Genomic DNA, 113,582 nt, shown 5'->3' with positions numbered 1-113,582 from the left:
GGAGCCACAGGCGTTCATCGAGCAACATACTTTGCAATAAAGCCTGGGACGCTTGCTTTGCTGTCGATACAGGGCTTTGGGTAGCATTGGCCGGCGCGCCGTGGGCGCGCCTTCGCTTTATCAGTACGGAGAACGCTATGGCTTGGAATGAGCCGGGTGGAAACTCGAACAATCAAGACCCTTGGGGCGGCCGCAAAAAAGGCGGTGGTCGGCAGGGCCCGCCAGACCTCGACGAAGCGTTCCGCAAGTTGCAAGAGAGCCTCAACGGCTTGTTCGGCGGTGGCAAGAAGCAGAACGACGGCGACTCCGGTCGCAGTGGCGGCGGTGGCTTCGGCCTGCTGCTGGTCGGCCTCGGCCTGCTGGCCGTGATCTGGCTGTACAGCGCCATTTATGTCGTCGACGAGCAGGAGCAGGCCGTGGTGCTGCGCTTCGGCAAGTACCATGAGACCGTCGGCCCGGGCCTGAACATCTACTTCCCGCCGTTCGATCGCAAGTATCAGGAGAACGTCACCCGCGAGCGTGCCTACAGCAAGCAGGGGGCGATGCTCACCGAGGACGAGAACATCATCGAGGTGCCGCTGACGGTGCAGTACCGCATCAGCAACCTGAAGGATTTCGTCCTCAACGTTGATCAGCCCGAGGTCAGCCTGCAGCACGCTACCGACAGTGCCGTGCGTCACGTGGTTGGTTCCACCGAGATGGATCAGGTGCTCACCGAAGGTCGTGAGCTGATGGCCAGCGAGGTGCGTGAGCGCCTGCAGCGCTTCCTCGACAACTACGCCACGGGTATCACCGTCACTCAGGTCAACATCCAGAGTGCGGCTGCGCCGCGTGAAGTGCAGGAAGCCTTCGACGACGTGATTCGTGCGCGTGAAGACGAGCAGCGTGAGAAGAACCAGGCCGAGTCCTATGCCAACGGTGTGATTCCAGAGGCGCGCGGCCAGGCGCAGCGCATGCTGGAAGAGGCCAACGGTTATCGTGATGAGGTCATTGCCCGTGCTCAGGGTGAGGCTGACCGCTTCACCAAGCTGGTGACCGAGTACCGCAAGGCACCCGAGGTCACTCGCGAGCGCCTGTACCTCGACACCATGCAGGAGCTGATGAGCAACACCAGCAAGGTGCTGGTCACCGGCGACAAGGGGCAGAACAACCTGCTCTATCTGCCGCTGGACAAGATGATCGACAGCCGTGCCGGTTCCTCCAGCGCCAGCCCAGTGGGCGGCACTGGTAACATGGCCAGCGATCCAGCCGTACCTGCGAGCAGCGATCTGTCCCAACGTAACCTGCGTAGCCGGGAGAGCCGTTGATGAGCAACAAGTCCCTGATCGGCCTGATCGTGGCCGTGGTTCTGGCCCTGGTGGCATGGAACAGTTTCTACATCGTGGCGCAGACCGAGCGTGCGGTATTGCTGCAGTTCGGCCGTGTGGTCAATCCTGACGTGCAACCGGGTCTTCATATGAAGATCCCTTACGTCAACCAGGTGCGCATCTTCGATGGTCGCCTGCTGACGCTGGACTCGACGTCCTCGCGCTTCCTCACCCTGGAGAAGAAGGCGCTTATGGTCGATGCCTATGCCAAGTGGCGAGTGAAGGATGCCGAGCGTTTCTACCAGGCAACCTCCGGTATGAAGCAAGTGGCTGACGAGCGCCTGGCGCGCCGTCTCGAGGCATCGCTGCGTGACCAGTTCGGTAAGCGCACCCTGCACGAGTCGGTGTCGGGTGAGCGTGATGCACTGATGGCGGACGTGACCGCAACCCTCAATCGTGCTGCCGAGCGTGAGCTGGGTATCGAGGTGGTGGATGTACGGGTGAAGGCCATCGATCTGCCGCGCGAGGTCAACCGCAGTGTGTTCGAGCGCATGAGCACCGAGCGTGAGCGTGAGGCGCGTGAGCATCGTGCCAAGGGCCGTGAGCTGGCTGAGGGTATCCGTGCCGATGCTGACCGTCAGCGCCGTGTTCTGATCGCCGAGGCTTATCGCCAGTCGGAAGAATTGCGCGGTGATGGTGACGCCCAGGCAGCTGCCATCTATGCCAAGGCCTATGGTCAGGATCAGGAGTTCTATGGCTTCTATCGCAGCCTGAAAGCCTACCGCGAGAGCTTCGCCGACAAGCGTGACGTGCTGGTGCTCGACCCGAGCAGCGACTTCTTCCGTTATCTGGAGAAGTCCAAGCCCTGAGCTCGTCTAGATAGCGACAAGTGACGCCTGGCGTTCACTTGTCGCTTCAAGCTTGTGGCCTGAATGTTTTAGCGTGGTATCATGCGGCAGCCGGGAAAATCCCGGCTTTTTTGCGTCTGTGGGAATCATGTGGCAGGAACTCGGCATCGCGCTGCGTCTGGTACTGGTGCTGGAAGGTATCCTGCCCTTCCTCTATCCGCGCCAATGGCGTGGAGCGGTTGTATTGGCAGCTCGCCTGCCCGACCGCCGACTGCGCCTGATGGGGCTGACCAGCATGTTGCTGGGAACAGCGCTCCTTTATTTGCTTCACTGAAGGCTTGTGCCGCCCGGATCGAGAGGGGAATGGCGAAATGGCAACGGTAGACCGCTGGCTGCTGCCAGATGGCATCGAAGAAGTACTGCCGCCGGAGGCGGCGCGCATCGAGGCAGCCCGCCGTCAGGTGCTGGATCTGTTTCAACGCTGGGGTTACGAGTTCGTCGTCACTCCGCATATCGAATACCTGGAATCCTTGCTGACCGGTGCCGGACAGGATCTCGACCTGCGTACCTTCAAGGTGACCGACCCGTTATCGGGGCGGCAGATGGGCTTTCGTGCCGATATCACGCCGCAGGTGGCGCGCATCGACGCGCACACCCTGCGTCGCGAAGGGCCGAGCCGTCTGTGCTATGCCGGTAGCGTGCTGCACGCCAAACCGCGCGCGCTGACCACCTCGCGCAGCCCGATCCAGCTGGGCGCCGAGCTGTATGGCGATGCCAGCCCGGCCAGCGATATCGAAGTGATCAGCCTGCTGGTGGAAACCCTGGAGCTGGCGGTCGTACCTGATGTGCACATGGATCTCGGGCATGTCGGCATCTACCGCGGCCTGGCGCAGGCTGCCGGACTTTCCGGCGAGGCCGAGCAGCAGCTGTTCGATGCGCTGCAGCGCAAGGCCATGGATGAGATCGAGGCGCTGACCTCGGGCTTGCCTGCAGGTCTCGGCAGCATGCTGCGTTCGCTGGCTGAACTCTGTGGCGGCCGCGAAGTGCTGGATCTGGCGCAAGCCGCTCTGGTCGAGGCACCGGAGGCCGTGCACGCCGCGCTGGACGAGCTGATGGCGATCGCCGATGCGCTGGAGTTGCGTTATCCCGAGCTGCCGCTGTATTTCGATCTGGGTGAGTTGCGTGGCTACAACTACCACACGGGCGTGGTGTTCGCCGCGTTCGTGCCGGGCGAGGGTGGTGCCATCGCTCAGGGTGGTCGTTACGACGATACCGGTGCCGTTTTCGGGCGCGCCCGCCCGGCGACCGGCTTCTCCACCGACCTGAAGACCCTGGTGACCCTGGGTGATATGCGTCTGGACGAAACGGTCAGCGGTGTCTGGGCGCCGGACAATCATGATCTCTATCTGTGGCAGGCCGTTCGTCATCTGCGTGGTGAGGGCGAGCGCGTGGTACAGGCGCTGCCCGGGCAGAGCGAGGCGGACGCGCGCGAAGCGGGCTGTGACCGCCTGCTGACGCTGCGCGATGGACGTTGGCAGGTGGCGCCCCTGGCGTCCTGAATTCATTTTCGCCGGCCCGTAGCCGGCATCGAAGCTTGCGCGAAGAGGACAAGTTTATGGGTAAGAATGTCGTCGTCCTGGGCACCCAGTGGGGTGATGAGGGCAAGGGCAAGATCGTCGATCTGCTCACCGAGCAGGCCGCCGCCGTGGTGCGTTATCAGGGCGGTCACAACGCTGGCCATACCCTGGTGATCGACGGTGAGAAAACCGTCCTGCACCTGATTCCGTCCGGCATCCTGCGTGAAGGCGTCGAGTGCCTGATCGGCAATGGCGTGGTTGTCGCCCCCGATGCTCTGATGCGCGAAATCACCAAGCTGGAAGAGAAGGGTGTGCCGGTGCGTGAGCGCCTGCGCATCAGCCCGGCTTGCCCGCTGATTCTGTCCTACCACGTGGCGCTGGACCAGGCGCGTGAGAAGGCGCGTGGCGACGCCAAGATCGGTACCACCGGTCGCGGTATCGGCCCGGCTTACGAAGACAAGGTCGCGCGTCGCGGTCTGCGCGTCGGCGATCTGTTCCACCGCGAGCGTTTCGCCGCCAAGCTGGGTGAGTTGCTGGACTACCACAACTTCCAGCTGGTCAATTTCTACAAAGAGCCGGCCATCGACTTCCAGAAAACCCTGGATGAGTGCATGGAGTACGCCGAACTACTCAAGCCGATGATGGCTGACGTGACAGCCGTGCTGCATGATCTGCGTCGTGAAGGCAAGGACATCATGTTCGAAGGTGCTCAGGGCTCCCTGCTGGACATCGACCACGGTACCTACCCCTACGTCACCAGCTCCAACACCACGGCTGGCGGCATCGCCACTGGCTCCGGTTTTGGCCCGCTGTACCTGGACTACATCCTTGGCATCACCAAGGCCTACACCACCCGTGTCGGTTCCGGTCCGTTCCCGACCGAGCTGTTCGACGACGTCGGTGCCTTCCTCGCCAAGCGCGGTCACGAGTTCGGTGCCACCACCGGTCGTGCTCGTCGTTGCGGCTGGTTCGATGCCGTGATCCTGCGTCGTGCCATCGAGATCAACAGCATCTCCGGCCTGTGCCTGACCAAGCTGGACGTGCTCGACGGTCTGGAAACCATCCGCATCTGCACCGGTTACAAGGATGCCAACGGCCAGGTGCTGGTCGATGCGCCGACCGATGCCGATAGCTATATCGGTCTGCAGCCGGTGTACGAGGAAATGCCGGGCTGGAGCGAGTCCACCCTGGGCGCCAAGAGCCTGGAAGAGCTGCCAGCCGCTGCTCGCGCCTACATCAAGCGCGTCGAAGAGCTGGTCGGTGCGCCGATCGACATCATCTCCACCGGCCCGGATCGCAACGAGACCATCGTCCTGCGTCATCCGTTCGCCTGATCGAGAACGCTCGATCCGCCAAAAGACCGCCTCCGGGCGGTCTTTTTGTTTCCGAATAACGGGCATGAAGCTTGCGTGCGCTCAATAAATCGTCAAAGTTGCCGTTATAGCGATCAGGTTCGTGAGGAGAGTCGTCAGTGTTCGCCATTATCTCGATGTTACGCAGTCGTCTGTTGCGTCCGGTGTTCATTGCGCTCGGCCTGGCCATGCTGGTGCAGGTGGGGTTGGCGGTGTGGTTGATGCGCGCCTCGGTGAACGACATGGTCGAGGATCTTGCCCAGCGCCTGGGAGGCGAAAGCCTGCGTCTGGGGCAGGAGTTGAACGTCGCACAGCAGGAAATGAGTCAGGGGCTCGCCGCGCTTTCGCAAAACACTCGCTCGCGTCTGGCTGAAGGGCTCACGACTCAGCTCAAGGGTGAGCAGGCGCAATTGCGCAGCGTGCTGGAGGGCAGTCTCAAACAGTCTGGTCAGTCTCTCGCACAACTGTTGGCTGGGGTTGCGCCCAAGTCGATCTGGGATCTCGATATCCCGGCATTGACTGCCCTGACCCGCATCGCACAGCAGGACCCAGCCGTGCTCTTCGCCGTCATCTACGATGCCGAGGGCAAGCGTTTGACGCGCAACTTCAATCGCAGCAATGAGCAGGTGCGCGCGCTGATCGCCGCGGGGCAGGGGGATTCGCCGCTCGACAAGCTGGTCGATGCCGCCTCGCATAGCCCGAACGTCTACATCGTCGAGGCGGACATCAATCCGATGGGAGCGTCCATCGGTAAGATTCAGATGGGGCTGTCGCTCGACGTGGTCGAGCGTGAGCTGCAGGCGCTCGATGGCCGTTTCAATACACTGGTCGATGGCGCTGGCAAGCTGGTCGACAGCAGCCTCTCGGGCGCTTCGGAGGAGGCCACGCGAACCCTGCGTGAGCGCCTGCAATCGGCTGAGCGTTACACCCAGGAGATGGCGCGTAACGGTGGGGAGTCGGTGCGCCAGGCGGCGGACGGCTTGCGCTGGAATATCGCGCTGGGTCTGCTCCTGGTTGGGGTGCTGGCGCTCGTGGTAGTGGCGCTCGTGCTGGGTTGGCGGGTACTGAGTCGTTTGCGTCTGCTCAGTGATGCGCTCAATGACCTTGCCGCCGGTGAAGGTGACCTGACCCGGCGGGTAGAGATTCACAGTCGGGACGAAGTGGGTGAGATGGCAAGTGCGGTCAACCGCTTCATGGACAAGCTGCAGCCCATCGTGCGCGAATCGGGCGAAGTGGCGCTGCGTACCGGCGAACAGATTCGCAGCCTGACCCAGCGCGGCGGCGCTGCCGAGTCGGCGGCTGGTCGTCAGCGTGACGAAGTGGCGGGATGCCTGCAGGCGCTGGAGCGGATGGCCGACGAAGCGCAGGCCGAGAGTCAGGCGATGCAGGAAGCGCTGCAGCGTGTGGAGACGATTCGTGCTGCGGCGCGCGAGAACGGCGCTATTGCTCAGCGCCTGTCTTCGCTGATCGAGGGGTTGGTGGCGCGGGTCGCGGACGGCTCTGCGGTGATCGAGCGTCTGGCCAAGCAGAGTGAGCAGATCGAGGTGGTGCTGACGGTGATTCAGTCCATCGCCGAGCAGACCAATCTGTTGGCCCTCAATGCCGCCATCGAAGCGGCGCGTGCCGGCGAAAGCGGTCGCGGCTTTGCCGTGGTGGCGGATGAGGTGCGCGCCCTGGCGAGCAAGACGCAGCAGTCGACCGGCGATATCCAGACCCACATCGTCGCGCTGCAGCGTGGGGCGCAGGAGGCGGTGGCCGCGATTGCTCAGGCGGGCGAGCAGGGCAGCGATGGGCTTGAGGTGCTGCGCGACAGTGCTCGTCTGCAGCAGTCGGTGCAGCAGTCGGTGGATGACGTGCATGGCGCCATCAATGCTGCGACTCAGGCGGCGGCTCATCAGGCAGAAGGTGCGGGGGCGGTGCGTGGGCGTGTCGAGGTCATTCACGCCGAAGCGCAGCATGCGGCCGAAGCCGTGGCAGCGATTGCCGGTAACGCGCGCGCACTGGATGAGCTGGCGGCACAACTGAAGGCGAGTCTGGGGCAGTTCAGGGTCTGAAACGGCAGCAGGCTACGGGCGGCAGGCAGGAGCGAATAGCCTGCCGCCCTGCGTTGCCAGCTTGTCGCTGCTTTTTCTCAGGCAATAAAAAACCGAGCCATTCGACTCGGTTTTTTGAAATTTGGTGCCCAGGAGAAGACTCGAACTTCCACGGCCGTTAAGCCACTGATACCTGAAACCAGCGCGTCTACCAATTCCGCCACCTGGGCACTGCAGCAATGTTCGTCGTTACCGACACGGAGCGTTGCATCCGTTATTTGCAAAGTGGGTTATCAATCCACTTCACGAATTTGGTGCCCAGGAGAAGACTCGAACTTCCACGACCGTTAAGTCACTGATACCTGAAACCAGCGCGTCTACCAATTCCGCCACCTGGGCACAGAAACCGATGAATCATCATCTGCTTCGTGTTACAACGTCTGCTCGACGCTGTGGGCGCGAACTATACGGGCGGGCATTTACCTTGTAAACCCCTGACCGCAAAAAAATTATTGTCGCCGGAAAAGCTGCCGCGAATGGCGTTTTCGCGCTTCAATAGGCAAATGGCATACACCTTTATACATAAGCATAGGTAATCCTTCCTACATGGCCGATTGGCAATCCCTCGATCCCGAGGCCGCCCGCGAGGCGGAAAAATACGACAACCCCATCCCCAGTCGCGAACTGATCCTGGCCCATCTGGCCGAGCGTGGTTCGCCTGCCAGCCGTGAGCAACTGGTCGAAGAGTTCGGTCTCGACACCGAAGACCAGCTCGAAGCGCTGCGCCGCCGTCTGCGCGCCATGGAGCGCGACGGCCAACTCATCTATACCCGCCGCGGCACCTACGCGCCGGTGGACAAGCTCGATCTGATCTGCGGGCGCATCAGCGGTCACCGCGATGGCTTCGGTTTTCTGGTGCCGGACGATGGCAGTGACGATCTGTTCCTCAGCCCGGCGCAGATGCGCCTGGTATTCGATCGCGACCGCGCCCTGGTGCGCGTGGCAGGCTTCGACCGCCGTGGTCGTCGTGAAGGCGGCATCGTCGAGGTGATCGAGCGTGCTCACGAGAGCATCGTGGGTCGCTACTACGAAGAAAACGGTATCGGTTTCGTCATCCCCGACAATCCCAAGATCCAGCAGGAAGTGCTGGTCACCCCGGGGCGCACTGCAGGTGCGCGTATCGGTCAGTTCGTCGAGATCAAGATCACCCACTGGCCGACTCAGCGCTTCCAGCCGCAGGGCGATATCGTCGAGGTGATCGGCAACTATATGGCGCCGGGCATGGAGATCGACGTGGCGCTGCGCAGCTACGACATCCCGCACGTCTGGCCTGAGGCCGTGGTCAAGGAAGCGCGCAAGCTCAAGCCCGAGGTGGAAGAGAAGGACAAGGAGAAGCGCGTCGACTTGCGTCACCTGCCCTTCGTCACCATCGACGGTGAGGATGCGCGTGACTTTGACGATGCCGTGTACTGCGAGAAGAACAGCAGCCGCTGGAAGCTGTTCTCTGGCGGCTGGAAGCTCTACGTAGCCATCGCCGACGTGTCGCATTACGTCAAGGTTGGTTCGGCGCTGGATGCCGAGGCGGTCGAGCGTGGCAACTCGGTGTACTTCCCCGAGCGCGTCGTGCCGATGCTGCCGGAGGAGCTGTCCAACGGCCTGTGCTCGCTCAACCCGCATGTCGATCGCCTGGCCATGGTCTGCGAGATGACCATGTCCAAGAGCGGCCAGATGGTCGACTACAAGTTCTACGAGGCGGTGATCCATTCCCACGCGCGCCTGACCTACAACAAGGTCAGCCTGATGCTGGAGGATGCCAAGAGCAGCGAGGGCAAGGCTCTGCGCAGCGAGTACAAGGACGTGCTGCCGCACCTCAACCAGCTCTATGCGCTGTACCAGGTGCTGGTTGCGGCGCGTCACGAGCGCGGTGCGATCGACTTCGAAACGCAGGAAACCCGTATCGTCTTCGGCACCGACCGCAAGATCGACGAGATCCGTCCGACCCAGCGCAACGATGCGCACAAGTTGATCGAGGAATGCATGCTGGCGGCCAACGTGGCCACCGCGCGCTTCATGCAGGATCACGATATTCCGTCGCTGTACCGCGTGCATGATGGCCCACCGCCGGAGCGCCTGGAGAAGCTCAAGGCTTTCCTTGGCGAGCTGGGGCTTTCGCTGCAGCGTGGCAAGTCCAAGGACGGTCCGTCGCCCAAGGACTACCAGCGCCTGTTGGAAAGCATCCGCGAGCGTCCGGACTATCACCTGATTCAGACCGTGATGCTGCGCTCGCTCAGTCAGGCGGTATACAGCGCGCAGAACGAAGGACACTTCGGCCTCAACTACGAGGCCTATACCCACTTCACCTCGCCGATCCGTCGCTACCCCGATCTGCTGGTGCACCGCGCCATTCGCAGCGTGGTGCGTTCCAAGCGTGAAACCAAGCATGTGGAGCGCGCGGGCGCGGCGGTCATGCCCAAGGCGCGTATCTATCCATACGATGAGGCGGCCCTGGAGAAGCTCGGCGAGCAATGCTCGATGACCGAGCGCCGTGCCGACGAGGCGACCCGTGACGTGGTCAACTGGCTCAAGTGCGAGTTCATGCAGGATCGTGTCGGTGAAACCTTCGCCGGCGTGATCACCGCTGTGACCGGCTTCGGTATCTTCGTCGAGCTGCGCGATATCTACGTGGAAGGGCTGGTGCACGTTACCGCGCTGCCGGCCGACTATTACCACTTCGATCCGGTTCACCATCGCCTGTCCGGTGAGCGTAGCGGCCGCAACTTCCGTCTCGGCGACAGTGTCGAGGTCAAGGTGATGCGCGTCGATCTGGACGAGCGCAAGATCGATTTCGAGCTGAGCCAGACCAAGGCCGGCAAGGGCGATGAGGCGCGTCGCGGTGGCAAGTCGAGTGGCATGGGTAATACCGACGTGCAGAAGAGCCGGGACGTGAAGAAGGCGCTGTTGGCTGGCGCCAAGGCAGGCAAGGGGGCTGGCGGCAAGTCGGCTAGCAAGCCGAGCAGCACTTCGCGCAAGGGATCCGGGCGTGGCGACAGTGCCCCGTCATCTGCCAGCAAGCCGCGCAAGCGTAAGGCCAAGTCATGAGTGATCTGGAAAAGATCTACGGCGTACATGCCGTAGAAGCCCTGTTGCGTCATCACCCCAAGCGGGTGAAGCAGGTCTGGCTGGCCGATGGCCGCAGTGATCCTCGGGTGCAGCCCTTGCTGGAGCTGGCTGCGCAATCTCGCGTTAAGGTGGGGCAGTGCGAGCGCCGTGAGATGGATGCCTGGGTCGAGGGCGTGCACCAGGGCGTGGTTGCCGATGTCAGCCCCAGTCAGGTCTGGGGCGAGGCGATGCTCGAGGAGTTGCTCGATCGCTGCGAAGGCCCGCCTTTGCTGTTGGTGCTCGACGGTGTGACCGATCCGCACAACCTGGGGGCTTGCCTGCGTACGGCAGATGCAGCCGGTGCATTGGCTGTGATCATCCCCAAGGACAAATCGGCCACACTCAACGCCACGGTGCGCAAGGTGGCCTGCGGTGCCGCGGAGGTGATTCCGCTGGTGGCGGTGACCAACCTGGCGCGCAGTCTGGAGAAGCTGCAGCAGCGCGGCCTGTGGGTGGTGGGTACGGCCGGCGAGGCCGAGCAGGAGGTGTATCAGCAGGACATGACCGGGCCAACGGTGCTGATCATGGGCGCCGAGGGCAAGGGCATGCGCCGCTTGACCCGCGAGCACTGCGATTATCTGGTCAAGCTGCCCATGGCCGGCAGTGTCAGTAGCCTCAACGTCTCGGTTGCGACCGGTGTCTGCCTGTTCGAGGCGGTGCGCCAGAGACGCAGCCGCCAGGCATAGTCTCACGCTGCAAGTAAAAGCCCGAAGCTGCAAGCGCACTGATTCGCTTGCAGCTTGCAGGGAGCGGCCACCCCCTTGCAGCTTCTGTTCAAATATTCACCAATCCACCTTGCGTGCGGCAGGGGGCTTCTCTAGAATGGCGCCCCTTGCCGTGACGGCAGGCCTTTTCGCGCCTACCGCCTGGCAAGCTCATCACGAGAAAAACCCACTCCTTGCCTGACCACCTAAGTTGGCAGGCTACAACCCGTAAGGAGCATTTATGCGTCATTACGAAATCATCTTTCTGGTTCACCCGGATCAGAGCGAGCAAGTCGGCGGCATGGTTGAGCGTTACACCAAGCTGATCGAAGAAGACGGTGGCAAGATTCACCGCCTGGAAGATTGGGGCCGTCGTCAGCTGGCTTACGCCATCAACAACGTCCACAAAGCTCACTACGTCATGCTGAACGTAGAGTGCACCGGCAAGGCCCTGGCCGAGCTGGAAGACAACTTCCGCTACAACGACGCCGTGATCCGTAACCTGGTCATCCGTCGCGACGAGGCTGTCACTGGCCAGTCCGAGATGCTGAAGGCCGAAGAAAACCGCAGTGAGCGCCGCGAGCGTCGTGAACGTCCTGAAAACGCTGAAAGCAATGACAGCGATGACAGCGACAGCAACGACAGCGACAACGCTGACGAGTAATCCACGGATCTATTGAGGAGCCAATCACATGGCACGTTTCTTCCGTCGTCGTAAATTCTGCCGTTTCACCGCTGAAGACGTGAAAGAGATCGATTTCAAGGATCTCAACACTCTGAAAGCCTACATCTCGGAAACCGGCAAAATCGTTCCCAGCCGTATCACCGGTACCAAGGCTCGTTATCAGCGTCAGCTGGCCGTCGCTATCAAGCGCGCCCGCTTCCTGGCCCTGCTGCCCTACACCGACAGCCACGGCCGCTGAGATCGGACAGTCGACAAGCGTTAAGGAATAGATCGCATGCGCGCCCTGGCTGAATACATCATGCGCGGCCGCATGCAGGCCACCCTCGTGGTGGCAGGTTCGAGTGTTTTACCGTTGTTGTTCTGGGTCGGTGCTGCTGCGAGCAGTCTGGTATTGCTGCGCAGAGGGCTGAGTGATGCATTGGGCATCCTGGTCTGGGCATTGTTTCCGGCGCTTTACATCTGCTACCTCGGCGAGCCGAGTGTATTGCTGGTGATGCTGGGGACATTGGTGTTGGCGCACGTATTGCGTACGACTACCTCCTGGATTCGCGTGCTGATGGCGTGCATTCCGCTTGGCATCGTCTTCATGCTGCTGGCCAATACGGTGTTTGCGGGTGTCCTCGAGAGTTATGTCGAGGTGTTCAAGCAAGCACTGGCCGAGTTGCCCGCCGGCTCTGCAGGCGGGGCGACCGACGAGCAGATTCAGAACATGCAACGGGTACCGCTGCTGCCGTTTTTGCAGGGCATGATGACGTTCTTCTGGTTGAGTACCAGCGTTCTCGGTCTTGTTCTTGCGAGGTATTGGCAAGCGTTGCTGTACAACCCGGGCGGTTTTGGCGAGGAGTTCCGCCAGATTCGCCTGCCGGCGCTATTGGCGATCGCTCTGCTGGCAGGTGTGCTTTTGGCACCGGCGCTGCTGGGCTATGCGGGTTGGGCGGTCACGCTGGTCTGTATGCTGCCGCTGATGCTGGCTGGTCTGGCGCTGGGGCACGGGTTGATCGCCATGAAGCAGTTGTCCAGCTTCTGGTCGATTGGCCTCTATGTAGCGCTGCTGGTAGCGATGAACCTGATCTGTTTACTGGCCGTTATCGACAGTCTGTTTGATTTTCGTGGTCGGCTTGCTCGCAAGAGCGGCCCCACGAACGGTGAAGGTTAAAAGTTAAGAGGTAAGACCCAAATGGAAGTCATCCTGCTGGAAAAAATCGCCAACCTGGGCAACCTGGGCGATAAAGTGAATGTTAAAGCCGGTTACGGCCGTAACTTCCTGCTGCCGCAAGGCAAGGCCACCGCTGCTACCGCTGAAAACGTAGCTGCGTTCGAAGCCCGCCGCGCCGAGCTGGAAAAAGCCGCTGCCGACAAGAAAGCGTCCGCCGAAGCTCGCGCTGCTCAACTGGCTGAGCTGGAAGTCACCATCACCGCCGTTGCTGGCGATGAAGGCAAGCTGTTCGGTTCGATCGGTACCCACGACATCGCTGACGCCCTGACCGCCTCCGGCGTTGAAGTGGCCAAGGCTGAAGTTCGCCTGCCCAACGGTACCATCCGTCTGGTCGGCGAGTACGACGTTGCGCTGCACCTGCACACCGACGTTGAAGCCTCTGTAAAAGTGATCGTGGTCGCTGCCTAATCCGCAGTGGTCATGGCAGGTTTGCACTGCGGTGCGGGTCTGCCAAAATCGGGCACGTCATTGCGCAAGCGGTGACGTGCCCGTTGTTTTTCTACCGCCGTATTTTTTCGCCCCGAGCCTATGAACGACATCAGCATCCCCGAGCAATACGATCTGCAGACCGCTGCCTTGAAAGTGCCGCCGCACTCCATCGAGGCCGAGCAGGCGGTGCTGGGCGGGTTGATGCTGGACAACAACGCCTGGGAACGGGTGTTGGACGGGGTGTCCGATGGTGACTTCTATCGTCATGACCATCGCCTGATCTTTCGCGCAATCTTCAAGCTGGCCGAGCGCAACGAGCCGTTCGATGTGGTGACGCTGTCCGAACAGCTGGACAAGGAAGGGCAGTTGTCGCAGGTGGGGGGGCTGGCTTATCTGGCCGAGCTGGCGAAGAACACGCCCTCGGTCGCCAACATCAAGGCCTACGCACAGATCATTCGCGAGCGCGCCACGCTGCGCAAACTGATCAGTATCAGCAACGAGATCGCCGACAGCGCCTATGCCCCGGAAGGCCGCACCGGCGAGGAAATTCTCGACGAGGCCGAGCGCAAGATCTTCGAGATCGCCGAGGATCGACCCAAGACCGGTGGGCCGGTTGGCATCAACGACATTTTGGTCAAGGCCATCGACCGCATCGACGAGCTGTTCAACAACGGCGATGCAATCACCGGTCTGTCCACCGGCTTCGATGATCTGGACAACCTGACCAGCGGCCTGCAGCCAGCCGACATGATCATCGTCGCCGGCCGTCCGTCGATGGGTAAGACCACCTTTGCCATGAACCTGGTGGAGAACGCGCTGATGCGCAGCGACAAGGCGATTCTCGTCTACTCGCTGGAGATGCCCTCGGAGTCCATCGTCATTCGTATGCTCGCCTCGCTGGGGCGCATCGACCAGACCAAGGTGCGTGCCGGTCAGCTCGACGACGACGACTGGCCGCGTCTGACCAGTGCGGTGAACCTGCTCAATGATCGCAAGCTGTTCATCGACGATACCGCCGGTATCTCGCCGAGCGAGATGCGCGCGCGTACGCGGCGTCTGGCTCGTGAGCACGGTGAGATCGGCCTGATCATGGTCGACTACCTGCAGCTGATGCAGATTCCCGGCTCCAGCGGCGACAGCCGGGTCAACGAGATTTCCGAAATCTCGCGCTCGCTCAAGGGCCTGGCCAAGGAGTTCAACTGCCCGGTGATCGCCCTGTCTCAGCTCAACCGTGGCCTGGAACAGCGCCCCAACAAGCGTCCGATCAACTCCGACTTGCGTGAATCCGGGGCGATCGAGCAGGACGCCGACATCATCCTGTTCGTCTACCGCGACGAGGTGTACCACCCGGAGACCGAGTACAAGGGTGTGGCCGAAATCATCATCGGCAAGCAGCGTAACGGCCCGCTGGGCACTGCGCGCCTGGCCTTCCTTGGTAAGTATTCGCGCTTCGAGAACCTGGCACCGGGTAGCTATCAGTTCGACGACGAATAGATCGCGTCCACGTGCGCTGCGCTTTTCGCGGCAACGGTGCAGCGGCACAGATCAATGAAAACGGGCGCCCAACGGTTAAGATGGTCGCCCGTTTTTCCTTCAGGCCCCTGCCATGCGTCCGCTTGCCGCCATCGTCGATCTTTCCGCCATCGCTCACAATTACGCCATTGCCAAGCGCTGTGCGCCTGGACGCCAGGCGTTCGCGGTGGTCAAGGCCAATGCCTACGGACATGGCGTGCGTGAGGTGGTGACGGCTCTGTACGACAGTGCCGACGGCTTCGCGGTGGCCTGTCTGGAGGAGGCGGCAGAGGTGCGTGCCATGCATGGCGAGGCGCGCATTCTGCTGCTCGAAGGTTGCTTCGAGGCCAGCGAGTGCGCCATTGCTGCCCAGCTCGAACTGGATCTGGTGGTGCAGAGTGCCGCGCAGGCCGAAGTTCTGATTGCCAGCGAGCTATGCCGGCCACTGAACGTCTGGCTCAAGCTTGATTCGGGTATGCACCGTCTGGGTTTCGAGTCCGCCGAGTTGCGTCTATGGCATGCGCGTCTGCAGGATGCCGGTCAGGTCGCCGAGCTCAACCTGATCAGCCATTTCGCTTGTGCCGATGAGCGTGGTCATGCCCTGACCGAGCTACAGGTCGAGCGTTTTCTCGATCTGCTCGATCTCGATTTCAACCAGCGTTCGTTGGCCAATTCAGCGGCCGTGCTGACCATTCCGGCGGCCCATATGGACTGGCTGCGCCCCGGCATCATGCTCTACGGGGCAACGCCATTCGCTGATCTGAGTGCCCATGATCTGGGGCTTGAGCCTGCGATGACGCTGGCGGCGCAGGTCATCGCCATCCGCGAGGTGGCGGATGGCGAGAGTGTCGGTTACGGCGCCGCATGGGTAGCGCAGCGGCCGTCGCGTATCGCCACGGTCAGCTGTGGCTACGCTGACGGTTATCCGCGTCACGCGCCCAGCGGCACGCCGGTGTGGGTCGATGGCCAGCGGGCGCCGTTGGCTGGACGGGTTTCCATGGACATGTTGGCGGTGGACGTCACGGATCTGCCGCACGTACAGGTGGGCAGTGCCGTCGAGCTGTGGGGCGCGAACCTGCCGGTGGACGAGGTGGCGAACGCCTGCGGCACCATTGGCTACGAGTTGCTGAGCAAGGTCACGGCGCGGGTGCCGCGCCGCTACGTCGGTTAGGTACGGCTGCCCAGGCCGCTGGGAACTTTCAGCACATCCAGTTGCAGACAGGCCTGTTCGCTCAGTTCGCCATCGTCGCCATGGATGCGTGAGCCTGAGCGGCCCAGTTCCTTGACCCGATACAGCGCCTGATCGGCCGCCTTGTACAGGCCGGTGAAGTGACGCGCATGGCGTGGATAGAGTGCGCCACCGATGCTGATGGTCACGCGCAGGCGTTCGGCGCCGAAATGCACGGCTTCCGACAGCTCCGCCAGCAGGCGCTGGGCGATCTCCCGCGCCTGGCTTTCGGCGTCGCTGCCACAGATCAGTGCGGCGAACTCGTCACCGCCCAGGCGTGCCACCGCATCACCTGCACGCACATGCTCGCGTAGACGCTTGGCGATGACCTGCAGCATCAGGTCACCCGCCGCATGGCCGAAGCGGTCGTTGATCGGTTTGAAGTGATCCAGATCGATCAGCAGCAAGGCCACGCTTTCCTGATGCCGTTCGGCGTGAGCCAGGGCCGATTCGCAGCGCTCCACCAAATAGCGGCGATTGGGTAGCTCGGTCAGTGGGTCATGGAAGGCGGCATGCTGCAGCTCGCATTCGCGGGCGCGCAGTTGTTCGTTGGTGGCGGCCAGCTCTGCCGTGCGCAGGTTTACTGCCGTTTGCAGTTCGTCGGCACTGGCCTGCAGTTGCGCCAGGCGCGCGGTTTTCTCGCGGTCGGCCTGCTGCAAGGCTTCCGCGCGCTCCTGCTTGAGCATCTGGATGCGATAGGCGAGGGCGAAGGAGAAAAGGATGGATTCGGCGGCGACTGCCAGGGGGAAGACATAGGCATTCCATTGCGCCGGTTGCAGCACGCCAGTGGTGCGTAGCAGCAGGATGGAAACGCTGCCCAGCACCAGTCCGTAACCATAAAGATACAGCTGTGCGGGGAAGAATCCCTGGCGCCAGCGAATGACGGCGCTACCCAGTGCCGCGGGAATGCTGGTCAATGACAGCAGGGCAATGGCCCAGGCAGCCAAATAGCGCTGCTCGAACAGGTTGAGCACGATAGCCGCGAGGTAGATGGCGCAGGCCATGTTCAGCAGGTGGTGCGCCCAGCGTACGTAGATGCGCGTCTGCAGCAGCGTCTGGGTAAAGCGGCTGGCGAACAGCCCCCAGAGCGAGGGCAGGGTGATGCGGTCGATCCAGGCCGGAACCGGGTGGTTCGGCCACAGGTACTGCGCGCCGTGGCCGGTCATGCTCATGATGAACAGCAGGGCGAAGGCAGTGGTCAGTACGTACCAGAAATATGCCCGGTCGCGCAGCGAGATGAGGATGAACAGGTTGTACAGCAGCAGGGCGAAGACCACGCCGTAGATGGCGCCGAGCCCGAGGTTTTCGTGTGTCGCCAGTTGCGTGAGATCGTCGAGCTGCCAGATACGCAGCGGGAAGGAATTACCGGCGGGATCGAAGGCGCGCAGGTACAGCGTCAGGGGGCGTTCGTCGAGGTTGGGCAGATCGAACACCATGCGCCGATAGGGATGATCCCGGCTTTCGCTGAACGCGACACGCTCGCCTGCCTGACGCAGGTGCCAGCCACCCTGACCGTCCGGCAGATAAAGCTGCAGATCGAGCTGGGTCACCGAGCCGACCTCCAGCTCCCATTTCGACGGTGCATCGGGTGCGCGCTGCAGGCTGAGCTTGATCCACCAGGGATGCAGGCTCTGTCCAACACTGGCGCGGTCGTTACCTGGCTGAAAGCGAGCCTGTTGTTCGGGCGACTCGATGTCGCTGATGGTCAGGGTGCCTTGATGATCTTCCAGCAGCTCGATGTGCGCGTTGAGCGGCATGCCGCTGCTGGCGTCGCTCAGCACGATGGGGGGCGCAGCCTGGCATGTGGCGCCCAGCCCCAGGAGAACAATGAAGGATAAGAGGAGGCGCTGCAGCATAGGTATCCTGAACAGGGTCACCAGATGCTTGAGTATATGCACAGGATTGTTCTCGAACGAAAACAAATATGGCGTATGGCTAGTGCGCGAAGTGCCTGATTTATGGGCTATTGCGTCGTCGACCAGGACTGCTGGTAGCCGCCAGAAACAATGCGCAGCCGCAGGCTTGAGCGCTCTGTTGCCTGGCGTTCATGGGCGGATAAACCCAGCGTATTAGTCTGGTTTGATCAAAATTTGTGCTATGATCCGCGCCCCCCGTGATAGCCCGCTGATCAAAAATTATGCAAGCCGCCAAGCCGCTGTTCGACTATCCCAAGTACTGGGCCGAGTGTTTCGGGCCCGCGCCCTTCCTGCCGATGAGCCGGGAAGAAATGGATCTGCTCGGCTGGGACAGCTGCGACATCATCATCGTCACCGGTGATGCCTACGTCGATCATCCCTCGTTCGGCATGGCGATCATCGGTCGCCTGCTCGAAGCCCAGGGCTTTCGCGTCGGCATCATTGCCCAGCCGGATTGGCGCAGCAAAGACGACTTCATGAAGCTCGGCGAGCCGAACCTGTTCTTCGGCGTCGCGGCGGGCAACATGGACTCGATGATCAACCGTTATACCGCGGACAAGAAGATCCGCAGCGACGACGCCTATACCCCTGGTGGTCTGGCTGGCAAGCGCCCGGATCGCGCCAGCCTGGTGTACAGCCAGCGTTGCAAGGAAGCCTACACCCATGTGCCGGTGATTCTTGGAGGCATCGAGGCCTCCCTGCGCCGTATCGCCCATTACGACTACTGGCAGGACAAGGTGCGTCGTTCCATCCTGATGGACGCCACCGCCGATATCCTGCTCTACGGCAACGCCGAGCGTGCCGTGGTGGAAATCGCCCAGCGCCTGTCGCGTGGTGAGAAGGTCGAAGCCATCACCGATGTGCGCGGTACTGCATTCATCCGTCGCGACACGCCCGAGGGCTGGTTCGAGGTCGACTCGACCCGTATCGACCGTCCCGGCCGCGTCGACAAGATCATCAACCCCTACGTCAATACGCAGGACACCGAGGCCTGCGCCATCGAGCAGGCCAAGGGCGAGGTCGAAGACCCCAACGAAGCCAAGGTCGTGCAGATCCTCGAAAGCCCGCGTATGACCCGCGACAAGACGGTGATCCGCCTGCCGTCGTTCGAGAAGGTGCGCAACGACCCGGTGCTCTACGCTCACGCCAACCGCGTGCTGCACCTGGAAACCAACCCGGGCAACGCCCGTGCGCTGGTGCAGAAGCATGGCGAGGTGGACGTGTGGTTCAACCCGCCGCCCATCCCGATGACCACCGAGGAAATGGATTACGTGTTCGGCATGCCCTATGCGCGCGTGCCGCACCCGGCCTATGGCAAGGAGAAGATCCCGGCCTACGAGATGATCCGTTTCTCGGTGAACATCATGCGCGGCTGCTTTGGCGGCTGCACCTTCTGCTCGATCACCGAGCACGAGGGGCGCATCATCCAGAACCGTTCGCACGAGTCGATCATCCGCGAGATCGAGGAAATGCGTGACAAGGTGCCAGGCTTCACCGGCGTGGTCTCCGACCTCGGCGGGCCGACCGCCAACATGTACCGCATCGCCTGCAAGGATCCGGAGATCGAGAAGCACTGCCGCAAACCGTCGTGCGTATTCCCGGGCATCTGCGAGAACCTCAACACCGATCACTCGTCGCTGATCGAGTTGTACCGCAAGGCTCGCGCGCTGCCGGGTGTGAAGAAGATCCTGATCGCCTCCGGCCTGCGCTACGACCTCGCCGTCGAGTCGCCGGAGTACGTCAAGGAGTTGGTCACCCACCACGTTGGCGGCTACCTGAAGATCGCCCCGGAGCACACCGAGCGCGGCCCGCTGGACAAGATGATGAAGCCGGGCATCGGCAGCTACGATCGCTTCAAGCAGATGTTCGAGAAGTACTCGAAGGAGGCGGGCAAGGAGCAGTACCTGATCCCGTACTTCATCGCCGCGCACCCGGGCACCACCGACGAGGACATGATGAACCTCGCCCTGTGGCTCAAGCGCAACGGCTTCCGCGCCGACCAGGTACAGGCCTTCTACCCGTCGCCGATGGCCACCGCTACGGCCATGTACCACTCGGGCAAGAACCCGCTGCGCAAGGTCACCTACAAGAGCGATGGCGTCGAGATCGTCAAGAGCGAGCAGCAGCGTCGCCTGCACAAGGCCTTCCTGCGCTACCACGATCCCAAGGGCTGGCCGCTGCTGCGCGAAGCGCTGGAGCGCATGGGCCGTAGCGATCTGATCGGCAATGGCAAGCACCACCTGATCCCCACCTACCAGCCGCAGACCGACGAGTATCAGAGCGCGCGGCGCAAGAACTCGACGCCGGCTGGCAGCAAGAAGGTCGGAGCGGTTGGCGGCAAGATCCTCACCCAGCATAACGGCCTGCCTCCGCGCGCCAGTGACGGCAGCAAACCCTGGGACAAGCGCGAGCAGGCCAAGGCCGCAGCCTTCGCCAAGTTGCAGGAGCAGAAGAAGGGGGCTGGCAAGGGCACCGGTGGGAAGAAGAAACCGCGCCCGGTCGCACCACGCTGAACAAGACGCCAGCCTCGAGCTGGCGTCTTGCTTTTACAGGCTGCAATCCCGCCGCTGGCACGTGATCGGGTGTCCTGACGCGTCAGCCGAGTTGCCTCATGCGGCGTTTATCCGCAGATGAACCATACTGGCATTAGGCTACTTGGCGTGATGGGTGCCTGTGCATCGATGGCGCTGGGCTACGCTCTTACATAACCCTCTCTGCGTCTCAGGAGCGTATATGAAAGTGCTCATCGCGGATGATTCCAGTCTCTCCCGAAAACTTCTACTCAAGGCACTACCCGATGCGCTCAGCGCTGAGGTGAGCCAGGCGGCCAACGGTGAAGAGGCGTTGGCGGCCTATGCGGCAGGCTTGGCGGAGATCATTTTTCTCGATCTGACCATGCCGGTGATGGATGGCTTTGAGACGCTCGAGCGTTTGCATCGGCTCGATGCCAATGCCGTGGTGATCGTGGTCAGTGCCGACATTCAGCCCCAGGCTCGCCAGCGGGTGATCGAATTGGGCGCTGCGGCGTTCATCAAGAAACCGATCTCCAGTGAGGCGATGATGGCCACTCTGCATGAAATCGGGGTGCTCTGATGGACAGGCTCAGCGAAGATCAGCGTGACGCGTTACAGGAACTGATGAACGTTGCCATGGGGCAGGCGGCCGACCAGTTGGCCTGTTTGACCGACACCTTCGTCGTCTTGTCAGTACCGCGCATTCATAGCGTGGCCAGCCTCAGCGATACCCAGCTTCCCGAGGTGATGGCAGAGGACAACGATGTGGATGTCACCCGTCAGTCGTTCCTGGGGCAGGTGCGCGGGGAAGCCTTCGTCTGCTTTGGCTGCCATGGCGCAGACCAGTTGGCAGAGCTGATGGGCTATGACGAACACAGCATCCAGCAACGTGAGGAACTGATGCTGGATGTCACCAACATTCTCAGCGGTGCCTGCATCAACAGCCTGGCGCAACAGTTCGACATTCCTGTCAGCTATGGCGCGCCGTCGGTCTTCTCCCGGCACACCTCGTTCAAGCAGGCCATGAGCGAAAGAGCCTTGCAGAGTCACCGGGCCCTGGTCATGGAGATTCGCTTCGAGGTTCAGGCCTGCCAATTCAGCTGTGATCTGCTGCTGTGCATCTCGGAGGACACGGTAGGCAGCGTGCTGGCCGTGATCGACCGACTCTTGAGCGAGCTTTGAAATGGATGCCCTTGGCTTGCACGGCGCAGGGCTGGAAGCGGTTCTGGAAAACATCAACCTGGGCGTGCTGGTGGTCGATGCAGATTGTCGCGTGCTGTTCTGGAACCGTTTCATGGTCATCCATAGTGGGCGCTTGGCGGATGAGGCCGTGGGCCGTTCACTGTTCGAGCTGTTTCCGGATTTGCCCGAACGCTGGCTACGGCAGAAGGTGCGTGGCGTTCTGACGCTACGCAACCTGGCATTCACCTCCTGGCAGCAGCGGCCGCACCTGTTTCCCTTCGGGGGTACCCGGCCAATCACCAGCCAGTTGTCGAGCATGTACCAGAACTGCACCTTCTTCCCGTTGCACGATGGCCAAGGGGAACCCAGAGCCGCCTGCATCACGGTGGCCGATGCCACCGACACGGCCGCGCGGCAGCAGGAGCTGGAGCGCCTCAATGCCCTGCTGGAGGTCGAGAAGGAGCAACAGGCCCAGCTGATCCGGCGGTTGGAAGAGGCCCAGGCGCAGTTGCTGCAATCGGAAAAGATGGCAGCCATCGGGCAACTGGCTGCCGGCGTCGCCCATGAGATCAACAACCCCGTGGGCTTCGTGTATTCCAACCTCAACAGCCTGCGAGGTTACCTCGACCAATTGATGGGGCTGGTCGATGGCTTGCAGGCTCAGGTACAGGCCTCGGGCAATGCCGAACTGATCCAGGCCTGCAATGCGTTGGGGCAGACGGCCGACTACGCGTTCCTGCGGGAAGACACGCCGGTGCTGCTGGGCGAGTCGTGTGAAGGCTTGGAGCGGGTCAAACGCATCGTCAAGGATCTGCGGGATTTTTCCCATGTCGACAACGGCGAGTGGCAGTTCGCCGATTTGCACCAGGGGCTGGATAGCACGCTCAACGTGATCTGGAACGAGGTCAAGTTCAAGGCTCAGGTGGTCAAGCAGTACGGCGAGCTGCCGCCGGTGCAATGCATTGCTTCGCAGATCAACCAGGTGTTTCTCAACCTGATCGTCAACGCCGCGCAGGCCATCGTCCAGCACGGCACCATTACCCTGCGCACCGGGACCCTGGGCGAAAACGTCTTCGTCGAGATCGAGGACGATGGGCCGGGCGTTCCCGAGCACCTGATGCGGCGCATCTTCGAGCCGTTCTTCACCACCAAGCCGGTCGGCAAGGGGACGGGGCTTGGCCTGTCCGTGTCCTACAACATCATCGAACGCCATCACGGCGTGCTGAGTGTCAGCACGCCGCCCAATGGCGGCGCCTGCTTTCGCATCGTCCTGCCGCCGCGTCAGCCGGTCGAGTCCTGATCTGGTTCGGCGACATCATCGCTCAGGTACGCCGCGAACAATTCACCGAAGCTGCTTTGCGGCGACTCCATGTATTCCAGGGCTTCTGCCGCCAGCACATCCAGCAGGACGATTCCGTTTATCCCCTGTTCGGCGCGGGTCGCCGATCTCAGGCGCTCGGCCATGCCCAGGTTGACTTCGCGCAGGGCGCGGTAAATCTCCATCAGCCCTTCCAGGTCGTAGCGCGCCGACAGACCGTTCTGCTGGCGTAGCAACTGCCCCATGAGGTAGGTGCCCAGTGCGCGGAAGAGGGTTTCGGCCGCACCGCTGAAGGGTTGATGGAAGTGCGCCATGGGCGAGAGCAGGCGTGTATGGGGACAGCCAGAAGTGGCGCCGACCAGGCCGATGACCGAACTGAGCACGCGTTGCAGGGTGCTCGATTGCTCCAGGTGACGGCCATTCCAGTCGATGCACACGTGCACCTGGTCGAACGACTGGCGACCCGCCAGTTCATGCAGGGGGGTGACCAGGGCCAGGGCAAACGGACAGAACGGGCTTTGCGCTGCGTGCAGTGGGCAATTGCGGCACTGGCAATGTTCCAGGCGTGCCCAATCAGGCGGCTCGCCCGAGGGGTGCGAGGGGATGTTCAGGGTCGCAGCGCCACCGTCCTCGAAGGTCATTTGGTAGCGTGCCAGGGGAGCGGTGGCCTGCATGGTTTCTCCAGTGAGCGAATGTGCTCGCACGGATGAAGGCATTTTGACACCAAATATCCGTCGCTTGTTCAGGGGCTATCTACACTTAGCTTAGGCTCTGTGACATCAGGAGTGGCGCAATGGACTCAACGGTCTTGCAGCAACAGATGATCGCGGCGGTGGAGCAAATCCCGGCGGGTTTTCTGCTTCTGGATACCGTGCAGCGCATCCTCTACTGCAACCCCTTCATCGTGCAGCGCTGCAGTCGTGACCTCTCCGACGTCGCAGGCATGCGCCTGGCCGAGGCATTTCCGGAAGTCGATACACCGCACTGGCACGAGTTGTTCAACAGGGTCTGCAGCGAGCGGCAGCCGGTGCAGACGGTCTGGCGCGACCAGCCGTACCTGATCCTGCTCAGCACTCTACCGGACGATGGTCAGTGCACGCCGCTGCCGATGCTGCAGGCCACGCTGCTGTTCCCGGTCATATCCACGAGTGGTGCCCTGATACTGGGCCTGGCCATATTCGACAACAGCCGTGCCGCCGCCAGTCCGGAGCTGCAGCAGGCGCTGATGGCACTGAGTCGCAAGCATGACGAACTCAGCGAGTTGAGCGGCAAGTTGCAGGCCGCCAATCGGCAGTTGTTGCAGTCCGAGAAAATGGCCGCCATCGGTCAATTGGCCGCAGGCGTGGCGCATGAAATCAACAACCCGGTGGGCTTCGTCGCCAGCAACCTGAAGACCCTGGCCGGTTACGTTCAGCAATTGTTGCAACTGGTGGATCAGATGAGCGAGTGGGGTGGCCTGGAGTTGCAGCGATTGAAGCAGCAGTTCGATTACGACTTCATCCGCGATGACATCAATGGCCTGCTCAGCGAGTCGACCGAAGGCGTCGAGCGGGTCAAACGCATCATTTCCTCGTTACGGGACTTCTCCCACAGCAGCGATGAAGTGTTCGTCATGGCCGATCTGCATGAGGGCATTCGTAGCACGCTGAACGTGGTCAACAACGAGGTGAAGTACAAGGCCGAATTGATCTGCGAGTTTGCCGAGCTGCCCTTGGTCGAGTGCATTCCCGCGCAGATCAATCAGGTGGTCATGAACCTGCTGGTCAATGCCGCCCAGGCCATCGAGCACGATGGGCGCATCGTCATTCACACCGAGCGTTGCGCCGATGATGTGCTGATCCAGGTGAGCGACAACGGCTGCGGCATAGCGGCGCAGCACCTGGCGCAGATATTCGATCCCTTCTTCACTACCAAGCCGGTTGGCAAGGGCACGGGGCTTGGGCTCGCGTTGTCGTTCAGCATCGTCGAGAAGCACGGTGGCAGTCTTACCGTCAGCAGTGAGCTGGGCCAGGGTTCCCGATTCACCATCCGTCTACCGATCCGGCAGGTTCATTGAGCATCTGGAGCGCACATCATGTCCGAATCGCAAACAAGTCCGCCGCGCCCGCGCGTGCTGTTGGTCGACGACGAGGAGAATATCCTCAACAGCCTGCGACGCCTGCTGCGCGGCCAGCCCTATGATCTGGTGATGGCCAATGGCGGCGCACAGGCGCTGCAACTGTTCGAGGAGCAGCCATTCGATCTGGTGGTTTCCGATGCCCGCATGCCGGGCATGGACGGCGCCACCCTGCTGGCCGAGATCCACAAGCGCAGCCCGCAATGCATGAGCATCCTGCTCACCGGCTATGCCGATATCCAGACCATCACCACGGCGATCAACGAGGGGCAGATCTATCGCTACCTGAGCAAGCCCTGGAACGATGAAGAGCTGATGTTGGCCATCCGCCAGGCCTTGGCCTTCCAGTTCGCCGAGCGCGAACGTGAGCGCTTGCAGCAACTGACGCAGGAGCAGAACAGGCAACTGGTCGCACTCAATGAGGGCCTGGAGAAACGCGTACAGGCGCGTACCGCAGAGCTGCAGCAGACGGCCGACATGCTCGATCTGGCCTATGACGAGTTGCGCCGCAGCTATGTGCTGAGCACCGAAGTGTTCTCGCTGCTGGTCAACCAGCGCCTACCGCGCGAGAAGCAGACCAACCAGCAAATCATCGCCATCATCCGCGCCTTCGCCTCGGACATGGGCATGCCGGAGGATCAGGCGCGTGATCTGAGCATGGCCGCAGCGCTGTACAACATCGGCAAGCTCAGCCTGCCGGACTCGATCCTGGTGAGCCCAGCCGACCTGATGCATGGCAAGGATCGTGATCTATACCGCCGCTACCCGGCGCAGAGCGAGTCGGTGCTGATGGCGCTTGAGCCGTTGCACGATGCGGCCAAGCTCATCCGCCATCATCAGGAGCGCTGGGATGGTTCGGGCTTCCCCGATCACCTGCGAGGCAACGACATTCCCCTCGGCTCGCGCATGCTCAAGCTGGCCGTCGACTTCGTCGAACTACAATGCGGGCTGGTGCTGGAGCGGCGGCTGAATCGCGACGAGGCGCTGCTGCTCATCGGCAAATACGCCGGCCGCCTGTATGACCCCGAACTGATCGAGCGCTTTACCCACATCTGCGCCTCGGTCATGCCGGACATCACCTTGGGCGACCCGCTGGTACGTGCCGTGGATACGCGCCAGCTCGAGCCCGGCATGGTGCTGGCGCGCAACCTCCATGCCGACAACGGCATGCTGTTGCTCAACGAGGGCAAGGTGCTCTCGGAACTGCTGATTCGCAAGCTGATCGCCTTCGAAGGCATCGAGTCGGCCTCCTATACCCTGTTCGTGCGGGATCCCGAAGCCGCGGCATTACAAGTCGCCAAGGAGTGATGCCATGGCACGTCTATTGTTGCTGGACGATGAACCCGCCGTGCTCAAGGCGCTGTGCCGGGAGTTGCGTGACACCGGCTGGCAGATCGATACCTTCAGCGAGCCGCAGGAGGCGCTGCTGGCCCTGGCGCACAACGCGTACGAGCTGATCCTGTCGGATCTGCGCATGCCCGAGCTCGATGGCATTGCGTTCTTGCAGTTCGCTCGGCAATTGCAGCCTGATGCGTTGCGCCTGCTACTCAGTGGTGACAGTGATCGCGAGTCGCTGGTCCGGGCGGTGAACAAGGCGGAAATCTACCGCTTCGTCTCCAAGCCGTGGGATGCCTACGAGTTGCGCGGAACCCTGCAGACCTGCCTGGAGTTGCAGCAGGTATTGGCCGAGCGCAAGTCGCTGCTGGAGCGCATCCAGCGGCAACAGGCGGCAATCGATGCACACGAGGCCTATCTGCGTGACATGCGTCGCCGGCACCCGGACATATTCACCGTCGAGCGTAGCGAAGACGGTGCGGTCGTGCTGCCAGATGATGAAGCGGGCGGCTAGGCCGATGACAGGAGGGCAGCGATTGCGCGCATGCATCGTGCTGGGGCATTGTCCTGAGCGTGGTGCGTGAGATGCCTGATTGTGGTGCATGGCGCGGCGCAGGCTGCCGATGGTGAGCGGCCGCGCGCGCTGGCATAAGTCTTGCGCGGCACAGCTTATCGTCCAGGCTAGCAGGAGGCCGCCGTGTCGATTCATGTCGCGCTGCATCATGTCACCCACTACCGCTACGACCGTGCGGTCAACCTTGGGCCGCAGGTCGTGCGTCTGCGCCCGGCGCCACATAGCCGCACGCGCATCCTTTCCTACGCACTGAAGGTCGAGCCAGGTGAACATTTCATCAATTGGCAGCAGGATCCGCAGGGCAACTACCTGGCGCGCCTGGTGTTCCCGGAGAAGACCCGCGAGTTCAAGGTCGAGGTGGATCTGGTCGCCGAGATGGCGGTGTTCAACCCCTTCGACTTCTTCCTCGAGCCCTACGCCGAGCGCATTCCCTTCGCCTACACCGAGGGCGAGCAGCGTGAGCTGGCGCCTTATCTGATCAAGCTGCCGGCCACGCCGTTGTTCGCCAAGTACCTGGCGAACATTTCTCGCGAACCGGTACCCAGCATCGATTTCCTGGTGGAGCTGAACCAGCGCCTGTCTACCGATATCCGCTACCTGATCCGCATGGAGCCCGGCGTGCAGACGCCCGAGCAGTCGCTGGAACTGGCATCCGGTTCCTGCCGTGACTCGGCCTGGCTGCTGGTGCAGTTGCTGCGTCATCTGGGCCTGGCGGCGCGTTTCGTCTCCGGCTACCTGATCCAGCTCACCGCCGACGTCAAATCCCTCGACGGCCCCAGCGGCACCGAACAGGACTTCACCGACCTGCACGCATGGTGCGAGGTGTACCTGCCCGGCGCCGGCTGGATCGGCCTCGACCCGACTTCAGGCCTGTTCGCCGGTGAAGGCCACATTCCGCTGGCCTGCAGCCCGGAGCCGTCTTCGGCGGCGCCGATCACCGGTGGGCTGGACGAGTGCGAGGTGGAATTCGAGCACCTGATGAGCGTCGAGCGGGTGTGGGAGGCGCCGCGCGTCACCAAACCCTACAGCGAGGCGCAGTGGCAGGCGATTCAGACGCTGGGCCGGCAGATCGACGAGGATCTGCAGAAACATGACGTACGCCTGACCATGGGCGGCGAGCCGACCTTCGTCGCTCTCGATTATCCCGATGACGACGAGTGGAACACCGCCGCGCTCGGGCCGAACAAGCGCCGCCTGGCGGCCGACCTGTTCTATCGCCTGCGCAACCATTACGCGCCCAAGGCGCTGGTGCATTTCGGTCAGGGCAAGTGGTATCCCGGCGAGCAGTTGCCGCGTTGGTCGCTGAACTGCTTCTGGCGCCGCGATGGTGAACCGCTGTGGCACGACCCCAAGCTGCTGGCTGACGAAAAGCGTGGCTATGGCGCGAGGGCAGAAACTGCCGAGCGTTTCCTGGGGGCGCTGGCTGCGCATCTGGGGGTGGATGCTGGCAACGTTTTCCCAGCCTATGAGGATTGGTTCTATTACCTGTGGCGCGAGCGCAAGCTACCGGACAACGTTACTCCGGATGACCCGCGCTTGAGTGATCCGCTGGAGCGCGAGCGTCTGCGCAAGGTGTTCGATCAGGGGCTCGATGCTGTGGTTGGTCACGTGCTGCCGTTGGCGCGCCAAGTGGTTGGTGAGGGCTGGCAGAGTGGGCGCTGGTTCCTGCGTGACGAGCATTGCCGTCTGTTGCCGGGCGACTCGGCGCTGGGCTATCGCCTGCCGCTGGATTCCATGCCCTGGGTCAGTCAGGCCGACTATCCTTACGTCAATCCGGTCGACCCCAGCCAGGCGTTGCCGCCGTTGCCCAGTCCGGCGCAGATCCAGCGTCAGCTGCGCGGTGTCTGGCGCGGCGCCAGTGCTGGCCCGCAGAGCGCGCGCCCGGCCAACGGGCAATCGGCTGCCGGCATCGTCCGTACCGCGCTGTGCGCCGAGCCCCGCGATGGCCGCCTGTATCTGTTCATGCCGCCGCTGAGCCACCTCGAAGACTATCTGGAGCTGGTCGCGGCCATCGAGGCCGTGGCTGCCGAGCTTAAATGCCCGGTGCTGCTGGAGGGCTACGAGCCGCCACTCGACCCGCGCCTGCAGTACTTCCGCGTTACCCCTGATCCGGGCGTGATCGAGGTGAATATCCACCCGTCGGCGAGTTGGGAAGAACTGGTCGAGCGCTGCGAATTTCTCTACGAGGCCGCGCGGCAATCGCGGCTGTCCAGCGAGAAGTTCATGATCGACGGCCGCCACACCGGCACCGGCGGCGGCAACCACTTCGTGCTCGGCGGCGCCACGCCGAGCGATTCGCCCTTCCTGCGCCGCCCCGATCTGCTGCGCAGCCTGATCAGCTACTGGCACAACCACCCGTCGCTGTCCTACCTGTTCAGCGGTTTGTTTATCGGCCCGACCTCGCAGGCGCCGCGTGTCGACGAGGCGCGCAACGATGCCCTGTACGAGCTGGAGATCGCCTTCGCACAGATGCCTGAGCCGGGGCGTGATTGCCCGCCGTGGCTGGTCGACCGCCTGCTGCGCAACCTGCTGGTGGACGTTACCGGCAACACCCACCGTGCCGAGTTCTGCATCGACAAGCTGTACTCGCCGGACTCGGCCAGCGGCCGCCTCGGCTTGCTCGAGTTGCGCGCCTTCGAGATGCCGCCGCACGCGCAGATGAGCCTGGCTCAGCAATTGTTGCTGCGCGCGCTGATCGCACGCTTCTGGCAGGAGCCTTATCGCCCCGCGAAGTTGGTGCGTTGGGGCACCGAGCTGCACGACCGCTACCTGCTGCCGCATTTCGTCGAGCAGGACTTCGCCGATGTGCTGCAGGAGCTGGGCAGCTTCGGCTATCGCCTGCGCAGCGAGTGGTTCGCCCCGCACTTCGAGTTTCGCTTTCCCAAGGCTGGCGACTTCGCGGTTAAGGGCATCGACCTGGAGCTGCGGCAGGCGCTGGAGCCCTGGCACGTACTGGGCGAGGAGGGCGCCGTTGGCGGCACGGTGCGCTACGTCGACTCGTCGCTGGAGCGCATGCAGGTGAAGGTGAACGGCATGGCGCCGGATCGCTACGTACTGACCTGCAACGGTGTACCGGTGCCGATGCGGCCCACCGGCAAGGTCGGCGAGTTCGTCGGGGGCGTGCGTTTTCGCGCCTGGCAGCCGGCCAGTTGCCTGCAACCGACCATCGGCGTGCACGCGCCGCTGGTGTTCGACCTCATCGACACCTGGATGCAGCGCTCACTGGGTGGTTGCCAGTACCATGTCGCCCATCCGGGCGGTCGCAACTACGACAGCCTGCCGGTCAACGCCTACGAGGCCGAGAGCCGGCGCCTGGCGCGCTTCTTCCGCTTGGGCCACAGCCCAGGCAAGCGCCCGGCCCTGCAACCGATAGACAATAATGAACTGCCGATGACCCTGGATCTGCGTCGCGTCTGACGTCGATTCCATCTGTGGGAGGGGCTTTAGCCGCGAACCGTCGCCGCTGAAGCGCCTCCCACGGATGCGGCTCATCAACCTGCGTCACGCTGCCTTGCCACTGCCGAGCCTGCCATGCACGACCTGTTAGCCGATTACCCGCCCCCTGCCGGGGCTTACCACGAATTGCTCGATGCCAAGGGCAACGTGCGCCCGCACTGGCGCCGCCTTTACGAGCAACTGGCGCGCAGCCGTCCGGAGCACCTGGCGCAGCGCGAGGCCATGCTGGCCCGGCAGATCCAGGAAAACGGCGTCACCTACAACGTCTACGCCGACCCGGAAGGTGCGGATCGCCCTTGGGAGCTGGATCTGCTGCCCAACCTGATCCCGGCGGACGAGTGGCAGCAGATCGCCGCCGGCGTGGCCCAGCGCGCGACCCTGCTCAATCGCGTGCTGGCTGATCTCTACGGCCCGCAGAAGCTGATCGCCGAAGGCCTGCTGCCGACCGAACTGGTGTTCGGCCACAACAATTTTCTCTGGCCGTGCCAGGGCATGCAGGCGCCGGGTGGCACCTGGCTGCACCTGTATGCGGTGGATCTGGCTCGCGCTCCGGACGGGCGTTGGTGGGTCACCGCCGACCGTACTCAGGCGCCGTCCGGCGCCGGTTATGCGCTGGAGAACCGGCAGATCGTCTCGCGTGCCTTCCCCGAGCTGTACCGCGATCTGCGCGTGCAGTACCTGGCCGGCTTCTTCCGCACTCTGCAGGACACCCTGGCGCGTCAGGCGCCGAGCGGTGGGGAAAAGCCGCTGGTGGTGCTGCTGACGCCGGGGCGCTTCAACGAGAGCTACTTCGAGCACCTGTACCTGGCGCGCCAGCTTGGCTATCCGCTGGTCGAAGGCAGCGACCTGACCGTGCGCGACGCCACCCTCTACCTCAAGACCCTGGCCGGCCTGCGCCGCGTGCATGCGGTGTTGCGCCGTCTCGACGATGACTATTGCGATCCGCTGGAGCTGCGCACCGATTCCGCCCTTGGCGTGCCTGGCCTGCTCGAAGCGGTGCGCCGTGGCCGCGTGCTGGTGGCCAACGCGCTGGGCAGCGGCGTGCTGGAGTCGCCCGGCCTGCCGGGTTTCCTGCCCGCGATCAGCGAGCATCTGCTCGGCGAAGAACTGCTGCTGCCGTCCATCGCCAGTTGGTGGTGCGGTGAGCCGCCGGTGCTGGATGAGGCGCTGGAAAAACTCGATGGACTGCTGGTGCGCCCGGCCTTTCCCTCGCAGAGTTTCGCCCCGGTGTTCGGCCGTGATCTGGATGAGGCGCAGCGCGCCAAGCTGGCGGCTCGCCTCAAGCAGCGCCCCTACGCCTACGTGGCGCAGGCGCGGGCCAAGCTGTCGCAGGCGCCGGTGTGGGACGGCACGGGCCTGCAGCCGCGCGCCATCGGCATGCGCGTGTTCGCTGTGGCCAGCGCCGACGGCTACCGAATCATGCCCGGTGGCCTGACCCGCGTGGCTGCCGAGGCCGACGCCGAGGTGGTATCGATGCAGCGCGGCGGCGCGAGCAAGGATACCTGGGTGCTTGGTACGCGGCAGGCTGGCGCCGAGCCCTGGCAGACGCAGCGCACCCTGGGCACCGCCGATCTGGTACGCAGCGACCCCTTCCTGCCCTCGCGGGTGGTGGAAAATCTATTCTGGTTTGGCCGCTACGCCGAGCGCTGCGAGGGCAATGCGCGGCTGCTGCGCATCATGCTGGCGCGTTATGTCGACGATGACGACGATCCACAGGCGCTGCAGAGCGCCTTGGTGCTGGCGCAGAGCTTGGGCCTGCTGGCTGATCCGGAGGAGGGCGAGCTGGAGGCGCGTCTGCTGCAGGCGCTGCTGGGCGGTGACTGGCCGGCCAGCCTGCGCGCCAATCTGCAGCGTCTGCAGTGGGCGGCCGGCAGTGTGCGCGGCAAGCTGTCCCAGGCCAACTGGCAGGCGCTGGTCGAGCTGCAGCGTGAGGCACAGTTGCTCGAAGGTCAGCCGGCCGACTTTGGCGAGCTGCTGGATTTCCTCAATCGCCTGCTGATGTCGCTGGCAGCGCTGTCGGGCTTCGCCCTCGACGACATGACCCGCGACGACGGCTGGCGCTTTCTCATGTTCGGTCGCTATATCGAGCGCCTGCAGTTTCTTTGCGACAGCTTCGCCGGCTTCCTGCGCAGCGGCTCGGCCACCGACCAGTCGGCGCTGGAGTGGCTGTTGGAACTGGGCAACAGCAGCATCACCTACCGCACCCGCTACCTCGCTTCGGCGCAACTGATCCCGGTGCTCGACCTGCTCCTTCTGGACGAGCAGAACCCCCATGCGGTGATCTTCCAGATGCGCACCCTGCTGCGTTCGCTGGAAGGGTTGCACGAGCGCTTCGAGCTGCCGGCCGAGCGCTACCTGGCGTATCTGGAGGAGCAGCTTGCCGCGTTCAGCCTCGCCAGTCTGGAAAACCCGCTGTTCGGCCCCGGCAGCACCCGTGCGGTGCTCGAAGGCCTGGCCGATATGCTGGTGGCCATCAGCGAGGCCGCCGGCGCGGTATCCGATCATCTTGGCCTGCGCTTCTTCGCTCATGTCGATGTCAGCCAACGGACGCAATCCTCATGAGCAGCGCCTTTTATCAAGTTCTTCACGACACTCACTACCGCTATTCGGCGCCGGTTTCCCTGGCGCAGCAACTGGCGCACCTGTGGCCGCGCGAATGTCCCTGGCAGCGCTGCCAGGAAAAGGAACTGCGTATCGACCCGCAGCCCTGTCAGCGTCGCGACGGCCTGGACGTGTTCGGCAACCCGCTGACGCGGCTGGTGTTCGAGCGCCCGCATGAGGCGCTCAGCGTCAGTGCGCGGCTGCGTGTCGAGGTGCTGGCGCGCCCTGCGCTCGACCTCGACGATTCGCCGAATTGGGAGGCGGCCTGCGCGGCGCTCAGCTATAGCGGCCAGCGTATGGAGCCGGCATTGCTGGAAGCGGCACGCTACCGCTTCGAGTCACCCTACGTACGCCTCAAGCAGGTCTTCGCCGACTTCGCTGATGACTGCTTCACGCCTGGGCGCCCGTTGCTGCAGGCCGGCCAGGCGCTGATGCAGAAGATTTTCGAGGAGTTCAGTTTCGATGCCGGCGCCACTCAGGTGGCCACGCCACTGCTGCAGGTGCTGGAAGAAAAACGCGGCGTCTGCCAGGACTTCGCCCACCTGATGCTCGCCTGCCTGCGTTCGCGCGGCCTGGCGGCCCGCTATGTCAGTGGCTACCTGCTGACCCAGCCGCCACCCGGCCAACCACGGCTGATCGGTGCGGATGCCTCGCATGCCTGGATCTCGCTGTACTGCCCGCGTCAGGGTTGGGTGGATTTCGACCCGACCAACAACGTGCGGCCGGCGCTGGAGCACATCACCCTGGCCTGGGGCCGGGATTTCTCCGATGTGTCGCCGCTGCGGGGGGTGATCCTGGGGGGCGGTAGCCACGACCCGGAAGTACAGGTCACGGTATTGCCGCTTGCATAGCAATGAAGGGCCTCGGTCGAGGCCCTTGCGGATGACTCAGTCGACCAGCTTCACGCTGCCTTTCATCATCGAGTAGTGGCCGGGGAAGGAGCAGAAGAAGCTGTAGTCCTCACCGGCTGCCAGCTTGCTCACGTCGAAGCTGACTGTGGTGCTCTCGCCGCCGCCGATCAGGCTGGTGTGGGCGATCACACGGGCGTCGCCGGCTTTCAGGTAGCTGGCATCGGGGCCTGCGCCGATACCGTCGGTGGCGATACCGGGCATGTCAGCGGTCTTGCTCAGCACCCAGTTGTGGCCCATGGCGGTCTTGGGCAGTGCACCGGTGTGTTTGAGGTTGACGGTGAAGGTCTTGCAGCTCTTGCTGACGGAGATGGCCTGGGTGTTGAAGGTCATCTGGTCGGTCGCCTCGACATCCACCGAGCAGTCGGCGGCGAAGATCGGGGTGCTGGCCAGGCCGAGCAGGGCCATGAGAGCAACGTTGCGTAACATCGTGAAGCCTCCAGATTCTGAGTTTCCGGTCAGGTCATTAAAGAGTCGCACAGCTTTGCCCGGTTGCGGGTGCGACCGAACGCCACGTCCATTTATCCCGAAAATCTGTGGATAACTCTGTGGGCAAGGTCTGCATGGGCTTTCCCAGCGCCCGCCGTTGGCCATTTCTGGGCGCCTGGTCAGCTTTTGTGCAGCGCCTGTGGCTAGGCTTCAGGCGAGCCGAAAAACCTTGCAAATGAATGCGTTGGAGTGAACGAGAGATTGCCGGGCAGATGCAGGCGAGCAATCAGGGCTTATCCCCGAAAGCCGTGGAGCAAGCTGTGGATAAGCTTGGGGAAAGTCGTGCGCGGCAGCGCCCGTCAAGGCGCGCTGCACACTGGCTGAAAAATGACCGATTCAGTCTGCCTTGGCGGGGCGCAGCGCTTGCAACAGGCGCGCACCCAGGCTTACCAGCGGTACGCTGATCAGGCCGGCGACGATGCCCAGCAGGGCGTTGAGCAACGTCGGCACTACGGCTGCGAGCCACTGACCGCCGTCCACTGCGACCCACTCGCTGGCGTGATGGATGGCCGCTTCGACCGGAGCCAGACCGTGGCTGAGAATACCGCCGCCCACCATGAACATGGCGGCCGTGCCGACCACCGAGAGCGCCTTCATCAGCCAGGGGGCCAGCGCCAGGATGCCGCGCCCGCAGGCTTGCGCGAAGGCGCTGCTGCGTTGGCTGAGGTACAGCCCGGCGTCATCGAGCTTGACGATGCCGGCGACCAGGCCGTAAACGCCAATGGTCATCACCAGTGCGATGCCGCTGAGCACGACCACCTGGTTGATGAAGCTGGCGGCGGCGACGGTGCCCAGGGTGATGGCGATGATTTCCGCCGACAGAATGAAGTCGGTGCGCACTGCGCCACGGATCTTGTCGCGCTCGAAGGCGACCAGATCCACCTCGGGATTAGCCAGGGCTTCGAGGTGGGCCTGCTTGCCGTCGTCCTCGTGGCGATGGAGCAGCTTGTGCAGCAGCTTTTCGGCGCCCTCGTAGCAGAGGAACAGGCCGCCGAACATCAGCAGCGGCACCACCAGCCAGGGCGCGACGGCGCTGATCAGCAGTGCCGCCGGCACCAGGATCGCCTTGTTGATCAGCGAACCCTTGGCCACAGCCCAGACCACCGGCAATTCGCGATCCGCCTTGACGCCAGTGACCTGCTGGGCATTGAGCGCCAGGTCGTCACCGAGTACGCCGGCGGTCTTGCGCGCGGCGACCTTGGTCATGGTGGCGACGTCATCGAGTACCGTGCTGATGTCGTCGATCAGGGCGAGCAGGCTGCTTCCGGCCATTGTCAGGCTTCCGTGTGAAAGAAAGACGCAGAGCCTAGCATTCTCGCCGCACGTCAGCATCGCGCCGCGCGTCGGAAGCGGGCGCGTTTCACGTTGTCGGGATCAGGCCGGCGTTCTGTCCACCCACTTCGGCGCTACGGTCGGGCGCCAGGCGGCGAGCGCGTCGACCAGCGCCTGCGGTGAGTCGGCGATCTGCAGCATCTCGCGGTGTTGCGCACGGACGAAGCGCTCGGCCACCAGGTGGTCGAGGAAGTCGCCGAGCTTGCTGTAGAAACCGTTGATCTCCAGCAGGCCCAGCGGTTTGGCGTGGTAACCGAGCTGGCCCCAGGTCCACACCTCGAACAGCTCTTCCAGGGTGCCGAGGCCGCCGGGCAGGGCGATGAAGGCGTCGGCCAGTTCGGCCATGCGCGCCTTGCGGGCGTGCATGCCGTCCACTACTTCCAGGCAGGTGAGGCCACGGTGGCCGATCTCGGCGCGCTCCAGGCTCTGCGGAATGATGCCGATGACTTCGCCGCCAGCGTTCAACGCCGCATCGGCCACGACGCCCATCAGGCCGACCGCGCCGCCGCCATAGATCAGGCGCACGCCACGCTCGGCCAGGTGCTGGCCAAGCGCTTCGGCCGCTTCACGATAGACCGGGCTGGCACCGGGGCTGGCGCCACAGAAAACACAGATGCTGCGCAGGGACATGCCGGGACTCCTCGACGAAAAACGCCAAGGTTAACCAGCCGGCGCGGCGCGACCAAGGGTCAATGGCTTGTATCAATGACGTGTATCAATGCCGCAGGTGCCACAGGCATAGCTGGCGAGCAGTTGGCGGAGATCGTCGAGGGACATGGCATGGCTTCCTTATCTGGCGGTAAGGATGAGGCTAGCCGGGATGTGGGTAGGCCGCTCGTAGATTGTTTCCATCAGGGCCATAGGCAGGTCGTTGCATCAAGAGAAAAAGTTTTCCCCGAGAGCTGTGGGTAATCCTGTGGGTAAACTGGTGGTTCCTTCATGTAGCGCCTAAATACAGGCCATTGCATGAGGCTGATCGATTTTTGAACAGCGGATAAAATCCTTTGTGCACAAAGGCTTGACATTTTTGTGGAGCATTTTCAGCTGTTCGCCGAGTTGTCCCCGTTAGCTGTGGGTCAAATTGTGGATAAGCTTTTAGGGGTTGTCTGCAGGCCAGTAATTTCAAGGTCTCTGGCGTTTTGGGTGTTTTTTGATCGGCAGCGTGAAATTGATCGAATCAGGCCAATGTCAAGCGTTTTTGGCCTGCCGTGAGTGAGGAGGGAAAAGTTATCCTCAGATTCTGTGCATGTTTCTGTGAGCAGGTTGGGGATAACCAGGCTCGGCTGTTACTGGATGGGGATATCCTCCTATGGCGAGGATTTGCCCAGCGGGGCGTCCGCCTCCCTGGGGAGGCGGACAGACAGGGCTCAGCTGGCCAGCAACCAGACGCCGGTCACTGCCGAGGCGGCGCCAGCGACGCGCACCAGCGGTGCGGCGGCCTGGGGCAGGAAGCGCACCAGGGCGTAGCCGAAGGCGTGCAGGGCGGCGGTGGCGATGACGAAGCCGGCGGCGTAGCCGTAAGGGCTGGCCAGATCCGGCAACTCCAGGCCATGGGCGACGCCATGGCTGAGGGCGAAGAGGGCAGTCAGGCCAATCGATAGCCCCATCGGCAGACGTGCGGCGACGGCCACCAACAGGCCGAAAGCCAGTACCGAGCCGGCGATGCCGGTTTCCATCAGCGGGATTTCCATGCCGGAGAAGCCGAGCAGGCCGCCGACCAGCATGGTGGCGACGAAGGTCAGTGGCAGCGCCCAGCGCGCCGTACCGCTTTGCTGTGCGGCCCACAGGCCAACGGCAAGCATTGCCAGCAGGTGATCCAGGCCGAACACCGGGTGGGCCAGACCGGAAAGCAGGCCCGATTCACCGTGACCGGGGTGGGCGAAGGCCAGTGCCGGGGTGCAGAACAGGGCGATGGCGGAAAGGGTCTTGCGCAGATTCATGTGGTTCTCCTTGAGGGAATCAGGCCGCGGTGAGCATGCCCTGGCGTTCGATGAAGGCGATGATCTCGTCGAGACCCTGGCCGACTTTCTGGTTGCTGAAGACGAAGGGCTTGTCGCCGCGCATCTTCAGGGTGTCGCGCTCCATCACTTCCAGCGAGGCGCCGACCATCGGCGCCAGGTCGATCTTGTTGATCACCAGCAGGTCGGATTTGCAGATGCCCGGGCCGCCCTTGCGCGGTAGCTTGTCACCGGCGGCGACGTCGATCACGTACAGGGTCAGGTCGGAGAGCTCCGGGCTGAAGGTGGCGGAGAGGTTGTCGCCGCCGGATTCGACGATGATCAGGTCGAGCCCCGGGAAGCGGCGGTTGAGCTGCTCGACTGCCTCCAGGTTGATCGAGGCGTCCTCGCGGATGGCGGTGTGCGGGCAGCCGCCGGTTTCCACGCCGATGATGCGCTCGGGCTCCAGTGCCTCGTTGCGCACCAGGAACTGGGCATCTTCCTGGGTGTAGATGTCGTTGGTGACCACGGCGATGTTGTAGCGCTCGCGCAGGGCGCGGCACAGCGCCAGGGTGAGGGCGGTCTTGCCGGAACCGACCGGGCCGCCGATGCCGACACGCAGGGGTTGGCTGTTCATTTGCTGTTGTTCCTCGTCAGGAGCGGAAGAGACGCGAGTACTGGCGCTCGTGCGCCATGCTCGCCAGGGCCAGGCCGAAGGCGGCGCTGCCCCAGTGTTCGGGGGAAAGAGTGGCTGCCTGCCGTTGCGCGGCATCGAGCTGCGGCAGCAGGCGGCTGGTCAGGCGCTGGGCAGCCTGTTGGCCCATGGGCAGCACCTTCATCAGTACGGCAAGCTGGTTCTCCAGCCAGCCCCAGAGCCAGGCGGCCAGGGCATCGTCCGGGGCGATCTGCCAGGCGCGCGCGGCCAGCGCCCAGGCCAGGGCCAGACCCGGCTCGGAGTGCTCGGCGAGAACGTGGCGGGCGTCGTCATCCAGTTCCGGCAGGCCTTCGAGCAGTTGCCTGAGCGAATAGCCCATCTGCCGGCTTTCCAGGGCCAGCTCGCGGGTTTCACGGCTGCCGCGATGGCGCTCGGCCAGTTCCAGCAGATCCGCCCAGTTAGCGCTGGCAGCGGCACGGCAGTGCGCCAGCAGCAGCGGGGCTTCGAAGCGCGAGAGGTTGAGCGTCAACTGATCACTCAGCCAGCGCTCGGCGCTTTCGGCATCCTTGATCAGGCCGCTGTCGATGGCCCATTCCAGGCCCTGCGAGTAGCTGTAGCCGCCAATTGGCAGTTGCGGGCTGGCCAGGCGCAGCAGTGCCCAGGCCGATCCGGACAGGGATGCGGTCACGTGCGTACGCCGAATTGGTGCAGGCGCGGGCCGTAGTTGAACTCGGCGTCGCCATGGTGCGAATGATGATGGCCGCCGCCGTAGGCGCCTTGCTCCGGCTGGTAAGGCGCTTCGATGGTGTCGACCTGGGCACCGAGCTGTTCGAGCATGGCCTTGAGCACATAGTCGTCGGGCAGGCGCAGCCAGCCATCGCCCAGTTGCAGGGCGACGTGGCGATTGCCCAGGTGGTAGGCGGCGCGCATCAGCTCGAAGGGGCTGGCGCAGGTGACATGCAGCAGCGGCTCGGCCTTGGCGCGCACGCGCACGATGCGGCCGTCGTTGGCCTGCAGATATTCGCCATCGGCCAGGGCGGGTTGGCCGCGTTCGAGGAACAGGCCGACCTCTTCGCCGCTGGTGGTGAAGCAGCGCAGACGACTCTTGCTGCGCGCCTCGAAGGTCAGTTCCAGTTCGGCATCACAGGTGGTCTGTGGTGCGATTCGGGTGTGGATAACCAGCATGTGCATCGATTCCGGGGCAGTGTGCCCGGAAATAGTGCAAGGGCCTTGCCAAGGCTGTGGCACGGCGCATTTTGGCCGTCAGTGGCTGAGTTGGCAGTGTGGTCAGGATTTATTTGGTGCGGATAGCGATTTATTGCACTTATTTGGTGCGATTCATTCGGTCGGCTTGCCCAGGCCCATCCAGTGCTTGCCGCCGATCATGATAAAGCGCAGTTGCTGGATGACCTTGGCCTCGGCGCTCAGGTGCGCGGGGAGGTTGTCGGCGGGCGGGTCGATCAGCTCGGGCAGGGTGGCGAACACGGTCTTGACCACCAGATCCGAGACCACGTCGAGGCCGGCGTCATCCAGCTGCGGCATGCGGTTCATCAGCTTGAGGTCGGCGGCCAGGTCACTGGTGATGCGTTCGCGCAGGGCGGCGATGGCCTGGCGCACGGGGCGCGAACCACCGTATTGCTCGCGGGCGAGGAAGAGGAACTGGCCGTGGTTGCTGGCCACCTCGGAGAGGAAGATACGCACAGAGGCATCGATCATGCCGCGCATCTCGAACTCATGGCGGCGTACCTGACGGATCGCGGCGCGGAAGGTTTCGCCCACCTCCGCCACCAGGGCCAGGCCCAGTTCGTCCATATCGGCGAAATGGCGGTAGAAGCCGGTGGGCACGATACCGGCGACGCGCGTCACTTCTCGCAGGCTCAGGCTGCCGAAGCCGCGCCCGCTCTCCATCAGAGTGAGGGCGGCGTGCATCAGGGCTTGGCGGGTCTGCTGCTTCTGTTCGGCGCGTGGCGTCATGCGGATCGGGTCTTTGAGCGATGCGGCACTCTAGCAAATGCGCCGGGGCAGCGTCGAACCGGGTGGGGCATTTCAGTGAACGAGTGTTGACTCGTTTTGCCAGCGCTGCCAGCATTGTGAACAGTTGTTCACTGAAAAGGCCGTTGCATGCCCATGATTCCGTTTTCCCTCGCGCGCCGCCTGGCGCCCGCCCTGCAACCGCTGCGTTGGCTCTGCGCGCGTGGCTGGCTGCGCGAGGCTGATGTCGATCTGTGTTTGCGCCTGCTGCACCCGGTGCTGCGGCTGCAGCGCGTATTCGCTCAGGTCGAGGCGCGTCGCTGGGTGGCCGAGGACATGCTGGCGCTGACGCTGCGCTGTAATGGCAATCCACAGGGCTGGCGTGCCGGCCAGCATGTGCAGCTCTATCTGCAGCAGGACGGCGTGCGTCATGGGCGCAGCTACAGCCTGACCGCCGTGGGGCGCGATGGGCGTATCGAGTTGGCGATCAAGCGGCAGCCGGGTGGGCGTCTGTCCAACATGTTGCTGGATCGCCTGGCGGTCGGCCAGGTGCTGGAACTGGCGCCGGCCTTTGGCGAGCTGCAATGGCCGGATGACGGGCGTGCGGTGCTGCTGGCTGCTGCCGGCAGTGGTATCACGCCGCTGCTGGGGCTGCTGCGCGACGCCCTGGCGCGTGGCTTCAGCGCGCCGATCACACTGCTGCACCAGGTGCGTCGGCAGGGCCAGCGTGCCTTCGTCGAGGAGCTGCAGGCCTTGGCCGAGCGCCATCGCAATCTGCAGTTGTGCTGGGTCGTCAGTGGTGCGCCGGGCGGACGTATCAGCCGCGAGCAGTTCGACGAGATCGGCGGCGAGCACCTGATCGCCTGCGGCCCACAGGGTTTTGTTGAACAACTGCACGGCTGGTGGACGCGCAGCGGCACGCTGCAGGTGGAGAGTTTCAGCCCGCTGCAGCCGCTCGCCGCCGATGACGTGCGCGACGTGCAACTGCGTTTCGCCCGTAGCGGCCAGCAGGTGCAGGGAAGCAGTCAACTGAGCCTGCTGGAACAGGCCGAGGCCAGTGGTTTACGCCCGGCTCATGGCTGTCGCCAGGGTATCTGCGCCAGTTGTACCTGCACCCTGCTCGGTGGCGTGGTACGGGATCTGCGCAGCGGCGCGTTGTTCGCCGAGCCCAATCAACCCATTCGACTGTGTGTCAGTGCCCCACACGGGGATGTGGAGATCGACCTGTGAACGTCCGTCCTGATCGCGAACTGAGTCCCGCCGAGCTGGAGGCCTTCGGTGCCGAACTGGATGCCCTGCGCCAGCGTACCCTGGCTGACCTGGGGGAGGCCGATGCGCGTTATATCCGCCGTATACGTGGCGCGGTGCGTCTGTGCTGCTGGAGTGGCCGGGTGCTGCTGATGCTCGGCTGGTTCCCGCCGACCTGGCTGCTCGGCACCTTTTTGCTGGGGCTGGGCAAGATCCTCGAGAACATGGAGCTGGGCCATAACGTTATGCATGGCCAGTACGACTGGATGAACGACCCGGAATTTGCCGGGCGCCAGTACGAGTGGGACATCGTCGGCCCTGCGGATTTCTGGCGGCACACGCACAACCACGTGCACCACACCTACACCAACGTGCTGGGCATGGACGACGATGTCGGCTATGGCGTGGTGCGACTGTTCCCCGAGCAGCGCTGGAAGCCTTTTTACCGCTGGCAGCCGCTGTGGGTGACGATCCAGGCGTTGCTGTTCCAGTACGCCGTGGCCATCCAGCACCTGCGCCTGGACAAGCTGATCAAGGGGCGTATCAGCAAGGACGAAGTGCGTCCGCTGGCTCGCCAGTTCGGCGCCAAGCTGGCGCGGCAGTGGGGCAAGGATTATCTGATCTTCCCATTGCTGGCCCTGCTGCTGGGCGCCAACGCCCTGGCCGTGCTGGCGGGCAACGTGGTCGCCAATCTGCTGCGCAACCTGTGGACCTTTCTGGTGATCTTCTGCGGCCATTTCACCGAGAAGGCAGCGGTGTTTTCGCCCGACGTCTTGCAGGGCGAGACACGTGGCCACTGGTACCTGCGCCAGTTACGCGGTTCGAGCAACCTGTCTGGTGGGCCGTTGCTGCATATCCTCACCGGCAACCTCAGCCATCAGATCGAGCATCACCTATTCCCTGATCTGCCCGCACGGCGCTATGCCGAACTGGCTCGTGAGGTGCGCCTGATCGCCGAGCGCTATGGCCAGCACTACAACTGCGGCAGCCTGTGGGGTCAGTTCGCGACGGTGCTGCGGCGGATCTGGATCTACCGTTTGCCACCGGTCGCTACGGTTTGAGCGGAAAGTAAAAGCCCGGCGTCCGCCGGGCTTTGAGAGGAAGGGAACAGACGCTCAGGCGTCGTGAGCGCGCTGTTCGATCAGGCGATCCGAGCCGCCTTCGGCCAGTTGCACGTGCTGTGCGCCTGGAGTGCGCTCGTAGCCACCTTCGGCGACCTGTACGTGCTGTGCGCCCGGCGTGCGTTCGTAACCACCTTCGGCGACCTGTACGTGCTGTGCGCCCGGGGTGCGTTCATAGCCACCTTCGGCGACTTGTGCGTGCCGTGCACCCGGCGTGCGTTCGGAGCCGTTTTCGGCAACGGGCGTCAGCGGTTGGTGTTGGATCTGGCTGTCCTGATGTTCGCCCACCAGCGGGAACGGCGCGCCACTCGGCAGGGCGAATGCGCTGGAGGTCAGCAGGGTAAGGGCAAGGGCGGTGAGGGTCAGTTGAATTTTCATGTCTGTGTCTCCGTCGGGAGTGATAAGTAGCGTCGGAGGCAATTGTCCCGGCCCAGGGCCGGGAGCAGAACTTGACTGGCCTGATAGTGATCATCGATGGTCTCAATACTTGCCCGGCGGCCTCTAGCTCGCTCGTTTCAGCGTTGTCCAGAGTCGTCGCATCGCGCCGCGGGCACGCGTATGCTGGGCGGCTTTTGCGGATTCGCTTCGCTTCACGCCTGTTTGGCATTTCCCCGGAGGCTGGCTCACTCATGCTCGCGGTTCAGGCAATCCTGCCGATCTTCGCCCTGATCGTGCTCGGCTATGTGCTGGGCTGGCGCCAGTGGCTCAATGCTGAATCAGCCGCCGGGCTGGCCAATATCACCTTCAAGCTGTTCATGCCCACGCTGCTGTTCACCGGTATCGCCAAGGCGCACCTGGCCGAAGGTCTATCGCCGATGTTGCTGCTGGGTTACTACCTGCCGGTGTTGCTGGTGTTCGTGCTGGTCAACGCTGTCGCCCACTGGCGGCGCGGCGCGGCTACGCCGCTGGGGCTGGTGGCGGCGTTCTCCAACAACGTGCTGGTGGGCATCCCGCTGGTCACCAGTCTGATGGGGGCGTCCGGGCTGGTATACGTGTTTGCCATCCTGGTGTTCCACAGCCTCACGCTGTTTTCCCTGCAGAGCTTCTATGCGGCCTTCGGCAGCCAGGAGCGGGTCGATGGTCGCGCCCTGCTGAAGAACCTGGCCAACCCGATGATCATCGGTCTGCTGCTGGGGGCCTTGCTCAATCTTTCCGGGCTGGTGGTGCCGGACAGCCTGTGGCGCGCGGTGACCTGGCTGGGCCAGGCTGCCCTGCCTTGTGCACTGATCGTGCTGGGCGCGAGTCTGTCGCGCTATCGTTTGCGCCCGACTGCCGAGGCTTGGGGCGTGGCGCTGGTCAAGCTGCTGCTGTTCCCGGCCTTGGTGTGGACATTGAGTGGCCTGCTGCCAGGCCTCAACGATGCCGCGCGGACGGTGATGGTGCTGCTGGCAGCCTGCCCGAGCGGGGTCAACGTGATGGCGTTTTCCCGCACGGCCGAGGACAACCGCAGCGTCAGTGCGGCGATCTCGCTATCGACGCTGTTGGCGGCAATCAGCCTGCCGGCCTGGATGATGCTGATGGGCTTCTGAGTGCGGGCGTCAGATGACGCCCGCAGGTCGGTTCAAGGGGCCAGATCCAGCGGCAGGCCGACCTTCACCTCGGGTGGGGTGGCCAGCCAGGCGGCGGTGCGCTGGCGGTAGTCGGCGTAATGCGCGCTTTGCCGATGCGCCTCCACCGCTTCGCGATCCACGTACAACTCGTAGAGATCGAAGGTGCCGGGCGCGCCGTCGCGTTCGAACAGGTCGTAGCGCAGGTTGCCGGGCTCGGCGCGGGTGGCGCTGACCATCTGCCGCAGCGCTTGCAGCACCTCGTCGCGGTGTTCGGGCTTGGCCTGGATGCTGGCAAAGATGGCGATGCTCATGCGCGCCCCTCAAGCAGCTTGAGCAGCGCTTCGGCGCTGGCCTCGGAAGAAGCCGGGTTCTGCCCGGTGACCAGCAGGCCATCGACCTCGACATGGCTCTGCCAGTCATCGCCACGGGCATACAGGCCGCCGTTGGCCTTGAGCATGTCCTCGACCAGGAAGGGCACTACATCGGTCAGTTGCACCGCTTCCTCTTCGCTGTTGCTGAAGCCGGTGACGCGTTTGCCAGCGACCAGCGGCTTGCCATCGCTACCCTTGACGTGGCGCAGCACGCCTGGCGCATGGCAGACCGCACCGACCGGCTTGCCGAGCGCCTGGAAGCGTTCGATCAGGGCGATGGAGTCGGTGCTTTCGGCCAGATCCCACAACGGGCCATGGCCGCCGGGGTAGAACAGCGCATCGAAGTCTTCTGCACGCACCTGCGCCAGCGGCAGGGTGTTGGCCAGTTCGCGTTGGGCCTCGGCATCACCGGCGAAGCGCCGAGTGGCGTCGGTTTGTGCGCTCTCGTCATCGCTCTTCGGATCGATGGGCGGCTGCCCGCCCTTGGGCGACGCCAGGGTCAACTGGGCGCCGGCATCCTTGAAGCTGTAATAGGGCGCGGCGAACTCTTCCAGCCAGAAGCCGGTCTTGTGGCCGGTGTCGCCGAGGCGGTCGTGGGAAGTCAGTACCAGCAAAATCTTCATGACGATTTCCTTGCGGTTGTGGCTGATCGAATAGAGCTAGTGACTGCGGCCAGAGACGGGCGTTCCCTCAGGGCTCAGGCATCCGCCTGGGCTTGTGCCGCCTCCAGCGCCGGTGCCGCATAGATGCCCACCTCCACCGCCAGCGCCAGTACCCGAGGCAGGTCGTTGGCATACACCAGCACCGCCTGCAGCTCGTCATCCAGCGGTTCGCTGAAGTCCACCAGCACGTAGCCACCGGTTTCCGGCGACAGTGCCGAGAGTTGCACCTGAATGCGGTTCAGCGCTTTCAGCGGTTCGGTCTTGGCCAGTTGCTTGGCCTTGAGCACGAACTGCACCTGCGGGCCGAAGGATTCGGTGATGCGCTGGAACAGCTCTTCATAGCTGTCGGCCTGGAACAGTACCGTCTCCGGCAGGCTGCCGACCACCACCCACTCGCCCAGCGGGATGGGGAATTCGTCGTCGTAGTTGACGTCCGGGTTGGCGGCGAGGAAGGCGGCTGGGTCGGCATAAGCCTGCGCGGCTTCGTCGGCGATGCGGGCGATCTCGTCGGCGGGCAGGCAGCCGGAGCTTATCTTGGCGATCAGTTCTTCCAGCTGGGCTTTCATCTCGCTATTCCTCGGACATTCAGATGGGTGGCAAGCATAACTCAGGGCCTGTAGTTCGATGCACGGGAGAACAGGTTGGGCTTCTGGCGTAGGAGGGGCTTTAGCCGCGAGCTCTTGTCGCGGCTAAAGCCCCTCCCACAAAAAACTTAGCCGTAGCGTTTCTTGGCTTCGATGGCCAGGCCACTACCAATACTGCCGAAGGTGTTGCCTTCGACGCTGCGCGCGTTGGGCAGCATCGCCGCGACGCTCTGGCGCAGCGCTGGCACGCCGCTGGAGCCGCCGGTGAAGAATAGCGTGTCGACCTGATCGGCCGTGATGCCGGCATCGGCGAGCAACTGCGTGAGGCTGGCGCGGATGCGTTCGAGCAACGGTTCGATGGCGTTCTCGAACAGCGGGCGGGTCAGCTCGGCGACCAGGCCCGGTTCGACGCGCGACAGGTCGATGGGGCGGGCGTCCTGGTCGCTCAGGGTGATCTTGCTGTCTTCCACCTGCATCGCCAGCCAGTGCCCGGCGCGCTGTTCGATCAGGCCGAACAGGCGGTCGATGCCGGTGGCGTCGACGATGTCATAGCGCATGTTCTGCAGGGCGAGCTGGGTCTTCTGCGCGTACAGCGCGTTGATGGTGTGCCAAGTGGCCAGGTTGAGGTGGTAGCTGGTGGGCATGAAGGCGTCGCTCTTCATCCGGCTGCCGTAGCCGAACAGCGGCATCACCCCGGCCAGCGACAGCTGCTTGTCGAAGTCGGTACCGCCGATGTGCACGCCGCCAGTGGCGAGGATGTCGCCCTGGCGTTCGGCCAGGTGATGACGTTCCGGCGCCAGGCGCACCAGAGAGAAGTCCGAGGTACCACCGCCGATGTCGACGATCAGCACCAGTTCCTCGCGGTTCAGATTCGACTCGTAGTCGAAGGCCGCCGCGATGGGCTCGTACTGGAAAGACACGTCCTTGAAACCGAGCTTGTGCGCCACGGCCACCAGGGTGTTCTGTGCTTCCTGGTCGGCCGCCGGGTCGTCATCGACGAAGAACACCGGGCGGCCCAGCACCACCTCCTCGAAGGCGTGGTCGGCCTGTGCTTCAGCACGCTTTTTCAGCTCGCCGATGAAGAAGGCAAGCAGCTCTTTGAATGGCAGAGCGCTGCCCAGCACCGTGGTTTCACTCTTCAGCAGCTTGGAGCCGAGCAGGCTTTTCAGCGAGCGCATCAGGCGCCCTTCGTAGCCTTCCAGGTACTCGTGCAGGGCCAGGCGGCCGTAGACCGGGCGGCGCTCCTCGGTGTTGAAGAAGATCACCGAGGGCAGGGTGATCTTGCCGTCTTCCAAGGGCAGCAGGCTGTCCTGGCCGGGGCGAAACCAGCCGACGGTGGAGTTGGAGGTGCCGAAGTCGATGCCGCAGGCGCGGGCGGGCGTGGAGAAGGACATGATGCAGACAGCCAGAAAAATTACCGGGAAGGGTGACGACGTCGCACGGCGACGACCCGGAGGGTGGCTGCCACAGCGGGCAGGCCACGAAAACGGCCGCGCATTCTATGTCAGCGCTGCCGTCATCGCGAGTCGTGATTCAGGAGGGCAGGTTGGCGTTGTGTCGCCGTTCCTTCCACTGGCTCCACTCGAAGCCCAGCACCACCAGCAGCGACAGGGCGAATGGCAGCAGCAGGTAGAACACGCGGAACACGATCAGCGCGGCGAGCACGTCGGCGGCAGGCACCTCCGGCATCGCGGCGAGGAAGCTCACTTCCAGTACGCCGAGGCCGCCTGGGGCATGCGACAGCAGGGCCAGCGAGAAGGATGCGAGGAATACGCCAAGCACCACCAGATAGCCGGGATGGTTATCGGCAGGCAGGGCGAAGTAGATGATCGCCGCCGCGCAGAGCAGCTCCAGCGGGCCGGCCAGCAACTGGCGACCGACGATGGGCAGGCGCGGGTATTCGATGTGCAGCTTGCCCAGCGTCCAGGGCTTGAACTGGCGCCAGGAACCGAGCACGTAGAGCGCGACGATCACCAGCAGCAGCGAGCCGATGGCGACGGACAGCAGCGGCGTGACGTTCAGCACCCGGTGGATCAGGTCGGGCTGGGCGATCAGTACGCAGCCGCTGGCCAGCATCGTGCCGATGGCGAAGGTGAAGGAGCAGAAGACGATGAGGATGCCGATTTCCTGCGGCGTCAGCCCCTTGCTGCGATAGGCGCGATAGCGCACCACGGCGCCGGAGAACACCGACGCGCCGATGTTGTGGGCCAGGGCGTAGGTGGTGAAGGAGCAGAGCGTGATGAAGCGCCAGGGGATGCGCTTGCCCAGATGCGCGACAGCGATGCGGTCGTACCAGGCCAGCGCCCAGTAGGCGCCCAGCGTGGCGCCGGCGGCGAGCATCCAGTTCATATGGGAGATCGCTTCGATGCTGCCCTGAATCTCGGCGAGGGAGATGTTGCGCAGTTCGCGATAGAGGAGGAACCCGGATAGCACCACCGCGCCAAGACCGATCAGCGTCCAGATCAGATCGCTGCGTTTCAGTTTGGGTTTGGCTTCAACAACGGACACTGCAAATCCTCAATCGATAGGCCCCGAGGCGTTGAACAGGGCCTCGAGCCGCGGCGAGGCTCGATGATGGCAGGCCTTGTGGGCCGATCCTGCTGCGACCGTGCAGGGACTTTGCCTGCGCAGCGCGCTGCGCAGTATCACGGAGGCGCGTCCGTTGCTCAACTGCCTTGCACGATCCGCGCGTAACCACGTATGTCCTTGCGCACTGTAAGGGCTCCTGCTTATCGCGTGCGCGGCTCATATCCAGGCCAGGGTCAGTGCGGCAAGAACTGCATAGCGCATGCCTTTGGCCAGGGTGACGATGAGCAGAAAGCGCCACAGCGGTTCACGCATCACCCCGGCCACCAGAGTGAGAGGATCGCCGATCAGGGGCAGCCAGCTCAGCAGCAGCGACCAACGGCCGCAGCGTGCGAACCAGGCCTGCGCCTGCTGCAGGCGCACGTCACTGACCGGGAACCAGCGCTTGTGCCGATGATGCTCCAGCGAACGCCCCAGCAGCCAGTTGACCCACGAGCCCAGCACGTTGCCCAGCGTGGCTACTGCCAACAAGAGCCAGGTGAGATGGGCGCCGCCAAGCAGCAGCGCCACCAGCACCGCCTCCGACTGCAAAGGCAGCAGGGTGGCGGCGCCGAATGCCGAGAGGAATAGCCCCAGATAAGCGGACGAGAGCAGCATGGGCAGCCCGCGTCAGCGGCTCAGGACTGGCGCTCCTGATTGGCCATGATCTCTTCCAGGCTCAGCCCGGTGAGGCCGTGGATGGTTTTCCACAGGTAGTAGAAGATCGCCATCAGCATGATCATCGAGGGAATGGCGATCATCGGGTAGCTGAGCAGGGTCATGCGGCCCAGTTCGTCGTTGAAGGCCTCGGTGCCCGAGGGGCTGACCACGATCCACTTGGCCAGCACGTAGTTCATCACCGAGGAGAAGAAGAAGGTACCGCTGAGCCAGTAGGTGGCGCGCATCAGGCGTGTCTCGAAATGCTCGACATGGCCGCCTTGCTCCAGGCGCTCGTGGATCTTGTCGACGTTGAGCACCGTCTTGTTGAACAGCAGCGTGCGGATCAGCGGGTAGCGCGTGCGCGTCGACACCAGCACGGCGATGCCGATCAGGCCGGGGATGGTCGCCTCCTTGACCGCCAGCCACTGGGTGTCCAGGTGCAGCAGGCCGATGCCGCCGGTCAGCGCCACGCTGACCAGGCCGAGCAGGGCGATGAAGTTGAATTTGCGGTACTTGATCAGCTCGAACGCGCCCCAGCCCAGCGGGAAGGCGAGGGCCAGCAGCAGGGCGCCATCGGGCCCCAGGCGGTGTTCGCCGCTGAGCTTCATCAGGATGAACGAGGGAATCAGGATGCTGATGGCCAGGTCGATCAGCGGGCGCGGCTTGTGAGTCGGGGTCGAGCTGTCTGTGGTGGAGGTCATGGCGATCGAACAGCGGAATGGGACGCTGATGATCGCCTGAGCGCGCGCGCAGAGCCAGCCCGACCGTCGCTTGGAGTATGAAAAAGTATGAGCGGTGACAGCTTGCAGACAGCCAGGTCGGCCTGCCACGGGCGCTGCAGGCGGGGTGACGGCTCGGCTTGGTCGCCTTAAGATCGGCGTCTGGTGGGTCGTTTTGGTTGTCGGTCACCCACCTGGCCGATGGTGCTCCATGTTCAAGTCCACTGCGTTTTGCCTGCTGCTGTCGTGCCTGAGTCACTCGCTTATGGCGGCTGAGCTGCGCCTGTACACCGAGGAGAACCGACCGTTCGGCTACCTCGAAGCAGGGCGGCCGCAGGGTATGGCGGTGCAGGTGGTCGAGGAACTGGTACGCCGCACCGGCGAGCCCGCGCAGATCGAGCTGGTGCCCTGGACGCGCGGCTATCATCAGGTTCGCCAACAGCGTGATGCCGCGCTGTTTCCCGTGGTGCGCACGGCTCAGCGCGAAGATCAGTTTCAGTGGGTCGGCCCCATCGCCGTCGGGCGTACCGGTTTCTACAGCCGTCGCAGTGATCGCCTGCATGTGCGCAACCTCGACGAGTTGCGCCAGGTCGGCACCCTCGCCGTGCCCAAGCAGTGGTACAGCCACGAGGTGCTGGCGGCCAAGGGGTTGAAGAATCTCTACGGCGTGGCGACGCCGGTCGACATGCTGCGCCTGTTTCGTTATGGCCGGGTGAAGCTGATCGTCGCCAACGACCTGAGTCTCGACGCGATGCTGGCCGAGCAGGGCATGTGCGCCGACGAGCTGCAATGGCAGTTCGACCTGATGCCGACCGCTTCCTATATCGCCTTCTCTGCGCAGATTTCGCCCAAACGAGTCGCGCAGTGGCGGACGCAACTGCAAGCCATGCGTGCCGACGGCACGCTGGAACGCCTGTATCGGCAGTGGTTCCCACAGGCGACGGAAGATGAAGTGGCCGAGCTGCTGGGGCGCTGATCGGCCGGCTCGCCTGCATCCTGTCGAGGCTGCTAGGCTGATATCTGTAGTGGAGGAACTGCCGTGTGGGGACGTCTCGCTGTCGCATTGATCTGTTTGTGGGGGCTGCCCGCGACAGCGCAGTTGCGCCTGTTGACCGAAGACGCCGCGCCGATGAGTTTCCAGCGTGACGGCAAGCTGGACGGCCTCTCGGTGGCGGTGGTACGGGCACTGATCGCGCGTACCGGCGATGACGCGCGGATTGAGCTGATGCCCTGGACGCGGGCCATCCATCTTGCCGAACACCAGGCCGATACCGGGCTGTTCTCCACGGTGCGCACCGCCGAGCGGGAATCGCGCTTTCAATGGGTCGGCCCGATCGTGGTCGGCACCACCAGCTTCTACTCGATGAAAGCCCGTGGGCTGAATATCACCACCCTGGAGCAGGCGGCTGCCAGCGGGCCGCTGGCGGTGCCCAAGCGCTGGTACACCTACGAAGAACTTAGCAACCGCGGCTTCACCAACCTCTATGGCGTACCCAGTTCGCGGCAGATGCTGACCATGCTCAAGTTCGGGCGCGTCAACCTGGTCGCCACCGAGGATCTGACCCTGGCCTACGAGCTGGCAGCGGTCGAACTGCGCCCGGATGACGTGACGGCGCACATCCCCTTCATGCGTTCGGCCTACTACATCGCCTTTTCCAGACGCACCGATCCAGCCCTCGTGGCGCGCTGGCGCCAAGCGCTGGCCGGTATGCACGACGACGGTAGCCTGGGCGAGATTCTGCGCCGCTGGCTGCCCCAGGCCAGCGTGCCGCCGCTGGAGCCGTAGCCGCCCGCGGATCAGGCCGTTACGCTGTATGCCATTGCCTCATCGGATTGCGTCCATGCCTAGCTCTGCAGCCTCGCTCGATCTTCAGCAACGTGCTCGTCTGTTCGAGCATCTGGCGGCCATGGAGCAGGCCGGCGTGCCGATCGCACAGGCGCTGACCAGCCTGACTCTGGAAACGCGGCATGCCGCTCGTCTGCAGCGGCTGCGCCAGCATGTGAGCAGCGGGCGCGACCTGGCGACTTCCGGCCAACTCAGTGGCGTATTCACGCCACTGGAAGTCACCCTGCTGAAAGCCGCGCAGGACGCCGGCAACCTCGCTCATATGCAGGCGCAACTGGCGCAGCGTTATGCCGCCCAGCACCGTCAGGCGCAGGCGCTCAAATCCCGTTTGCTGCTGCCGGCCGGCGTGTTGTTGCTGGCGCTGGTGGTCAAGCCGCTGCCCAATCTGGTCGCCGGTACGCTGAGCCTGTCCGGTTACCTGGCTGCCGTGCTGCTGCCGCTTGTCGCACTGTTCGCCGCCTGGCTGGTGCTGCGCAGTGCCTGGCGTCGTTGGCACCTGCGTCGAGCGCAGCGCCCGGGGCTGCTCGACGATGTGGCGTTGGCGCTGCCGCTGCTCGGGCGCCTGCAGGGCTGGGCGGAACTGCGCAATTTCTGCGACAGCCTCGGCCTGCTGCTGGAGGCCGGCGTGCCGGTGCTCGATGCGCTGCCACGTGCCTGTGACACGCTCGGCAACGCGCGCCTGCGGCGGGAATTCGCCAGGGCAGCGACCCACGTCGCCGCCGGACTGTCCCTGGCCAGGGCGTTCGAGGCGCTGTCCTTCCCGGGCAAGCCGATGCTCATCGCCCTGCTGAGCAGTGCCGAAGCCATCGGTCGCCCAGGCCAGGCACTGCTGTGCTTTGCCCAGTTACAGGGCGAGCAGCTCGCGGCCAGCCAGCAGGCGCTGGCGGTCTGGCTGCCGCGTATCGCCTATCTGGTGGTAGCCATCTGGATGGCCTACGGCCTGCTCACCAGTGGTGGTTTCTTCACCCAACTGCCGGCCGAGCTGGCTGGCCGATAAATTGCTGTAGAAGCAGCATTGGCGCTCAACATGCGCCGAACGCGCAGTACGGGCGAAAGCTTGGCGCAAGTGCCTTGCGCTAGCATTGACCACGTCTACGCGATTACTAAAAAGAGAAAAAAGCGATTCAACCGACTTTGGAATACGCCCCATGCCCATCCTTCAACGTGCATCCCATCATGAGCTGCGCAGCGCCTTTCGGGCCCTGCTGGCTTCCAACCGCTGTTATCACACCGCGTCGGTCTTCGACCCGATGTCGGCCCGCATCGCCGCCGATCTCGACTTCGAGGTCGGCATCCTCGGCGGCTCCGTCGCGTCTCTGCAGGTGCTTGGCGCGCCGGACTTCGCACTGATCACCCTCAGCGAATTCGTCGAGCAGGCTGCGCGCATCGGCCGCGTCGCCCGCTTGCCGGTGATCGCCGATGCTGACCACGGCTACGGTAATGCGCTCAACGTGATGCGCACCGTGGTCGAGCTGGAACGCGCCGGCATCGCTGCGCTGACTATCGAAGACACCCTGCTGCCGGCCCAGTTCGGCCGCAAATCCACTGACCTGATTTCCGTCGAAGAGGGCGTTGGCAAGATCCTCGCGGCGCTGGAAGCACGCGTCGATCCGGATCTGGCGATCATCGCCCGTACCCATGCCGGCGTACTGGAGGTGGACGAAGTGATCCGCCGCACCCGCGCCTACGAGGCTGCCGGTGCTGATGGCATCTGCCTGGTCGGGGTCAAGGATTTCGCCCACCTGGAACAGATCGCCGAAGGCCTCAAGGTGCCGCTGATGCTGGTCACCTACGGCAATCCGGAGCTGCGTGACAACGAGCGCCTGGCGCGCCTGGGCGTGCGCATCGTGGTCAACGGCCACGCCGCCTACTTCGCTGCGATCAAGGCCACCTACGACTGCCTGCGCGAGCAGCGCGGCGCCCAGCCCTGCGACCTCAACGCCACCGAGCTGACGCACAAGTACACCATGCCCGAGGACTACATCGTCTGGGCCAAGGAGTTCATGGAAGTCCGCGAGTAACGACGGGCAGCTCTTGCACTTCGCCTGCGCCGGGCGCATATCTGTCCGGCAAGCAGGAGGAGATCGAGCATGGCAGGTGGTTGGGCAAGCGACGACGCGGTTCAGGAACAGATCGACAGCAGCATCGAGGACGCCATTGCGCGTGCCCGTAGCCAACTGCCGAAAGGCGAGAGCCTGCGTCACTGCGAAGAGTGCGATGCCGTCATTCCCGAGGCGCGTCGCCAGGCCATTCCCGGTGTGCGCCTGTGCGTCAACTGCCAGGCCGAGCATGACCGGGAGAACGCCGCTTTCACGGGGTACAACCGTCGCGGCAGCAAGGACAGCCAACTGCGCTGAGCAAGCGATGCGGCACCTCTCGCCGAGCTGATGGTCTAGTGCTACTAGACCGTGACTCAGGAGGAGATGCCCGCATGACGATTTTCGAAGCCTTGCGTATCAGCCACGACATTCAGCGCGACCTGGCGCAGAAACTGGTCGCCACCCAGGGTGATAGCGCTGAGCGCCATGCCCTGTTCTCTCAGCTCAAGCGGGAGCTGGCCGTGCATTCGGTGGCTGAGGAACGCCATTTCTATATCCCCCTGATGCAGCAGGATGCGGGCGTCGACCTGTCGCGCCATGCGATTGCCGAGCATCACCAGATGGACGAGATGATCGAGGATCTCGAGGCAACCGACCCCAGCAGCCCGAGCTGGCTGGCGCAGGCCAAGGCGCTGGCGCACAAGGTCGAGCATCATCTCAAGGAAGAGGAGCACACCTTCTTCCAGATGGCCGGCAAGCTGCTGCGCGACAAGGAAAAAGAGCGACTGGCCGGTGACTACCTCGGCGCTTATGACGAGATGAAGCAAGCGTCCTGAATGGGCTAGCCTCAATGGCAGCGGCGGGTTTCACCCGCCCTACACATGACCGTAGGGCGGGTGAAACCCGCCACCTATCACATCTGCAACAAGGACGTTGCCATGCCCGACTACCGTCGCGCCGCCGTTCCTGGCGGCATCTATTTCTTCACCCTCGTCACCGAGCGGCGCCAGCCGATTCTGACCTATCCCGATATTCGCCAGGCTCTGCGCGAGGCAATCCAGACGGTACGCCTGACCCAGCCCTTCACCATCGACGCCTGGGTATTGTTGCCCGATCACCTGCATGCCATCTGGCGTTTACCGCCTGACGACGCGGACTTTTCCAATCGCTGGCGACTGATCAAGCGGCATGTCACCCATGCTTGTCGCAACTACAACCGTATCGACCTGCTAAGCGAGCGACGCCAGGCAAAGGGACAAGGCACGCTTTGGCAGCAACGCTTCTGGGAGCATCTGATTCGTGACGAGGACGACTACGCCAGGCACTTCGACTACCTGCACGGCAACCCGCTCAAGCATGGGCTGGTGACGCGTGTGCGGGATTGGCCCTGGTCGTCGTTTCATCGTTGGGTGAAGGAGGGCGTTTACCCCGTCGATTGGGGCGGGGATATGGGGATGGATAACTTGGGTGTCGGTGAATGAATTGGCGGGTTGCACCCGCCCTACAGGTTTGGGCAGGCGGGCAATCACCTACCCCGTAGGGCGGGTGAAACCCGCCATTGTTGTCTCGGCCAGTCATCTCAGAACAGGAAATACCGCTGCGCCATCGGCAGCACGTCGGCCGGCTCGCACCAGAGCAACTGGCCGTCGGCCTTGACCTGGTAGTTCTGCGGATCGACCTCGATATTCGGCAGGTAGCCGTTGTGGATCAGGTCGGTCTTCTGCACCTCGCGGCAGCCTTTGACCACGCCGATCTTCTTCTTCAGGCCAAGCCGCTCGGGTACGCCCGCCTCGAACGCCGCCTGGCTGATAAAGGTGATGCTGGTGGCATGGCGGCTGCCGCCGTAGCTGGCGAACATGGGTCGGTAGTGCACCGGCTGTGGCGTCGGGATCGAGGCGTTGGCGTCGCCCATCAGGCTGGCGGCAATCGCCCCGCCTTTTAGGATCAGCGTTGGCTTCACGCCGAAGAAGGCCGGGCGCCACAGCACCAGGTCTGCCCACTTGCCCACTTCGATCGAGCCCACCTCGTGGCTGATACCGTGGGTGATCGCCGGGTTGATGGTGTACTTGGCGATGTAGCGTTTGGCGCGGAAGTTGTCGTTGCCGGGCGCGTCTTCGGGCAGCGGGCCGCGCTGCTTCTTCATCTTGTCGGCGGTCTGCCAGGTACGGGTGATGACCTCGCCGACGCGGCCCATGGCCTGGCTGTCGGAACTGATCATGGAGAACGCGCCGAGGTCATGCAGGATGTCCTCGGCGGCGATGGTCTCGCGGCGGATACGCGATTCAGCGAAGGCCACGTCCTCGGCGATGCTGGGGTCGAGGTGGTGGCAGACCATTAGCATGTCCAGGTGTTCGTCGATGGTGTTGCGAGTGAACGGCCGGGTCGGGTTGGTCGAGGACGGCAGCACATTGGGGAAGCCGCAGGCCTTGATGATGTCCGGCGCGTGGCCGCCGCCGGCACCCTCGGTGTGGTAGGTGTGAATGGTGCGGCCCTTGAACGCGCCGAGGGTGGTCTCGACGAAGCCGGACTCGTTCAGCGTGTCGGTATGGATCGCCACCTGCACGTCGTACTGGTCGGCGACCGACAGGCAGTTGTCGATGGCGGCCGGAGTGGTGCCCCAGTCCTCGTGCAGCTTGAGGCCGATGGCGCCAGCTTTGACCTGCTCGATCAGCGGCTCTGGCAGCGAGGCGTTGCCCTTGCCGGTAAAGCCCAGGTTCATCGGGAAGGCATCGGCAGCCTGCAGCATGCGCGCCATGTGCCAGGGGCCGGAGGTGCAGGTGGTGGCGTTGGTGCCGGTGGCCGGGCCGGTGCCGCCACCGATCATGGTGGTGACGCCGCTCATCAGCGCCTCTTCGATCTGCTGCGGGCAGATGAAGTGGATATGGGTGTCGATGCCACCAGCGGTGAGGATCATGCCTTCGCCGGCGATCACCTCGGTGCCGGCGCCGATGGCGATGGTCACGTCCGGTTGGATATCCGGGTTGCCGGCCTTGCCGATGGCGGCGATGCGGCCGTCCTTGAGGCCGACGTCAGCTTTGACGATGCCCCAGTGGTCGATGATCAACGCGTTGGTGATCAGCGTATCGACCACATCGGCGGCGCACAGCTGGCCCTGGCCCATGCCGTCGCGGATCACCTTGCCGCCGCCGAATTTCACTTCTTCACCGTAGGTGGTGAAGTCCTTCTCCACTTCGATCCACAGGTCGGTGTCGGCCAGGCGCACCTTGTCGCCGACGGTGGGGCCGAACATGTCGGCGTAGGCTTGTCTGCTGATTTTCATATTCGCTTCCCTTGTGGCGCGAAGGCTGGCGCGTGTTTGTCTGTCAGGGGATGAGAGGCTGCGGTTCTTCTGTAGGAGCGGTTTTAGCCGCGAAACCGTTATCGCGGCTAAAGCCGCTCCTACAAGTGTCACCTCAATCCAGGTCGCCCATCACCCGGCCGGCGAAGCCGAACACGCGGCGTGCACCGGCCAGCTCGACCAGCTCCACGTCACGGCTCTGTCCGGGTTCGAAGCGCACCGCTGTGCCAGCCGGGATATTCAGGCGCATGCCACGGGTGCTGGCGCGGTCGAACAGCAGCGCGTCGTTGGTTTCGAAGAAGTGATAGTGCGAGCCGACCTGAATCGGTCGGTCGCCGCTGTTGGCCACGGACAGGGTCAGGGTGCGGCGACCGGCATTGAGCTCGATCTCACCGTCGGCAATCTGGTATTCGCCGGGAATCATCAGTTAGGCCTCGCAAGCGTCTTGTAGTAGATGGCATTGGCCCGGTAGGTGCCGTCCGGGCCGCAGGCGTAGTCGGGTAGGCCACCGATGCACTGGTAGCCGAGGTGGTGATAGAGCTGTTCTGCATCGCTGCCAGCCTCGGTATCGAGGTACAACAGGCCACGCTCACGGGCCGCCGCTTCCTGCTCGACGGCGTGCATCAGCAGGCAGGCGATGCCGCGACGGCGCGCCGTGCTGAGTACCAGCAGTTTCTGAATCTCTGCGCGGTTCAGCCCGTTGGGCTTCTGGCACAGGCTCAGCTGCACGCTCCCCAGTACGCGGCTCTGCTCATGGGCCACCCAGAGCAGCATGGAACCGTCGACAACGCCCGCCTGTACCTGGGCGAAATACTCGGCGGCGCCTCGCTCGTCGAGATCGGCGAGAAAGCCTATCGATGCACCATCGTTGACCGCATCGAGCAGCAGGACGATCAAGCCTTCGCGGTATTTGGCGAAGTTGGCGCTGTCGATTCGCTGAAGTGTCACGCTCACTGGGTCACTCCTCGGCGCCGAGGATCAGTTGCATGAAAGTCAGATCCAGCCAGCGGCCGAACTTGCGGCCGACCTGGGGCATCTGTCCGGTGGTGACGAAGCCGAGGCGCTGGTGTAGGCGAATCGAGGCGGCATTTTCTGACTCGATGGCGGCGACCATGACGTGCAGCTTGGCGGCGCGGGCGCGTCCGATTAGTGCCTGCATCAGCGCCGAGCCAAGGCCCTGGCCGCGTTGGTCGGCGCGCACGTAGACCGAATGCTCGACGGTGTGGCGGAAGCCTTCGATGGTGCGCCAGGTGCCATAGCTGGCGTAGCCGAGTATTTCGCCGCCAGCGTCACGCGCCACCAGCACGGGAAAGCCCGCGGCCGTGCGTTCGGCCAGCCAGGCACGGCGGTTGGCGAGATCCACCAGGGTCTCGTTCCAGATCGCCGTGGTGTACTCCACGGCATCGTTGTAGATGGCGAGGATGCCAGGTAGATCGGCTTCGCCGGCGTCGGCTATGGAATAACTCATGAGTTATGCAATCGGCTGGTGAACGGTCACCAGCTTGGTGCCGTCGGGGAAGGTGGCTTCGATCTGGATCTCCGGGATCATCTCCGGTACGCCTTCCATCACCTGATCGCGGCTCAGCAGAGTGGTGCCGAAGTGCATCAGCTCGGCCACCGTCTGACCGTCGCGGGCGCCTTCGAGCAGGGCGGCGGAGATATAGGCCATGGCTTCCGGGTAGTTCAGTTTCACCCCGCGCGCCAGGCGGCGCTCGGCCACCAGGCCGGCGGTGAAGATGAGCAGCTTGTCTTTCTCGCGTGGACTCAGATCCATCGTGTTACTCCAAAAGGGCGTTGCCTGGCATCGCCGAAATGCGTCGTGGGGTAGGGCGGGTGTCGCTTTTACATCCGCCGTCATGTGCTCCAGATTCGGGGTGGCGCGGCTTCACGCCCCAGCAGCGCCGGGCGCAGCAGGCGCCAGAGTTCGATCAGCCAGGCACGCGCCTTGAGCGCTTCGCTGGCCAGGCAGCGCGCGACCAGCAGGCCCGACAGCTGGCTGAGATCACCGCGCACACCTTCAATCTTCAACTCGCGGCAGCGCTCCAGTAACTCGGCATCCAGCTCGCCGCTGACCAGCAGGGTGGCGAATACCGGTTGGCCGTCGAGGCCGATGGGGGAATCGAGCAGGCCGTCGCCGCCGCTGACGCGCTGGCGCTCATGCCACAGCAGTTTGCCGTCGCGGCGGACATCCAGCGCGGCCTGGAAGTGGCCGCTGGTAAAGCGCTCGTCGGCAGCCGGGCGGCCGAGGGCGACGATGTCCCAGTAGAACAGGCGGGCGTCGCCCTGCAGCTCGATCTGCGTGTGCAGTTCGGCCTGGGCGCCAGCGTAGATGATGGTTTCCTGCGGCAGCCATTCCAGGGTGGCGCCGGCGTCGACGCGCAGGCGCAGGTCCTGATGGGCCACGCCTGCTGCGCGGTACCACTTGGCCGCGCCGGGACTGGTGAGCTGCACCCAGGTGTTCTCGCCGGCATGGGCGCTGATGTCCAGGCGGTCGCCGCCGGCGATGCCGCCGGGCGGGTGAACGATGATGTGCTGGCAGACTTCCGGCCCTTCTGCGTACAGATGCTTCTGCACTCTAAGAGGGCCGAGGTGGCGCCTGTGCACCGGCGTGGTGCGTTCGCCGTGGCGCGCGTAGGCCAGCTCCAGCTCAGCGGGCCAGCTTGGCGTGAACAGGGCAGCAGGCAGATTCATGTCGAGGCAGCGGTTCCGCAGGATAGTTGACCGAGTGGGCAAGCAAGAGGCGTGCCCTGAACCAATTCGGTGCGCCTTTGCGCCTGTGGCCAGTCGTGCTGCCGTATCTGGCTCTGCCTTCTCACGCCTGGCCGGCTCTAGAGTGGGGCGTCGATTCGTGTGGAGCACTTATGTTCACCTTTATCGCCTTCGCCGCCGGCCTGGTGCGCGGCTACAGCGGCTTCGGTTTCGCCATGCTGATGGCGCTCGGATTGATGCTGCGCCTGCCGCCGGCCGAGGCGGTGCCGGTGGCGTTGATTCTCGACGTGGCCTGCAGCGTCACGCTGTGGCCGGCAGCGTTGCGCGCCGTGCATGGGCGTGTGCTGGGCCGCCTGTTGGTCGGCATGCTGCTGGCCGTGCCGCTGGGCGCCTGGCTGTTGCTGTGGCTGCCGGCCCGCATCATGGCTCCATTGGTGGCGATGCTGTGTTTGTGCGGCGGCGTGCTGGTGTTGTGGCGGCCGACCGTTGCCAAGCCGGTGAGCCAGGGCATGGCCTGGTTGGCGGGGCTGGCATCCGGGCTGGCGACCACCTTGGCTTCGGCCGGCGGCCCGCCCTTGATGATCTACCTGCTGCGCAGCGGCCTCGATGGACGCCAGTTGCGCGGCACGGCGGTGCTGTTCTTCCTCGCCAGCAGTAGCGCGGCGCTGGTTGGGTTGGGGCTTGCAGGTGTGCTGAACGGCGCGCTGTGGCGGCTGGCGCTGGAGCTGGCATTGCCGGCGCTGGTCGGCAACCTGCTCGGCCAGTGGCTGCATCCGCGCTGGCAGCCGTTACCGCTGCGGGTGCTGGTCGGTGGGCTGCTGGTGTTGCTGTCGCTGGGCAGCCTGCTGCGGGCGTTGTGGGCGTAGGGCAGGGGTATCACCAGACACGGGTGATATGGCGGGTTGCACCCGCCCTACGGTGAGTTGCGTCCTTCAGTCACGGTCGATGGCGAAGGGCGACCAGGCCTGGCGGCTCGGCATGATTTCCAGGCGGTTGATGTTGATATGGTCGGGCAGGGTGGCGACGTAGAAGATCTGCTCGGCGATATCTTCGGCGGTCAGCGGCGTGGTGCTGCCATACAGCGCGTCGGAAGCGGCCTGGTTACCCTTGGTGCGCACCAGGGTGAATTCGGTTTCGGCCATGCCGGGGGCGATGTCGGTGACGCGCACGCCAGTGGATACCAGGTCGCACCGCAGGTTGAAGCTGAACTGTTTGACGAAGGCCTTGGTGGCGCCATACACGTGGCCGCCCGGGTAGGGCCATTCGCCGGCCACCGAGCCGATGTTGATGATGCTGGTGCCCTTGCCGATTTCCAGCAGCTTGGGCAGCACGGCGTGGGTGACGTTGACCAGGCCGGTGACGTTGGTGTCGATCATGGTGTGCCAGTCTTCCAGGGCAACCTTCTGCGCCGCCTCCGGGGCCAGCGCCAGGCCGGCGTTGTTGACCAGCACGTCGATACGGTCGAATGGCGCCTGCAGGCCGTCGACCAGCGTCTTCACTGCGGCGGCGTCACGCACGTCGAGTGCGGCGATATGCACCGGCACCTTGTCCTGCAGTTCGGCCTTCAGCTCTTCCAGGCGCTCCAGGCGTCGGCCGCTGAGTACCAGCGCCCAGCCGGCCTCGGCGAAACGTCGTGCCGTGGCGCGGCCGAAACCGGATGTCGCGCCTGTGATGAATGCCACCTTGCTCATGGATAACCTCGTTTTGCTATCAGGGTTCATGGCCTGCTCCCGCATCCGCTGTTGGGGCAGTGAGAACAGTCCTATTGGGGCGGTGCGTCAGTGTATGGCCTTGGCCGCTAGGGCGCGCGCCACAGCTGGTCGCGGATTCATGCGGACAGTTCGAGGAACTTGCGCACGCGTTCGGTTTCCGGGTTAGTGAAGAACTTCTCTGGCGCGGATTTCTCGATCAGCAGGCCCTTTTCCAGAAACACCACCTGATCCGACACCGCGCGGGCGAATTCCATTTCGTGGGTGACCACGATCATGGTGTAGCCCTCGCTGGAGAGGTTCTTCATCACGGTGAGCACTTCACCGACCCGCTCCGGGTCGAGTGCCGAGGTCGGCTCGTCGAACAGGATCACCTCCGGGCTCATGGCCAGGGCGCGGGCAATCGCCACGCGCTGCTTCTGCCCACCAGAGAGGGTGTAGGGAAAGGCCTCGGCTTTCTGTTCCATGCCGACCTTTTCCAGCAGCGTCTGGGCGATGGCGCGGGCTTCGTCCTTGCGCATCTTCTTCACCTGCATCGGCGCTTCCATGACGTTCTGCAGCACGTTCAGGTGCGGCCACAGGTTGAAGCTCTGGAACACCATGCCGGTCTTGGCGCGAATCGCCGCCAGGTCGCGGTTGTTCATGCGCTTGCCCAGGGCATCCACGCCGATGCGCTGGCCGGCGATGTGAATGTTGCCGCGATCCGGCTCTTCGAGCCAGTTGATGCAGCGCAGCAGGGTGGACTTGCCCGAGCCGGACGAGCCCAGCACGCTGACCACCTCGCCCTTGTTCACGGTCAGCGAGATGTCGCGCAGTACCTCGACGCCGTCGAAGCTCTTGGAAAGATTGTCGATCTGTACCGCAGGTGCCTCAGGCATGTTCGAAACCTCGTTTGGCGCCGAACCGGCTCGCCCACTTGAGCGCCAGTTCCAGGCAGATGCTGATGAGCCAGTACAGGGCGATGACCACGATGAACGCCTCGGTGGGGATGAAGTAGGTGGCCTGCACCGAGTTGGCCGCGGCGGTCAGTTCCTGCACGGTGATGATGGTGAGAAAGGCGGTGTCCTTGAGTGCGTAGATCAGCTGATTGCCGAGCAGCGGGCGGGTGCGGATCACCAGTTGCGGCAGGATGATCCGCCAGTACAACCGAGCAGGGCGAAAGCCATGAGCCTTGGCCGCCTCGACCTGGCCGAGCGGCAGCACCAGGCGCGCACCGCGCAGAATCTCGGCGAAGTAGGCCGCGTGATAGATGGCCAGCGCCACCAGGCCCGCGCCCCAGGCGCTGGGTTTGATGCCCAGCGCCGGCAGGCCGTAGTAGAGCAGGTAGGCCAGCACCAGGAAGGGCAGCATGCGCATCAGGTTGATCGCCCCGCGCAGCAGGGTCGACAGCCAGGTGCGGCCCTCCAGCAGGTAGACGCTGAAGCAGCCGATGGCGAAGGCCGCCAGCACCGACAGGACGAACAGGATCAGGGTGTTGAGTGCGCCGTTGAGGAAGGCGCCGCGCGCCTCCCAGATGATGCTCCATTCGGTCATGGTCGCGTCCTCACATGGCCAGTCGGTTGGCTTTCTTCTCGGCCACGGCCTGCACCTTGAGCAACACGCCGATGATCAGCATGTACAGCAGGGCAGCGGCGAGAATCGGTGGCAGCGGCTCGTAGGTCACGGCGCTGATGCGGTTGGTCACCCGGGTCAGGTCGACGATGCCGATCACGGCGATGGCCGGGCTGCTCTTGATCAGGAAGGACATCTCGTTGACCAGGCCGGGCAGGCTGCTGGTGATCATCTGCGGCAGCATGATGCGGCGGAAGAACACGCCGTTGGTCATGCCGCAGGCCAGTGCCGCTTCCTTCTGCTCGCGGGAGAAGCTGATGAAGGCCGTGCGCCAGACTTCGGCATTGAAGGCCGCGGTATTCAGGGTGAGGGCGAGAATCGCCGCCGTGTTGCGATCCATGGCCAGGCCGAAAGTGGGTGCCGAGAGAAAGATGAACAGCACTAGGGTGACCAGCGGCGTGGCGCGCGCCAGGCTGACGTAGAGCACCAACGCCTGTTCCAGGAAGGGAATGCGCGCCATGCGCAGCAGGGCGATGCCCAGGCCGATGACCACCCCCAGGGCGATGGCGATCGAGGAGATCCACAGAGTCGTCCAGGCGCCTTCGAGCAGCAATAACCAGGCTTGTCCGTTCATGTCGGGCTCCCAGAAAAATGATGGGGTGTGTCTAGCAAGGTCAGGGCCAGCGCTGGCCCTGAGAGCCTGTTCACGATCTGCTGCGCGTCGGCCATGCTGCGTTGAAACCAGCCTCAAAATGCTCATTTACAACTCGTAAAGTCGAACGCGACTCCGAGCGTTTTTCGCCTGGTTTCGCGGGGCCGCCATCGGTGTTGCCTGGCTCTAGCTCGCGAGATCGTGAACAGGCTCTGAGAGTGGAGCGCCCGACACGGGCGCCCCGGCGGTGTCACATGCCGGCCAGCTTGTGGAACTGCTCGACCGTGGTGATCGGCTCCTTGGGCATGGCCGGGAAGGCTTCGCCGAACCACTTGGTCTGCAGCTCGGCGAGGCGGCCGTTGTCGCGCACTTCGCTCATGAAACCGGTGAGGAACTTGAGCAACTCGGGGCTGCTCTTGGGCACCGGCCAGGCGGCGAAGCCATCGCCGGACACGGCAATGCCCTTGGCGAAGGTATCGCCACGGGTCTTGACCAGGTCGTTGACCGAGATCAGCGCGTTGATCACGTAGTCCAGGCGGCCATTGGCCAGGTCGGCGTAGGCCTCCGGGTAGGACGGGTATTCGGTCACGGTGCCGATCTCGCAGCCTTTGTCAGCCATCATCTTCTTCAACTCCGGCAGGCGCGCGAGCAGGGCGCTGCCGGCCTGCAGGCCGACGGTCTTGCCGCACAGGCTGGCGATGTCGCTGAGGCGGTCGTCACCGGCGCGCTTGACGTAGAAGTGCTGCGCGGAGGCGAAGGGCGGGGCGAAGTTGAACACGCGCAGGCGGTCGTCGGTGACCAGCGCGCCGGTGAAGGCCATGTCGTACTGGCCGGACGAAACTGAGGCGAGCAGGCCTGTCCAGGGCAGGATTTCCTGCTTGACGTCGAAGCCCTGCGCCTTGGCGTACGCCTTCAGGTCTTCCAGCAGCTCCTTGTGAAAGCCCTCCGGCTTGCCGTCGACGATGAAGTTGAACGGCGCGTAGTCATCCTCGGTGGCGACGGTCATCACACCCTTGCTCTTGATGTCGTCGAGGTCGGCATGGGCGCTCAGCGAGGCGCCGACCAGGCAACTGGCCAGGGCCAGCTTGCGCAGCAGGCCGAAGGGTTTGGAATCGGTTTTCGATGGCTTCATGGGCGTGCTCCAGAGGTGTCGACAAGGGTTGTCCAGGCCGCTCGGCGGCGGTTTCGTTTTCACCTTAGAGACGCCCGGCACGGCGGAGATAGGGGCAGTTCTGGCCTTTGTTCTGGCCAGCGACAGTGGCGCGCTACTTGCTAAACCACAGGGTTGTTTGGCTGTTGGAGGGCGCCATGATCGACCACTTCTACCACCTCGATTTCGACCGTCAGCGCGGCCTTCAGGAGCAGCTTCGCGAGTCGCTGGTGTCGGCCATTCTCGGTGGCGGTTTCCCTGCCGACGAGCCGCTGCCGTCGTGTCGCAAGCTGTCCCAGCAGCTGTCGGTGTCGCGCAACACCGTGGCGCTGGTGTACGAGAGCCTGCTCGACAACGGCTACCTGATCAGCCGTCCACGCAGTGGCTACTACCTGCACCCCGACTACTGCGGCCAGACCGATGCCGTGCTGCGCATGACGCCGCTGCGCAAGCCGGAACCGTCGGATGCCAGTAGCGCCGCCACTGCCCCGGATTGGGCCGCGCGCTTTCGCATGCAGCCCAGTTTGAAGCACGGCGTGTTGCGCCCGAGCAACTGGAGCCGCTTCACCTACCCGTTCATCTACGGCCAGCCGATCAGCGAGCTGTTCCCGCTGGAGCGCTGGCGCGAGGTGTCACGCAAGAACCTCAGCGGTGAGCGCGACCAGCTCTGGCTGGGCGACCGCTTCGACCGTGACGATGAACAGTTGATCGAGCAGCTACGCACCCGCGTGCTGCCCAAGCGCGGCATCTGGGCGCGGGCCGACGAGATTCTGGTCACTCTCGGTTCGCAGAACGCGCTGTACCTGCTGGCCAGCCTGCTGATGGCGCGCGGGGTGCGCGTCGGTATGGAGAACCCGGGGTTTCGTGATGCCGCGAGCATCTTCGACCTGCACGGCGCCAAGGTGCACCTGCAGGATGTCGACGACCAGGGCCTGGTGGTGGATCGGCGGCTGGATGACTGCCAGTACCTCTACGTGACGCCAGGGCACCAGGTACCGACCGGCGTGGCGATGAGCACGGCGCGGCGCGAACAACTGCTGCGGCAGATTCGTGAGCACGATCAGGTGTTGATCGAGGACGACTACGACGCCGAGTTCAACCTCGACAACCACCCGCTGCCGGCGCTCAAGGCCAGCGACAGCAGCGGTCGGGTGATCTACCTGAGCAGCCTGTCGAAGGCTTTCGCGCCGGGGCTACGCATTGGTTATATGGTCGCCGACGCCGAACTGATCGACGAACTACGAGCCTTGCGCCGGCTGATGTACCGCCACCCGCCGCTGAACAACCAGCGCATGCTCGCCGACTTCCTCGCCCAGGGGCATTACGACGCGCACCTGCGGCGCTTTCGCGAGGAGCATTGCCGCCGCCGCGAGCTGCTCTACCAGGCGCTGCGCAGTGACCTGAGCAATTGCCAGCCGATGGGTAGCCCAGGTGCCAGCGCCTGCTGGCTGGCCGCGCCTGCGGGCGTCGATACCCAGCACCTGGCCTGGGCGGCGGCGCAGCAGAGCGTGCTGATCGAATCCGGGGCGCAGTTCTTCCTCGGTGATGGCGAGGCACCGAAGAACTTCATGCGCCTGGGCTTCCATGCCATTGATGCCGAACGCATTCGGCCAGGCGTGCAGAAGCTGGGAGAGGTGCTGGCGGGGTTGTAGCTCCCTCTCCCATTTATGGGAGAGGGTTGGGGAGAGGGTGGTGAAGGTTGCTCTGCATTATTGATCAAACCCTCTCCCCCGGCCCCTCTCCCGCAAGCGGGAGAGGGGAGAAAAGCTAGCCAAAACGCGGCGCGAACAGGGCGAATACCTCGTCGAAGATCGCCAGCGCCTCGTTTACCTGCGCGGCGCTGACGATGCACGGCGGCACCACATGGATGCGGTTCTCCACCACGAAGCTGAGCAGCCCGCGCGCGGTCAGCGCCGCCTTCATTTCCTGCATCACTGGCGCCGGCATCGGCGTTTTCTTCTGCACATCGCTGACGAATTCCAGGGCCCAGAACAGGCCGACGCCCCTTGCCTCGCCGATCATCGGGTAGCGTTCGGCCAGCTTCTTCAGGCCTGGGCCGAGCACCTGGGCGCCTATTTCACGGGCGTTCTCCACCATGCCTTCCTCGCTCATCGCATCTAGCGTGGCGACGATGGCGGCCATGGCCAGCGGGTGGCCGGAGTAGGTCAGGCCACCGGGGAAGAAGTGGTTGTCGAAGTGCTCGCAGATCGGCTTGGAGATCATCACCCCGCCGGCCGGGACGTAGCCGGAGTTGACGCCCTTGGCGAAGACGATCAGATCCGGCACCACGCCGAAATGCTCCAGCGCCAGCCATGCGCCGGTGCGGCCGAAGCCGGCCATCACTTCGTCGCAGATCAGCAGGATGCCGAACTCGTCGGCCAGCTTGCGCACGCCCTGCATGTAGCCTTTCGGCGGCACCAGAATGCCGGCGGTGCCGGGAATGCTCTCCAGCAGGATGGCGGCGATGGCGCCCGGCCCTTCGCATTCGATGACCCGGCGCAGGTGCTGCAGGGCGCGCGCGCATTCCTCTTCCTCGTTCACCGCGTTGAACTCGCTGCGGTACAGGTAGGGATTGAAGAAGTGCACGTGGCCACGGGCGTATTCGTTGGGCACGCGGCGCGGATCGCCGGTGGCGACGATGGCCGCGCCGGTGCTGCCGTGGTAGGAGCGGTAGGCGGAAAGGATCTTGTCGCGACCGGTGTACAGGCGCGCCATGCGCATGGCGTTCTCGTTGGCATCGGCCCCGGCGTTGGTGAAGAACACCTTGGAGAAGCCGGCCGGTGCGCGGGCGAGGATGCGCTTGGCCGCTTCGCCACGCATCAGGTTGGCAGTGGCCGGGGCGATGGTCACCAGGCTGCCGGCCTGCTCCTGAATGGCGGCGATCACCTTCGGGTGCTGGTGGCCGATGTTGGTGTTGACCAGTTGGCTGCTGAAGTCGAGGTAGCGTTTGCCGTCGTAGTCCCACAGCGTGCAGCCTTCGCCGCCGGCGATCACCAGCGGGTTGAGGGCGCCCTGGGTCGACCAGGAGTGGAAGACGTGCTGGCGATCCAGATCGTGGACGTACTGGTTGCTGATCGGTGTGCTCATGATGACCTCGGGCTGGTCGTTGCGGATGGCTGCACCTTAGGAACAAAGCACCTGCGTGCCGTAGGGCCAGATGCCGGAAGTGGCCGGGTCAGTGCGTCTGGCTCAATGACGCCGGGCAACTGTCCCTAGGCGTGCTCAGCCTGCCGGTTAGGCTGGGGCATCCCTTTCAGGAGTGAAGCCATGGCCCATGCATTCGAAATCAACAGCGCCCCGCCGGCGTCTACTGAGGGCCTGACCAGCCCCGCGATCGCCCAGGCGCGTATCGACCTGGCCGCCTGCTTGCGCATGGCCGCCCGGCTCGGCATGGGCGAGGGCATCTGCAATCATTTTTCCGTGGTGGTGCCGGGGCGGCCCGAGCTGTTTCTGGTCAACCCTTATGGCCTGGCCTTCGCCGAGGTCACGGCCTCGTCGCTGTTGATCTGCGATTTTGACGGGCGCGTGGTGCTGGGCGAGGGCCGCCCGGAGGCCACGGCGTTCTTTATCCATGCACAGTTGCACCGCCTCAATCCGCGCGCCACGGCAGCGTTCCACACCCATATGCCCAACGCCACGGCGCTGTGCATGCTGGAGGGCGAGCCCTTCGTCTGGGCCGGGCAGACGGCATTGAAATTCTATGAGCGTCTGGCGGTGGATGAGGATTATCAGGGCCTTGCCCTGAACTACGCCGAGGGCGAGCGCATCGCCCGTGCGGCGGGTGATGCCGATGTGCTGATGCTGAAGAACCACGGCCCGTTGGTGCTGGGGCCGAGCATTGCCGAAGCCTGGGACGACCTCTACTACCTGGAGCGCGCCGCCGAGGTGCAGCTCAAGGCCATGGCCAGCGGCCGGCCGCTGAAGGCCGTGGCGCCGGAGATTGCCAGTGCGGCGTGCCGGCAGATGTTGCAAGGCAACGCCGAAAGTGCGCACCTGCACCTTGAGAGCGTGAAGCGTCAGTTGTTGCGCGAAGGCTCGGATTTCGCCGAGTAACTGGCTGGTGGGCGGGTGAAGCGTCGCCCACCCTACAAATCGCTCGCCTGCCGTAGGGTGGGCCGGGCGGCGCTCCGCTTCAGCCCACCAATTGAAGCTTCCTGGAGGTATCTGGCGGGTTTCACCCGCCCTACATTGCTTGTCAGATCGCTACCAGGCCGCGCACGCCTTCGGTCTCCATGTTCTCGCCACGGCCTTGCTGGACGATCTCGCCACGGCTCATCACGAGATACTGGTCGGCCAGTTCGGCGGCGAAGTCGTAGAACTGCTCCACCAGCAAGATGGCCATGTCGCCACGGGCGGCGAGCTTCTTGATCACTGCGCCGATCTCCTTGATGACCGAGGGTTGGATGCCTTCGGTGGGCTCGTCGAGGATCAGCAGGCGCGGCTGGCTGGCCAGGGCGCGGCCGATGGCTAACTGCTGCTGCTGACCACCGGACAGGTCACCGCCACGGCGATGTTTCATCTCGCGCAGCACCGGGAACAGCTCGTAGATGAATTCGGGCACGGCCTTGGCCTGGCTGCCGGGAAAACGCGACAGGCCCATCAGCAGGTTTTCTTCCACCGTCAGGCGGCCAAATATCTCGCGGCCCTGCGGCACGTAGGCGATGCCCGCGTGCACACGCTGGTGCGGTTTGAAGCCGGTAATGGCCTTGCCTTCCCATTGCACGCTGCCGTCCTTGGCCGGGATCAGGCCCATCAGGCATTTGAGCAGGGTGGTCTTGCCCACGCCGTTGCGGCCGAGCAGGCAGGTGACTTCGCCGACCTTCACATCGAACGACAGGCCACGGAGGATGTGGCTGCCGCCGTAATACTGGTGGAGTTGTTGGACTTGCAGCATGGGAATGTCCTTAACCGTTGTTCGGTGCGCACGGCGCACCCTACGGAGCGCCAGCCTTCTCCCCTCTCCCGCTTGCGGGAGAGGGGCTGGGGGAGAGGGGCTTTTCAGCGCCCCAGATAAACCTCGATCACCCGCTCGTCGTTCTGCACCTGCTCCAATGAGCCTTCGGCCAGCACGCTGCCCTGGTGCAACACGGTGACGTGGTCGGCGATGGAGCCGACGAAGCCCATGTCGTGCTCCACCACCATCAGCGAGTGCTTGCGTGCCAGCGACTTGAACAGCTCGGCGGTGAACTCGGTCTCGGCGTCGGTCATGCCCGCCACCGGCTCGTCGAGCAGCAGCAGGTGCGGCTCCTGCATCAGCAGCATGCCGATCTCCAGGAACTGCTTCTGCCCGTGCGAGAGCAGGCCAGCCGGGCGGTTGCGTGAGCTGTCCAGGCGGATGATCTGCAGCACTTCGTCGATGCGGTCGCGCTGCTCGCCGCTGAGTTTGGCGCGCAGGCTGGCCCATACCGATTTGTCGGTCTTCTGCGCCAGTTCCAGGTTCTCGAACACCGAGAGCGCTTCGAACACCGTGGGCTTCTGGAACTTGCGGCCGATGCCGGCCTGGGCGATTTCCACCTCGCTCATGCGGGTCAGGTCGAACTGTTCGCCGAAGTAGGCCACGCCATTGTCCGGGCGGGTCTTGCCGGTGATGACGTCCATCATGGTGGTCTTGCCGGCGCCGTTGGGGCCGATGATGCAACGCAGTTCGCCGACGCCGATGTACAGCGTCAGGTTGGTCAGCGCCTTGAAGCCATCGAAGCTGACGTTGATATCTTCCAGGGTGAGGATGGTGCCGTGGCGCACGTTGACGCCCTTGCCCAGTACCGGGCGGGTGTCCAATGCGGCGGGATCGAGCGCGGCTTCGAGCATGATTTCAGGTACCGGAGTGGCTCTCATTGATCCTTCTCCTTGCGCAGCAAGCCCACCACGCCACGCGGCAGATACAGGGTGACGACGATGAACAGGGCACCGAGCGCGAACAGCCAGTATTCCGGGAAGGCCACGGTGAACCAGCTCTTCATGCCATTGACGATGCCGGCGCCGAGCAACGGTCCGATCAGCGTGCCGCGCCCGCCGAGGGCGACCCAGACGGCGGCTTCGATCGATTGCGTCGGCGCCATCTCGCTGGGGTTGATGATGCCCACCAGCGGCACGTACAGCGCCCCGGCCAGGCCGCACAGCACCGCGCTCAAGACCCAGATGAACAGCTTGTAGCCACGCGGATCGTAGCCGCAGAACATCACCCGGTTCTCGGCGTCACGCAGGGCGGTGAGTACCCGGCCAAACTTGCTGCGCGCCAGGCGAAAGCCCAGGTACAGGCTGCCGACCAGCAGCGCCACGGTGGCCATGAACAACACGGCGCGGGTGCCCTGCGCGGTGATATCGAAGCCGAGGATGCGGGTGAAGCCGGTGAAGCCGTTGTTGCCGCCGAAGCCGGTTTCGTTGCGGAAGAACAGCAGCATGCCGGCGAAGGTCAGTGCCTGGGTCATGATCGAGAAGTACACGCCCTTGATCCGCGAACGGAAGGCGAAGAAGCCGAATACCAGGGCCAGCAGGCCGGGCGCCAGTACCACCAGGCACATGGCCCAGAGGAAGCTGGAGGTGCCGTACCAGTACCAGGGCAGCTCGTTCCAGGCGAGGAAGCTCATGAACGCCGGTAGGCCGTCACCGGCACTCTGGCGCATCAGGTACATGCCCATGGCGTAGCCGCCGAGGGCGAAGAACAGGCCGTGGCCCAGCGACAGCATGCCGGCGTAGCCCCAGACCAGATCCAGCGCCAGGGCGACGATGGCGTAGCAGAGGATCTTGCCCACCAGGGTCAGGCTGTAGGCGGAGACATGCAGGGCATGCTCGGCGGGCAGCAGGTGCAGCAGCGGCATGGCGATGAGGATCGCCAGCACCAGCAGGCCGATGCCCAGTGAGACCTGTGGGCCAAGCTTGGCGCTGGCGCGGGCCAGCAGCGTTTGATTTATCGCATTCATCAGTCGATCACTCGTCTGTTATTTGCGTAGGGCGGGTGCAACCCGCCGCACAGCGATGGCGTTCGGTAGAGGTGGCGGGTTTCAGCCGCCCTACGGTCGAGGGCGCGCTCATCAATCGATTACCCGGCCTTTCAGGGCGAACAGGCCTTGCGGGCGTTTCTGGATGAACAGAATGATCAGCGCGAGGATGAGGATCTTGCCCAGCACGGCGCCGATCTGCGGCTCGAGGAACTTGTTCACCACCCCCAGGCCGAAGGCAGCCAGCACGCTGCCGGCCAACTGGCCGACACCGCCGAGCACCACCACCAGGAAGGAGTCGATGATGTAGCTCTGGCCGAGATCCGGGCCGACGTTGCCGATCTGGCTCAGGGCCACGCCGCCGAGGCCGGCGATGCCTGAGCCGAGGCCGAAGGCCAGCATGTCCACGCGGCCGGTGGGTACGCCGCAGCAGGCGGCCATGTTGCGGTTCTGCGTCACTGCACGCACGTTGAGGCCCAGGCGGGTCTTGTTCAGCAGCAGCCAGGTCAGCACCACCACGAACAGGGCGAAGCCGATGATGACGATGCGGTTGTAAGGCAGCACCAGATTCGGCAGCACCTGCATGCCGCCGGAGAGCCAGGCCGGGTTGGCCACTTCGACGTTCTGCGCACCGAAGGTGACGCGTACCAGTTGAATCAGGATCAGGCTGATGCCCCAGGTAGCCAGCAGGGTTTCCAGCGGGCGGCCGTAGAGGTGGCGAATCACCGTGCGCTCCAGCGCCATGCCGATGCAGGCGGTGACGACGAAGGCAATCGGCAGCGCGGCCAGCGGATAAAGCTCAAGATAGCCAGGGGCGAGCTTCTGGAAACTCAGCTGCACCACGTAGGTGGTGTAGGCGCCGAGCATCAGCATTTCGCCGTGGGCCATGTTGATCACCCCGAGCAGGCCGAACGTGATGGCCAGGCCGAGGGCGGCGAGCAGCAGGATCGAACCCAGCGACAGGCCGCTGAAGGCCTGGCCGAGCACCTCGCCGATCATCAACTTGTTGTTGATCCGCGCCAGGCTCTGACGCGCGGCGCTGAGCACCTCGGCGTCGCTTTCCTGGCCACCGTCGAGCAGCGCCTGTAGGCGGGTGCGTGCCAGCGGCTCGCCAGTTTCGCCCAGGCGCTGCACGGCGGCCAGGCGCACGGCAGGATCTTCGGCCACCAGTTGCAGGTTGGCCAGGGCCAGGGTGATGGCGTCTTTTACCGCGTCATCGGCTTCGATGCTCAGACGGCTTTCCAGCAGTGGCAGCAGGGCTGCGGGGGTGTTGCGTTGCAGTTGCTGGGCAGCTTCCAGACGCAGAGCCGCATCGTCGCCGAGCAATTGATGGCTGGCCAGCGCGGTGGCGGTGAGGCCGCGCAAACGGTTGTTCAGGCGCACCTTGCGCGGCGTGCCGTTGGCTGCGGCCTCGCCTTCGACGGCCAGCCAGGTGGCGTCGTTCTGTTCGATGAAGGCGCGCTTGTCGGCATCGCTACCGACACGGCCCTGCTGCAGGGCCTGCAGCAGCGGCATGCGTTCAGCCTTGGGCGCGGCGGCCCAGCTTTGCAGCAGCTTGGCCTGCTTGCCGGCGTTGGCGGCGACGAAGTCGTCGGCCTCGCCCGCGTTCGCTGCCAATGGCAGGCAGAGCAGCAGGCTCAGCAAAATTCGGGTAAGGGCAGTGTGCATCAGGTGTGTCCTTGGCGTAGCCCGGATGCAATCCGGGACGGCTCTTCCCGGATTGCATCCGGGCTACTTTTTGCCCTCTCCCTAGCCCTCTCCCCCTCTTCATAAAAGAAAGGGGGGAGAGGGGCGGGTACGGTGCAGTGCATCGCTCCGTGCCGCTTGTCGCCCCTCTCCCGCTGCGGGAGAGGGGCTGGGGGGAGAGCGGCTTTGCCTCAGTTCGACTTGACCGGGTGATCCGGCTTCTTGTCGTTGCCTTCGATGTACGGGCTCCACGGCTGGGCGCGGATCGGGCTTTCGGTCTGCCAGACCACGGAGAACTGACCGTCATCCTGGATCTCGCCGATCATCACCGGCTTGTGCAGGTGGTGGTTGGTCTTGTCCATGGTCAGGGTGAAGCCGCTCGGCGCGGCGAAGGTTTGCCCAGCCATGGCCTCGCGCACCTTGTCGACGTCGGTGGTGCCGGCCTTCTCGACGGCCTGGGCCCACATGTGGATGCCCACATAGGTGGCTTCCATCGGGTCGTTGGTCACCACGGTGTCGGCGTTCGGCAGCTTCTTGGCCTTGGCGTAGGCCTTCCAGTCGGCAACGAACTTCTCGTTGACCGGGTTCTCCACGGACTGGAAGTAGTTCCAGGCCGCCAGGTGGCCGACCAGCGGTTTGGTGTCGATGCCGCGCAGCTCTTCTTCACCCACGGAGAAGGCCACCACCGGCACTTCGGTGGCTTCCAGGCCCTGGTTGGCCAGTTCCTTGTAGAACGGCACGTTGGAGTCGCCGTTGACGGTGGAGACCACGGCGGTCTTGCCGCCGGCGGCGAACTTCTTGATGTTGGCGACGATGGTTTGATAGTCGCTGTGGCCGAAGGGGGTGTAGATCTCTTCGATGTCCTTGTCGGCGATGCCCTTGCTGTGCAGGAAGGCGCGCAGGATCTTGTTGGTGGTGCGCGGGTAGACGTAGTCGGTGCCGAGCAGGAAGAAGCGCTTGGCCGCACCGCCGTCTTCGCTGAGCAGGTATTCCACCGCCGGAATGGCCTGCTGGTTTGGCGCGGCGCCGGTGTAGAAGACGTTCGGCGACATCTCTTCGCCTTCGTACTGCACCGGGTAGAACAGCAGGCCGTTGAGTTCTTCATAGACCGGCAACACGGATTTGCGCGACACGCTGGTCCAGCAGCCGAAGGTCACCGCCACCTTGTCCTGGGTCAGCAGCTGACGGCCCTTCTCGGCGAACAGCGGCCAGTTGGAGGCGGGGTCGACCACCACCGGCTCCAGCTTTTTGCCGAGCACGCCGCCCTTGGCGTTGATCTCGTCGATGGTCATCAGCGCCATGTCTTTGAGCGAGGTTTCCGAGATGGCCATGGTGCCGGACAGCGAGTGCAGGATGCCGACCTTGATGGTCTCGGCGGCCTGGATGGTCCAGGACAGGCCCATCGCGGCGATGGATGCGGAAAGGGTGAAGGCCTTGATCAGGCTGCGACGTTGCATGGTGCGATCTCCATTCACGAATGTGAGTAAGTGGACAGCGTTGTTATGGGGCATGCAGTGAAGGTCATGGCTCGGTTGCCGGCGCCACACGCTGGCGGGCGCCGTACAGCCTGTGCAGGGTGATGCTGTGCACCTGCGCCTGGCTGACCTCTATGTGGCTCTTGAGCAATTGCTGTGCCTCTTCTGAGCGACGGGTCAGGATTGCCTGCAGAATCTGCCCGTGCTCGGCGTAGGTGAGGTCGATGCGCGGCGCCTGGGTGAAGTCCAGGCGCCTTAGAATGCGGATCTTCTCGCTGACCTCACGGTGCACGCGGGCCATCTCCTGATTGCCGGCGGCGTCCAGCAGTTGGCAATGAAAGGCTTCGTCGAGCTGGGCCACGGCGGCGCCATCCTGCAAACGCTGCTCTTCCTGCACCAGCCAGGTGCGTGCGAGCGCTTGCAGTGCATCGGGGTGTTCGTCGATGGGGCGCTGGCAGATGCGCCGCACGGCTTCGAGTTCGAGGACGATGCGCAGCTCGTAGAGTTCGTCGAACTGGGCGAAGTCCAGTGCCCGCACCTGCCAGCCGCTGCGAAAGTGCACCTGCAGATAACCCTCGCGCTGCAGACGATGCAGCGCCTGGCGCACCGGCGTGCGGCTGGCGGCCATGCGCGCGGCGACTTCGCCCTCGGAGAAGCGATCACCGGGCATCAGGCGGAACTCGAAGATGTCGTCCTTGAGCCGAGCATAGATGCGCTCGGCCAGGCTCTGCGGGCGTTCGGCGGTACTCGACATGAGCGGCCTCAGGCCTTGGTGCTGGCGATGAAGGCGCGCCAGCCACCGAAGCTGGTGATGTCGCGTGCGCCATGCAGCGCATAGGGCTCGCAGATGAAACCCTTGACCCAGCGGCCGTCAGCCAGCTCCAGGTTGCCGATGCCCAGTGGTGGTGGGATCTCCGCGACGAACTCGCCGAAGCGCGCCTGCGGCACGTCCCACAGTTCGACGATGATCTCGGCGCCGTCCTCGGCGACCCGTGCCAGGCCCGGCTTGGGCGGTACGGTGCCGGGCAGGGCATACAGGCGGTAATGCGCGGCGCTGGTGGTCTGCTCCACTAGCACGGCATCGCGCGTGGTGAGCTGGAAGTTCAGCGGCATGCCGGTCAGGTGCGCGCCAACCACGGCCACGCGAATGCTGCCCGGTGCCGGCTGGCTGCTTTGTTCTTGAGCTGGAAGCGGCTTGCCGGTGGCGCCCAGCGGCAGGGCCAGTGCTTGCTGCCAGCGTTGGCCGAAGGCGGCCAGCGCCTGGTCATGCCAGGCCGGGGCGATCAGGGTGATGCCGGCCGGCAGGCCGTCCTCGCGAAAGCCCGCCGGCACGGCCAGGGCAGACAGATCGGCGAGGTTGGTGAAGTTGGTGTAGGTGCCGAACTGGCTGTTGAACAGCACGGGTTCCGCTTGCATCTCGGCCAGGGTGCGAATGGTCGGCGAGGTCGGCACGACCAGGGCATCGAAGCCGACCAGCGCCTCGTTGATCACGCGGCTCAGTTCGGCGCGGGTGTATTCCGCCTTGTAGGCGTCGCAGGCGCTGTACTTGTGGCCGTTTTCGACGATGCCGCGCACCACCGGGTTGATGTGCTCGGGGTTCACGCCTTCCACCGCGACGGTGCGCTCGGCGACCCAGGAGCCGTAGTAGAGCTGCTCGGCCAGTTGGCGGAAGGGGGCGAAATCGATCTCCACCAGCTCGGCGCCCAGTTCGCGCAGTTTGCCTAGCGCGGCCTCGTAGACGGCCTGGTTCTGGTTGTCGCCGAAGAACTCGGGATTGCTCGGCACGGCCAGACGCGGCTGGGCCGGCATGCCGACCTTGGCGCTGTGCGGGTTCTGCCGGCTGTAGGCATCGGCGGCGTCATAGCCGCCAGCGATAGTGGCTACGGCCAGCGCATCGCCGACTGTCAGGGCGAATACCGAAATGCAGTCGACGGTGCGGCAGGCCGGCACCAGGCCGGTGTTGGGCAGCCAGCCCTTGGTCGGCTTCAGTCCGACGATATTGTTGAAGCCGGCCGGCACGCGGCCCGAACCGGCGGTGTCGGTGCCCAGGGCGAAGGGCACCAGGCCACGGGCGACCACGCTGGCCGAGCCAGAGCTGGAGCCGCCGCTGACGTAGGCCGGGTCGAAGCTGTTGCTGACCGCGCCATAAGGCGAGCGCGTGCCGACCAGACCGGTGGCGAACTGGTCGAGGTTGGTCTTGCCGATCAGGATCGCTCCGGCTGCACGCAGGCGTGCGACCACGGTGGCGTCGGCTTCGGCGCTGTAGGCGAACTCGGGACAGGCGGCGGTGGTCGGCCAGCCGGCGGCGTCGATATTGTCCTTGATGGCGAAGGGCACGCCGTACAGCGGCAGCTTGCTGCTGTCGCCGCCAGCCGCTTGCAGCGCAGCGGCCAGCTCGGCGAATTGCGTGGCGAGCTGCGTTTCGCTGGCCAGGGCGATCCAGGCGTTATCGGCGGCGTCGAGTTCGGCACGCAGGGCGTCAATCAGCTCGGCCGGGGATTGGCCCTCGCAGTAGGCCTGTTGCCATTGGGCGAGGGTGAAGGCGTGAGGTGCAGTGAGCATGTGCTGAGATCCCATCTTGTATCCAAGTTGGGATCAGCAGAGCAATGACGGTGCCAGGTCGGCGCAAGCCAGTATTGTCAGGGGTTGCAGCGCGGCGGCAGGGGGGCTGGCGAGCGCTGGCGCACCGAGCTGGGGCTCACCTGCAAGCCAATGGTGCAGAGCCTGGGCGGTTGTCGGTAAACGCCGCGCACCCGGCGAGCGAGTGCGATATGAACCTGTCGCCTCAAGGCACCAGGTAGTTCTTCACCCCGGTGAAGATGATCTGCGCGGCCAGGGCGCAGACGAACAGGCCCATCAGGCGGCTGACGATCTGCAGGCCCTGATCACCGAGCAGGCGTTCGAACTGGTTGGACAGGTACAGCACCACGCCGACGGTGAGGCTGGCGAGGAAGATAGCCGCCACGGCTACCAGCTTGTCGTCCCAGTTCGGATGACCGGCGCCCATCAGCAGCAGCGCACCGATGGTGCCGGGGCCGACGGTGATAGGAATGGTCAGCGGCACGATGGTCACGTCCTGCTGCACGTTGTCGCTCTGCACCGCCGACTTGCCCTGCGCCATGCCGAGGGCGGAGATGAACAGCACGCTGCCGGCGCCGATGCGGAAGGCGTCGATGGTGATGCCGAACAGGGTGAAGATGTATTTGCCGAACAGGTACAGCAGCACGCTCGCCACCAGCACCCCGGCGGCCACTTTCCAGGCCAGGCGCTTGCGTTCCTTGAGCGTATAGCCGCGGCTCAGGCCGATGAAGCAGGACAGGACGAAGAAGGGGCTGTAGAGCACCAGCAGTTTCAGGTAGAGCGTGAACAGTTCGGACATCGAGGGCTCGTGTGCAGGGAGCAGTGAGAGTGGTGCAACGGAGTAGGGCGGGCGCAACCCGCCATCGATAATCAGGCGGCGGGGTTCATAGACACTACGACGGCTCGCGCTGGCGCTGCAATTCGCGTTCGGCGATCCAGTGTTCGAGCAGCTCGCGCAGTTGCGACAGCTCCACCGGTTTGGACATGTGGCCATCCATGCCCACGGCGCGCGCGCGCTCCTTGTGTTCGTCGAGGATATGCGCAGTCAGTGCGACCACCGGGGTGCGCGGCCGACGCTCGGCGCTTTCCCAGGCGCGCAGTTGCTCGGTGGCGGAGAAACCGTCGAGCACCGGCATTTCACAGTCCATCAGCACCAGATCGTAGTGCTGGGCTTTCATCGCGCTGAGGGCTTCCTCGCCATTGCTGGCAGTGTCCGGCTTGAGGTTGAGCTTGCCGAGCATGCCGCGGATGACCTTGGTGGAGATGGTGTTGTCCTCGGCCACCAGAATGCGGAAGTCCGTCGGCACGTTGAGCGGTGTGCTGACCGGTGTCGGTGCGGCCTGGGCGGGTGTGTCGTTGGGGCGCTGCGCCAGTTCGTCGGCCAGGGTGGTCTTGAGCGTGTAGCCGGCCACCGGCTTGGCCAGGATGCGCTTGATCCCGGCATTGCGCGCGATCACCTTGCTTGGCGCGTTGCTGATGCCGGTGAGCATGATGACCAGGATGTCGTGGTTGAGGCTCGGGTCTTCCTTGATTCGCGCGGCCAGTTGCATGCCGGTCATGCCGGGCATGTCCTGGTCGAGCAGCACCGCATCGAAGTATTCGCGCATGTGCGCCTTGGTGCGCAGCAGGGCCAGGGCTTCCTTGCCGGACGGCACGGCGCTGACCTGCAGGCCCCAGGCGTTGCACTGCTGCACCAGCACCTTGCGGCAGGTGTCGTTGTCGTCCACCACCAGTAGGCGAGCGCCCTGCAGTGGGCTGTCGAGGTCGGTTTCCGGCTGTTCCAGGCGCGCGGCATCGAGCGGCAGTGCCAGCCACAGCGTGGTGCCCTGGTTGCCACTGCCCTGAATGCCGAACTCGCCGCCCATCAGGCGCACCAGTTGGCGCGCGATGATCAGACCGAGGCGGCCGCCCAGGCGGGTGGCCGAGAGGAAGTCGCGGCTCTGCAGTTCGGCGTTGAGCAGGGCGTCGCGTTCTTCGGCCTGCAGGGGGCGGCCACTGTCCTGCACGGCGATGCGCAGGCGATGTTGGCCGTTGCTGCTGTCCAGCGCGGCGACCAGCAGGATCTCGCCTTCGTCGGTCTGCTTGAAGGCGTTGTCCAGCAGGCTCAGCAGGGCCTGGCGCAGGCGCGTCGGATCACCACTGATCACCCGTGGCACCTGTGGCTGGATGAAGCTGATCAGCTCGACCTTCTGTTGCTCGGCCTTGGCGCGGAAGATGTCGAGGCAATCCTCGATCAGCGCGTTGAGGTCGAACTGCACGTCGTCCAGCTCGATCTGCCCGGACTCTAGCTTGGAGATGTCGAGAATTTCGTTGATCAGGGTGAGCAGCTCATTACCCGAGCTGTGGATGGTCTGCACGTAGTCGCGCTGCTTGGCCGACAGCGGCGTGCCCAGCAGCAGCTCGGTCATGCCCAGTACGCCGTTCATCGGCGTGCGGATCTCGTGGCTGATCTTGGCCAGGAACTCGGCCTTGGCGCGCAGCTCGGCGCTGCTGGCGGCCAGCGCGGTGCGGCTGTCGAGGGTGTCGTAGTTGATCTGGCGCTGACGCTCGGTCAGCGACACGCTGAGGATCAGGCCGGCCAGGGTCGCGACGCTGAACACACCAAGCACCAACCAGCCGGGGTTGAGCTGATCGAGGCCGAACAGCACTGGCACGAACAGGCCGAAGCCCATGTTGAACACCAGCGTGCCGACCATCACCAGGCGCATCGGCTGGTAGCCGGCGCGCCAGTGCAGGGTGCTGACCAGCAACAGGTTGATGGTGCTCAGCGCCACCAGCGCATAGACCAGCGAGCTGAACCAGAGCAGCCCGGTGAGGGCGATGATCAGCCCATAGATCAGGATCAGCAGGGCGTTGACTTGCAGCAGGCGATTGAGCGAGCTGCGCTGTACCTGTGAGCCGCGGACGAAGGCCAGGCCGAAGGCCTGCACGCTGAAGGCGGCGGCGAGGGCCGAGAGATCGGCGATCAGTGACTGGTTGTAGCCCAGTTGCGGCAGCCACTGGGCGAATACGCCGAGGTTGGCCGCCGAGCAGATGCTCAGGTTGAAGTTGACGCTGGCCAGCCACAGGCCACTGGCGCTGCGGCTGTAGAAGAAGCGCACCAGGTTGTACAGGGTCAGCAGCAGCAGCGCGCCGAACAGCACGCCGTAGAGATAAGCGGGTTTCTCCAGCCCCACCAGTTCGGCCTGATCCATGATCTTGAACCAGGTCATCAGCGGGTGGTTGGAGGTCAGGCGTACGTAGGCGATGCGCGTCTGTTGGTCATTGGGCAGGGGCATCAGGTAGAAGCGCGAGGGCAGCGGACGCGAGTCCAGCGGCATGGCTTCGCCGGTGTGCAGGCTCTGCTCCAGTTGGCCGTCGCGCAGCAGGTAGTAGTCGAGGTACTGCACCCGTGGCGAAAAGATCCACAGCCAGGTCGGTTCGCTCTGCGGCGGTAGCTCAACGCGCAGCCAGACGGCGTGTTCGCTGGGAGGGAAGGTGAAGGACTGTTTGGCGAGGGGTTTGAATTGCTGGCGCTGGGCGCGAACCTCTTCCAGGCTCAGGCGTGCACTTTCATCGACCAGGTAGGACCAATTCTGTCCACCTGCTGGCGTGCCTACCGCCTTGGCCGCGAGAGGCAGGGCGAGCAGCAGCAAGCTGACGAGGAGTCCTATGGCAGTCCTGAGCCGGTACACGGGCAATTCCCTTCTAAACGAGTGGCCGGATTATAGCCAAGCATCTGCCAGGGGGAATACGACGCAGGCAGGCATTTGTAGACCTGCCGTCGGCCTGCGTCGCATCTTCGACTGAAAGGATCAGCTTTCGCCGCGTTCGCGGGCGATGGCGCGGTAGCCAATATCGTTACGGTGGAACATGCCGTTCCAGCGAATCTTCTCGGCCAGGCGGTAGGCCTGCTGTTGGGCGTCGGCCACGCTGGCGCCGATGGCGGTGGCGCACAGCACGCGGCCACCGGCGGTGACGATCTGGCCGTCTTTCAGCGCGGTTCCGGCGTGGAACACCTTGCCGTCGAGCTTGGCGGCGTCATCCAGGCCTTCGATCACGTCACCCTTGGCGTAGTCGCCCGGGTAGCCACCAGCGGCCAGCACCACGCCCACGGTCGGACGCGGATCCCAGGTCGCTTCGACCTTGTCCAGCGCCTTGGCCAGCGCGGCCTCGACCAGCAGCACCAGGGAGCTTTCCAGGCGGCACATGATCGGCTGGGTTTCCGGGTCGCCGAAGCGGCAGTTGAACTCGATTACCTTCGGCGCGCCGGCCTTGTCGATCATCAGGCCGGCATAGAGGAAGCCGGTGTAGACGTTGCCTTCGCTGGCCATGCCGCGCACGGTCGGGTAGATCACCTCGTCCATCACGCGCTTGTGCACCTCGGCGGTGACCACCGGAGCCGGCGAGTAGGCGCCCATGCCGCCGGTGTTCGGGCCGCTGTCGGCATCGCCAACACGCTTGTGATCCTGGCTGGTGGCCATCGGCAGCACGTTGTGGCCGTCGACCATGACGATAAAGCTGGCTTCCTCGCCGTCGAGAAACTCTTCGATCACCACGCGGGCGCCGGCGTCACCGAAGGCGTTGCCGGAGAGCATGTCGCGCACGGCGTCCTCGGCTTCGGCCAGGGTCATGGCGACGATCACGCCCTTGCCCGCCGCCAGGCCGTCGGCCTTGATGACGATCGGTGCGCCTTTTTCGCGCAGGTAGGCCAGGGCCGGCTCGACCTCGGTGAAGTTCTGGTAGTCGGCGGTGGGGATCTTGTGCCGAGCGAGGAAATCCTTGGTGAAGGCCTTGGAGCCTTCCAGCTGAGCGGCGGCGGCCGTGGGGCCAAAGATGTCCAGGCCGCGCTTGCGGAACAGGTCGACCACACCTTTGACCAGCGGCGCTTCCGGGCCGACGATGGTCAGCTGCACGTTCTGCTCGGCGAAATCAGCAAGCTGTTCGATGGCCAACACGTCGATGGCGACGTTCTCGCACTTGGCTTCGACGGCGGTGCCGGCGTTGCCCGGGGCGACGAAGACTTTTTCGACGCGCGGGTCCTGCGCCACTTTCCAGGCCAGGGCGTGCTCGCGGCCGCCGCTGCCGATGATCAGTACGTTCATGGGGTTCTCCTGAGCGTAGCCCGAATGCAATCCGGGGCTTTCGAATGAGGGCGTTCCCGGATTGCATCCGGGCTACGTTGCCAGCAATGCCGAGCGTGGGTGGATGGCCGAAGCCATCCACCAGCCAATCAGTGACGGAAGTGACGCATGCCGGTGAATACCATCGCGATTCCAGCCTCGTCGGCAGCGGCGATCACCTCGTTGTCACGCATCGAACCACCCGGCTGGATCACCGCGGTGATGCCGGCCTTGGCGGCGTTGTCGATGCCGTCGCGGAAGGGGAAGAAGGCATCCGAGGCCATGACCGCGCCCGGTACCGGCAGGCCGGCGTGCTCGGCCTTGATCGCGGCGATGCGCGCGGAGTTGACGCGGCTCATCTGGCCGGCGCCGACGCCGACGGTCTGGCGGTTCTTGGCGTAGACGATGGCGTTGGATTTGACGAACTTGGCCACTTTCCAGGCGAAGATCAGGTCGTGGATTTCCTGCTCGCTCGGTGCGCGCTGGGTGACGATCTTCAGGTCTTCTGCCTTGATCATGCCGATATCGCGGCTCTGCACCAGCAGACCACCATTGACGCGCTTGAAGTCCCAGCCCGCAGCGCGCTCGGCCGGCCACTCGCCGCATTCGAGCAGGCGTACGTTGGCCTTGGCAGCCACCACTTCACGGGCAGCAGCGCTGATTTTCGGGGCGATGATCACTTCGACGAACTGGCGCTCGACGATGGCCTGGGCGGTTTCACCGTCCAGCTCGCGGTTGAAGGCGATGATGCCGCCGAAGGCGGATTCGGTGTCGGTGGCGTAGGCCAGGTCGTAGGCCTTGCGGATGCCGCCTTCGTCTTCCGGTACCACGGCCACGCCGCACGGGTTGGCGTGCTTGACGATGACGCAGGCCGGCTTGACGAAGCTCTTCACGCACTCCAGCGCGGCGTCGGTATCAGCCACGTTGTTGAACGACAGTTCCTTGCCTTGCAGTTGCACGGCGGTGGAGACGCTGGCTTCGCCCTTCTTCGCCTCGACGTAGAAGGCCGCGCTCTGGTGCGGGTTCTCGCCGTAGCGCATTTCCTGCGCCTTGATGAACTGGCTGTTGAAGGTACGCGGGAAGGCGCCGCGGCTTTCGGTGGAGAGGGTGTCCGCCGCCTGGTCGATGGTGCCCAGGTAGTTGGCGATCATGCCGTCGTAGGCAGCGGTGTGCTCGAAGGCCTTGAGTGCCAGGTCGAAGCGCTGGGCGTAGGTCAGGCCGCCGGCTTTCAGAGATTCGATGATGCCGGCGTAGTCACCGGTGTTGACCACGATGGCCACGTCTTTGTGGTTCTTCGCTGCCGAACGCACCATGGTCGGGCCGCCGATGTCGATGTTCTCGATGGCATCGGCCAGGTCGCAATCAGGCTTGGCTACGGTGGCTTCGAAGGGGTAGAGGTTGACCGCCACCAGGTCGATCGGCTTGATGCCGTGCTCGTCCATCACCGCGCCGTCCAGGGCGCGACGGCCGAGGATGCCGCCGTGGATCTTCGGGTGCAGGGTCTTCACGCGGCCGTCCATCATCTCCGGGAAGCCGGTGTAGTCAGCGACTTCCACTGCGGCCACGCCGTTGTCCTTGAGCAGCTTGTAGGTGCCGCCGGTGGAGAGGATCTCGACACCGAGGGCGACCAGTTCGCGCGCGAACTCGAGGACACCGGTTTTGTCGGAAACGCTGATCAGCGCGCGGCGGACGGGCAGAAGGGTGGTCTGGTCGGTCATTTCACTATCCATCAGAGCGGGGATATCAGCAAAAAAGGCGGCTCATGCGGGCCGCCCTTTTCGGGAGTTCTGGGTTACAGCAGGTCGTACTGCTTGAGCTTCTTGCGCAGCGTACCGCGGTTCAGGCCGAGCAGTTCGGAGGCCTTGGTCTGGTTACCTTTCACGTGGTTCATGACGGTTTCCAGCAGCGGCGCCTCGACTTCGGTGAGCACCAGGTTGTAGACGTCGGTGACGTCCGCGCCCTCGAGATGGGCGAAGTAGTTGTGCAGCGCCTTTTCCACGGCGCCGCGCAGGGTCTGACCCTCTTCGCTCGGCGTGTTCAGGTGCTGTTTAAGGCTGGTGTTGTCACTCACGGGTGCAATTCCACTCACTAAGGTCTCAGTCATCAACGTCATGCGGCCACCTCGTTCCCTTCTTCGTGCCGTTCGCGGAAAAACGCGCGAACCTGGGCGCATTGTGCGTCCGTGCTGTCCAGACGATTGAATTGGGCGCGAAACTCCCTGGCGCCCGGCAGGGTTGCCAGATACCAACCGACATGCTTGCGGGCAATGCGTACGCCCATCACGTCGCCATAGAAGGCGTGCAGTGCGGCCAGATGCTCTAGCAGAATGCGTTCCACCTCGATCAGTGCCGGCGGCGGCAACAGCTCACCGGTGCGCAGGTAGTGATCGATCTCGCGGAAGATCCACGGCCGCCCCTGGGCGGCACGGCCGATCAGCAGCGCGTCGGCGCCAGTGGCGTCGAGCACGGCTTTGGCTTTTTGTGGGGAGTCGATGTCGCCATTGGCGAACACTGGAATGCTGATCGCCTGCTTGATGGCGGCGATGGTGTCGTACTCGGCTTCGCCGGTGTACAGGTCAGCGCGGGTGCGTCCGTGTACAGAAAGTGCAGTGATGCCGGCATCTTCGGCGATTTTCGCCACGGTAATGCCGTTCTTGTTCTGTCTGTCCCAGCCGGTACGGATCTTCAGGGTGACCGGGACGTCGACCGCGCCGATCACCGCGGCGAGGATCTCGCGTACCAGCGGCTCGTCGCGCAGCAGGGCGGAGCCGGCGGCCTTGTTGCAGACCTTCTTCGCTGGACAGCCCATGTTGATATCGATGATCTGCGCGCCCAGCTCGACGTTCTTGCGGGCGGCGTCGGCCATCATCTGCGGGTCACCGCCGGCGATCTGTACCGAGCGTGGCTCGGGGTCACCGGCGTGCAGCAGGCGCAGGCTGGACTTGCGGCTATTCCACAGGCGCACATCGCTGGTGACCATCTCCGACACCACCAGGCCGGCGCCGAGGCGGCGGCACAGTTGGCGGAACGGGCGATCGGTGACACCGGCCATGGGGGCCAGAATCAACCGATTGGGCAATGTGTATGGGCCAATGCGTGGGGCCGACATGGGGCATCCCTGCTGGGTTGAGTCGAATGGCGATCAACACCTTGCCTCCACTGTCTTCGGCGGGAAGACGATGGTGGGCGGGTGCTCGCGAAAGGGTGGGCATGATACCCGCTCTGGATGACCGGATAAAGGCCGTTTTGAACAAATTCTGAACAGCCTCCGGCTTATTGCCGGAGGTTAGGTCGCAAGGCGCAAACTCAGGCTGGACGCGGGCTTGCGGCTATTCCGGGGAGTGAAAGCTGAGGCTGTAGTTCACCGCGCGTGGGCCCGGGTCGAGGATGTCCAGCGAGATATGGATAGGGGTTTGCGGGGGCATTTCGCTCTGCCCGGCCAGCTCGCCAGCAAGGTATTCACTGGGTTTGAAGCGGCGACTGGCCACCAGTTGCCCGCCCATGTCGGCAAAGCGCATTTCCAGCAGCGGGAACGGCTGGGCGAAGGGCGCGCGGTTGTAGAGGATGGCGTCTACCACCAGGGCGCCGGAAAACTCGGGGTGGCTGCGCACCACCAGGTTGCTGCTGCGGATCTGGCTGATGTCCACCTTCGACGGCAGGCTGCAGCCGATGTTCGGGCACAGCTGTTCGAACCAGGGGCGGTAACGATCCTGGCGTGCCAGCTCGTCGAAGTTGTAGGCGGCGTACTGACCCAGCAGGCCCGCCAGCGCAACGAGATTGAGCAGGCCCCAGCCGAATACGCGGCCCCAGGCGATGCCCTGGCGCGGCTGCCAATCCAGTTGCAGCGGTTCGTCATCCAGTTCGAACAGGCGTTCGCGCCCCAGATTGGGTTCGCTGCGTTGCGGCCGTTGCGCTTGCTCGGTTACGGCCGGCTCCGGCTCTGCGGGCGATTCGTCAGCAGAGTCATCGGTCTCGATGTCGAGGCGGCCCAGGCGAGGTTCGTGCGGTTCCTCGTCGATGCTGTCGGCTGGGGCCTGGCTCACGGGCGCAGGCGGTGCTGGCGGTGCTGGCGGTGCGGGGCGGAAGGCCGGGACTATGGGCTCGTCTGGTTCCTGCGCGCGTGCATGTGCCTTGCGTTGGTGCTCGGCATTCGCCTCTTCGCGTAGCAGGGCTTCGGCCCAGGCCTCGTCGTGCGCAACCTGGCGGGGTTCGTCGGCCGGCTTGAAGCCTTCGCTGGGGCGCGGTGAAGGCTCCAGGGCGAGGAACTGTTTCGACAGCTGTTGTTCCTGCTCTTCCAGCTTGGCCAGTTCTTCATCGAGGTCGAGCCCATCCAGATCCAGATCGTCGTGGATCCACAGGGTGTCGTCGGTCGCTTTGGCTGCTTTAGGAGCGGCCGCCGCTGGCGGCGTTACGCTGGCGGCCGGGGCTGCGGGCTTGGGGACTCGCGCTGCCGCCCCGAACAATTGTTCGGCGGCGTTGAACACGTGCAGGCAGGCCCCGCAGCGCACGGCGCCATGGGCAGCGGCCAGCTGCGCCTGGCTGACGCGGAAGCTGGTGCGGCAATGGGGGCACTGGGTGACGTGGCTTTCGCTCATGCAGGAGTCCGATTGATCGAGGCGCTTAGTCTAAAGGAGCGGCTTCAGGCTGCAAGCCACAGGCTGCAGGCAGATGCCAGCGCGGCCGAATGCTATCCCGGTTCGCCTGCAGCCTGCCGCATCAGCGCTTGACGCCGCTGATGCGCACCCAGCCATCCTTCTCGGCGGTCGGGTCGAGGACGAAGGCGTCTGCGTAGGCGGCGCGTACTTCTTCTGCCTGCTCGGCCAGGATGCCGGAGAGCGCCAGGCGTCCACCGGCTTTGACCAGCGCGCTGATCTGAGGTGCCAGAGAAACCAGCGGGCCGGCGAGGATGTTGGCAACCACCACGTCCGCAGGCTGCTGCGGCATGTCCGCAGGCAGGTAGACCGGGAAGCGCGCCGGGTCGATGCCGTTGCGCGAGGCATTGTCGCGCGAGGCTTCCAGGGCTTGCGGGTCGATGTCGGTGCCGACGGCTTTGGGCGCGCCGAGCAGCAGGGCGGCGATGGCGAGAATGCCCGAGCCGCAGCCGAAGTCGATCAGGTCGCAGCCTTCCAGCGGCTGGCCGTCGAGCCACTCTAGGCACAGGGCGGTGGTCGGGTGGGTGCCGGTGCCGAAGGCCAGGCCTGGATCGAGCAGCAGGTTGACCGCTTCCGGCTGCGGTGCGGCGTGCCAGCTCGGCACGATCCAAAGGCGCTGGCCGAAACGCATCGGCTGGAAGTTGTCCATCCAGCTGCGTTCCCAGTCCTGATCTTCGATGTGCTCGATCTGGTGCTCGGGCAGGCTGCCGCCGCACAGCAGGGTCAGGTGGGCGATCAGTGCCGCTTCGTCGGTATCGGCTTCGAACAGCGCCAGCAGGTGGGTGTTCGACCACAGCGGGGTGGTGCCCAGATCCGGCTCGAAGATCGGCTGGTCTTCGGCATCCATGAAGGTCACCGACACCGCGCCGATGCTGAGCAGGGCGTCTTCGTAGGTTTCCGCCTGCTCAGGCGTGATGGCGAGACGAACTTGTAACCAGGGCATGGGAAACCTCGTGAAGGGCGCGCGTTTGGCCGCGCAGCTTACTTGAAGGGCAAGGCGGCTTGCCAGTTCGGTGCCGAAACGACAAGGGGCCGCCCGAAGGCAGCCCCTGTCATGACAGCGAGTCAGGACTCAGTGCTTGTCCATACCCAGCTTCTTCTCCAGGTAGTGAATGTTCACACCACCTTTGAGGAAGCCCTTGTCGCGGGTCAGATCGCGGTGCAGCGGTACGTTGGTCTTGATGCCGTCGACGACGATCTCGTCCAGGGCATTGCGCATGCGCGCCATCGCTTCGTCGCGGTCACGACCGTAGGTGATCAGCTTGCCGATCAGCGAGTCGTAGTGCGGCGGAACGCTGTAACCGCTGTACAGGTGCGAGTCGACGCGTACGCCGTTGCCGCCTGGAGCGTGGAAGTGCTTGACCTTGCCGGGGCTGGGCATGAAGTTGTCCGGGTCTTCGGCGTTGATTCGGCACTCGATGGCGTGGCCGAGGATCTTCACGTCTTCCTGCTTGATGGACAGCTTGTTGCCAGCGGCGATGCTGAGCATTTCCTTGACGATGTCGATACCGGTGACCATCTCGGTGACCGGGTGCTCCACTTGCACGCGAGTGTTCATCTCGATGAAGTAGAAGCGGCCGTCCTCATAGAGGAACTCGAAGGTACCGGCGCCACGGTAGCCGATCTCGACGCAGGCATCGACGCAGCGCTTGAGCACTTCGGCGCGGGCCTTCTCGTCGATCAGCGGGGCTGGGGCTTCTTCGATCACCTTCTGGTGGCGACGCTGCAGCGAGCAGTCGCGGTCATACAGGTGAATGGCGTTGCCCTGTCCGTCGGACAGCACCTGGACTTCGACGTGACGCGGGTTGCCGAGGAATTTTTCCAGATAGACCATCGGGTTGCCGAACGCAGCACCGGCTTCGGTGCGGGTCAGCTTGGCCGACTTGATCAGGTCTTCTTCCTTGTGCACCACGCGCATGCCGCGACCACCGCCGCCGCCAGCGGCCTTGATGATCACCGGGTAGCCCACTTCACGGGCGATGCGCAGGGCTTCTTCCTCGTCTTCCGGCAGTGGGCCGTCGGAGCCGGGAACCACCGGCACGCCGGTTTTGATCATGGCGTCCTTGGCCGATACCTTGTCGCCCATCAAGCGGATGGTGTCAGCTTTCGGGCCGATGAAGGCGAAACCGGATTTCTCCACCTGCTCGGCGAAGTCGGCGTTCTCGGCGAGGAAGCCGTAGCCCGGGTGGATGCCCGTGGCGCCGGTCAGCTCAGCGGCGCTGATGATGGCCGGGATGTTCAGGTAGGACTGCGCGCCAGGTGCCGGACCAATGCAGACGGACTCGTCGGCCAGGCCCAGGTGCATCAGTTCGCGGTCGGCGGTGGAGTGCACGGCCACCGTCTTGATACCCAGCTCCTTGCAGGCGCGCAGGATACGCAGGGCGATTTCGCCACGGTTGGCGATCAGGACTTTTTCCAGCTTCTGCATTGCAGGCTCCCCGCGCATCAAACGATGGTGAACAGGGGCTGGTCGTACTCAACCGGCTGGCCGTTTTCCACCAGAATGGACTCGATCACGCCGCTGGCTTCGGCTTCGATGTGGTTCATCATCTTCATGGCTTCGACGATGCACAGGATGTCGCCTTTCTTCACGGTCTGACCGACTTCGACGAAGTTGGCCGAGGTCGGCGAAGCAGCGCGGTAGAAGGTACCGACCATCGGCGAGCGAGCGACGGTGCCGTTCAGCTTCGGTGCGGCAGCCGGGGCGGCTTCAGCGCTCGGAGCGGCAGCGGCGACAGGCGCGGCTACCGGAGCCGGTGCAGGTGCGTACATCGGTTGCGGGGCGTAGGCCGGTTGTTTGCTGTGACGGCTGATGCGTACGGACTCTTCGCCCTCTTTGATCTCCAGCTCGTCGATACCGGACTCTTCCAGCAGCTCGATCAGTTTCTTGACTTTACGGATATCCATGAAGGTTCAACTCCCAGAGGTGAGGTAGGACTTGTCTACCGAGCGTCGCGTCAGGCGCGCTCGGCCAGTTGTTCGAGTGCCGCTTCCAGGGCCAGCCGATAACCGCTGGCGCCCAGGCCGCAGATCACTCCTACTGCAACGTCGGAAAAGTAGGAGTGATGGCGGAAAGGTTCACGCTTGTGCACGTTGGACAGGTGCACTTCGATGAATGGGATGCTCACCGCCAGCAACGCGTCACGTAATGCGACGCTGGTATGTGTGAAAGCGGCCGGATTGATCAGGATGAAGTCGACACCCTCGCCCTTGGCGGCATGAATGCGGTCGATCAGTTCGTACTCGGCATTGCTCTGCAGATGCAGCAGGTGGTGGCCTGCATCGCGGGCGCGCTGCTCCAGATCCTGATTGATCTGAACCAGGGTGGTGGCGCCGTATTTGTCGGGCTCGCGGGTGCCCAGCAGGTTGAGATTGGGGCCGTGCAACACCAGTAGGGTGGCCATGCTCGAATTCCTTGTTGTTCAGGCTGCGCGGGACTATGCCGCAGGCGGCCTGTTGTCAGCAATACCCGGCACGTTGCCCGCCAATTGCGGCAGAAATATGACTATAGCAGGCGTTTCGGTCGTTACCGGGAAGCCTTCGCGCTTTCCAGGCGAGCCGCGAAGGCCGGCGCGTCGATTTCACCGACGACGCGCAGATCCTGCAGCTCCTCGCCAGTGCCGGCGAACAGCTGAATGGCCGGTGGGCCGAACAATTTGTAACGATCGAGCAGGGCGCGTTGGGCGGCGTTGCTCTCGGTGATATCGAAACGAACCAGGCGCCAGCCGGCCAGTTTGCTACCGACATCGGCATTACCGAACACCTCGCGCTCGATCACCTTGCAGCTGATGCACCAGTCCGCGTACCAGTCCAGCAGCAGCGGCTGACCCGCCGCCTTGGCCTGGGCCAGTGCGGCGTCCAGCTCGGCGGGGCTGGTGAGCGTCTGCCAGGCATCGCTCTTGGCGCTGCTGGTACTGAGGTTACCAGCCTGCAGTTGGCCGAGCGGTTTGAGCGGATCGGTCGCGCCTTGCAGGGCGCCGACCCAGGCCGCCAGGGCGTAGACCAGCAGGGCCAGGCCGGCGATCTGGCCGAGCTTCTGCCGGTGCGTCTTCGGCCCGAACTCCAGGGCGCCGAGGAACACTGCCACGCCGCCGGCCAGCAGGCCCCACAGCGCCAGGCTCAGGCTGCCTGGCAGCACGCGCTCGAGCAGCCAGACCGATACGCCCAGCAGCATCACGCCGAACGCGTTGCGTACCGTCACCAGCCAGGGGCCGGATTTTGGCAGCAGCGCACCGCCGCCCGCGCCGAACAACACCAGTGGCGTGCCCATGCCCAGGCCCAGCGCGAACAGTTGCAAGCTGCCACCCACTGCGTCGCCAGTGCTGCTGATATACAGCAGCAGGGCCGTCAGCGGCGCCGTGATGCAGGGCGAGACGATCAGGCTGGAGAGCACGCCGAGGGTCGCGGCCCCGGCGATGGTGCCGCCGCGTGTCTTGTTGGCGCGCTGGTCGAGGCGCTCGCGAATGAATGCCGGCAGGCGCAGTTCGAAGACGCCGAACATGGCCAGGGCAAACAGGCTGAAGAAGGCTGCGAAGGGCACCAGAATCCAGGGCGACTGCAGCATGGCCTGCAGGTTGAGGCCGGCGCCGAACAGCCCCATCAGCGCGCCAAGCAGCGCATAGCAGGCCGCCATCGGCAATACGTAGGCGAGCGACAGAACCAGGCCACGGGAATTACTCGGGCGGCCGCGCAGCACCACGCCGGAGAGAATCGGCAGCATCGGTAGCACGCAGGGGGTAAAGGTCAGGCCCAGCCCGGCGAGGAAGAACAGAGCCAGGTCTTTCCAGTCCCAGCTCGCCGGCGCAGCAGCTCCATTCGCGGTGCCGGCGGGTACATCGCCAATCTCGATGAATTCGGTTTCTGGCGGATAGCACAGGCCCTTGTCAGCGCAGCCCTGGTAGCCGACCTGCAGGCGCAGTGGACGGTTGTCCGGGTTGTCCAGCGGCAGGCGCACATCGAGCACGCCGTAGTAGACCTCGGTGTCGCCGAAGAACTCGTCGTGCTTGGGCTTGCCGGGTGGCAGCTCGGGCGTGCCGAGTTGCAGATCCGCCGGTTCGACCTTGAAATTCAGACGGTGGCGGTACAGGTAATAGCCTTCGGTGGCGACGAAGCGCAGGGTCACGCTCTTGGCATCGCTGCTCACCAGGCTCAGCTTGAAGGCCTCGCGCACGGGCAGGAAGTCACTGCTGTTGTTCAGCGGCGCGCCCAGAGGCGCAGGCGCCGGGCGTTGATCCAGCAAGCTGGCGGCGGCGGGCAGGCTCAGGCAGAGCAGTAGCAGCGGAAGCAGCAGACGGCGCAGTGACATCGGACGACTATCTCGGCGAAAGGTGGCGGCATGATACCGGAAAGCTCCCGCCCACAGCGCCGTCGCCGCGCCGGGCTGTCGATTGCTGCGGATGGGCGGAGCCTTGGAAAGGCCGGTGCGCGACGAGTTCCCACGTGCGCCGTCTTGTCGCAGCCTGAGCCTGCTAAACGCGAAATGCCTGCACTGCCTCGTGCAACTGGCCGCCGAGTTGCAGCAGGCGCTCGCTCTCGTTGCGCCCGGTGGCGATGAGGCCGAGGTTGTCGTCGCCCAACTGGTGGATGCGTTCACCGTGCTCGCGAATCTCGCCGACCGCCTCGCTCTGCTGGGCCGTGGCTTCGGCGATGCGGGCCGCCATGCTGGCGATGGTACGGATGGCGGTGACGATCTCGTCCAGGGCGCCGTCCGCTGCCTCGGCCTTGCCTGCGGTGGCTTCGGCATGTTCCACCTGCTCGCGCATGGCGTGCACCGATTGCCGCGCGGCCGTCTGCAGGCGGCCGATGACATCCTGAATCTCGGCGGTGGCATGACCGGTGCGTTGCGACAGCGAGCGCACCTCGTCAGCGACCACGGCGAAGCCGCGGCCCGCTTCGCCGGCACGCGCCGCCTCGATGGCGGCGTTGAGCGCCAGCAGGTTGGTCTGTTCGGCGATACCACGAATCACCGTGAGCACGTTGCCGATGGTGGTGGTTTCCTCGGCCAGGCGCTCGATGGCCTGGGCGTTGCTCTGCACTTCGCCGACCAGCGCATGCAGGCCTTGCAGGCTTTCGCCGATGACGCGCTGGCCCTGACCCAGGGCCAGGTCGGCGGCTTGGCTGGCCTCGGCGGTCTGGCTGGCGTCGGCCGCGACCTGGCCGATGGTCGCTTCCAGTTCGCCCAGGGCGTCGCGGATCAGCGCGGTGTCGTTGGTCTGGTGCTGGGCGCTGCCGTGCAGGCCGCTGCTGAGTTCGGCAAGCGAGCGGCTGGCACCGGCGACTTCTCCCGCGTGGCCGTTGATAGTGCCCACCAGCTCCACCAAATAGCGCCGCAGGTGGTTGAGCGAGGCTTCGATGTCGCGCAGCTCACGAATGCGCGAGTCGATACCGATGGCGCTGGTGAAGTTGCCGCCAGCCCAGGCCGACAAGGCCGGCACCAGTTGCCCCAGCACGCGTGACAGGCGGCGCTGGATGCGGTCGATGATCAGTGCGATGAGCAGGATCAGACCGATCATCAGGCCCTGGATCACCCGTACCTCGGCCTGGATGCGTCCGTACTCGCCCTTGACCAGCGGCTCCAGTGCGGCCAGCGCCTGCTGCACTTCGGCGACCCGCGCACTGGTGGCCTTGGCCAGGCTCTGGCGCTGTTCGACCAGCTCGCGGGTGCGCTGCAATTCGCCCGGGTAGCGGCGCAGCAGTGAGCCAAGCTCGCGCTTGAGGGCGATGCCGCGATCCTCGGCCTGGCTTTGTTGTTCGCTGTCGTCGAGTCCGAGCATGGCGGCGAAGCCGTCACTGGCCGAGCTGGAGGCCTCTTCCACGCCGAGCAGCGGCAGTGCTTCCAGGCGCTCCACCTGCTGGCCGAGGGCGCCGAGCTCGCGCTCCACGTCGCTGATCAGTTCGCTGCGGCCCAGGCTGACGAACCGGTTGCGCGCATGCGCCAGGCGCAGCAGGCGGCTGCTGGCCTCGAACAGCGGCGCGCGGTAGGCCTCGGCCGGGCTGCCAGTGGCGCTGCCCGCGTATGCGGCGAGTTGACCCAGGTTGCCGCTCATTTCACGCTCGGCCTGTACCAGCAGCGCTTGCGGATCGCCGGCCAACTTGCCGGCGGCGAGCAGTTCGCTGGCGGTGAAGCGGCGCAGTTGTTCCAGGCTGGGGCGCAGCTCTTCGGCCAGTTGCGGGGGCAGCTCATCCAGTGCCTGGCCGAAATCCTCCATGGCTTGGGTGGCCGCGCTGTGCTGCACGGCATTGCCGCTGGCCAGATAGGCCTGGATGTTGTCTGCCACCTCATGCTGGAACTGCTGCGATAGCCCGAGGTAACGCTCCATCAGTTGCACGGGCTGTTGCAGGGCGCGTTGCGACCACCACAGCGTGGCCGCCAGCGCCACGCAAACGGTGACCAGCAGCAGTGTGTTGAGGTTGGTAAGCAGCTTGAGGCGCATGGCGGGCTCGATCGACGACTGAACGATGAGCCCTGAAGATATTTCAGATGCGTGACAGTCTTATGACGCTGTGCGCCCTGTCACAGTGCCATTCGTCACTCGGCGCGGTACAGCTCCACCCGATTACGCCCACCATGCTTGGCAACGTACAACGCCTCGTCGGCACGTTTGGACAGCGTGTTGCCGTCCAGGCCAGGCTCCAGCATGGCGATGCCGCAACTGAAGGTGCAGCTCAGATCCTGCGGTTGCGCGGGGTAGTGGATTTCGGCGAAGCGCTGGCGGATTTCCTCCAGCACCTTGAGCGCCGATTGCGCGTCGGTGTCGGGCAGCACCACGGCAAATTCCTCGCCACCGTAGCGGCCGATGTGGTCGGTCTTGCGCAGGCGCTGCTTGAGAAACAGGGCCAGGCCCTTGATCACACGGTCGCCCATGGGGTGGCCATAGGTGTCGTTGACCTTCTTGAAATGGTCGATGTCGAGCATGGCGAAGGCCAGCGGTTGCTCCTCGCGGCGGGCACGGAAGCAGGCGTCGTCGAGTAGTTGCAGGGTGTGGGTGTGGTTGTACAGACCGGTGAGGCTGTCGCGCACCATGCGCGCCTTGAGGTTGCGCGCGCGCGCCGCGCGGTTGCGCACGGTGGCGATCAGGTGGCGCGGCTTGATCGGCTTGGTGAGGAAGTCGTCGCCGCCCTCGCTCATGGCGTCGAGCTGCTTGTCGAGGTCGTCCTCGGCCGACAGATAGATGATCGGCACACTGACGTAACGGTCGTTATGGCGGATCACCTTGGCCAGCTCGGTGCCATTGCACTCGGGCATGTACATGTCGAGGATGATCAGATCCGGTTGGAACTCGGTCAGCGCATCCATGGCCAGGATGGGCTCGGTCAGCGTATGGGTGAGGATGCCGGCGCTGTTGAGCACGCGCTCGGTGTGAGTCGCCTGCGCCTTGGAGTCGTCGACGATCAGCACCTTGTACGGGTCGTACTGCACGACGTGAGTCAGCACTTCGATGCGCTCCAGCAGGCTGGACGCATCGAGCGAGCCGGTGAAGAACTCCTGGCCGCCGGCGCGTACCGCAGCCAGGCGGGTCGGCGTATCGGTATCGCAATGGCTGTAGAACAGCACCGGTATCTTGTGCTCCAGCCCCTGTTGCACGGCATTGGCGAGTTCCAGGCCCGCGCCGGCGAAATCCACGTCCATGACGATGGCGGCAGGGTGGCGCTCGCCCACGGCGGCCTTGAAGGCATCGGCATTGGCCAGAGCACGCGCGGCGAGGCCGAAGAACTCCAATTGTTGAGCCAGGCGCTCGGCGCGGTCACCGTCCTGCAGGGCCAGGTAGACCGGCTTGCGCAACGGCGGCAGGAAGGTCTGCTCGAAGTGGTCGCCATGGCGCAGGCCGGTGCGCGACAGGCGTTGCATGGTCTGGTTGAGCTGGGCGATCAAGTGGCTGTTGAGACGGCCACGGTTCTCGCCGACGGCGTCCAGGCTGTTGCAGATGCTTTGTGCCAGTTGACCGTGTTCGGCCTGCTCGAAGCGTTCGGCGTAACGCAACAGGCGCACCGTGGCCTCGCCGAGTTCGGCCATACCGGATTCGTTCCATTCGCTGCGTTGCAGGCGCTGCCAGACTTCCAGCACCTGGCGCGCCTGATGGATCACGCGCTGGGCGAAGTGATGTTTCAGGCGATCGCGACTGGGGTCTGGCAACTCGGTCATGGGGCCGACTTCCGGTGGCAAAAAGTGGTGGCTGGATGCTATCACTGGCGCCATGGTCATTGACATTGCCGTCGATCAATTGACGCCTCTATTTCTGTCGACTAGGCGACAAAAATGTAGATTTCTCATCCCGGCGGTAAGTTTGCCGCCTCGCCCTGCGCTTTGCCGTCTGCTTGCCTTATAGTGCGGAACGGGTCGCAACCCATGCCGGGGTTCGCGGTCGAACACATGAATTCGCTGATGAAAGGACACTGCCATGCTGGACTGGAAGAATCGTGCGACGCCCTCGGACGGCGGCACCGACACGGCCACCGGAGGCAGCCGCAGTGGCGGCAGCCTGATCGCTCGCGCACTGGGTGGCCTGGTTGGTGTCTACCTGCTGATCGCCCTGGTGGTGGGTTGGTACTGGAGTCAGGAGCCTGCCGCCTTCCAGGTGCAGCAGCACGCTCAGGCGGCCGCGCAGCAGGCCCAGCGCCAGTTGGTGACCGGCTACACCACGGTGGAAACCCTCAAGCAGGTGGCCTCCACGCTGCTCGACAAGCCCGGTGGCTACCTCTCCAACGACCTGGCCCCGCCCGGTCTGTGGCTGGACAACATGCCCAGCTGGGAATACGGCGTGCTGGTACAGGTGCGCGATTTCTCCCGGGCCTTGCGCAAGGACTTCTCGCGCTCGCAGTCGCAGTCCACGGAGAACACCGATCTGGCCAAGGCCGAGCCGCGCTTTCACTTCGATAACAAGAGCTGGGCGTTGCCGGCTTCCGAGTCCGAATACCGCGAAGGCATCAAGTCGCTGGATCGCTACCTGGCCGACCTGAGCCAGCAGAACGCGCAGTTCTATACCCGCGCCGACAACCTCAACAACTGGCTGGGTGATGCCGGTACTCGTTTGGGTTCGTTGTCCCAGCGGCTGTCCGCCAGCGTCGGTCAGGTACGTCTGAACGAGAGTCTGAAGGTCGGCAACGATGCCGAGGAGGCCGGTCTGGTCGGTGAGGGCGGGGTGTACGAGACGCCCTGGCTGCAGATCGACAACGTGTTCTACGAAGCCCGTGGTCAGGCCTGGGCGCTGGCGCATCTGCTGCGTGCCGTCGAAGTGGACTTCGCCGACGTGCTGGCGAAGAAGAACGCCACCGTCAGCGTGCGCCAGATCATCCGTGAGCTGGAGGCGGCGCAGGCGACCCTGTGGAGCCCGATGATCCTCAACGGCAGCGGCTACGGCATCCTCGCCAACCACTCGCTGGTCATGGCCAACTACATCTCGCGGGCCAACGCCGGCCTGATCGACCTGCGCCAGTTGCTGAGCCAGGGTTGATGGCGGCGATCTCGGCAGCCGAGGCGGCGCATCGCGCGGCCTCGGATCAGGAGCGCGTGGCCTGGGTCGATGAGCATGACCAGCCGCTCGGCGGCGTTTCCCGCGTCGAGTTGCGCGAGCGCCGGCTGATCGGTCGCGGCACCTATATCTTCCTGTTCAACTCGGCCGGTTTGCTGTGCGTGCATCAGCGTACCCTGAGCAAGGCGCTGTACCCAGGCTACTGGGACGTAGCGGCGGGCGGTATGGTGCTCGAAGGTGAGGACTATCGCCTGTCTGCCGAGCGTGAGCTGGCCGAGGAACTGGGCATCGTCGACGCCGAGCTGGTCGAGCATGCGCACTTTTTCTATGACGCGCCGGAAAGCCGGCTGTGGTGCATGGCTTACTCGGCGGTCTCCGATGCGCCGCTGCTGTTGCAGCCGGAAGAGGTGCTGGAGGCGCGCTTCATCAGTATCGACCAGGCGCTGGAGGAGACCCGTCGTCTGCCCTATTGCCCGGATTCGCTGGCGGCGCTGGAGCGCTACTTAAACAGGCCGCTCGCAGCCGGCTGAGCTGCGCAAGCCGCAGGGCGGGGGCAACCCGCCGTTTTTGTTGTGGCGGGTTGCACTCGCCCTACCGGTTGCGTCGCCAAAGTGCCGCACAATGACGCAAATCCATACTTAGCAAGTGCGGCCTTTGCCGTTACACTGCGCGGCCTTTTCAGCGGACGTCTGTCCGCTAGCGCTGCCCCTGCCTGAGTGGGGCTTCGCGGTCGACTGAGGTCGGCCAGTCGCTATCCTGACCCCTACGAGGACAAGCCGGTGGTCAAGAAAGCCTCTTCATTTTCCGCCTTGAGCGGTCTCGTCTACTCCACCGATGGCGGTCGCCATTGCCCGGATTGCAACCAGCCGGTGGATGCCTGTATCTGCAAGCAGACGCATATCCCGGAAGGCGACGGCATTGCCCGTGTACGCCGTGAAACCAAGGGCCGTGGCGGCAAGACCGTCACCACGGTGAGCGGCGTGCCGCTGGCCGAGGAGCCGCTCAAGGAACTGGCCAGCGCGCTGAAGAAGCGCTGCGGCACCGGCGGTGCGCTCAAGGAAGGGATCATCGAGATCCAGGGCGACCACGTCGAGCTGCTGCTCGCCGAACTGAGCAAGCGCGGCTTTACCGCGAAGAAGTCCGGCGGCTGACGCCCCCTTTTCTAAACTTCGATGACGCTCATGCGGTCAACCGCCGAGCAAACGTCATCTTGCCTTCATCATTTCTAAACTGGCCGCCAGCAAGGTCAGGCTTTTCTCATGGGAGAACCCGATGTCCGCACGACGCACCCGCAAAGACGACGGCAGCCAGTGGACTGTAGCCGATAGCCGCAGTGTCTATGGCATTCGCCACTGGGGTGCCGGCTACTTTTCGATCAACGATGCCGGTCGTGTCGAGGTGCGCCCCAACGGCCCTGACAGCCAGCCCATCGACCTCAGCCAGCAGGTCGACGAACTGCGTCAGAGCGGCCTGTCGCTGCCGCTTTTGGTGCGCTTCCCGGACATCCTGCAAGATCGCGTACGGCGCCTGACCGGCGCCTTCGACGCCAGCATCCAGCGCCTGGAATACCAGAGCCGCTACACCGCCCTGTACCCGATCAAGGTCAACCAGCAGGAGGCGGTGATCGACAACATCATCGCCACGCAGGATGTCTCCATCGGCCTCGAAGCCGGCTCCAAGCCCGAGCTGCTGGCCGTGCTGGCGCTGGCGCCGAAGGGCGGCACCATCGTCTGCAACGGCTACAAGGATCGCGAGTTCATCCGCCTGGCGCTGATGGGGCAGAAGCTCGGCCACAACGTGTTCATCGTCATCGAGAAGGAATCGGAAGTCGCCCTGGTGATCGAGGAGGCCGCCGAACTCAAGGTCGCCCCGCAGATCGGCCTGCGCGTTCGCCTGTCTTCGCTGGCATCCTCCAAGTGGGCCGACACCGGCGGCGAGAAGTCCAAGTTCGGCCTGTCCGCCGCGCAGCTTCTCTCGGTGGTCGAGCGCTTCCACGCGGCCGGGCTGGATCAGGGCATCCGGCTGCTGCACTTCCACATGGGCTCGCAGATCGCCAACATCGCCGACTACCGCAAGGGTTTCCGCGAGGCCATCCGTTACTACGGCGAGCTGCGCGCCATGGGCCTACCAGTCGACCACATCGACGTCGGCGGCGGTCTCGGCGTGGACTACGACGGCACCCATTCGCGTAATGCCAGCTCGATTAACTACGACATGCAGGACTACGCCGATGCCGTGGTCGACATGCTCAAGGAATTCTGCGACCGCCAGGAAATCCCCCATCCGCACATCTTCTCCGAGAGCGGTCGGGCGATGACCGCGCACCACGCCGTGTTGCTGGTGCAGGTGACCGATGTGGAGCGGCACAACGACAAGGTGCCGGAGATCGACCCGGATGTGGAGCAACCGGAGGTGTTGCGCTGGCTGATCGAGCTGCTCGACGACAGCGACCCGGAAATGGTCGCCGAGACCTACTGGCGCGCTACCCACTACATCGAGGAAGTGGCCGCGCAGTATTCCGCCGGCAAGCTGAGCCTGGCGCAGAAGGCGCTGGCCGAGCAGTGCTACTTCGCCATCTGCCGTCGTCTGTACAACCAGCTCAAGGCGCGTCAGCGTTCGCACCGTGCCGTGCTCGACGAGCTCAACGACAAGCTCGCCGACAAGTACATCTGCAACTTCTCGGTGTTCCAGAGCCTGCCGGACACCTGGGCCATCGGCCAGATCCTGCCGATCCTGCCGCTGTCGCGTCTGGACGAAGAGCCGCTGCGTCGCGCCGTGCTGCAGGACCTGACCTGCGACTCCGACGGCAAGATCCGCCAGTACGTCGACGAGCAGTCCATCGAGACCAGCCTGCCGGTGCACGAGGTTCGCGAAGGTGAGGATTACGTGCTGGGCATCTTCCTGGTCGGCGCCTATCAGGAAATCCTCGGCGACATGCACAACCTGTTCGGCGACACCGACTCGGTGAACATCTACCAGGCCGCCGATGGCAGCGTGGTGCATGCCGGCATCGAGACCCACGACACCATCGAGGACATGCTGCGTTACGTGCACCTGTCGCCCGAGGAGTTGATGACCCACTACCGCGACAAGGTGGCCAGCGCCAAGATCAGCACGCGTGAGCGTACCCAGTTCCTCGACGCGCTGCGCCTGGGCCTGACCCGTTCGTCCTACCTGTCGTCGTGAGCCCCGGTCGCGGGCGCTTCAGTGCACGCTGAGGTGCCCGCCAAGGCTCAGCCAATCACGCCGTAGCCGCGCGCCATCAGCACGGCCAGTAGCGGCATCACCAGCAACAGCAGCAACTCCAGGCGGATGCACCAGGTCACCAGGCGTACCTGGCGCGGGCTTGGCGTGGGCGCCTGGCCGGCCTGCAGGGTGTTGCGCCAGTTGAAGAACACCCAGGTCGGCAGAATCGACAGCAGGGCAATCAGGATGAACAGGCCCACCTTGGCGTGGAACAGGCTGTTGCCCAGGTAGTAGGCAGCGCCCTTGCCGAACCACAGTACTCGCGCCACGCCAGTCAGCAGCACCACACCGGCGCAGATGCCGTAGGCGATGTCGGTGATCATCAGGCTGCGGGCGCGCGGGATGTCCAGTGGCGCCTTGAACAGCACGTGTTCGATGCTGAGCAGGGCGAACAGGGCGAAGATCGCGATGAAGTGCAGGTAGGCAAAAAACGCCGTGGCCATGTGGGCTCCTTGGTCGAGGCTGTTCAGGTGGCCAGTTCGCTGCGGTTGCGACCACCGTTCTTGGCACGATACAGCGCCTGGTCGGCGCGCTTGAGAGCATCGCCACTGTCTTCGCCGCTGTCCAGCAGGGTGCAGCCAAGGCTGACGGTCTGCTGCAGTTCGGCGTCGTCGAGGGTGATCGGCAGTTCGGCGATGGCCAGGCGAACGCGCTCGGCGATCTGCAGCAACTCCTTGGCTCCGTGCACCTGGGTGAGGATGACGAATTCCTCGCCGCCGTTACGCGTCACCACGTCCTGCGGCCTGACCGCCGCACTCATACGCCTGGCGCTCTCCCACAGCACACGGTCGCCGCCATCGTGGCCATGGCGGTCGTTGACCTGTTTGAAGTGATCGAGGTCGCAGTAGATCAGCCCCAGATGCAGGCCGCTGCGTTCGGCTGCCGCTCGTTGCAGGGGCAGAAAGTGCAGCAGCCCGGCGCGATTCCACAGTTGGGTCAGTGGGTCGAGCATGCCTTTGCGCTGTTCGCGGTCGAGAGCGTCGCGCAGTTCCTGCGCTTGCTGCGAGCTGTGTTGCAGGCGCAGATAGCCCTCGGCCAGGTAAGCCAAATCGCGTAGCTGGCATTTCTGCCGGGCATTGAGTCGTCGCACGTTCGGGTCGGCCAGGCACAGGGTGCCCAGCGGCATACCGCTGACGTCGTGCAGTGGCCAGCCGGCATAGAAGCGCGCGCCGGGGTTGCTCTTGGCCAGGTCAGTGCCGGCGAAGCGCGGATCCGTCTCGCTGTCCTCGATCAGCAGCGGCATGTCGGCCAGTACCGCATAGTAGCAATAGGAGATGTCACGGGAAGTCTCTGCCACTTCCAGACCCTGGCGACTCTTGAACCACTGGCGATCGCGGTCGACCAGGCTGATCAGCGCGGTTTTCACGCCGAACAATTCACGAGCCAGGCGGGTGATCGCATCCAGGCAGGGGTCGGCTGGCGTGTCGAGCACTTCCAGACGATCCAGGGCTGCCTGGCGTTCGGCTTCATTTGCGGGCACGGGCACGCTGAGCATGGGCGATCTCTCCTTCTGCTGGCGGGGGGAGCCACAGGTCGCGGTGACTCAAACTCCAAGCATAGCCAGCCAATACCAGACTTCGCAGGCACATGAAGGCGAGAAAGGCCAGCCACAGGCCGTGATTGCCCAGGCCCAGCAGCAGCCAGGCCAGCGGCAGGCTCAGTGCCAGGGCGATGAGCATGGCATCGCGCATCTCCCGGGCGCGGGTGGCGCCGATGAACAGACCGTCGAGCAGGTAGCTCCACACTGCCAGCAGCGGTAATACGGCCAGGTAGGGCAGGAACTGCGAGGCGTGTTCACGCACCTCGGCAATGTCGGTGAGCAGGGCGACGAAGGCGTGCCCGCCGATCAGGAAGAACAGGGCGAAGCCGGCGCTGGCCAGCACCGACCAGGTGCCGGCTACCAGCAGCGAGCGACGCAGGGCGGTGCGGTCGCGTGCGCCGAGGGCATGCCCGCACAGCGCTTCGACTGCATGGGCCAGGCCGTCCAGGGCATAGGCGGTCAGGGTCAGGCCGTTGAGCAGCAGGGCATTGGCCGCCACCGTGGCATCACCCAGACGCGTGCCCTGCACGGTGATCAGGAAGAACACCAGTTGCAGCGCCAGGGTGCGGATGAAGATATCGCGATTGACCGCCAGCAGCGGCCGCCAGTTGCTCCAGCGGCGCAATGCGGCCAGGTCGAGCTTGCCGGGGTAACGCCTGAGCGCGCCGCGAGCCAGCCACAGGCCGAGCAGCGCACCACTCCATTCGGCGATGACCGAGGCCCAGGCCGCACCCGCCACGCCCCATTCCAGCCCGAGCACGAAGAGCAGATCCAGCGTCACGTTGAGCAGGTTGGCGGTGAGCAGAATGGCCAGCGGGCCACGCGCGCTTTGCGTGCCGAGCAACCAGCCAATCAGCGCGTAGGTCGCCAGGCTGGCGGGCAGGCCGAACAGACGGATCTGGAAATAGTCGCGGGCCAGTCGATCCAGCTCGGCCGAAGGTTGCATCAGGCTCAGCGCGGCGCTGCTGAATGGAATGGCCAGCAGGCTCAACAGCAGGGCGAGCAGTACGCCGAGGCCCAACCCCTGCAGTAGCACCTGGCGCAAGGCACCGCCGTCCTCGCGGCCTGCCGCCTGGGCGGCGAAGCCGGTGCTGCCCATGCGCAGAAAACCCATGGCCCAGGTCAGCAGGGTGTAGAGGCTGCCGCCGACCGCCACCGCCGCCAGTTGGTGGGCGTGCGGCAGATGGCCGACCACGGCGGTATCGACCAGCGCCACCATCGGTACCGAGAGATTGGAGAGGATCATCGGCGCGGCCAGTGCCCAGACCTTGCGCTGGGTTGGGGCGTGGCGCCAGGCGTCGAGCAGGGCGGACATGGGCGGCTCCGGCAAAACGCCGATTATAGGCACGGGCGGGCTGTCGGCCGAGTGTGCGCGGCTTGGCGTATTCGTCGGTTGGCGCCTTCGGTGCATGGGCGCTCGGCTATAGTATCGCCTCCCGCGCCCCCTTCTCCCGGAGCCTGCAATGCCGAACAAAGGACTGCTTCTGGCCCTGGCCCTGAGCCTGCTCAGTGCCTGTGATTCCTCCCAGTCGCCCGCTACCGTGACCGGTTCTTCGCCTGCCGCCGAGCAGCCGCAGGCAGCGAAGCCGGCGGTCGACCGCGCTGCGCTGGCCAAACGCTATGCCGGTCGCGAGCTGGAAGTGGTGGATGTCTCCGAAGTGCAGCTCGACGGCGCCAGTGCGCTGTCGGTGACCTTCTCCGTACCGCTGGATCCGGATCAGCGGTTCGCCGAGCGTTTGCACCTGGTCGACAGCAAGGACGGCAAGGTCGATGGCGCCTGGGAGCTGACCGATGGCCTCAACGAGCTGCGTCTGCGCCACCTGGAACCCAAGCGCAAGCTGGTGCTGACCATCGACTCGGGCCTTGCCGCGATCAATGGCAGCAAGCTGGCGGCCGAACACGTCAGCCGCTTCGAAACCCGTGACCTGCAGGCCAGCGTCGGCTTCGCCAGCCGTGGCTCGCTGCTGCCCACGCGCCTGGCCGAGGGCCTGCCGGTGATCGCGCTGAACGTCGACAAGGTCAACGTCGAGTTCTTCCGTATCAAGCCCGAGGCGCTGCCGCGTTTCCTCTCGCGCTGGGGCCGTTCCAGCAACCTCGATACCTGGGAGGCCAGCGAGCTGCTGCCCCTGGCTGATCTGGTCTATGGCGGTCGCTTCGACCTCAACCCGGCGCGCAACACCCGTGAAACCCTGCTGCTGCCCATCGCCGGGCTGGAGCCCTTCAAGCAGCCTGGGGTCTACCTGGCGGTGATGCGCCAGGCCGGCAGCTACAGCTACTCGCAACCGGCGACGCTGTTTTCCCTGAGCGATATCGGCCTGTCCGCGCACCGCTACCGCGACCGTCTGGATGTCTTCACCCAGGCGCTGGAAGGTGGCAAGGCGCAGTCCGCCGTGCAGCTCGAACTGCTCGATGGCGATGGAGCCTTGCTGGCCGAAGGCAAGACCGACTCCGCCGGCCACGCACAGTTGCCGCTGCCGGCCAAGGCCGAGGTGTTGCTGGCCAGGCAGGACGAACAGACCAGCCTGCTGCGCCTGAACGCGCCGGCGCTGGATCTGGCCGAGTTCGACATCACCGGTCCTGCGGCCCATCCGCTGCAGTTCTTCGTGTTCGGCCCGCGCGACCTTTATCGTCCGGGCGAGACCGTACTGCTCAACGGCCTGCTGCGTGATGTCGATGGCAAGCCGGTGAAGGACCAGCCGGTCAGCGTCGAGGTGCGCCGCCCGGATGAGCAGATCAGCCGCAAGTTCGTCTGGAACGCCGCCGAGGATGGCCTCTATCAATACCAGCTGCCGCTGGCCGAGGAGGCGCCGACCGGTCGCTGGCAACTGCTGCTCGACCTGGGTGACGGTAATCCGCAGGTCTACGAATTTCTCGTCGAGGACTTCCTGCCCGAGCGCATGGCGCTGGAACTCAAAGGCCAGGACAGCCCCATCGCCCCGGCAGACGAGGCGCACTTCAGCGTCACCGGGCGTTACCTCTATGGCGCCCCGGCGGCTGGCAATCGCCTGTCCGGGCAGCTCTATGTGCGGCCGCTGCGCGAGGCGGTGGCCAGCCTGCCGGGCTATCAGTTCGGCGACATCACCGAAGCGGAATTGAGCCAGGATCTGGAACTGGACGAGCAGAGCCTCGACGACCAGGGGCACGCCACGCTGACGCCCGAGAATCGCTGGGCCGATGCCCGCTCGCCGCTGCGCCTGATCCTCCAGGCCAGCCTGCAGGAGTCCGGTGGCCGACCGATCACCCGTCGCGTAATCCAGCCCGTGTGGCCGGCCGAACGCCTGCCTGGGGTACGTGGCGTGTTCGAGGGCGAACAGGTCGATGCCGACAGCCTGGCCGAATTCGAGGTGTTGGTGGCCGATGCCGCCGGCAACAAACTGGCCGCCGACAACCTCAATGTGCGCCTGGTGCGCGAGCGCCGCGATTACTTCTGGAGCTTCTCCGACGGCGAAGGCTGGCGTCACAACTACAACGAGAAATTCCTTACCCTCAGCGACGAGCCGCTCAAGATCGAGGCGGGCGGTACTGCCAAGGTCAGCTTCCCGGTGGAGTGGGGGCCGTATCGGGTCGAGGTGGTGGACAACCAGACCGGCCTGGTCAGCAGCCTGCGCTTCTGGGCCGGCTACCGCTGGCAGGACAATGCCGACGGCGGCGCGGTACGCCCGGATCAGGTCAAGCTGGCCCTGGACAAGCCCGGTTATGCGGCAGGCGATGTGGCCAAAATCACCGTCACCCCGCCGGCTGCCGGCAATGGTTATCTGCTGGTCGAGTCCAGCGAAGGCCCATTGTGGTGGCAGGAAATCAGCGTGCCGGCAGAAGGTAAAACCTTCGAGCTGCCCATCGATGAGAAATGGGCGCGCCATGACCTGTACCTCAGCGCCCTGGTGATTCGCCCTGGCGAGCGCAAGGCGCAGGTCACGCCCAAGCGTGCCGTTGGCCTGCTGCACCTGCCGCTGGATCGCGCGCCGCGCAAGCTGGCGGTGAGCCTGCAGGCACCTGAGAAGATGCGGCCCAAGCAGCCGCTGAAGGTCAAGGTCGTGGCGCGCAATGCCGACGGCAGCATCCCCGACGGCAGCATCCCCGACAAGGTGCATGTACTGGTCGCTGCGGTGGACGTGGGCATCCTCAACATCACCAGCTTTGCCACGCCCGATCCCTTCGCCAGCTTCTTCGGGCGTAAGGGCTATGGCGCCGACCAGATGGATATCTACGGCCAACTGATCGAGGCCCAGGGCCGCCTCGCCAGCCTGGCCTTCGGTGGCGATGCCGGTCTGGAGGCCGGGGGCAAGCGCCCGGATACCAGCGTGCTGATCGTTGCCCAGCAGAGCGAAGCGCTGAAGCTGAACGAGCAGGGCGAGGGTGAAGTCAGCCTGGACATCCCCGACTTCAATGGCGAGTTGCGCCTGATGGCGCAGGCCTGGAGTGACGAGCGCTTCGGTGTGGCCGAGGCGAAGACGGTGGTGGCTGCGCCGCTGATCGCCGAGCTGTCGATGCCGCGCTTCCTTGCCGGGGGCGACGAAACCACCCTGGCGCTGGACGTCACCAACCTCTCCGGCGCCGAACAGAAACTCGACGTGCAGCTCGATGTCAGCGGCCAACTGCGCCTGCTCGGCAACGCGCAGGCGCCGCTGAGCCTCAAGGATGGTCAGCGCACCACCTTGCGCATCCCGGTGCGCGCCGAGGGTGGCCTGGGGCAGGGGCATATCCAGGTCAAGGTGCAGGGGCTGAGCCTGCCCAACGAGCAGTTCGGCAGCTTCAGCCGCGACTGGACGCTGGGCGTGCGCCCGGCCTATCCGGCGCAGTTGCAACACTTCCGCGCGGTACTCAACGAGGGCGAGCCGTGGAGCCTGCCGTCGGGCACCCTTAGCCAGTTCGAACCGGCCGGGCTGGAGGCGGTGCTGGCACTGTCGAGCCGCCCACCGCTCAACCTCGGCGAGCAGATCCGTGCGCTCAAGGCCTACCCCTACGGCTGCCTGGAGCAGACCACCAGTGGCCTGTATCCCTCGCTCTATGCCGATGCCGCCAGCCTCAAGCAACTCGGCCTGGAAGGCGAGCCGGACGAGCAACGGCGCAAGAGCATCGAGCTGGGCATCGAACGCCTGCTCGGCATGCAGCGCTACAGCGGTGGCTTCGGCCTGTGGAGCGCCGAGAGCGAGGAGGAGTACTGGCTCACCGCCTATGTCACCGACTTCCTCCTGCGGGCCCGTGAACAGGGCTTCGGTGTGCCCAACGAGGCGCTGAAAAAGGCCACGGATCGGCTGCTGCGCTACCTGCAGCAGAGCAGCCTGATCGAGGTCAGCTACAGCGACGACAACGCGCACACCCGCTTCGCCGTGCAGGCCTATGCCGGCTACGTTCTGGCGCGCAGCCAGCAGGCGCCGCTGGGGACGTTGCGCAGCCTGTTCGAGCGCCGCAGCGAGGCGCGCTCCGGTTTGCCGCTGGTGCAACTGGCTGCCGCACTAAAACTCATGGGCGATGCACCGCGTGCCGACCAGGCACTGGCCCAGGGGCTCACCCTGCAGCGCGATGGTGAGCGCTGGATGGCCGACTACGGCAGCGCCCTGCGTGATCAGGCACTGATCCTCGCCGTGCTGGAGGAAAACGACATGGCCGCCGGGCAGCGTGAACAGCGCCTGTTCGACCTGGCCGACGAGCTGGCAGGCCAGCGCTGGCTGTCGACCCAGGAGCGCAACGCGCTGTTCCTCGCCGGGCGCGGCATCCTCGGCAAGCCTGAACAGGCCTGGAGCGCCAAGCTTGCCAGCGGCGCCTTCCAGTTCGACCTGAGCAATCTGCAGCCCGGCATCAAGCTGGAGCGTGCCGAACTGGGCGAGCCGTTGAGTGTGAGCAATGCCGGCAGCAGCCCCCTGTATCAGCAACTGACCCTGTCCGGTTACCCGAGCCAGGCGCCGCGCGCAGGTGGCGAGAACCTCAGTATCGAGCGCGAATACCTCGGCATGGATGGCCGTCCGCTCGATCTGCAGCGCCTGGATAGCGGCGAACTGGTGCTGGTGCACTTGGCTATCCGGGCCAAGCAGCGTGTGCCCGATGCCCTGGTGGTGGACTTGCTGCCGGCCGGTCTGGAGCTGGAGAACCAGAACCTGGCGCAGAGCGCGGCGAGCCTCGACGACGCGGGCAGCAACGTCAAGGAGTGGAGCCAGGCGATGCAGAACGCGCGAATCAAGCACCAGGAGTTTCGTGGCGACCGCTACGTTGCGGCGGTGGACGTGGACAGCTACGACACCACGCACCTGCTGTACCTGGCCCGCGCTGTCACCCCGGGCAGCTACCGGGTGCCGCCCCCGCAGGTGGAGTCGATGTACCGGCCGAGTTGGCAAGCGCTTGGCAGTGCGCCGCAGGGGATGGTGGTGCGCGGGCGGTAAAAAGCTTCCCTCTCCCCCAGCCCCTCTCCCGCAAGCGGGAGAGGGGAGCAATATGGCACGCGCCTGAAACATGGCACGGCCAGCCCCCTCTCCCATTTATGGGAGAGGGTTGGGGAGAGGGCAAACCCGGTTCAAGGAGGAGCCATGACCCTACTCGACAACGCCAAGCGCTTGCGCCGCGACATGACCGATGCCGAGCAACGGCTCTGGTATCACTTGCGTGCTCATCGCTTCCTTGGCTTGAAGTTCAAACGGCAGAAACCCATTGGCCCCTATATCGTCGATTTCGTCTGCACCGAACGCTGTCTGGTCATCGAGCTGGACGGCGGACACCATCAGCAGCAGGCAGAGTACGACCACCAACGTGACGGTTATCTACAGGGGCGTGGCTATCGTGTGCTGCGTTTCTGGAATCATCAGGTACTGGCGGAAACCGAGGCCGTACTTGAGCAGATTCGCCTTGAAATCGACTAGCAAGAGCTGTGAATGTTGCCACGAGGCTTTGCAAAACACCGATCCGCACCCCTCTCCCATTTGTGGGAGAGGGGGTGGGGGAGAGGGCATTGCATGCGCCGCCTAACTCGCCGCTGGCTACCGATCCTCCTGCTCCCCCTGTCCCTGCTCTGGCTCGCCGACCGCCTCTTCCCGCTGCCGCTACCCGAGGATGATCTGGCCCGTGTGGTGCTGGCCGAGGACGGCACGCCGCTGTGGCGTTTCGCCGATCGCGACGGCGTCTGGCGCTACCCGGTGACACCCGACGAAGTGTCGCCCTATTACCTCGACGCGCTGCTGACCTACGAGGATCGCTGGTTCCGCCAGCATCCGGGCATCAACCCGCTGGCGCTGGGCCGGGCAGCCTGGCAGAACCTCAGTGGCGGGCGCGTGGTGTCCGGTGGCAGCACGCTGTCGATGCAGGTGGCGCGCCTGCTCGACCCACACTCGCGCGACCTGCCCGGCAAGCTCAAGCAGCTCTGGCGTACCGCGCAACTGGAGTGGCATCTGTCCAAGGATGAAATCCTCGCGCTGTACCTCAACCGTGCACCCTTCGGCGGCACGCTGCAGGGCGTGGCGGCGGCAAGCTGGAGCTACCTGGGCAAGCCGCCGAGCCAGCTCACCCGTGCCGAGGCGGCGCTGCTCGCGGTGCTGCCGCAAGCGCCCAGCCGCTTGCGCCCGGATCGCCACCCCGAACGCGCCCAGGCCGCGCGCGACAAGGTCTTGCGACGTTTGGCCGAATTCCAGGTCTGGCCGCAGGCGCAGGTCGACGAAGCGCTGGAGGAGCCAGTGCTACTCGCCACGCGTCGCGAGCCGAGCCTGGCGCCCTTGCTGGCGCGCCGGCTGAACCGTCCCGGTAGCCCGCCGCTGATCCGAACCACCCTCGATGCCTCGCTGCAACTGCGCCTGGAAGACCTGCTGCTGGGCTGGCGCGCACGCCTGCCTGAGCGCACCTCGGCCGCCATTCTGGTGGTCGAGCACGAGAGCATGGCGGTGCGCGCCTACCTGGGCTCGGTGGATATCGCCGACACTGCCCGCTTTGGTCATGTCGACATGGTGCGGGCGCTGCGTTCACCCGGTTCGACGCTGAAACCCTTTCTCTACGGCCTTGCCCTGGATGCCGGGATGATTCATTCCGAGTCGCTGCTGCAGGATGTGCCGCGACATTACGGCGACTACCGTCCCGGCAACTTCGCCGCTGGTTTTAGCGGCCCGGTGTCGGCCAGTGAAGCCCTGGCCACTTCGCTCAACCTGCCGGCCGTACAACTGCTCGAGGCCTACGGGCCGAAGCGTTTCGCCGGTGAGCTGCGCGGTGCCGGCCTGCCGATTCGTCTGCCAGCCCTGGCCGAGCCCAACCTGGCGATGATCCTCGGGGGTGGCGGCACGCGCCTGGAGGCGCTGGTCGGCGGTTACAGCGCCTTTGCCCGCGGCGGCATGGCCGCGCGCCCGCGCCTGCAGCCGAGCGAGACGCTGCGTGAGCGGCGGCTGTTGTCGCCAGGCGCGGCCTGGATCATCCGCCGTATTCTCAGCGGCCAGGCCCGCCCGGATCGCGACCCGCGCGCGCAACTGGCGCAGCGTCCCAGCCTGGCCTGGAAGACCGGCACCAGCTATGGCTTTCGCGATGCCTGGGCGATTGGCGTTGGCCCGCGTCACCTGATCGGCGTGTGGATCGGTCGGCCGGACGGCACGCCGGTGCCAGGCCAGTTCGGTCTGGCCTCCGCCGCGCCCCTGCTGCTGCAGGTGCACGACCTGCTGGTCGGCCGCGACAGCCAGCGCGGCCTGGCCCCCCCCGCTGATCCGCAACCGCCAACGGTCGGTGTCGCGGCGATCTGCTGGCCACTGGGCCAGCCCATGAACCGGGACGATGCCAATTGCCGCCGCCAGCGCTTCGCCTGGACGCTGGATGGCACCACACCGCCGACGTTGCTGGCTGCCGATCAACCCTTGGGCAGCGGCCTGCGCGAGCGCTATTGGGTGAATGCCGAGGGCTTGCACGTTGCGCCGGAATGCCCCGGCGCCGAGCCCCATGAGCTGGTGCTCTGGCCGGCGCCGCTGGAGCCCTGGCTGCCACGCCGCGAGCGGCGTGTCGCGCGCCTGCCCGCCAGCGATCCCGCGTGCCCGCCGCCGCGCAGTACGCAACTGGCGCCATTGACCATTGTCGGCGCGCGTGAGGGTGATCGCCTGCGCCGCCCACAGGGCCTTGGCGAGCCCTTGCGTCTGAGCCTGTCGACGCTGGGCGGTAGCGGCCGGCGCTGGTGGTTCGTCGATGGCGAGCCGCAGGGCGAAACCAGCGCCGATGCTCCGTTCACCCATGCCTTCGCGCCCGGGCAGCACCAACTCAGCGTGCTGGACGAGGGTGGCAATACGGCCAGGCTGGCGTTCAGCGTCGGCCCCTGAGTCAGCTTTCGGAAATCACCAGGCGATTGCGACCTTCCCGTTTGGCGCGGTACAGCGCGCCATCGACCCGTGAGAAGAAGGCATCGGCGTCGCGATCCAGGCGGTTGTCGAAGCTGCCCACGCCAAGGCTGGTGGTAAGGTTCAGGCGTTGCTCATCCAGCTGCAGACCGTCCTGCTCCAGGCCCTGACGGAAGCGCTCGGCCAGCTCCAGCGCCTGCTGCAACGGCGTGCTCGGTAACAGCACGCCGAACTCTTCGCCACCCAGGCGCAGCAGGGCATCGCCGTCGCGCCGGAAGATTTCGCGCATGCGCTCGGCAAAGGCGCTCAGGCAGACATCGCCGCCCATATGGCCGTGCGCATCGTTGATCTTCTTGAAATGATCGATGTCCAGCAGCACCAGCGACAGCGGCTCGTTCTGGCGTTGCGCATTGGCCACCAGACTGGGGAACAGGTTGTTGAACTGGTAGCGGTTGCCCAGTTGGGTCAGCGTATCGGTACGGCTGAGCAGGTCGAGGCGCGTCTGCTGCTCCAGCAGCTTCACCTCCAGAGCCAGAGTGGCATGGTATTCACGGTGATTACGGCCAAGCACCAGTACCAGATAGGCCAGATAGAAGCTCAGGGTCAGCAGCAGGGTGTGGCGGTTTTCCCAATCCAGTGCCATGAGGATCAGCCCTGGCAGGTACAGCAGCGCCAGTGCGAGCAGGGCACGGCCGCGGCGCATGGCGAAGTTGAAGGTCATCGCGGTGCTGAAGGCCACCGTGGCCAGGGTCGTGATCAGCTCCGAGTCGTTGTATTCGTCACGGTACAGCGCCCAGGCATGGGCCTGGCCCCAGCACAGGGCGGTCAGCAGAATCAGCCCCCAGTGATGGTCGAGCCAGCGTTGCAATTGCTCTGGCGTGGTGAGCCCTTTGGGGCGGTGCATCAGGCGGGCCGCCAGCAGGCCGGCGAAGGTGACGATGCCAAGCAGGCCGCTGCCGATGACCTGGGCCGGTGAGTCACTGAAGACCCAGGTCAGCAGCCAGGCCAGCAGGTAGAAGAAACCGCCCAGGCGAGTGCGGACGTGGGTATCGTCCACCTCGCGCCACAGGGCGAATGTCATGGGCTGGCGCGGTACTTCGGCGTCGGTCATGGTGGTTGGCCTGCCATCGTTGGCGGCCGGCTGCGGGCCGTCGCAAGCGACGTCAAACCCTTCTCCCGCAGGTTTTTGTGATCACAGATGTGTATGCCGAGCATAGCGTCTTTTGGAGGCGAGTGAGCCAGCGGATTGCCAGCATTTTTCGACCGTCCGTCAGCCGTTTGAACCGGCACGCGTGGCTGGATATGTTGCGATGGCCGCTCCTGATGCGAGAGTCGGTAAGCGGCCTGCTCAGGAACGATGCAGGTTTCAGCGCGGTGGATACTGCGAGAGTACCTGGGTCACGGTTTCACGGATCGCCCGCCCCCGTTCGGCGGGGCTGGGTGCCTGGCTGCGCATGATCTGCTCGCCGCTGCCGCGCCAGACCAGCTTGCCGTCCTTGGCGTCGTAGAGATCGATCTGCAGGGTGGCGACCTTGTAGTCCACGCGGCGCGTTTCGGTGAAGGCCGGGCCGCCCCAGTAACCTCCCCAATAGCCGCCCCAGCCACCGCCGTACTGGGTGGTGATCTGATCCTGGCGCTGGTCGACGATCAGCATGACCTGCACCTTGAGGTCGCCCTGGCCGTCGCTGGCCTGGCGCAGCCCGCGCTGCTCGAGCTGGTCGTTCACCGCCTGGCTGATGCGTTGTTCGGTGAGGTCGCTCTTGAGGCGGGCGTCGTCGGGTTGATAGAGCAGCTTGTCACTCATCCAGCTCCAGCTGCGATAGG

101 protein-coding genes, 2 tRNA genes and 1 pseudogene (2 of these 104 cut by a window edge) are annotated in these 113,582 nt (G+C 64.5%); 46 read left to right on the top strand and 58 right to left on the bottom strand.

The window, feature by feature from the left end; genetic code table 11:
- From hflX to VC352_RS25430, 8 genes and pseudogenes are all read left to right on the top strand, one after another.
- Positions 1-40 carry the final stretch of a ribosome rescue GTPase HflX gene (gene hflX / locus VC352_RS11875; protein WP_322979762.1) on the top strand. 1,262 nt of this gene lie to the left of the window's left edge, so 40 of the gene's 1,302 nt are visible here — the last part of the coding sequence; its start codon lies off the left edge, out of view; it ends in the stop codon at positions 38-40.
- A 97-nt stretch (positions 41-137) separates the two neighbouring features.
- Positions 138-1,307, top strand: coding sequence for an FtsH protease activity modulator HflK (hflK, locus tag VC352_RS11870; RefSeq protein WP_322979761.1), 1,170 nt, complete (start codon positions 138-140; stop codon positions 1,305-1,307).
- Complete coding sequence (hflC, locus tag VC352_RS11865) at positions 1,307-2,176, top strand: protease modulator HflC (RefSeq protein ID WP_322979760.1); 870 nt, start codon at positions 1,307-1,309, stop codon at positions 2,174-2,176. The genes hflK and hflC overlap by 1 nt, the downstream gene beginning before the upstream one ends.
- 127 nt (positions 2,177-2,303) lie before the next feature.
- Positions 2,304-2,489, top strand: coding sequence for a DUF2065 domain-containing protein (locus tag VC352_RS11860; RefSeq protein WP_322979759.1), 186 nt, complete (start codon positions 2,304-2,306; stop codon positions 2,487-2,489).
- A 37-nt stretch (positions 2,490-2,526) separates the two neighbouring features.
- Entirely contained in the window at positions 2,527-3,714 is a 1,188-nt protein-coding gene (locus tag VC352_RS11855; protein ID WP_322979758.1) for an ATP phosphoribosyltransferase regulatory subunit, read from the top strand.
- Between the two features lie 56 nt (positions 3,715-3,770).
- On the top strand, positions 3,771-5,066 hold the full coding sequence (locus VC352_RS11850) for an adenylosuccinate synthase (protein ID WP_322979757.1): 1,296 nt from the start codon (positions 3,771-3,773) through the stop codon (positions 5,064-5,066).
- 155 nt (positions 5,067-5,221) lie between these two features.
- Positions 5,222-6,280, top strand: a pseudogene (locus VC352_RS25435) (HAMP domain-containing protein); the annotation flags it as partial.
- Positions 6,254-7,138 carry a methyl-accepting chemotaxis protein gene (locus tag VC352_RS25430; protein WP_416340158.1) on the top strand — a complete coding sequence of 295 codons (885 nt, stop codon included), beginning with the start codon at positions 6,254-6,256 and terminating at the stop codon, positions 7,136-7,138. The pseudogene VC352_RS25435 and the gene VC352_RS25430, both read left to right, overlap by 27 nt.
- 122 nt (positions 7,139-7,260) lie before the next feature.
- Here VC352_RS25430 and VC352_RS11840 read toward each other — a convergent pair.
- Both VC352_RS11840 and VC352_RS11835 read right to left on the bottom strand, forming a co-directional pair.
- A tRNA-Leu gene (locus VC352_RS11840) sits at positions 7,261-7,347 on the bottom strand.
- Positions 7,348-7,429: 82 nt separating this feature from the next.
- Positions 7,430-7,516: transfer RNA gene (locus VC352_RS11835), tRNA-Leu, on the bottom strand.
- A 207-nt stretch (positions 7,517-7,723) separates the two neighbouring features.
- Here VC352_RS11835 and rnr point away from each other — a divergent pair.
- From rnr to alr, 8 genes are all read left to right on the top strand, one after another.
- Positions 7,724-10,216: a ribonuclease R gene (gene rnr / locus VC352_RS11830; RefSeq protein ID WP_322979755.1), complete on the top strand. Its 2,493-nt coding sequence runs from the start codon at positions 7,724-7,726 to the stop codon at positions 10,214-10,216.
- Entirely contained in the window at positions 10,213-10,962 is a 750-nt protein-coding gene (rlmB, locus tag VC352_RS11825; protein WP_322979754.1) for a 23S rRNA (guanosine(2251)-2'-O)-methyltransferase RlmB, read from the top strand. Before rnr ends, rlmB begins: the two co-directional genes overlap by 4 nt.
- Positions 10,963-11,221: 259 nt before the next feature.
- Complete coding sequence (gene rpsF / locus VC352_RS11820; RefSeq protein ID WP_159970161.1) at positions 11,222-11,644, top strand: 30S ribosomal protein S6; 423 nt, start codon at positions 11,222-11,224, stop codon at positions 11,642-11,644.
- 28 nt (positions 11,645-11,672) lie between these two features.
- The gene (gene rpsR, locus VC352_RS11815; protein WP_159970162.1) at positions 11,673-11,903 is read left to right on the top strand and encodes a 30S ribosomal protein S18; all 231 of its coding nucleotides are present in this window, start codon (positions 11,673-11,675) and stop codon (positions 11,901-11,903) included.
- 36 nt (positions 11,904-11,939) lie between these two features.
- Positions 11,940-12,821 (top strand): hypothetical protein, encoded by an 882-nt coding sequence (locus tag VC352_RS11810; RefSeq protein WP_322979753.1) that lies wholly within the window; start codon positions 11,940-11,942, stop codon positions 12,819-12,821.
- Positions 12,822-12,842: 21 nt separating this feature from the next.
- Entirely contained in the window at positions 12,843-13,289 is a 447-nt protein-coding gene (rplI, locus tag VC352_RS11805; protein WP_322979752.1) for a 50S ribosomal protein L9, read from the top strand.
- A gap of 120 nt (positions 13,290-13,409) precedes the next feature.
- A complete protein-coding gene (dnaB, locus tag VC352_RS11800) occupies positions 13,410-14,804 on the top strand; it encodes a replicative DNA helicase (protein ID WP_322979751.1) in 1,395 nt (464 codons plus the stop codon).
- Between the two features lie 112 nt (positions 14,805-14,916).
- Complete coding sequence (alr, locus tag VC352_RS11795) at positions 14,917-15,993, top strand: alanine racemase (RefSeq protein WP_322979750.1); 1,077 nt, start codon at positions 14,917-14,919, stop codon at positions 15,991-15,993.
- On the opposite strand, the gene VC352_RS11790 is transcribed toward alr, so the two are convergent.
- The gene (locus tag VC352_RS11790; RefSeq protein WP_322979749.1) at positions 15,990-17,906 is read right to left on the bottom strand and encodes a diguanylate cyclase; all 1,917 of its coding nucleotides are present in this window, start codon (positions 17,904-17,906) and stop codon (positions 15,990-15,992) included. The two genes, alr and VC352_RS11790, sit on opposite strands and share 4 nt — an antisense overlap.
- 281 nt (positions 17,907-18,187) lie before the next feature.
- On the opposite strand from VC352_RS11790, the gene VC352_RS11785 reads away from it, so the two are divergent.
- The 4 genes from VC352_RS11785 to VC352_RS11770 all read left to right on the top strand — a co-directional run bounded on the left by VC352_RS11785 (position 18,188) and on the right by VC352_RS11770 (position 22,961).
- Positions 18,188-20,479: a YgiQ family radical SAM protein gene (locus tag VC352_RS11785; protein WP_322979748.1), complete on the top strand. Its 2,292-nt coding sequence runs from the start codon at positions 18,188-18,190 to the stop codon at positions 20,477-20,479.
- Between the two features lie 220 nt (positions 20,480-20,699).
- Entirely contained in the window at positions 20,700-21,059 is a 360-nt protein-coding gene (locus tag VC352_RS11780) for a response regulator (RefSeq protein WP_322979747.1), read from the top strand.
- Positions 21,059-21,661, top strand: coding sequence for a chemotaxis protein CheC (locus VC352_RS11775; RefSeq protein ID WP_322979746.1), 603 nt, complete (start codon positions 21,059-21,061; stop codon positions 21,659-21,661). The genes VC352_RS11780 and VC352_RS11775 overlap by 1 nt, the downstream gene beginning before the upstream one ends.
- Before the next feature lies 1 nt (position 21,662).
- Complete coding sequence (locus VC352_RS11770; protein ID WP_322979745.1) at positions 21,663-22,961, top strand: ATP-binding protein; 1,299 nt, start codon at positions 21,663-21,665, stop codon at positions 22,959-22,961.
- Here the strand turns inward: VC352_RS11770 and VC352_RS11765 are convergent.
- Entirely contained in the window at positions 22,943-23,653 is a 711-nt protein-coding gene (locus VC352_RS11765; RefSeq protein WP_322979744.1) for a DUF6901 family protein, read from the bottom strand. The two genes, VC352_RS11770 and VC352_RS11765, sit on opposite strands and share 19 nt — an antisense overlap.
- A gap of 119 nt (positions 23,654-23,772) precedes the next feature.
- On the opposite strand from VC352_RS11765, the gene VC352_RS11760 reads away from it, so the two are divergent.
- The 6 genes from VC352_RS11760 (at position 23,773) to VC352_RS11735 (ending at position 33,912) form a co-directional block, all read left to right on the top strand.
- On the top strand, positions 23,773-25,035 hold the full coding sequence (locus tag VC352_RS11760) for an ATP-binding protein (RefSeq protein ID WP_322979743.1): 1,263 nt from the start codon (positions 23,773-23,775) through the stop codon (positions 25,033-25,035).
- A gap of 18 nt (positions 25,036-25,053) precedes the next feature.
- Positions 25,054-26,403 carry an HD domain-containing phosphohydrolase gene (locus VC352_RS11755; protein WP_322979742.1) on the top strand — a complete coding sequence of 450 codons (1,350 nt, stop codon included), beginning with the start codon at positions 25,054-25,056 and terminating at the stop codon, positions 26,401-26,403.
- A gap of 4 nt (positions 26,404-26,407) precedes the next feature.
- The gene (locus VC352_RS11750) at positions 26,408-26,944 is read left to right on the top strand and encodes a response regulator (protein WP_322979741.1); all 537 of its coding nucleotides are present in this window, start codon (positions 26,408-26,410) and stop codon (positions 26,942-26,944) included.
- Between the two features lie 183 nt (positions 26,945-27,127).
- Positions 27,128-30,421 (top strand): transglutaminase family protein, encoded by a 3,294-nt coding sequence (locus VC352_RS11745; protein ID WP_322979740.1) that lies wholly within the window; start codon positions 27,128-27,130, stop codon positions 30,419-30,421.
- A gap of 114 nt (positions 30,422-30,535) precedes the next feature.
- The gene (locus tag VC352_RS11740; protein WP_322979739.1) at positions 30,536-33,022 is read left to right on the top strand and encodes a circularly permuted type 2 ATP-grasp protein; all 2,487 of its coding nucleotides are present in this window, start codon (positions 30,536-30,538) and stop codon (positions 33,020-33,022) included.
- Positions 33,019-33,912: a transglutaminase family protein gene (locus VC352_RS11735; RefSeq protein WP_322979738.1), complete on the top strand. Its 894-nt coding sequence runs from the start codon at positions 33,019-33,021 to the stop codon at positions 33,910-33,912. Before VC352_RS11740 ends, VC352_RS11735 begins: the two co-directional genes overlap by 4 nt.
- A gap of 36 nt (positions 33,913-33,948) precedes the next feature.
- Here the strand turns inward: VC352_RS11735 and azu are convergent, their stop codons facing one another.
- From azu to VC352_RS11695, 8 genes are all read right to left on the bottom strand, one after another.
- Positions 33,949-34,398 (bottom strand): azurin, encoded by a 450-nt coding sequence (azu, locus tag VC352_RS11730; RefSeq protein WP_322979737.1) that lies wholly within the window; start codon positions 34,396-34,398, stop codon positions 33,949-33,951.
- A gap of 396 nt (positions 34,399-34,794) precedes the next feature.
- A complete protein-coding gene (locus tag VC352_RS11725; RefSeq protein WP_322979736.1) occupies positions 34,795-35,730 on the bottom strand; it encodes a DUF808 domain-containing protein in 936 nt (311 codons plus the stop codon).
- A 102-nt stretch (positions 35,731-35,832) separates the two neighbouring features.
- Positions 35,833-36,420: a TIGR00730 family Rossman fold protein gene (locus VC352_RS11720; protein ID WP_322979735.1), complete on the bottom strand. Its 588-nt coding sequence runs from the start codon at positions 36,418-36,420 to the stop codon at positions 35,833-35,835.
- Positions 36,421-37,157: 737 nt separating this feature from the next.
- Positions 37,158-37,730: a HupE/UreJ family protein gene (locus VC352_RS11715; RefSeq protein ID WP_322979734.1), complete on the bottom strand. Its 573-nt coding sequence runs from the start codon at positions 37,728-37,730 to the stop codon at positions 37,158-37,160.
- 19 nt (positions 37,731-37,749) lie between these two features.
- Positions 37,750-38,364 carry an urease accessory protein UreG gene (gene ureG / locus VC352_RS11710; protein ID WP_159970192.1) on the bottom strand — a complete coding sequence of 205 codons (615 nt, stop codon included), beginning with the start codon at positions 38,362-38,364 and terminating at the stop codon, positions 37,750-37,752.
- A gap of 16 nt (positions 38,365-38,380) precedes the next feature.
- A complete protein-coding gene (locus VC352_RS11705) occupies positions 38,381-39,058 on the bottom strand; it encodes an urease accessory protein UreF (RefSeq protein WP_322979867.1) in 678 nt (225 codons plus the stop codon).
- Positions 39,059-39,066: 8 nt separating this feature from the next.
- Positions 39,067-39,567, bottom strand: coding sequence for an urease accessory protein UreE (gene ureE, locus VC352_RS11700; protein ID WP_322979733.1), 501 nt, complete (start codon positions 39,565-39,567; stop codon positions 39,067-39,069).
- A 153-nt stretch (positions 39,568-39,720) separates the two neighbouring features.
- Positions 39,721-40,356: a TetR family transcriptional regulator gene (locus VC352_RS11695; protein WP_322979732.1), complete on the bottom strand. Its 636-nt coding sequence runs from the start codon at positions 40,354-40,356 to the stop codon at positions 39,721-39,723.
- Positions 40,357-40,503: 147 nt separating this feature from the next.
- Here VC352_RS11695 and VC352_RS11690 point away from each other — a divergent pair, with 147 nt between their 5' ends.
- The gene (locus tag VC352_RS11690; protein ID WP_322979731.1) at positions 40,504-41,583 is read left to right on the top strand and encodes a ferredoxin reductase; all 1,080 of its coding nucleotides are present in this window, start codon (positions 40,504-40,506) and stop codon (positions 41,581-41,583) included.
- Positions 41,580-42,662, top strand: a complete 1,083-nt coding sequence (locus VC352_RS11685) for a fatty acid desaturase family protein (RefSeq protein WP_416340149.1) — start codon at positions 41,580-41,582, stop codon at positions 42,660-42,662. The genes VC352_RS11690 and VC352_RS11685 overlap by 4 nt, the downstream gene beginning before the upstream one ends.
- A gap of 54 nt (positions 42,663-42,716) precedes the next feature.
- Here the strand turns inward: VC352_RS11685 and VC352_RS11680 are convergent, their stop codons facing one another.
- On the bottom strand, positions 42,717-43,100 hold the full coding sequence (locus VC352_RS11680) for a hypothetical protein (protein ID WP_322979729.1): 384 nt from the start codon (positions 43,098-43,100) through the stop codon (positions 42,717-42,719).
- A 251-nt stretch (positions 43,101-43,351) separates the two neighbouring features.
- Between VC352_RS11680 and VC352_RS11675 the strand changes: the two genes are divergently transcribed.
- Positions 43,352-44,251: an AEC family transporter gene (locus VC352_RS11675; RefSeq protein WP_322979728.1), complete on the top strand. Its 900-nt coding sequence runs from the start codon at positions 43,352-43,354 to the stop codon at positions 44,249-44,251.
- A gap of 32 nt (positions 44,252-44,283) precedes the next feature.
- Here VC352_RS11675 and VC352_RS11670 read toward each other — a convergent pair whose 3' ends face one another.
- From VC352_RS11670 to VC352_RS11640, 7 genes are all read right to left on the bottom strand, one after another.
- Positions 44,284-44,583, bottom strand: a complete 300-nt coding sequence (locus tag VC352_RS11670) for a putative quinol monooxygenase (protein ID WP_322979727.1) — start codon at positions 44,581-44,583, stop codon at positions 44,284-44,286.
- Entirely contained in the window at positions 44,580-45,266 is a 687-nt protein-coding gene (locus tag VC352_RS11665; protein WP_322979726.1) for a type 1 glutamine amidotransferase domain-containing protein, read from the bottom strand. Before VC352_RS11665 ends, VC352_RS11670 begins: the two co-directional genes overlap by 4 nt.
- Before the next feature lie 74 nt (positions 45,267-45,340).
- A complete protein-coding gene (locus VC352_RS11660) occupies positions 45,341-45,871 on the bottom strand; it encodes a hypothetical protein (protein WP_322979725.1) in 531 nt (176 codons plus the stop codon).
- A gap of 146 nt (positions 45,872-46,017) precedes the next feature.
- Positions 46,018-47,283, bottom strand: coding sequence for an Hsp70 family protein (locus VC352_RS11655; RefSeq protein ID WP_322979724.1), 1,266 nt, complete (start codon positions 47,281-47,283; stop codon positions 46,018-46,020).
- Between the two features lie 139 nt (positions 47,284-47,422).
- Positions 47,423-48,397 (bottom strand): lysylphosphatidylglycerol synthase transmembrane domain-containing protein, encoded by a 975-nt coding sequence (locus VC352_RS11650; RefSeq protein WP_322979723.1) that lies wholly within the window; start codon positions 48,395-48,397, stop codon positions 47,423-47,425.
- A gap of 237 nt (positions 48,398-48,634) precedes the next feature.
- Positions 48,635-49,072 carry a YqaA family protein gene (locus tag VC352_RS11645; RefSeq protein ID WP_322979722.1) on the bottom strand — a complete coding sequence of 146 codons (438 nt, stop codon included), beginning with the start codon at positions 49,070-49,072 and terminating at the stop codon, positions 48,635-48,637.
- 20 nt (positions 49,073-49,092) lie between these two features.
- On the bottom strand, positions 49,093-49,815 hold the full coding sequence (locus VC352_RS11640) for a VC0807 family protein (protein ID WP_322979721.1): 723 nt from the start codon (positions 49,813-49,815) through the stop codon (positions 49,093-49,095).
- A gap of 229 nt (positions 49,816-50,044) precedes the next feature.
- Between VC352_RS11640 and VC352_RS11635 the strand changes: the two genes are divergently transcribed.
- From VC352_RS11635 to VC352_RS11605, 7 genes are all read left to right on the top strand, one after another.
- Entirely contained in the window at positions 50,045-50,809 is a 765-nt protein-coding gene (locus VC352_RS11635) for a substrate-binding periplasmic protein (RefSeq protein ID WP_322979720.1), read from the top strand.
- A 63-nt stretch (positions 50,810-50,872) separates the two neighbouring features.
- Positions 50,873-51,619, top strand: coding sequence for a substrate-binding periplasmic protein (locus VC352_RS11630; protein WP_322979719.1), 747 nt, complete (start codon positions 50,873-50,875; stop codon positions 51,617-51,619).
- Between the two features lie 55 nt (positions 51,620-51,674).
- Entirely contained in the window at positions 51,675-52,676 is a 1,002-nt protein-coding gene (locus VC352_RS11625; RefSeq protein ID WP_322979718.1) for a type II secretion system F family protein, read from the top strand.
- Between the two features lie 151 nt (positions 52,677-52,827).
- A complete protein-coding gene (locus VC352_RS11620) occupies positions 52,828-53,700 on the top strand; it encodes an oxaloacetate decarboxylase (RefSeq protein ID WP_322979717.1) in 873 nt (290 codons plus the stop codon).
- A gap of 69 nt (positions 53,701-53,769) precedes the next feature.
- Entirely contained in the window at positions 53,770-54,036 is a 267-nt protein-coding gene (locus VC352_RS11615; protein WP_322979716.1) for a DksA/TraR family C4-type zinc finger protein, read from the top strand.
- 74 nt (positions 54,037-54,110) lie between these two features.
- Entirely contained in the window at positions 54,111-54,554 is a 444-nt protein-coding gene (locus tag VC352_RS11610) for a hemerythrin domain-containing protein (protein ID WP_322979715.1), read from the top strand.
- Positions 54,555-54,656: 102 nt separating this feature from the next.
- Complete coding sequence (locus VC352_RS11605) at positions 54,657-55,199, top strand: REP-associated tyrosine transposase (protein ID WP_322979714.1); 543 nt, start codon at positions 54,657-54,659, stop codon at positions 55,197-55,199.
- A 98-nt stretch (positions 55,200-55,297) separates the two neighbouring features.
- On the opposite strand, the gene ureC is transcribed toward VC352_RS11605, so the two are convergent.
- From ureC to VC352_RS11575, 6 genes are all read right to left on the bottom strand, one after another.
- Positions 55,298-56,998, bottom strand: coding sequence for an urease subunit alpha (gene ureC / locus VC352_RS11600; protein WP_322979713.1), 1,701 nt, complete (start codon positions 56,996-56,998; stop codon positions 55,298-55,300).
- Between the two features lie 133 nt (positions 56,999-57,131).
- Positions 57,132-57,440 (bottom strand): urease subunit beta, encoded by a 309-nt coding sequence (locus tag VC352_RS11595; RefSeq protein WP_322979712.1) that lies wholly within the window; start codon positions 57,438-57,440, stop codon positions 57,132-57,134.
- On the bottom strand, positions 57,440-57,970 hold the full coding sequence (locus tag VC352_RS11590; RefSeq protein ID WP_322979711.1) for a GNAT family N-acetyltransferase: 531 nt from the start codon (positions 57,968-57,970) through the stop codon (positions 57,440-57,442). The genes VC352_RS11595 and VC352_RS11590 overlap by 1 nt, the downstream gene beginning before the upstream one ends.
- 4 nt (positions 57,971-57,974) lie before the next feature.
- Positions 57,975-58,484, bottom strand: a complete 510-nt coding sequence (locus tag VC352_RS11585; RefSeq protein WP_322979710.1) for a GNAT family N-acetyltransferase — start codon at positions 58,482-58,484, stop codon at positions 57,975-57,977.
- 3 nt (positions 58,485-58,487) lie between these two features.
- Positions 58,488-58,790, bottom strand: a complete 303-nt coding sequence (ureA, locus tag VC352_RS11580) for an urease subunit gamma (protein ID WP_017678731.1) — start codon at positions 58,788-58,790, stop codon at positions 58,488-58,490.
- 80 nt (positions 58,791-58,870) lie between these two features.
- A complete protein-coding gene (locus VC352_RS11575; RefSeq protein WP_322979709.1) occupies positions 58,871-59,707 on the bottom strand; it encodes an urease accessory protein UreD in 837 nt (278 codons plus the stop codon).
- Between the two features lie 170 nt (positions 59,708-59,877).
- Between VC352_RS11575 and VC352_RS11570 the strand changes: the two genes are divergently transcribed.
- Entirely contained in the window at positions 59,878-60,591 is a 714-nt protein-coding gene (locus VC352_RS11570) for a sulfite exporter TauE/SafE family protein (protein ID WP_322979708.1), read from the top strand.
- A gap of 66 nt (positions 60,592-60,657) precedes the next feature.
- On the opposite strand, the gene VC352_RS11565 is transcribed toward VC352_RS11570, so the two are convergent.
- The 5 genes from VC352_RS11565 to VC352_RS11545 form a co-directional block, all read right to left on the bottom strand.
- Entirely contained in the window at positions 60,658-61,416 is a 759-nt protein-coding gene (locus tag VC352_RS11565) for an SDR family NAD(P)-dependent oxidoreductase (RefSeq protein WP_322979707.1), read from the bottom strand.
- A gap of 137 nt (positions 61,417-61,553) precedes the next feature.
- On the bottom strand, positions 61,554-62,312 hold the full coding sequence (locus VC352_RS11560; RefSeq protein ID WP_322979706.1) for an amino acid ABC transporter ATP-binding protein: 759 nt from the start codon (positions 62,310-62,312) through the stop codon (positions 61,554-61,556).
- Positions 62,305-62,967 carry an amino acid ABC transporter permease gene (locus tag VC352_RS11555; protein ID WP_322979705.1) on the bottom strand — a complete coding sequence of 221 codons (663 nt, stop codon included), beginning with the start codon at positions 62,965-62,967 and terminating at the stop codon, positions 62,305-62,307. Before VC352_RS11555 ends, VC352_RS11560 begins: the two co-directional genes overlap by 8 nt.
- A 10-nt stretch (positions 62,968-62,977) precedes the next feature.
- A complete protein-coding gene (locus VC352_RS11550; RefSeq protein ID WP_322979704.1) occupies positions 62,978-63,619 on the bottom strand; it encodes an amino acid ABC transporter permease in 642 nt (213 codons plus the stop codon).
- Positions 63,620-63,887: 268 nt separating this feature from the next.
- A complete protein-coding gene (locus VC352_RS11545) occupies positions 63,888-64,769 on the bottom strand; it encodes a transporter substrate-binding domain-containing protein (RefSeq protein ID WP_322979703.1) in 882 nt (293 codons plus the stop codon).
- A 176-nt stretch (positions 64,770-64,945) separates the two neighbouring features.
- Here VC352_RS11545 and VC352_RS11540 point away from each other — a divergent pair, with 176 nt between their 5' ends.
- Entirely contained in the window at positions 64,946-66,439 is a 1,494-nt protein-coding gene (locus tag VC352_RS11540; RefSeq protein WP_322979702.1) for a PLP-dependent aminotransferase family protein, read from the top strand.
- A gap of 115 nt (positions 66,440-66,554) precedes the next feature.
- Here VC352_RS11540 and VC352_RS11535 read toward each other — a convergent pair whose 3' ends face one another.
- A complete protein-coding gene (locus tag VC352_RS11535; RefSeq protein ID WP_322979701.1) occupies positions 66,555-67,874 on the bottom strand; it encodes an aspartate aminotransferase family protein in 1,320 nt (439 codons plus the stop codon).
- A 180-nt stretch (positions 67,875-68,054) separates the two neighbouring features.
- Between VC352_RS11535 and VC352_RS11530 the strand changes: the two genes are divergently transcribed.
- Positions 68,055-68,840, top strand: a complete 786-nt coding sequence (locus VC352_RS11530; protein ID WP_322979700.1) for an aldolase — start codon at positions 68,055-68,057, stop codon at positions 68,838-68,840.
- A 142-nt stretch (positions 68,841-68,982) separates the two neighbouring features.
- Here the strand turns inward: VC352_RS11530 and urtE are convergent, their stop codons facing one another.
- The 21 genes from urtE to VC352_RS11425 all read right to left on the bottom strand — a co-directional run bounded on the left by urtE (position 68,983) and on the right by VC352_RS11425 (position 96,361).
- Positions 68,983-69,681, bottom strand: a complete 699-nt coding sequence (urtE, locus tag VC352_RS11525) for an urea ABC transporter ATP-binding subunit UrtE (protein ID WP_322979699.1) — start codon at positions 69,679-69,681, stop codon at positions 68,983-68,985.
- A 104-nt stretch (positions 69,682-69,785) separates the two neighbouring features.
- Positions 69,786-70,622, bottom strand: coding sequence for an urea ABC transporter ATP-binding protein UrtD (urtD, locus tag VC352_RS11520; protein WP_322979698.1), 837 nt, complete (start codon positions 70,620-70,622; stop codon positions 69,786-69,788).
- On the bottom strand, positions 70,619-71,707 hold the full coding sequence (gene urtC / locus VC352_RS11515) for an urea ABC transporter permease subunit UrtC (protein WP_322979697.1): 1,089 nt from the start codon (positions 71,705-71,707) through the stop codon (positions 70,619-70,621). The genes urtD and urtC overlap by 4 nt, the downstream gene beginning before the upstream one ends.
- A 111-nt stretch (positions 71,708-71,818) precedes the next feature.
- Positions 71,819-73,393, bottom strand: a complete 1,575-nt coding sequence (gene urtB, locus VC352_RS11510) for an urea ABC transporter permease subunit UrtB (protein WP_322979696.1) — start codon at positions 73,391-73,393, stop codon at positions 71,819-71,821.
- Positions 73,394-73,602: 209 nt separating this feature from the next.
- Positions 73,603-74,868 carry an urea ABC transporter substrate-binding protein gene (urtA, locus tag VC352_RS11505; protein WP_322979695.1) on the bottom strand — a complete coding sequence of 422 codons (1,266 nt, stop codon included), beginning with the start codon at positions 74,866-74,868 and terminating at the stop codon, positions 73,603-73,605.
- A 64-nt stretch (positions 74,869-74,932) separates the two neighbouring features.
- Positions 74,933-75,640, bottom strand: coding sequence for a GntR family transcriptional regulator (locus tag VC352_RS11500; protein ID WP_322979694.1), 708 nt, complete (start codon positions 75,638-75,640; stop codon positions 74,933-74,935).
- Between the two features lie 8 nt (positions 75,641-75,648).
- Positions 75,649-77,448, bottom strand: coding sequence for an allophanate hydrolase (gene atzF, locus VC352_RS11495; RefSeq protein WP_322979693.1), 1,800 nt, complete (start codon positions 77,446-77,448; stop codon positions 75,649-75,651).
- 223 nt (positions 77,449-77,671) lie between these two features.
- The gene (locus VC352_RS11490; RefSeq protein ID WP_322979692.1) at positions 77,672-78,265 is read right to left on the bottom strand and encodes a MarC family protein; all 594 of its coding nucleotides are present in this window, start codon (positions 78,263-78,265) and stop codon (positions 77,672-77,674) included.
- 94 nt (positions 78,266-78,359) lie between these two features.
- Positions 78,360-81,140 (bottom strand): hybrid sensor histidine kinase/response regulator, encoded by a 2,781-nt coding sequence (locus VC352_RS11485; RefSeq protein WP_322979691.1) that lies wholly within the window; start codon positions 81,138-81,140, stop codon positions 78,360-78,362.
- A 120-nt stretch (positions 81,141-81,260) separates the two neighbouring features.
- Complete coding sequence (gene purD / locus VC352_RS11480) at positions 81,261-82,550, bottom strand: phosphoribosylamine--glycine ligase (protein ID WP_322979690.1); 1,290 nt, start codon at positions 82,548-82,550, stop codon at positions 81,261-81,263.
- Positions 82,551-82,678: 128 nt separating this feature from the next.
- The gene (purH, locus tag VC352_RS11475; RefSeq protein ID WP_322979689.1) at positions 82,679-84,286 is read right to left on the bottom strand and encodes a bifunctional phosphoribosylaminoimidazolecarboxamide formyltransferase/IMP cyclohydrolase; all 1,608 of its coding nucleotides are present in this window, start codon (positions 84,284-84,286) and stop codon (positions 82,679-82,681) included.
- A gap of 74 nt (positions 84,287-84,360) precedes the next feature.
- Positions 84,361-84,681 carry a DNA-binding transcriptional regulator Fis gene (fis, locus tag VC352_RS11470; RefSeq protein ID WP_003242613.1) on the bottom strand — a complete coding sequence of 107 codons (321 nt, stop codon included), beginning with the start codon at positions 84,679-84,681 and terminating at the stop codon, positions 84,361-84,363.
- Complete coding sequence (gene dusB / locus VC352_RS11465) at positions 84,678-85,676, bottom strand: tRNA dihydrouridine synthase DusB (RefSeq protein WP_322979688.1); 999 nt, start codon at positions 85,674-85,676, stop codon at positions 84,678-84,680. Before dusB ends, fis begins: the two co-directional genes overlap by 4 nt.
- Before the next feature lie 220 nt (positions 85,677-85,896).
- Positions 85,897-87,162: a DUF3426 domain-containing protein gene (locus VC352_RS11460; protein WP_322979687.1), complete on the bottom strand. Its 1,266-nt coding sequence runs from the start codon at positions 87,160-87,162 to the stop codon at positions 85,897-85,899.
- 121 nt (positions 87,163-87,283) lie between these two features.
- Entirely contained in the window at positions 87,284-88,162 is an 879-nt protein-coding gene (gene prmA / locus VC352_RS11455; protein ID WP_322979686.1) for a 50S ribosomal protein L11 methyltransferase, read from the bottom strand.
- Between the two features lie 129 nt (positions 88,163-88,291).
- Positions 88,292-89,647: an acetyl-CoA carboxylase biotin carboxylase subunit gene (accC, locus tag VC352_RS11450; protein WP_322979685.1), complete on the bottom strand. Its 1,356-nt coding sequence runs from the start codon at positions 89,645-89,647 to the stop codon at positions 88,292-88,294.
- A 17-nt stretch (positions 89,648-89,664) separates the two neighbouring features.
- The gene (gene accB, locus VC352_RS11445) at positions 89,665-90,126 is read right to left on the bottom strand and encodes an acetyl-CoA carboxylase biotin carboxyl carrier protein (RefSeq protein WP_296234160.1); all 462 of its coding nucleotides are present in this window, start codon (positions 90,124-90,126) and stop codon (positions 89,665-89,667) included.
- A gap of 50 nt (positions 90,127-90,176) precedes the next feature.
- Positions 90,177-90,623, bottom strand: a complete 447-nt coding sequence (gene aroQ / locus VC352_RS11440; protein WP_322979684.1) for a type II 3-dehydroquinate dehydratase — start codon at positions 90,621-90,623, stop codon at positions 90,177-90,179.
- Between the two features lie 122 nt (positions 90,624-90,745).
- Complete coding sequence (locus tag VC352_RS11435; protein ID WP_322979683.1) at positions 90,746-92,524, bottom strand: protein-disulfide reductase DsbD; 1,779 nt, start codon at positions 92,522-92,524, stop codon at positions 90,746-90,748.
- 163 nt (positions 92,525-92,687) lie between these two features.
- On the bottom strand, positions 92,688-93,731 hold the full coding sequence (locus tag VC352_RS25425; RefSeq protein ID WP_416340157.1) for a methyl-accepting chemotaxis protein: 1,044 nt from the start codon (positions 93,729-93,731) through the stop codon (positions 92,688-92,690).
- A 1,016-nt stretch (positions 93,732-94,747) separates the two neighbouring features.
- Entirely contained in the window at positions 94,748-96,361 is a 1,614-nt protein-coding gene (locus VC352_RS11425; RefSeq protein WP_322979681.1) for a PleD family two-component system response regulator, read from the bottom strand.
- A 256-nt stretch (positions 96,362-96,617) separates the two neighbouring features.
- Here VC352_RS11425 and VC352_RS11420 point away from each other — a divergent pair, with 256 nt between their 5' ends.
- The 4 genes from VC352_RS11420 to speA all read left to right on the top strand — a co-directional run bounded on the left by VC352_RS11420 (position 96,618) and on the right by speA (position 100,874).
- The gene (locus VC352_RS11420; protein ID WP_322979680.1) at positions 96,618-97,670 is read left to right on the top strand and encodes a DUF2333 family protein; all 1,053 of its coding nucleotides are present in this window, start codon (positions 96,618-96,620) and stop codon (positions 97,668-97,670) included.
- On the top strand, positions 97,670-98,218 hold the full coding sequence (locus tag VC352_RS11415; protein WP_322979679.1) for an NUDIX hydrolase: 549 nt from the start codon (positions 97,670-97,672) through the stop codon (positions 98,216-98,218). The genes VC352_RS11420 and VC352_RS11415 overlap by 1 nt, the downstream gene beginning before the upstream one ends.
- Positions 98,219-98,467: 249 nt before the next feature.
- Positions 98,468-98,839 (top strand): translation initiation factor Sui1, encoded by a 372-nt coding sequence (locus tag VC352_RS11410; protein ID WP_322979678.1) that lies wholly within the window; start codon positions 98,468-98,470, stop codon positions 98,837-98,839.
- 121 nt (positions 98,840-98,960) lie between these two features.
- The gene (gene speA, locus VC352_RS11405) at positions 98,961-100,874 is read left to right on the top strand and encodes an arginine decarboxylase (RefSeq protein ID WP_322979677.1); all 1,914 of its coding nucleotides are present in this window, start codon (positions 98,961-98,963) and stop codon (positions 100,872-100,874) included.
- A 47-nt stretch (positions 100,875-100,921) separates the two neighbouring features.
- Here the strand turns inward: speA and VC352_RS11400 are convergent, their stop codons facing one another.
- The 3 genes from VC352_RS11400 to VC352_RS11390 are packed head-to-tail and all read right to left on the bottom strand — an operon-like array spanning position 100,922 to position 103,789.
- Positions 100,922-101,377, bottom strand: coding sequence for a DUF2214 family protein (locus VC352_RS11400; RefSeq protein ID WP_322979676.1), 456 nt, complete (start codon positions 101,375-101,377; stop codon positions 100,922-100,924).
- Between the two features lie 23 nt (positions 101,378-101,400).
- Positions 101,401-102,429 carry a sensor domain-containing diguanylate cyclase gene (locus tag VC352_RS11395; RefSeq protein ID WP_322979675.1) on the bottom strand — a complete coding sequence of 343 codons (1,029 nt, stop codon included), beginning with the start codon at positions 102,427-102,429 and terminating at the stop codon, positions 101,401-101,403.
- The gene (locus VC352_RS11390) at positions 102,401-103,789 is read right to left on the bottom strand and encodes an MATE family efflux transporter (RefSeq protein ID WP_322979674.1); all 1,389 of its coding nucleotides are present in this window, start codon (positions 103,787-103,789) and stop codon (positions 102,401-102,403) included. The genes VC352_RS11395 and VC352_RS11390 overlap by 29 nt, the downstream gene beginning before the upstream one ends.
- 148 nt (positions 103,790-103,937) lie before the next feature.
- Here VC352_RS11390 and VC352_RS11385 point away from each other — a divergent pair, with 148 nt between their 5' ends.
- From VC352_RS11385 to pbpC, 3 genes are all read left to right on the top strand, one after another.
- Positions 103,938-108,851, top strand: a complete 4,914-nt coding sequence (locus VC352_RS11385) for an alpha-2-macroglobulin (RefSeq protein WP_322979673.1) — start codon at positions 103,938-103,940, stop codon at positions 108,849-108,851.
- Between the two features lie 144 nt (positions 108,852-108,995).
- Positions 108,996-109,325: an endonuclease domain-containing protein gene (locus VC352_RS11380; protein WP_322979672.1), complete on the top strand. Its 330-nt coding sequence runs from the start codon at positions 108,996-108,998 to the stop codon at positions 109,323-109,325.
- A gap of 93 nt (positions 109,326-109,418) precedes the next feature.
- The gene (gene pbpC, locus VC352_RS11375; RefSeq protein ID WP_322979671.1) at positions 109,419-111,740 is read left to right on the top strand and encodes a peptidoglycan glycosyltransferase PbpC; all 2,322 of its coding nucleotides are present in this window, start codon (positions 109,419-109,421) and stop codon (positions 111,738-111,740) included.
- A gap of 1 nt (position 111,741) precedes the next feature.
- On the opposite strand, the gene VC352_RS11370 is transcribed toward pbpC, so the two are convergent.
- Entirely contained in the window at positions 111,742-112,869 is a 1,128-nt protein-coding gene (locus tag VC352_RS11370; RefSeq protein WP_322979670.1) for a GGDEF domain-containing protein, read from the bottom strand.
- A 255-nt stretch (positions 112,870-113,124) separates the two neighbouring features.
- On the bottom strand, positions 113,125-113,582 hold the 3' portion of the coding sequence (locus VC352_RS11365) for a DUF4136 domain-containing protein (protein ID WP_322979669.1). The gene runs 97 nt beyond the window's last position; 458 of the gene's 555 nt are visible here — the last part of the coding sequence; the start codon falls outside the window, past its right edge — the gene reads right to left on this strand; its stop codon occupies positions 113,125-113,127.

It is taken from the genome of Pseudomonas sp. C11, assembly GCF_034683865.1.
GTDB lineage: Bacteria > Pseudomonadota > Gammaproteobacteria > Pseudomonadales > Pseudomonadaceae > Aquipseudomonas.
Note: the sequence above shows the minus strand (reverse complement) of the source record. Positions and strands in the feature narration are given on the sequence as shown.

What these genes read in the sequence shown, in the direction of transcription:
- VC352_RS11755 (WP_322979742.1), top strand. Translation starts at nt 25,054, where the DNA reads ATGTCCGAATCGCAAACAAGTCCGCCGCGCCCGCGCGTGCTGTTGGTC.
- speA (WP_322979677.1), top strand. Translation starts at nt 98,961, where the DNA reads ATGTCCGCACGACGCACCCGCAAAGACGACGGCAGCCAGTGGACTGTA.
- VC352_RS11370 (WP_322979670.1), bottom strand. Translation starts at nt 112,869, where the DNA reads ATGACCGACGCCGAAGTACCGCGCCAGCCCATGACATTCGCCCTGTGG.
- VC352_RS11645 (WP_322979722.1), bottom strand. Translation starts at nt 49,072, where the DNA reads ATGCTGCTCTCGTCCGCTTATCTGGGGCTATTCCTCTCGGCATTCGGC.
- hflK (WP_322979761.1), top strand. Translation starts at nt 138, where the DNA reads ATGGCTTGGAATGAGCCGGGTGGAAACTCGAACAATCAAGACCCTTGG.
- VC352_RS11595 (WP_322979712.1), bottom strand. Translation starts at nt 57,440, where the DNA reads ATGATTCCCGGCGAATACCAGATTGCCGACGGTGAGATCGAGCTCAAT.
- VC352_RS11610 (WP_322979715.1), top strand. Translation starts at nt 54,111, where the DNA reads ATGACGATTTTCGAAGCCTTGCGTATCAGCCACGACATTCAGCGCGAC.
- atzF (WP_322979693.1), bottom strand. Translation starts at nt 77,448, where the DNA reads ATGCTCACTGCACCTCACGCCTTCACCCTCGCCCAATGGCAACAGGCC.
- VC352_RS11625 (WP_322979718.1), top strand. Translation starts at nt 51,675, where the DNA reads ATGCCTAGCTCTGCAGCCTCGCTCGATCTTCAGCAACGTGCTCGTCTG.
- VC352_RS11770 (WP_322979745.1), top strand. Translation starts at nt 21,663, where the DNA reads ATGGATGCCCTTGGCTTGCACGGCGCAGGGCTGGAAGCGGTTCTGGAA.
- pbpC (WP_322979671.1), top strand. Translation starts at nt 109,419, where the DNA reads ATGCGCCGCCTAACTCGCCGCTGGCTACCGATCCTCCTGCTCCCCCTG.
- dnaB (WP_322979751.1), top strand. Translation starts at nt 13,410, where the DNA reads ATGAACGACATCAGCATCCCCGAGCAATACGATCTGCAGACCGCTGCC.
- VC352_RS11740 (WP_322979739.1), top strand. Translation starts at nt 30,536, where the DNA reads ATGCACGACCTGTTAGCCGATTACCCGCCCCCTGCCGGGGCTTACCAC.
- hflC (WP_322979760.1), top strand. Translation starts at nt 1,307, where the DNA reads ATGAGCAACAAGTCCCTGATCGGCCTGATCGTGGCCGTGGTTCTGGCC.
- urtA (WP_322979695.1), bottom strand. Translation starts at nt 74,868, where the DNA reads ATGCAACGTCGCAGCCTGATCAAGGCCTTCACCCTTTCCGCATCCATC.
- VC352_RS11565 (WP_322979707.1), bottom strand. Translation starts at nt 61,416, where the DNA reads ATGAGCAAGGTGGCATTCATCACAGGCGCGACATCCGGTTTCGGCCGC.
- prmA (WP_322979686.1), bottom strand. Translation starts at nt 88,162, where the DNA reads ATGCCCTGGTTACAAGTTCGTCTCGCCATCACGCCTGAGCAGGCGGAA.
- accB (WP_296234160.1), bottom strand. Translation starts at nt 90,126, where the DNA reads ATGGATATCCGTAAAGTCAAGAAACTGATCGAGCTGCTGGAAGAGTCC.
- purD (WP_322979690.1), bottom strand. Translation starts at nt 82,550, where the DNA reads ATGAACGTACTGATCATCGGCAGCGGCGGCCGCGAGCACGCCCTGGCC.
- VC352_RS11785 (WP_322979748.1), top strand. Translation starts at nt 18,188, where the DNA reads ATGCAAGCCGCCAAGCCGCTGTTCGACTATCCCAAGTACTGGGCCGAG.
- VC352_RS11725 (WP_322979736.1), bottom strand. Translation starts at nt 35,730, where the DNA reads ATGGCCGGAAGCAGCCTGCTCGCCCTGATCGACGACATCAGCACGGTA.
- VC352_RS11585 (WP_322979710.1), bottom strand. Translation starts at nt 58,484, where the DNA reads ATGAGTTATTCCATAGCCGACGCCGGCGAAGCCGATCTACCTGGCATC.
- VC352_RS11550 (WP_322979704.1), bottom strand. Translation starts at nt 63,619, where the DNA reads ATGAACGGACAAGCCTGGTTATTGCTGCTCGAAGGCGCCTGGACGACT.
- VC352_RS11735 (WP_322979738.1), top strand. Translation starts at nt 33,019, where the DNA reads ATGAGCAGCGCCTTTTATCAAGTTCTTCACGACACTCACTACCGCTAT.
- rpsR (WP_159970162.1), top strand. Translation starts at nt 11,673, where the DNA reads ATGGCACGTTTCTTCCGTCGTCGTAAATTCTGCCGTTTCACCGCTGAA.
- accC (WP_322979685.1), bottom strand. Translation starts at nt 89,647, where the DNA reads ATGCAGAAGCTGGAAAAAGTCCTGATCGCCAACCGTGGCGAAATCGCC.
- VC352_RS11860 (WP_322979759.1), top strand. Translation starts at nt 2,304, where the DNA reads ATGTGGCAGGAACTCGGCATCGCGCTGCGTCTGGTACTGGTGCTGGAA.
- VC352_RS11435 (WP_322979683.1), bottom strand. Translation starts at nt 92,524, where the DNA reads ATGTCACTGCGCCGTCTGCTGCTTCCGCTGCTACTGCTCTGCCTGAGC.
- VC352_RS11535 (WP_322979701.1), bottom strand. Translation starts at nt 67,874, where the DNA reads ATGAGCACACCGATCAGCAACCAGTACGTCCACGATCTGGATCGCCAG.
- VC352_RS11400 (WP_322979676.1), bottom strand. Translation starts at nt 101,377, where the DNA reads ATGGCCACGGCGTTTTTTGCCTACCTGCACTTCATCGCGATCTTCGCC.
- purH (WP_322979689.1), bottom strand. Translation starts at nt 84,286, where the DNA reads ATGACCGACCAGACCACCCTTCTGCCCGTCCGCCGCGCGCTGATCAGC.
- VC352_RS11715 (WP_322979734.1), bottom strand. Translation starts at nt 37,730, where the DNA reads ATGAATCTGCGCAAGACCCTTTCCGCCATCGCCCTGTTCTGCACCCCG.
- urtE (WP_322979699.1), bottom strand. Translation starts at nt 69,681, where the DNA reads ATGCTGCAAGTCCAACAACTCCACCAGTATTACGGCGGCAGCCACATC.
- VC352_RS11390 (WP_322979674.1), bottom strand. Translation starts at nt 103,789, where the DNA reads ATGTCCGCCCTGCTCGACGCCTGGCGCCACGCCCCAACCCAGCGCAAG.
- VC352_RS11395 (WP_322979675.1), bottom strand. Translation starts at nt 102,429, where the DNA reads ATGCTCAGCGTGCCCGTGCCCGCAAATGAAGCCGAACGCCAGGCAGCC.
- VC352_RS11615 (WP_322979716.1), top strand. Translation starts at nt 53,770, where the DNA reads ATGGCAGGTGGTTGGGCAAGCGACGACGCGGTTCAGGAACAGATCGAC.
- dusB (WP_322979688.1), bottom strand. Translation starts at nt 85,676, where the DNA reads ATGTCGGCCCCACGCATTGGCCCATACACATTGCCCAATCGGTTGATT.
- VC352_RS11750 (WP_322979741.1), top strand. Translation starts at nt 26,408, where the DNA reads ATGGCACGTCTATTGTTGCTGGACGATGAACCCGCCGTGCTCAAGGCG.
- VC352_RS11620 (WP_322979717.1), top strand. Translation starts at nt 52,828, where the DNA reads ATGCCCATCCTTCAACGTGCATCCCATCATGAGCTGCGCAGCGCCTTT.
- VC352_RS11530 (WP_322979700.1), top strand. Translation starts at nt 68,055, where the DNA reads ATGGCCCATGCATTCGAAATCAACAGCGCCCCGCCGGCGTCTACTGAG.
- VC352_RS11765 (WP_322979744.1), bottom strand. Translation starts at nt 23,653, where the DNA reads ATGCAGGCCACCGCTCCCCTGGCACGCTACCAAATGACCTTCGAGGAC.
- VC352_RS11810 (WP_322979753.1), top strand. Translation starts at nt 11,940, where the DNA reads ATGCGCGCCCTGGCTGAATACATCATGCGCGGCCGCATGCAGGCCACC.
- rlmB (WP_322979754.1), top strand. Translation starts at nt 10,213, where the DNA reads ATGAGTGATCTGGAAAAGATCTACGGCGTACATGCCGTAGAAGCCCTG.
- VC352_RS11420 (WP_322979680.1), top strand. Translation starts at nt 96,618, where the DNA reads ATGCTGGACTGGAAGAATCGTGCGACGCCCTCGGACGGCGGCACCGAC.
- urtB (WP_322979696.1), bottom strand. Translation starts at nt 73,393, where the DNA reads ATGCACACTGCCCTTACCCGAATTTTGCTGAGCCTGCTGCTCTGCCTG.
- VC352_RS11545 (WP_322979703.1), bottom strand. Translation starts at nt 64,769, where the DNA reads ATGAAGCCATCGAAAACCGATTCCAAACCCTTCGGCCTGCTGCGCAAG.
- VC352_RS11605 (WP_322979714.1), top strand. Translation starts at nt 54,657, where the DNA reads ATGCCCGACTACCGTCGCGCCGCCGTTCCTGGCGGCATCTATTTCTTC.
- aroQ (WP_322979684.1), bottom strand. Translation starts at nt 90,623, where the DNA reads ATGGCCACCCTACTGGTGTTGCACGGCCCCAATCTCAACCTGCTGGGC.
- VC352_RS11855 (WP_322979758.1), top strand. Translation starts at nt 2,527, where the DNA reads ATGGCAACGGTAGACCGCTGGCTGCTGCCAGATGGCATCGAAGAAGTA.
- ureC (WP_322979713.1), bottom strand. Translation starts at nt 56,998, where the DNA reads ATGAAAATCAGCAGACAAGCCTACGCCGACATGTTCGGCCCCACCGTC.
- VC352_RS11570 (WP_322979708.1), top strand. Translation starts at nt 59,878, where the DNA reads ATGTTCACCTTTATCGCCTTCGCCGCCGGCCTGGTGCGCGGCTACAGC.
- VC352_RS11425 (WP_322979681.1), bottom strand. Translation starts at nt 96,361, where the DNA reads ATGACCGAGTTGCCAGACCCCAGTCGCGATCGCCTGAAACATCACTTC.
- VC352_RS11775 (WP_322979746.1), top strand. Translation starts at nt 21,059, where the DNA reads ATGGACAGGCTCAGCGAAGATCAGCGTGACGCGTTACAGGAACTGATG.
- ureE (WP_322979733.1), bottom strand. Translation starts at nt 39,567, where the DNA reads ATGCTGGTTATCCACACCCGAATCGCACCACAGACCACCTGTGATGCC.
- rplI (WP_322979752.1), top strand. Translation starts at nt 12,843, where the DNA reads ATGGAAGTCATCCTGCTGGAAAAAATCGCCAACCTGGGCAACCTGGGC.
- VC352_RS11790 (WP_322979749.1), bottom strand. Translation starts at nt 17,906, where the DNA reads ATGCTGCAGCGCCTCCTCTTATCCTTCATTGTTCTCCTGGGGCTGGGC.
- VC352_RS11555 (WP_322979705.1), bottom strand. Translation starts at nt 62,967, where the DNA reads ATGACCGAATGGAGCATCATCTGGGAGGCGCGCGGCGCCTTCCTCAAC.
- VC352_RS11695 (WP_322979732.1), bottom strand. Translation starts at nt 40,356, where the DNA reads ATGACGCCACGCGCCGAACAGAAGCAGCAGACCCGCCAAGCCCTGATG.
- VC352_RS11760 (WP_322979743.1), top strand. Translation starts at nt 23,773, where the DNA reads ATGGACTCAACGGTCTTGCAGCAACAGATGATCGCGGCGGTGGAGCAA.
- VC352_RS11720 (WP_322979735.1), bottom strand. Translation starts at nt 36,420, where the DNA reads ATGTCCCTGCGCAGCATCTGTGTTTTCTGTGGCGCCAGCCCCGGTGCC.
- VC352_RS11665 (WP_322979726.1), bottom strand. Translation starts at nt 45,266, where the DNA reads ATGAAGATTTTGCTGGTACTGACTTCCCACGACCGCCTCGGCGACACC.
- VC352_RS11680 (WP_322979729.1), bottom strand. Translation starts at nt 43,100, where the DNA reads ATGAAAATTCAACTGACCCTCACCGCCCTTGCCCTTACCCTGCTGACC.
- VC352_RS11415 (WP_322979679.1), top strand. Translation starts at nt 97,670, where the DNA reads ATGGCGGCGATCTCGGCAGCCGAGGCGGCGCATCGCGCGGCCTCGGAT.
- VC352_RS11460 (WP_322979687.1), bottom strand. Translation starts at nt 87,162, where the DNA reads ATGAGCGAAAGCCACGTCACCCAGTGCCCCCATTGCCGCACCAGCTTC.
- azu (WP_322979737.1), bottom strand. Translation starts at nt 34,398, where the DNA reads ATGTTACGCAACGTTGCTCTCATGGCCCTGCTCGGCCTGGCCAGCACC.
- VC352_RS11675 (WP_322979728.1), top strand. Translation starts at nt 43,352, where the DNA reads ATGCTCGCGGTTCAGGCAATCCTGCCGATCTTCGCCCTGATCGTGCTC.
- VC352_RS25425 (WP_416340157.1), bottom strand. Translation starts at nt 93,731, where the DNA reads ATGATCGGTCTGATCCTGCTCATCGCACTGATCATCGACCGCATCCAG.
- VC352_RS11850 (WP_322979757.1), top strand. Translation starts at nt 3,771, where the DNA reads ATGGGTAAGAATGTCGTCGTCCTGGGCACCCAGTGGGGTGATGAGGGC.
- VC352_RS11690 (WP_322979731.1), top strand. Translation starts at nt 40,504, where the DNA reads ATGCCCATGATTCCGTTTTCCCTCGCGCGCCGCCTGGCGCCCGCCCTG.
- urtD (WP_322979698.1), bottom strand. Translation starts at nt 70,622, where the DNA reads ATGAGAGCCACTCCGGTACCTGAAATCATGCTCGAAGCCGCGCTCGAT.
- urtC (WP_322979697.1), bottom strand. Translation starts at nt 71,707, where the DNA reads ATGAATGCGATAAATCAAACGCTGCTGGCCCGCGCCAGCGCCAAGCTT.
- fis (WP_003242613.1), bottom strand. Translation starts at nt 84,681, where the DNA reads ATGACGTTGATGACTGAGACCTTAGTGAGTGGAATTGCACCCGTGAGT.
- VC352_RS11660 (WP_322979725.1), bottom strand. Translation starts at nt 45,871, where the DNA reads ATGAAAGCCCAGCTGGAAGAACTGATCGCCAAGATAAGCTCCGGCTGC.
- ureG (WP_159970192.1), bottom strand. Translation starts at nt 38,364, where the DNA reads ATGAACAGCCAACCCCTGCGTGTCGGCATCGGCGGCCCGGTCGGTTCC.
- VC352_RS11500 (WP_322979694.1), bottom strand. Translation starts at nt 75,640, where the DNA reads ATGTCGAGTACCGCCGAACGCCCGCAGAGCCTGGCCGAGCGCATCTAT.
- VC352_RS11670 (WP_322979727.1), bottom strand. Translation starts at nt 44,583, where the DNA reads ATGAGCATCGCCATCTTTGCCAGCATCCAGGCCAAGCCCGAACACCGC.
- VC352_RS11490 (WP_322979692.1), bottom strand. Translation starts at nt 78,265, where the DNA reads ATGTCCGAACTGTTCACGCTCTACCTGAAACTGCTGGTGCTCTACAGC.
- alr (WP_322979750.1), top strand. Translation starts at nt 14,917, where the DNA reads ATGCGTCCGCTTGCCGCCATCGTCGATCTTTCCGCCATCGCTCACAAT.
- VC352_RS11385 (WP_322979673.1), top strand. Translation starts at nt 103,938, where the DNA reads ATGCCGAACAAAGGACTGCTTCTGGCCCTGGCCCTGAGCCTGCTCAGT.
- VC352_RS11575 (WP_322979709.1), bottom strand. Translation starts at nt 59,707, where the DNA reads ATGAATCTGCCTGCTGCCCTGTTCACGCCAAGCTGGCCCGCTGAGCTG.
- VC352_RS11540 (WP_322979702.1), top strand. Translation starts at nt 64,946, where the DNA reads ATGATCGACCACTTCTACCACCTCGATTTCGACCGTCAGCGCGGCCTT.
- rpsF (WP_159970161.1), top strand. Translation starts at nt 11,222, where the DNA reads ATGCGTCATTACGAAATCATCTTTCTGGTTCACCCGGATCAGAGCGAG.
- VC352_RS11655 (WP_322979724.1), bottom strand. Translation starts at nt 47,283, where the DNA reads ATGTCCTTCTCCACGCCCGCCCGCGCCTGCGGCATCGACTTCGGCACC.
- VC352_RS25430 (WP_416340158.1), top strand. Translation starts at nt 6,254, where the DNA reads ATGGCAAGTGCGGTCAACCGCTTCATGGACAAGCTGCAGCCCATCGTG.
- ureA (WP_017678731.1), bottom strand. Translation starts at nt 58,790, where the DNA reads ATGGATCTGAGTCCACGCGAGAAAGACAAGCTGCTCATCTTCACCGCC.
- VC352_RS11640 (WP_322979721.1), bottom strand. Translation starts at nt 49,815, where the DNA reads ATGACCTCCACCACAGACAGCTCGACCCCGACTCACAAGCCGCGCCCG.
- VC352_RS11380 (WP_322979672.1), top strand. Translation starts at nt 108,996, where the DNA reads ATGACCCTACTCGACAACGCCAAGCGCTTGCGCCGCGACATGACCGAT.
- VC352_RS11560 (WP_322979706.1), bottom strand. Translation starts at nt 62,312, where the DNA reads ATGCCTGAGGCACCTGCGGTACAGATCGACAATCTTTCCAAGAGCTTC.
- rnr (WP_322979755.1), top strand. Translation starts at nt 7,724, where the DNA reads ATGGCCGATTGGCAATCCCTCGATCCCGAGGCCGCCCGCGAGGCGGAA.
- VC352_RS11635 (WP_322979720.1), top strand. Translation starts at nt 50,045, where the DNA reads ATGTTCAAGTCCACTGCGTTTTGCCTGCTGCTGTCGTGCCTGAGTCAC.
- VC352_RS11780 (WP_322979747.1), top strand. Translation starts at nt 20,700, where the DNA reads ATGAAAGTGCTCATCGCGGATGATTCCAGTCTCTCCCGAAAACTTCTA.